We start from the raw sequence: 110,784 nt of genomic DNA, 5'->3' as shown, positions 1-110,784 counted from the left end.
ACCTGGCCCGCGCGCTCGAAGCCGGCGGATCGAGCCTGAAGGACGTCGTCAAGGTCACGATTTTTGTGACCGACATGGGCAATTTCAAGGAGGTCGTGGAACTGCGCCGCCGCTTCTTTTCCGCGCCCTACCCGGCCGACACCATCGCCGAGATCAAGGCCTTGTACGACCCGAAAGCCATGATCGAAATCGAGGCCATCGCCGCCGCCGGCGCGGGCGGGGAGCGCTGAGATGGGCGCCAGCGAGCTGCGCGGCTGCGCGCCCCACCAGCAACTGTTCGACCCCTTCAGCATGGGCCGCCTGGCGCTGCAAAACCGCCTCGCGGTGGCGCCGATGACCCGCGTCAGCGCCACCACCTACGGCTGCGCGACGGCCGACATGCAGGCCTATTACAAGGCCTTCGCGGAAGGCGGCTTCGGCCTGGTGATCACCGAAGGGATCTATACCGACAAGGCCTATTCGCAGGGCTATTTGTACCAGCCCGGCCTGTCCGACGGCGTGCAGCGCGATGCCTGGGCGCCGCTGGTACACGCCGTGCACGCGGGCGGGGCGCTCATCGTCGCGCAACTGATGCATGCGGGCGCGCTGTCGCAGGGGAACCCCTACCGCAGCGAGACGCGCGGCCCCTCCGTCGTGCGCCCGAAAGGACAGCAGATGCATTTCTACCGCGGCAACGGCCCCTACCGCCTGCCGCAGGCCATGACCGAGGAGGACATCCTGGATGCGATTCGCGGCTTCGCCGATGCGGCGGCGCGGGCGCGCGAAGCCGGTTTCGACGGCGTCGAGATCCACGGCGCCAACGGCTACCTGCTCGACCAGTTCCTGAGCGAAGGGAGCAACCTGCGCGAAGACCGCTACGGCGGCGACCTCGAACGCCGCCTGCACCTGGTGTGCGAAGTCGCGGGCGCGGTGCGCAACGCGGTGGGCGACGATTTCACGGTGGGCGTGCGCATCTCGCAGGCCAAGGTCAATGATTTCGAGCACCGCTGGCGCGGCGGCGAAGCCGATGCGGCGGCCATCTTCGGCACGCTCGGCAGGCTGCCGGTCGACTACCTGCACACCACCGAGTTCGAAGCCTGGAAGAGCGCCTTCGGCAGCGGCCCGAGCCTGGCCGCGCTGGCGAAACGGCATGCCGGGCTGCCCGTGATCGCCAACGGTTCGCTGCACGATGCGGGGCGCGCGGCCGCCTTGCTCGACGGCGGCGAGGCCGACCTGGTGTCGCTGGGCCGCGGCGCGCTGACGCATGCCGACTGGCCGCGCCGCCTGCGCGCGGGCGAGCCGACCGGGGAATTCGACCCCGCCATCTTGTCGCCTATCGCCGACCTGGCCAACGCGGCCTGCCGGCGGGCCGCGCGGGGCCCGCGTCCCGGCTGATGTTCAGCTAGCCGCGCGGGCCTTGTCGACAATGCCGCCGAGGCGCGCGCGCAGGCCGGGAAGACCCGCGGTGGCGATGCCGAATTCCGTCTCCAGCAGCCCGACGATCTCGTCCACGCTCCCGAGCTGGCGGGTGCTGGGCGCCCCATCCAGGCCGTAGAAGCTGTAGCGGGTGTTGTTGATGACATGCCGCCCGCTCACCGTGGTGCGCACGGCCACCAGGTCGCGCGTGAAATGCGAGGCCGGATTGGTCGAGACGTACCAGTTGCTCATCTCGAAGTCCGGCTGGTAGGCGGGCGCCATCTCGAAGATGTAGAGCGGCTCCCAGTCGCCCGTGAGCCGGGCTTCCAGGCGGTAGCCGGCCGGGTCGTCCATCACGCGGTAGGCGCCATGCGGCGTGGACTGCGCGAGCCCGGACGCCAGGCGCAGCGGCGCGGTGAGCGTGGCGCGGCCGAATCCCGTGTCCGCGATCCAGGTTTCGCCTTCGGCCTCGACCAGCACCAGCATGTGGGTGCGCGGCGTGATCACCCCTTGCGGCACGTTCAGGCGCACGCGGGCTACCAGCGGCCGGGTCGTGAAGCCCAGGCTGGCGAGGGCATGCCCGAACATCAGGTTGTGCTCGTAGCAGTAGCCGCCGCGCCCCTGCGTGAACTTGTCCAGCAGCGCAGGGATGTCCAGCCTGACCGGCACGCCGGTGAGCGGGTTCAGGTTCTCGAAGGGCAGCGTGTGGGTATGGCGCAGCTGCAGCGTCTTCAGGGCTGCGATGCTGGGCTTGCCCTCGTGGCGGTAGCCGATGAGGTCGAAATAGCGGGACAGGTCGGTCATTGCGCGAACTCCTTCAGGAGAGTGGACATGGCAGGCAGTGTAAAACCTCAAGTTAAGTCGAGGTCAAGCCCCATGTCCGCCATCGGTTCAGGGTTTGCCCGCCAGGCGGCGCAGCATGAACACCCAGTGGTCCACGTCGTCGTCCCGCGCCTTGACCGGCAGCCGCTCGTCGCGCCCGTGGGCGCGCATGTCACGCAGCGGGTGCGGGTCAGGCCGGTCTCGCCTTCGTCGGCCTCGATCAGGTCGGCGGCGCGGCCGTTCCTGGGGTTCTTGAGCCAGGCGCGCATGGCATTGCCGAGGGCGCCGCGCTCGGTCTTTTCGCGGCCGGCGAAGTAGGCGCGGGTGGTCTCGTTCATCACCGGCGTGAAGCGGTATTTTCCAGGCGCGCGAGGGCGTTCGCCAGGGCATAGATGGCGTTGTCGGCGCGCGGCTTGGACGAGTGCCCGCCGCGGTTGCGCACGGTGAACGTCTAGGTGGCGTAGGTCTTCTCGGCCGACTGCAGCGAGAAGCCGAGCGGACGGCCGTCGGAAGCGAAGGCGCCGCCGCCCTCGGCCTTGAGCTTCATCAGCGCCGCCAAGGTGGCGGCGATGCCCTGCTTGATGTCGCTGGTGCCGCGGCCATAGTAGTAGCCGTCCTTCTCGGTGAAGACGAACGGGTCCGTGTCGCCCCAGTCCTCGCGGCGGGCCTCGACCACGTCCATGTGGGCCATCAGCATGATCGGGCGTGCGCTCGGATTCGGCGCGCGCCAGCGCACGATCAGGGCCGCGACCTTCTCGTAGGGCATGACCTTGATGTCCGCCTCCGGGAATCCCGCCCTGCAGTATTCGCCCGCCAGGTAGTTCGCCATCTCCAGCAGCTTGGGGCTGCCGGGCGTGGTCGGGATATTCACCGTGCGCTCCAGCAGCTCGCGCGCCTTGGCGTGCGCCGGGTCATTGGCAGGAGTCGCGGAAACGGCGCCGGCCAGGAAGAGAGCGGCGATCGGAAGCAGTTTGCGCAGGGACATCTGGGGCACTCCGGAAGAATGGTCGTGCCTCAGTGCAACTGTTCATTTTAGCAACAACAAGCTCAGCGCAGTTGCTGGATTCGGAGCATGTTCCCGGCCGGATCGCGCACCGCGCAGTCGCGCACGCCATAGGGCTGCTCGGTCGGCTCCTGCACGATGTCGGCATCAAGGGCCTGCAGGCGATCGAACACGGCGTCCAGGTCGCGGGTGGAGAACAGCAGCATCGCATAAGTCCCCTTGGCCATCATTTCGGCGATGGTGCGGCGCTCCTCGTCGGTCACGCCCGGCGCCACGCCGGCCGGCGACAGCACGATCGAGGTGCCGGGCTGGTTGACGGGGCCGACCGTGATCCAGCGCATGGCGCCGTAGGCGACGTCCTTGCGCACCTCGAAGCCGAGGACGTCGCGGTAGAAGGCGAGCGAGGTTTCCGCGTCCTGGTGCGGGAGGAAGGTCGAGTGGATGGCGATGTCCATGGTGTGGGCCTCTTTCAGGTGGATGGAGACGCCAGCTTAGCCGGGGTCGTCGGCCCGCGCTTCTTGATTCCTGATCGGTCGCGTGACTTGCCTGGCGACGCAGGGCGGGATGCCCTCGAGGCCCTGGTTTGACTGGCTGCGGTAGACGCTGGGCGGCACGCCGGCCAGCTCGGTGAAACGGGTGCTGAAGGTGCCGAGCGAGGAGCAGCCGACCTCGAAGCAGACCTCGGTGACGCTCATGCCGCCGCGCCGCAGCAGGGCCATGGCGCGCTCGATACGCCGCGTCATCAGGTAGGAATAGGGCGACTCGCCGTAGGCGAGCTTGAACTGGCGGCTCAGGTGCCCGGCCGACATGTGGACGCCGCGCGCCAGTTCCTCCACGTTCAGCGGCTGCATGTAGTCGCGGTCGATGCGGTCGCGCACCCGGCGCAGCCGCGCCAGGTCGCGCAGGCGCAGCGCAAAGGCGGGATCATGCGCCATGGGGATGCCTCATGCGCGGGTCATGGCCGGCAGCCGGTCGAACCAGGGCTGGGCATGTTCCAGCTGGGCGGCCAGCTGCAGCAGGCTGTCCTCGCGTCCGGAAGGCGCGACGAACTGCACGCCCAGCGGCAGGCCGTCGGCCGTCCAGTGCAGGGGTACCGACATCGAGGGCGTGCCGGTGAGGTTGGAGAGCTGGGTGAAGGGCACGTAGCGCAGGTTGTCGCGCGCAATCTGGGCCACCGTGGCATCCAGCAGGCCGAGCCGCGCCAGCAGTCCCAGCACGCCGCTGCGCTGCAGGAAGCCCAGCATCGCCTGCTGCGAGGCGGGCAGGTCGCCCGCGCCATGCTTGACGGGCGGATGGGCCAGGGTGGGAGTGAGCAGCATGTCGTAGCGCTGGTGGAAACGCCCCAGCGCCCGCGCATAGGTATTCCACTGCGCCAGCTGCTCCGTCAGCGAGGGCGCGCTCGTCGCCCTGCCGAGCGTCAGCAGCAGGCGGGTCATCGGCTCGACCTCGCCGCCCTCGATGCCCAGGGCCTTGTTGCGCGCCACGATGGCCGGCACCTGGCCGAAGTAGATGTGCAGGTAGCTCTTGGCCAGGGCCGCGCCGTCGATGTCGGGCGCCGCTTCCTCCACCTCGTGACCCAGGCTGGCCAGCAGCTTGGCCGCGTGGCGCACCGCGGCCACCGCTTCCGGATGCACCTCGGCCCCGATCGGCGAGGCGGCGCTGAAGCCGATGCGCAGGCGGCCGGGCGCGCGCCGCATCAATTCCTCGTAGGGCGCGGCGGGCGGCGCGATCACGAAAGGGTCGCCCGGCTCGGCGCCCTGCAGGATGTCGAGGGCGCGCGCGCTGTCGCGCACGCTGCGCGAGAGCACGCCTTCGCTCGATGCGCCGAACCAGATCTCGCCCGCATGCGGCCCGGCCGACACCCGTCCGCGCGAGGGCCGCAGCCCGAACAGGCCGCAGCAGGCCGCGGGGATGCGGATCGAGCCGCCGCCGTCGTTCCCGGCCGCCATCGGCACGATGCCCGCCGCCACCGCCGCCGCCGCGCCGCCGCTCGAGCCGCCCGGCGTGTGCTCCAGGTTCCAGGGATTGCTGGTGCGGCCGGACAGCAGCGGATCGGTGACGCCTTTCAAGGCGAACTCGGGCAGGTTGGTCTTGCCGAACACGACCAGGCCAGCATCCAGGTAGCGCCGCACCACGGCCGCATGCTCGCGTGGGACGTAGCCGCGCATCGAGCGGCTGCCGTTGGTGGTGGGCAGGCCGGCGTAATCCTGCAGGCAGTCCTTGAGCAAGAAGGGTACGCCGGCGAAACGGCCGGCCAGCGGGCGCTCGAGCCGGGCCCGGGCTTCGTCCTCCATCAGGCGGCAGACGGCGTTGACCTGGCCGTGGACGGCGGCCTGGCGCGCGAGCGCCGTGTCCAGCAGCGCCTGCGGCGTGACGGCGCCCTCGGCAACGAGGGCGGCAAGGGAGGTGGCGTCGTGGCGCAGGTAGTCGGCGAAATGCATGGGCGGATCGCGAGCCGGGGGGCTGGCCCGAAGTTGAACTTGCCCAAGATGAAATATTCTGCCGCCGTCCTTGTCAAGGGAAAACTGCGGGCGAGGGGATCAATGCCGCCGGCGATCGGCCGGCTCGTAGAGCGCCATGCCCGCCGCCACCATGGCCGCGACGAAGAGCAGGGACTTCCAGCCGCCGGTAGCGAGCGAGGCGAGGGCGGGACCCGGGCAATAGCCGGCGATGCCCCAGCCGATGCCCCAGCCGATGCCGAACACCAGGCTGCCCAGCACCAGGCGGCGGCTGATGGCGGTCGCGTCAGCGGCGCTGCTTCTTGTCCTTGGCCGTATAGGTACGCGTGTAGAAGCCCGGCGGCTTCTTCGCCACCCAGGCGATGAAGGTCTGGATATCCTCGTGCGCGCGCAAGGCTTCCCAGGTATGGTATGTGTTGAATAATTCCCGTTCGGTGAATGCCGAGTGGATCTTGCGGTGGCAAATTTTGTGGATCGGAAATTGCTCCTTGCCCTTGTAGGTTTTCGGGACCAGGTGGTGGCGGTCGATGTTCTCCGTTCCCAGCGGCCTTCCGCACAAGGGGCACAGCTTGTCGCTCATGCGTGCTCCGGCTCGTTGGCTCTTCCTCTAGATGGAGGCGCGGGCAATCCTTGCAAGGTATCGCCCGTCAATACCGCGCACGCTAGGAGCGAGCCCGGCGCTTGTGACAAGTTAATGATGTAGAATTAACGCTTACCATTTTGCAATAGATTTGGTAAGACCTTGCGTATCCCGTGCTCTGAAAGCGATGCCGTTGCAATGATCGAAGACGATTCCTCTGCCTGCTCCGTGCTGCTGATCGACGATGAGCCGTTTGCGCAGGACATCATCGCCCACAACCTCCAAGGCTGCCTTCAGCATACGCTGTGCTACGAATCGAGTGCGGCGCGCGCCGTCGAGGTGGCGCGCGAGGTGAAGGCGACCGTGGTGCTGGTCGACCTGCGCATGCCTGGTGTGGGCGGCTTCGAGGTCACCGCCAAGCTGCGCGCCCACCCCGAGACCGAAGACATCCCCGTCATCCTGCTCTCGTCCGAGGACGATCCCGACATCAAGGCCAAGGCCTTCGCCGTGGGCGCCAACGACTACCTGGTCAAGTGGCCCGACCCGCGCGAGCTGGTGGCGCGCGTGCGCTACCACAGCGGCGCCTGCATCGCGCGGCGCCAGCGCGACCAGGCCTTCGCCTCGCTTCGCCTGAGCCAGGAACAGCTGGCGGCCAGCCAGTCGGCCCTGCACCAGGCCCAGAAGATGGAAGCGATCGGCCAGCTGACCGGCGGCGTGGCCCACGACTTCAACAACGTCCTGCAGATCATCGGCGGCAACCTGCAGCTGCTCAAGCTGATCGGCGGCATGAGCGACGCCGGGCGCACCCGCGTCGAGATGGCCCTCAACGGCGTGGAACGCGGCGCCAAGCTGGCGTCGCACCTGCTCGCCTTCGCGCGGCGCCAGCCGCTGCAGTCGGTGGTGATCGATCCCGGCAGCCTGCTGCGCGAGATGGACGACATGATGCGCCGCGTGCTCGGTCCTGGCGCGCGCGTCGTCACCGAGATCGCCCCGGACCTGGGCAGCACCATGGTCGACCCCAACCAGCTCGGCAACGTGCTGCTGAACCTGGCGATCAATGCGCGCGACGCCATGTCCGACAGCGTCGCCGGCAGCGGCACGCTGACCATCACGGCGCGCAATGCCTATGGCGCCGACGGCCGCAGCGCGCTGCCGCCCGAGGTGCAGCGCGGCGACTACGTGGTGCTGGAGGTGAGCGATACCGGCAAGGGCATGCCGCCCGAAGTGATGCAGCGCGCCTTCGAGCCCTTCTTCACCACCAAGCCGACCGGGCAGGGCACCGGCCTGGGCCTCGCGATGGCCTACGGCTTCGTCAAGCAGTCCGGCGGCGAGATCGTCCTGCGCAGCGAGCCGGGACGCGGCACCACGGTATCGATCTACTTGCCGCGCAGCGATGCCGCGCCGGCGGCGAGCGAGCCGGAACATGCGCCCTGCCTGGCCGGGGGACTCGAAACCATCCTGGTGGTGGAAGACGAGGATGACGTGCGTTCCGCCACCTGCGGCATCCTGTCCGCGCTCGGCTACCAGGTGCTCGAAGCCGGCGACGCCGCCAGCGCGGTGGGCATCATCGACAGCGGCCGCCATATCGACCTGGTATTCACCGATGTGATCATGCCGGGACCGGTGAGCAGCCTGCAATTGGGAGAAGTCGTGCGCGAGCGCCTGCCGGGCGCCCAGATCCTGTACACCTCGGGCTATGCCGAAGGCGTGCTGGCGCACGAGGGCAAGCTGGACGCCTCGGTGCACCTGCTGCAGAAACCCTACCACCCGGATGCACTCAGCGCGCGCATCCGCCACCTGCTGCGCCGGCGTGCGCGCAGCGTGGCCGGCCATGCGTCAACCAGATCGGCGGGCGAGGCTCACTTCGGCTTGACGTAGCGGCGCGAGCCCGGCGGCGGTTCGTTCAGCACGGCCCAGAAGATGCCGAGATCGGCGATCGCGCGCACGAACTCATTGAAGTCCACCGGCTTGACCACATAGGCGTTCACGCCCAGCGCATAGCTGCGGATCACGTCCTGCTCTTCCTTGGACGAGGTCAGCATCACCACCGGGACCGGCTTGAGGAGTTCGGTCTCGCGGATCGCCTTCAGCACTTCCAGTCCATCCACTTTCGGCAGCTTGAGGTCGAGCAGGATCACGGCCGGATTGCCGACCGGGCGCGCCGCGAACTCGCCGCGCCGGTTCAGGTAGTCGAGCGCCTCGGCGCCGTCGCGCACGACCACGACTTCGTTCGCGAGCTGGCTTTTCGACAGCGCGATGAGCGTGAGCTCGAGGTCGTGGGGATTGTCTTCCACCAGCAGGATGGGCTTGAGCATGATGCGGCCTTACGGGGTTGGGGGTTGTTGCGGGATGCTGAACGAGAAGGTGGCGCCTTCGCCCTGCACGGATTCTGCCCACACGCGGCCGTTATGGCGCTCGACGATGCGGCGCACGTTGGCCAGGCCGATGCCGGTGCCCTGGAAGTCTTCCATGCGGTGCAGGCGCTGGAACACGCCGAACAGCTTGTGCACGTAGTCCATGTTGAAGCCGGCGCCGTTGTCGGCGACGTGGAACACGGTCTCGTGCTCGCCCTCGTCGGCCCAGATCCGGATCACGGCCGGGTCGCGCCCGCCGGTGAACTTGACCGCGTTGGCCAGCAGGTTGTAGACCGCCAGGTGCAGGAAGCTGGGGTCGGCGTAGACCTCGGGCAGGTGCTCGAGGTGCCAGTCGACGTTGCGGCTGCCGATGTCGAGGCCCAGCTTGTCGATGCAGGCCGAGACCAGGTCGTTCATGTCGACCGTGGTCGGGCGCAAGGCCGCGCGGCCCATCTGCGAGAACGACAGCAGGTCGTCGACCAGCTTGCCGGCCAGGCGCGCCGAATCCTTGATGTTCTTGAGGAAGCGCTGGCGCCGGCTGGGATCCTCGGCGCCGGCGGATTCCAGCAGCAGGTCGGAGAAGCCGACGATGTGGCGCAGGGGCGCGCGCAGGTCGTGCGAGACCGAGTAGGAGAAGGCTTCGAGTTCCTTGTTGGCGCGGCCCAGTTCCTCGGCCAGTTCGGCCATCTGCTCGGCGCGCTCGAGCGCGATGCCCAGCAGGGCGGAGCGGAATTCGACGGTCAGCTCGATCTCGGCCTGGTGCCAGGGTAGGCTGTGGCCGTGGATGGTCTCGCGCCAGGCGGCGAAGCTCTGGCGCGGCGAGAGCTGGGTCGGTGATCCCGGCGGAGCCATCTTCTCGTACGGATTGCCGGCCCATTCGATGACCTGCACCAGCTCGGGGCGGAACCACAGCAGGTAGTGCTTGTGGATGCGCGAGATCGGCAGCGCCAGCAGGCCGCTGGCGTTGCGGATCATGTCCTGGGCCGGCGGGTAGCTCGCCGCCAGGTGGCTGGTGTGGAACACCTCGGTATGTCCCTGCACGGCGAGCCAGGTCGAGAGGGCGCGGATCGCCTCCTCGTCCGGCGTGTCGCCATAGGTCATGACGCGCTCGTCGGCGACGATCGCCACCCCGCCGGCGCGCGCGAAGCGCAGCAGCTCCGGAAAGACCCGGCTCATGTTCTCGAGGAAGTCGCTGCCCTTGGTCAGCTGGCCCATCAGCTCCACCATCACGCGCCGCACGTCGAGGCGGAACTGCAGCTCGGCCGCGTCCTCGCGCGACTCGATGCACAGCGCCAGGATCTGGCCCAGCTGCTCGCAGGCGGTGCGCTGCTCGACCGGCACCGGACAGGGCGTGGCGTTATGGCAGGAGATCAGGCCCCACAGCTGGCCCTTGACGATCAGCGACACCGACATCGAGGCCAGGGTCCCCATGTTGCGCATGTACTGCAGATGGATCGGCGAGACGCTGCGCAGGGCCGCGAAGGACAGGTCGTTGGCCGCGCCGGTGACCGGATTGCGCGCCGGGACCAGCGGGGCCGGCTGGTAGTTGGCGTCCTGGATCAGGCGGATCGGCGACAGCGTGTACAGTTCGCGCGCCTGGGCCGGGATGTCGCTCGCGGGGAAGGACTGGCCGAGATAGGAATCGTAGTCGTCGGCCTTGGCTTCGGCCACGACGCGGCCGTGACCGTCCGGGTCGAACTGGTACACCATCACGCGGCCGAAACCGGTGACCGAGCGCACATGGCGCGCGGCCAGCTCGGTCATGGCCGGGATCGAGGCATGCTGGCTGACCTTCGCGAGGAAATCGCTGATCAGGGGGTAGAGGTGGCGGAAGTCCGCGGGCCGCGGACGGTCGACCCCCTCGAATTCGGCGATGACCAGGCCGTCCCACAGGTGGGCCAGCACGTCGAAGTGGGCGCCGTTCTCCAGGCTGACCGTGCCCAGGTAGAGCGGGCGGGCGCCCAGGGCGCCGCGCGACAGCTCAGGCGCCAGGCGCGCCTGCGCGGCCTCGCCGACGACGCGCGCCAGCGGCTGGCCGGCGGCCTGTTCGGCGCTCACGCCGGTCCATTGCGCCAGGTTGGCGCTGGCCTGCAGCACCTCGAACGCGGGGGCGGGCGACAGGGTCAGCATGAAGCCATGCGGCTGGATGCTGCCGGGTGTGCGGATCGGCTCCTGATCGCAGGCGCTCAGGTCGAGTTGTTCGGGGGCTGGCGGGATCATTGTGCCTTGAAGAAACGAGCTTGGAGAAACAGGACAGTATTGTAACGTGAAACCGACGGACGCTTTACAAGTGCGGCGGCACCGTATCGACGCATGGCGGCCGGCCGGGCGCGTGGGCGGTTATGGATGAGCGGTAGTATGATAGGATCATTTTAGGTCCATCTTTTCAGGAAGCATTCTCCATATGGACAGTATGTCGTCCCCCGTCCAGAAAACGATCACCGACGAGCAGCGTCTCCAGTACCTGGTTGCCGGCATCAGCGACTACGCGATCTACATGCTCGATCCGCAGGGCTACGTCACCAGCTGGAACGCGGGCGCGCAGCGCTTCAAGGGCTATGCCGAGCAGGAAATCCTGGGCGAGCATTTTTCGCGCTTCTACACGCCCGAGGACCGCGCCACCGGCCTGCCTGCGCGCGCGCTCAAGCACGCGCTGGAAGACGGCAAGTTCGAAGCGGAGGGCTGGCGCGTGCGCAAGGACGGCACCCGCTTCTGGGCCCACGTGGTGATCGACCCGATCTACGACGAGCACGGCACGCTGCTCGGCTACGCAAAGATTACCCGTGACGTCACCGAACGCAAGCACACCGAGGATGCCCTGCGCGAAAGCGAGCAGCGCTTCCGCATCCTGGTGCAGGGCGTGACCGACTACGCGATCTACATGCTCTCGCCCGAGGGCGTGGTCACGAACTGGAACGTGGGGGCCGAGCGTATCAAGGGCTATTCCTATGACGAGATCGTGGGCAGCCATTTCTCGCGTTTCTATACCGACCAGGACCGCCTGTCCGGGGTGCCGGCGCGCGCGCTGGGCACGGCGGGCCAGGTCGGCCGCTACGAGGCCGAAGGCTGGCGCGTGCGCAAGGACGGCACCCGCTTCTGGGCGCACGTGGTGATCGACGCCATCCGCGGTGAGACCGGCGAGCTGATCGGCTTTGCCAAGATCACGCGCGACCTGACCGAAAAGAAGCAGGCGGCCGAAGCGCTGGAGAAGACCCAGGCGGCGCTGTTCCAGTCGCAGAAGATGGAATCGATCGGCCAGCTCACCGGCGGCATCGCGCACGACTTCAACAACCTGCTGTCGGTACTGGCCAGCGGCCTGGAAGTACTGACCATGCAGCGCCAGCACGGCAGCGACCTCAAGACCCTGGACAGCATGCGGCGCGCGATCGACCGCGGCGCCACGCTCACCCAGCAGCTGCTGGCCTTCGCGCGCCAGCAGCCGCTGCAGCCCGAGACGCGCAACGTCAACCGCCTGATCACCGGCTTCGAATCGGTGCTGCGGCGTGCCGGCAACACGTCGATCGCCTTCGAGGTCAAGCTCGACCCGCAGGTGCGTAACACCGTGGTCGACGCGGCGCGCTTCGAGTCCGCGCTGCTCAACCTGGTGGTCAATGCGCGCGACGCCATGCCCGAGGGCGGCCGGATCGAGATCGCCACCGCCAACGCCAGCCTGGCCGACGGCGAGGTCGACAGCCTTCCTGCCGGCGACTACGTGCGCCTGACCGTGACCGACACCGGCACCGGCATGGACCCCGACACCGTGAGCCGCGCCTTCGAGCCCTTCTACACCACCAAGGAAGTGGGTAAGGGCACCGGGCTGGGCCTGTCGCAGGTGTACGGCTTCATCAAGCAGTCGGGCGGCGAGATCGCGATCCGCAGCAAGCTGGGCGAGGGCACGACGATCGCCATCTACCTGCCTGCCGCCTCGTCGCAGGACCATGAGTACCGCAAGGCCGACACCGAGACGGTGCTGATCGTCGAGGACGAGCCGGACCTGCTCGACGTGGCGTCCTCGCTGTTCATGAGCATGGGCTACGACGTGATGACCGCCGCCAGCGGCCAGGAAGCGATGAACGTGCTGGCCAGCCGCGACGTCGACATCCTGTTCACCGACGTCGTCATGCCCGACGGGATCAACGGCATCGACCTGGCGGCCTTCACCCGCGAGAACTACCCGCACATCAAGGTGATGCTGGCCTCGGGGTATCCGCAGCCGGCGCTCAAGCTGGACCGCGCGAAGCTGGGGGAGTTTGCGTTTGTGAGCAAGCCGTACAGGTTGTCGGATCTGGCGCGCAGCTTGCGCAGCGTGCATTGACAACCGGCGGCTGTTGAAGGCGTCGGCGTAGGTAATTCAGGCCACTGGCCTGATTTCCCGCCGACGCGGTGATCACTATCCGACGGTCCGCCGCGCTACAACCCAAAAATAATATCGCTGATCTTCTCGTACAGCGCATCCGCCGATGGCCCCTTGTTCGGCCAGTTCACAATATCGAAGTGGTCATACCCGCGCCATGTCCCCAGGTAATTCCAGCTTCCCTTGACCGAGGTCCCGTCGAAGTCCCGCACCGGATGCCCGTTCGGCGCGCGCATGCTCACCGTGTTGACCACGCCGTCGTTGGCGAACCAGTCGCTGTCGATGCGCTGCCGTCCCGGCGCATCCTGGGTATAGCCGCCGATCCCGCGCTGCAGCGGCGAGGGCGCGATCCATTCGCCCGCGAACAGCTTGAAGTAGGGGATCATGTCGGCGCGCGGGTACTGAAAGGCCGTGGTCTGGATGGGCGCGATCACGCGGTCGGTGTCGTTGCAGCACCAGCTGCCGGCCTCGGTGGCGAGGGTGCCCACCGAGTAGTAATAGACCAGGGGCGAGGTGCGCGCCCAGCGGTTGAAGTCACGTGCGCCGTCCGGCGCCAGTTCCCATTGCGCGGCGCGGTGGCTGAGCAGCTCGCGCAGCGGCGTGCGCAGGCTGGGGGCGATGTCGAACACGGCGTCGCTGAGCGTGGTGCCGTTGTGCGGGGACGAGATGGTGGTCACGCTGCGGATCCACCCCAGCTTGCCGCCCCGGTACAGCTCGCCGTCGCCTTCATCCTCGGGCGAGCCGTGCTCGAGCAGTTCGACCAGGGCACGGATCGTGGTGCCGCCCTGGCTGTGGCCGATCATGTGGATCGGGTGCGCGGCGTCCCATGCCGGATAGAACGCCAGCGGATAAGCCTGCGGATTGTCGGCGGGGTCGGCGGCCCAGCATTTACCTGGGGGCTTCTGCGCCTGGCCCGGCGTCCCGTACTTGCGCACGTGGGCCGCGCCGTAGTCGACGCAGCCGCCCTTGATCTGGGCATACAGCTCGGCCGCCCGGTCCCAGTTGGAGCTGATCGGCCCCACCGCCGCCGCGAACACATTGCGCGGGCCGTGGTAGACCTGCATGTGGCGCGCGATGTCGCCGTAGCCGCCCCAGTAGTTGAAGCCGCTGTGCTGGAATTCGTCCGGGCCGAAGCCGAGCACGCCGTGCACCAGGATGACGGGATAGTTATTGGCGGCGCAGGCCGGCGCACAGCAGGCGCTCGCCGCCAGCAAGGCGGCCGCGCAGGCTTGAAAAAGGCGCAACATGGGATTCTCCAGTCGATGAGGCGTCAGCCACATTGTCGGAGGAGGCGGGAAGGGGCGGTTTGCGCTGCGTCGGGTGGCAGCGCATCAAGCCGCTTTAGCGCACGGAAACAGTGCGCGGCAGGCTTGACAGCCTGCCGGCCTGATCAGCGCGTGGTGCTGCCCACCGAAGTGGTCGGCGCCGATGTCGCAGCAGGAGCGGGCGCCGGGGACAGCGAGGCGGTCGCGGCGGCCTTCTCGGCGGCGTCGATGCGCTCGCCGGTCCAGACCACGTAGTCGTCGACCGAGTACAGGCGGCAAGGCTCGGTGCTCTTGGCGCTGCAGGTGGCCAGTGCACGGCCGTCCGGGTCTTCGCCTTCCTCGGCCCAGGTCCAGGCGCCGCTCGGCGACACCGCGAAGGCGCGCGGCGTCATCTTGGTCAGGTACTCCTGGTAGGCGCGCTTGCCGTGCTCGGACAGGAAGGGCACGGCCCCGATGTCGTCGACGCGCGCGTAATCGGTCTTGGCCGGGCTGGGCGGCGGCGGCACCTCGTGCAGCACCTCGGTCGGCATGCCGACCTGCTTCAGGAACTTCTCGGTGTCTTCCAGCCACACCTTCTCGCCGTCGCGGCTGGCCAGCATGCCGTGGGCGTCGCGCTTGAAGGGCTCGAACTCGACCAGGCGGCCACGTCCACCCGCGCCTTCGAAGGCGGCGTGCATGCGCTTGGCCAGTTCCGGACCGAACAGCGAATCGTTCTTGCCGTACATCCAGAGCGTCGGCACGGTGTTCTTGGCGCCGTATTCGGCGAAGGCCGACACCAGTTGCGAGCGCCAGGCGCAGCGGTCGCTGTCGTCGCGCAGGCCGCCGGCGAAGTTGATCAGGCCGCGCACACCCGGCAGCGGCTGGGCGCCGAGGGCGATCGTGGCCAGGCCGCCATACGACTGGCCGGCGACCACGATGTGCTCCTTGTCGATCCAGGGCTGCTGGCGCGCATAGTCGAGGGTGTCGCGGATGTCCTCGGCCTGGCTATAGCCGTTGGCGGTCATGTCGCAGCCGTGGTCGGCGTAGCGGCCGGTGGAGTTGGCGAAGCCCTGGCGCATCGGCACCATCACGGCATAGCCGCGCTTCACGAAGGCGCTGGCCATGTGATAGAAGCGGTCGCGCGGCTGCAGGCTGGGGCGGCCCGGGTCCTTGCCGTGGTTGATGATGATGAGCGGGAAGGGGCCGGGACCATTCGGCTGGAACACGGTAGTCTCGAGCATCGCCCGGTCTTGCGGACCCGCAGGCACCTGAACGATGTGTTCGTTCATCCGGTAGTCGAGCTGCAACTCCTGGTTGATCGCGTAGCCCGGCGCCATGGCCAGGGCCGCCACGAAGAGCGTAGAGAGGGTAGGGACAGATGGACGTGCTCTTAACATATCTACTCTGGACAGCTGCCGATGCGGAACAATTTCCTCATGGAATAAATTGATTCTAGGCAGGCTGAATAGGCAGAGCAATATCCGTTTCGGCAACTCGGGCGTTAAATTTTTGCGTGTGGCAAAAAGAGCTATTCCTTTGGTTATCGGATGGGCGTCTGGCGTGCTTTTTCCTGCTTGGGCGACTGCGCTACAATCGCCAACCGTCTGTTCAATCGCCGCATGAGCCAATCCATTTCCAAACGTCCGACCTGCGCCAGCTGCCTGCGCGCCGCGTCCGCCTGCATCTGCCGCTGGATCGCACAGGTGGAGACCCAGGCCGCGCTTCTCGTGCTGCAGCATCCGCTGGAGGTGCACAACGCGAAGAACAGCGCGCGCCTGCTGCACCTGAGCGTGGCCGGCAGCGAACTGGTGGTGGGGGAGACCTTCGACGCGGCGCAGCTGGAGGCATTGCTGCATGCGGATGGGCGCGAGCCGGTGTTGCTCTACCCCGACACCGCAGGCGACCCGCTGCTGCCGGCGCCGCCCGCGCCAATCGCGCCACCGGCCGGACAGGTGCGGCTGGTAGTGCTGGACGCCACCTGGCGCAAAAGCCGCAAGATGCTCTATCTGAACCCGGCGCTGCAGCGCCTGCCGCGCCTGGCGCTGATGAACGTGGCGCCCTCGAACTACCGCATCCGCAAGGCGCACGCGCCGCACCAGCTGTCGAGCCTGGAGGCGGCGGCGCTGGCGCTGGGGCAGCTGGAGGGCGATCCGGAGGCGTGCCGGCCGCTGCTGGATGCTTTCGGCGGCTTTGTGCAGCAGCAAGCCGCCTACGACCCGCACTTGAATCGATCCTGATGTCGGCGTACCATACTGTATAAACGTACAGTATGGAGCAGCCGTGTCAGACCCCAGACCCCCAATTCGCCGCGAGCCCGTGGAAGAGCAGCCGATGCTCGGCCCGCTGCCTGCCGCAGCACGCAAAGGGCGGGGCGCGGTGTCGAATTTGCAAGGCCGCTACGAGGTCAACGGCCGCGAACGTTTCGACGACGGCTGGGGGGAGGACGAAGGCGGTGCGCCGGCACTCAAGACGGTGGTTACCGACGAAGTCGCCAAGAGCATCCTCACACGCAACGCTTCTCCCGACATTCCCTTCAATGTCTCGCTGAATCCCTACCGCGGCTGCGAGCACGGCTGCATCTACTGCTTTGCCCGGCCCACGCATGCCTATCTCGGGCTGTCGCCGGGGCTGGATTTCGAAAGCCGTTTGTTCGCCAAGGTCAATGCGCCCGAGTTGCTGCGGCGCGAGCTGGCCAAGCCGGGCTATGTGCCCGAGAACATCGCCCTCGGCGTCAACACCGACGCCTACCAGCCCTGCGAGCGCGAGCTGAAGATCACGCGCCGGGTGCTGGAGGTGCTTCACGAATGCAGGCATCCGGTGGGGCTGATCAGCAAGTCTTCGCTGATGGAGCGCGACATCGACATCCTCGCGCCCATGGCCGAGCAACGCCTGGCTTGCGCGGCCGTGACGCTGACGACGCTCGACCCGCGCATCTCGCGCACCCTGGAACCGCGCGCGGCGGCGCCGGAACGGCGTCTGCGCACTATCCGTACGCTGAGCGAGGCGGGCATTCCGGTGAGCGTGAGCGTGGCGCCCATCATTCCTTTTGTCACCGAGCCGGAGATCGAGCGCATCCTCGAAGCGGCCTTCGATGCCGGCGCGAGCGGGGCGCACTATGTGGTGCTGCGTTTGCCGCACGAGGTCAATCCGCTGTTCCAGGAATGGTTGCAGGCCCATTTCCCCGACCGCGCGCAGCGGGTGATGAATCGCATTCGCGACATGCGGGGCGGGAAGGATTACGACAGTGACTTTTCCACGCGCATGGCGGGGGAGGGCGTGTGGGCGGATCTGATACGCCAGCGTTTTTACAAGACTGTCGAGAGGCTGGGCATGACCGAATTGCGTGGACGGTTCGGAAGGCTTGATACCTCGCAGTTCAGGAGGCCGCTGATGGTGCCGGCGGCGACGAGCAAACAAGGCAGGAAGGCGGCGGGACAGTTGGATCTGTTTTGATCTGATTCTGTGGTGCTGCAGGAGCCGCGCCACAGTATTACTCAAGGTTACGTCCGCTTTCGACCCAAAGCGGACATCGCCCTCAGCTAGTTTCGATACGTGTCAATGTCAATTTTTGCGCCAACCGTGTGTATGAACTGGATCACCGCCGGGTCGAATCCAATGGCAGGCATCGAAGCATCTTCATTTTGGTCAATCCAAAGTACAACTTGAAACACACACCTTAGATTGAAAACCGTCTTTGCCTCGGCCAGTTTGTGCACAAAAGGAACGAGTCGTTCGACAAGCTGTTCAGACATCTCATAAACGTCAATGACGTCAGCTTCGACTCTGCCTGCTGAAACCGCCCAGGACGAGTACCGAGGAAGGGGAACATCAGGCCTGCGCTGTCCTTTGCGGCGCACGTCAGTCGCAGCGCAGCCAACGTAGATGCTTACGTCGGCAGGGTCAAAGTCATCGCCATACATAGCGAAATACACTTCACCGATACTTGCCATGCTTCTCCTAGTTCAGTCGCTGTCCGCTTTTGGCCGAATTCGGCCGTTGAGCTTAGCATATCAGATTGCCATGACCGAAAATCGCAGACTGTCACGAAGAGCCGACCCGCCTTGAAACGGACATGAGCAGCCAAATATCATTCGGCTTCAACTTTCAATTCAAAGATCAGAACCTGTAGGTCGCGAACCAAGACGCGTATCGGGCGCCAGAATGCGTCGACAATCGTTAAAGAATCATCTTCGTCTTCACTGTCGAAATATTCAAGGTTGGTTCCGATTTGACCAACGTCGTCCAAGATCCAAACGTCGCCATCATCAAATGTAATAGTGACGGGGAAGCGCGGTGAGTCTTTCATCATTACAGGATAACATCTGGTTAGAATGGAAAAATCGAAGTCTGTCACTAAGGGCAGGTACCGACCCAAAGCAGACATAGCCTTACAGGGTTGCTCTTGTCTTCAAGAATGCTAAATACTTAGGATCGTCTCTTTCAAAAATCTCGGCCCCGGCCCCCATGTAAGCTCGCATAAGCTCATCTGCAGCGCGGTCACGCTCCCCTAAGTCCAGCAATATTTGCCCGAAACGTAAATGCATGAAAGGGTTCCCAATTGAACCCGGACAGGTCATCGCGTACTCAATTGCTTCCCTGGCACTTTTCAAGAAGCCGCCCAAAAATGCTGCGTCTGCAATCGCTGCCAGTACCCAAGTTGCAGCTTCCCAGTGGTTTTTAGGTTCTGGGATCAGCTTCCAAGCACCGTTGTAAGCTCCGATCGCCTCCTTGAACTGGCGAGCTTCCGCTAAGACATCGCCGCGTGAACAATATTCTTTAATCTCTTCGTGCAAATTTTCACTAAGCTCAAGTTTATTATTCATCGGTCATCTGGGTCGACGTGCGAATTGTGTAGGTCCGCTTCTGGCCGAAACCGGACATTCGATAAGGCTTAGTTATCTACTCTAACGTCGTCGTCATTGGGTTTAATTAGGCACGTTGACGATACACTTACCGTGAAAGATTGCGCGCAGAGGCAATAGTGACTCTACCCCAAGCGACCCCATGGGGACCGGTGCGTACAGTTAAGCATCAGCGGCACGCAATTCGCTGTTGAGCGACCAAAATGCCTATGGTCCCGAACGGGACCTGGCCAATTTACCGTGCGTGCTCTAAGGCGACAATTCGGGGTGCGGAGTTGGTCGCTGGTGTCACATTAGCGTGTGGAGTCTGAGCTACCAAAGTTTTGTCTCGACATCGAACAGGTGCGTGCCGCAGTAGGATTATCTTTAATTTTCGTGGGTGGGGTACCAACCACATGACCATTAGCGTGCATCAACGGCCTACTTCTTCCGGATCTTGTTATGCACATCATTCACCATCATCAGCGCCGCCGAGCCATACAGCTTGTGATACTCCGCCACCATCTCGCCGTTGACGATTACCGGATCGGTGGCCACCATCTTCTTCGCCTCATCGATATCCGGCGTAGCAAAGATGAAGATGCCGCGGCGCCCGTCGACACCGTCGAGCGGCCCGGCCATCACCAGTTTTTTCTCGGCCGCTAGTCGCGCCATGTTGGAGAAGTGTCCCTGGAACATTTTGGTCCGCTCCGCCCCTTCCGGCATCTTGCTGGGACCCGTCTTGAGGATCACGAACACGTAAGGCCGCATGCCGCGCTCGTCGGCGCCGAGCGAGCTGGCCAGCACGCTGTCGTATTGGGGCGGTGGGGCGGCGGCTTGCTGCGCAGCGGCCTGGCCCAGCGCGCACAGCATGAGCGCGCCAAGCAGTGTCTGTTTCCACATAGGGAATCTCCTCGGATATCGTATCGGCCGTTCTGTAGCGGCATGAGAAGGCAGCCTAGCACGTTAATAGTTGAGCAACAACTGTTCCCCGCCCCGAATTTGACCCGGTCTCATGTCACTTTCTACACAAATGTGACGATCCGAGGATTTTCGCCAAAGAATACCTGTCAGAATACGCCCCTTCTTGGAACTGGCGAATAAGCAAAATAACATCGTCCAGACGTGGCGATTCGTAGCAGGGGAACACATGCGGTGGATTCAAAGGATAGGGCTGTCGGCGGGCGTCGCGGCGGCAGCCGTCTGGTTTTTGGTGCTCAACGGCATTTTTGCCGATGAAGACGCGCTACTGGTATTCGGCATCATCGGCGGCCTGATGGTGCTGCTGCGCCCGGACCGGATCTTCCATCACAAGCCGCGGCCCGAAGCCGGCAGCTGAAGCGCGTTCCCCCAGGCGTCCTCACACCCACAGCCTGTAGATCCAGAACGACTCATCCTCGATGAAGCGCTGGGTGAACTCGGTCGGCGCAAAACCCGTGATCTGCTTGACGGCACGGCTCATATGGGCCTGGTCGGCAAAACCTTCGTCCTGCGCCAGCGTGGCCCAGTCGAAGGCGCGTCCGCTTTCGAAGCGTTCGCGGGCGGCGAAGAACAGGCCCTCGGTGCGCGTCAGCGCCTGCCACTGCCGCAGCGAACGCCCGCTGAAGGATTTCACCCGCCGTTCCACCTGCCGCGCGCCCGTGGTGCGCCGCCACTCGTGCGCCTGCCATGCCAGCTTGTCCACCCAATGCCGCCCAAACTGGCGCAGCGACGGCCGATCGGAATCGCGGCCCTGCGCCAGGCGCCAGCGCGGCCCGAGGAATTCGATCAGCACCGCCATGATCGCGTCGTCGTCGGCAGCGCCCAGCAGGGCATCGAAGAATGGCGTCCACCCGGCGCCGAGCACCGCGTGCGCCGGCAGGAAGCGGTCCTGGATCGCGGCCAGGTCCAGCCCGAACAGTTGCTGCGCCACGTCCGGCGCGAAGCAGGCCATGTAACCGCGTCCGTTGGTCGGCGCCCAGCTGACGGTAGGATGCGATTGGCTGCCCGAGATGACGACCCGCGCGCCAAAGGCATGCCAGCCGTGCGCGTCGACCAGGCCGGCGTCGACGCCGTGGTACCACGACAGCGTGACCATGGGAGAGGCAGGGAAGTGCGACAGCCGCTGCGCATCGTCCAGCCTCAGGTGCGCGATGTCGCGGCTGATTAGGGCCACCAGCGCGCCCTGCAGCGCGGGTGGCGCCAGCATCAGCCGGTCGCGCGCGCCGCCGCTGTCGAACGCACGGGGGGCGCGTTGCAGCGGGTCGGGGCAGGGCGGCGCGATGTGCAGGTCGGCAAGGTCCATGAGGCCCGAGTATAAGGAGCTTGCCGCGGGCTGTCGATGTCGTTTGGATTCAAGACGCGATGCCCGCAAACGGCAAGAATGCCGGACATGACGACGCCTACTTCCTCCCGCTGCCCTTTCCATGCGGACGGCATGCCGCCCGCTCCGGTCCCTCACCCGCCCGGCGTGTGGCCGCCCGGTCCCCCAGCCGGCATCACCGGCTGGGGCCTGCTGGCCCGCATGGCGCGCGACCTGCCCGGCGTGCTTGCCGAGTGGCGCAGCACGCATGGCGATGTCGTGCACCTGCGCATCTGGCCCGAGCACCAGGTGATCGTCAGCGATCCGCAACTGGTGCGCGAGCTGCTGGTGAACCAGCACGACGCCCACATACGCTGGGAGCGCGGTATCCAGATCTTCTCCCAGGTGCACGGACGCAGCGTGCTGATCGAGGAGGGCGAACGCTGGCATGCCAAGCGCCAGGCCTTGCAGCCGGCCTTCGCGCCGAAACCGGTCAAGGCCTTCGCGCCCGTCATTGCCGCCGCATGCACCCAGGCGCTGGCGCGCTGGCCCGTTGGTCCGGCCGCGATGCCGGTCGAGAGTGCGCTGACGACGCTGGCCATGGACGTGATCATGCGCATGATGTTCTCGAGCGAGATCGGCGACGATGCCCGCCTGGCCGAGCGCGCCCTCCATCTGCTGAGTGCCGATGCGAACGACGAGATGTTCTGGCCGGCCAGCTGGCCCGACTGGATGCCGTGGAAGCGCGAGCAGCGCCGCATGAAGCGCGCGCTGAAGGCGCTGGTCGAGCGCCATGTCGCCGCGCGCCTGGCCATGCCCTACGGCGCGTGGCCGGATGACCTCCTGACCCGCCTGCTCGACCTGCACCGCGCGGACAGCGCGGCCTGGCCGCTCGACGCCGTGCGCGACGAGTGCATGACGGCTTTCCTGGCCGGGCACGAAACGACGGCCGCCACGCTCACCTGGTGGGCCTGGTGCATGGCCTCGCATCCCGAGGCGCAGGAGACGGCGCGGCGCGAAGTGGCGGCGGTGCTGGACGGCCGTGCGCCTTCGGCCGAGAACCTGCCCGAGCTCGCTTATCTTGGCCGCAGCCTGCAGGAAACCCTGCGCCTGTATCCGGCCGCGCCAATCCTGATGAGCCGCCGCGCGGTCAAGCCGATCCGCCTGGGCAGCTGGACGCTGCCGGCGCGCACCATTCTTACCGTGCCGCTGGGCCTGATGCAGCGCGACGCGCGCTGGTTCCCGGAACCGGAATGCTTCCGCCCCGATCGCTTTCTCGAGCATGGTGCGGGCGCGCCGCGCGGCGCCTTCATGCCCTTCGGGGCGGGGCCGCGCGTCTGCCTCGGCCAGCACCTGGCCCTGGCCGAGATGACGGTGATCGCGGCGATGATCCTGCAGCGCTTCAAGCTGTCGGTTCCGCAGGGTCTGCCGCCGCCGCAGCCAAGGCTCAACGTGACCCTGCGGCCGGCCACATCGCTGCAGCTGGTGCTGGAGGACCTTGCGCCGGTGGGTTGAGCTTGCGCGCGCTTCCGGCTAGGATGGCGGTCCCCGTTGGAAGGAAGCGCGATGGAAGCAGGCATGGAAGGGCAGTACGGCAGCAAACTGGTGGTATTCGTCGGCGCCGAGTCGACCGGCAAGTCGACCCTGGCGCTGTACCTGGCGCGGCAAAGCGGCGCCGAATCCGTGCCGGAAATCGGCCGCTTCATCTGGGAAGACAAGCGCGGGCAGCTCGACGCCGCCGACTATGTCGAGATCGCCGAGCGTCACCGCGATGCCGAGGATACGGCTCTCGCACAGGCGCAGGGGCCGTATGTATTCGTCGACACCAACGCGCTCACGACCCTGCTGCTCGGCCGCTGTTTCGGCCAGGTACCCGATCCGGCGCCGCCCGCGCTGCTGCGCTACGCCATCGATTGCCGCACGCGCTACCTCCACCATTTTGTCTGCGCCGACGACATCCCCTATGAAGAAGAACCGGGTGTGCGCGAGCATGCGGGCTGGCGCACGCGCATCCAGAAACTGGTGCTGGAAGACCTCGATGCGCGCCGCATCCCCTTCACCGTCCTGACAGGAACGGTCGAGCAGCGCGCGGCGCGCGTCATGCAGGTGCTGGGGGCTTTGCCGGCTTGATGCCGGACTTGATGCCGAAGGCCGCCAGGTGGCGTTCGATCTCGAACACATGCGCATCGACCTTGCCCATGTCGCGCAAGGCTTGCGCCAGGTGCAGCAGGTATTCCGCGTTCGGTCCGCTCGGGCCGCGCGCCAGCGCGATCTGGCGCGCGATGTCGCGTTCGGGGGCCGGGCCCAGGTAGGCCGCGTTCTCGTGGGTGGCGATGTAGACGATGCCCTCGGCGCTCGCACCGTCGTCGAAATGCATGTCGGTCGCCAGGCGCAGGTAGCCGTTCTTTTCGCGGTAGTCCAGGTGGGCGAATTCTTCCGGTGTCACCAGGTAGGCCATGCCGTCGCAATGCGCGCCCGCTTCGGGCACCAGGGTCACCACGCGCCCCGGCGCGGTCTCGGTGCCGCGATGGTCGTGCGAACCCTGCCAGAAGCGGCGCGCCCAGCCGCGGATGGCGGCGGGACGGCGGTCGAGGAAGGGAAAGTCGGCCTTGAAGATCAGCGAACCGTAGCCGAACAGCCAGACGCTGTCGTGGCTGTCGAACTTGTCCATGCGCCGGTTGATTGCGATGGTGTTGTGGGACATCGTGGCGGGCGGATAGTAGCGATGCCGGCCATTCTAACGCGGCGGCGTGTCGTGCACCGCCGCCTCGGCGTAGGTATGTTCCACATGCCCGAACAGGAAGTCGATGAAGCTCTCCGCGGCCGGCGACAGCGACCGCCCGGGGCGGGTGTAGACGAAGAAGCGGCGCGTCAGCTGCGGCTCCTCGATCGGGCGCATCGCCAGGCCGTAGGACGTCGCCAGGCGTTCGGCATAGGGCAGGCACACCGTCACGCCCAGGCCCGCGCCGACCATCGCCAGCGCGGTGGTCATGAAGGTCACCTCGCCGGCCGGCTTGAGCGGCACCTCGCGCAGTGACGCATGCATATCGTCCAGCAGGCGCTCGGTGAACTGGCCCTGCAGCGAAATGAAGGGATAGCGCGACACGTCGTGCCAGGTCACGCGCGCTTGTGCTTCCAGCTCGTGGCCCTTGGGGAAGACCAGGGCGAAGGGCATCTCGAACAGCGTGCGCACGTGCAGGGTGGGCGCGGGGTCGCGTTCCGGGCCGATGCCGAAATCCGCCTCGCCCGAGAGCACGCGCGCGATCACGCTTTCCACCGCCGTGTCGGCCAGGCGCACCTCGATGTCGGGATGCAGCGCGCGGTAGGCGGCCATCGCTTCCGGCAGCAGGGTGCAGGACATCAATTGGGGCGCGGCGATGCGCACGATGCCTTTTTTGAGGCGCGTATGGTCCGCCACGTTAGCCAGCGCACCGTCGAGATCATCGATCATCTGGCTAAATAGCGGGTAGAGTTCGCGGCCGATATCGGTGAGCCCAATTTTGCGTGTGCTGCGGTCGACCACGCGGGCGCCAAGGGTCTGCTCCAGTTCTTTGATCAAACCGGACAAAGCTGATTGAGTAATGTGTAAGTACTCAGCAGCAAGCGTAAAGTGGCCCGTCTTGGCGACGGCCACGAACGCGCGCATCTGACGCAAAGTGGGATTCATAAGATAGTCCGATAAATCGGGCGGAAAATACTGTTTGTATGATAGTACGTTTTGATTTGTAATGGCGAAGAACAAAGTTTTAGCAAAGGAAACACCATGAAACTCGCCACCCTCAAAACGGGCGGCCGCGACGGCACCCTGGTCGTCGTCAGCCGCGATCTCGTCACTTGCCAGGCCGTCCCCAAGATCGCCCGCACCCTGCAATGCGCGCTCGACGACTGGAACAAGGTCGCGCCGCAGCTGCAGAAGGTCTACGACAAGCTCAATGCCGGCACCGCCGACAAGGCCGAGTCCTTCATCGAGGAAGAATGCCATTCGCCGCTGCCGCGCGCCTACCAATGGGCGGACGGTTCGGCCTACATCAACCACGTCGAGCTGGTGCGCAAGGCGCGCAACGCCGAAGTCCCGGCCTCCTTCTATACCGATCCGCTGATGTACCAGGGCGGCTCGGATTCCTTCGTCGGCCCCAACGACACGATCATGGTCCAGTCCGAGGAATGGGGTGTCGACCTCGAAGCCGAGGTGGCCGTGGTCACCGGCGACGTGCCGATGGGCGCCACGCCTGAACAGGCCGCGGGCGCGATCCGCCTGGTCATGCTGGTCAACGACGTCTCGCTGCGCAACCTGATCCCGAACGAGCTGGCCAAGGGTTTCGGCTTCTTCCAGTCCAAGCCGGCCAGCGCCTTCTCGCCGGTGGCGGTCACGCCGGACGAGCTGGGCGACGCCTGGCGCGACAGCAAGCTGTGCCTGCCGCTGCAGGTCACGCTCAACGACAAGCCTTTCGGCCGCCCGAATGCGGGCGAGGACATGACCTTCAGCTTCGCCCAGCTGGTGGCGCACGCGGCCAAGACCCGCGAGCTGGGCGCCGGCACCATCATCGGTTCGGGCACGGTCTCGAACAAGCAGGGCAGCCTGCACGGCTCCAGCGTCGAGAACGGCGGCGTCGGCTATTGCTGCCTGGCTGAAGTACGGATGTATGAAACGATCGAGCAGGGCGCCCCGCAGACGCCTTTCCTGCGCTACGGCGATACCGTGCGCATCGAAATGCTCGACGCCAGCGGCGCCAGCATCTTCGGCGCCATCGATCAAGAAGTCGCGCATTACCACTGGAGGCACCGATGAAGCTCTATACCTACTTCCGCAGCTCGGCCGCATACCGCGTGCGCATCGCGCTGAACCTGAAGGGTTTGACCTACCAGGCGGTCCCGGTGCATCTTCTGAAGAACGGCGGCGAGCAGCACCAGGAGGAGTACCGCCGCATCAACCCGAGCGGCCTGCTGCCGGCTTTCCAGGACGACTGGATCACCCTGACCCAGTCGATGGCGATCATCGAGTACCTGGAAGAGTCGCACCCTGAGGTGCCGCTGCTGCCGGGCGATGCGCCCGGCCGCGCCCGCGTGCGCGAACTGGCCCAGATCATCGGCTGCGACATCCATCCGATCAACAACCTGCGCGTGCTGGGCTACCTGGTCAAGCAGCTGGGCTTGTCGGAACAGGCCAAGGGCGAGTGGTACCGCCACTGGGTGATCGAGGGCTTCAAGTCGCTCGAGGCGCACCTGGCGCGCGACCCGGGCGCGGGCCCGTTCTGCCACGGCGACCGGCCGACCATCGCCGACTGCTACCTGGTGCCGCAGGTGTTCAATGCGCAGCGCTTCGACGTCGATGTCTCGGCCTTCCCGAACATCGCGCGCATCAATGCGCTGTGCACCGACCTGCCTGCCTTCAAGGACGCGCATCCGTCGCGCCAGCCGGACGCGGAATAAGTGGTGATTCCGCACCTGCGGCATGCAGGTGCGGTTGATCGCGCTCAGTGACGCGTGACCGAACGGTCCGGTTCCGACGGCGTCGAGATCTCGTCCAGGGTGCTGTCGACCTGGGCCGAGTGCTTGGTGGCGATGTCACCGAGCGAGACGATGCCCACCAGCTGGTGCGACTGCTCGTCGATGACGGGCACGCGGCGGATCTGCACGTCGCCCATCTGGCCCAGCACCTCATCCACCTGCTGGGTGCTGTAGCAGGTGCGCACGTCGGTGCTCATCACGTCCGCCACGCAGGTCTGGTCCGGCGCCTGGCCGGCCGCGGTGGACCGCACGGTGATGTCGCGGTCGGTGATCATCCCGACCAGGCGGTCGCCGTCGCACACGGGGATCGCCCCCACGTTCAGCTCATCCATCAACTGCGCCGCGCGGCGCACGCTTTCCTGCGGCGAGATCGTTTGTACGTCTGGGGTCATGATGTCCTGGATTGTCTGCATGATTGCCTCCCTGCGTTGGTCGATGGTGAAAATCATGCACCCAAACGGGAAAGGCGGACGCTAGATTGAAGCGTGGAATGCTTGGGGTTCCTGGTGCAAGGGGAGGGTTGTGGTGCGCCACGAACCTGGGTTCCCGCCTTCGCGGGAATGACGTGCAGATGTTCGTGGTCAAGGTACGCGTTTCGTCAGCTCATCCTTAAGTCGACAGCTTAAAAACCGTCATTCCTGCCACTGCCAGCAATGACTTCCCGCGAAGGCGGGAAGCCAAGTTTGCAAGCAGACCGGGAACGCCGGCCACCGGATGCATACGGTACAATCCGCCGCTCCCGATCGAGCCACATCTGCCATGACCATCCCCGCCCAGCTCCTGCCAGCCCTCTCCCTCGCCGACCCCTCCTGGCGCCCGATCCTGGAGCAGGGCCTGCACGCCATGGCCGCCGCCAACCCCGCTTACCTCCCGGCCCTGGCCGGCGACGACTACCTTCCGACCGACAACCGCCTGTTCGCCGCCTTCGCCCAGCCATTGGGCAAGGTCCGCTACGTCCTGGTCGGCGAAGGCCCCTATCCGCGCGCCGAGAGCGCTACCGGCGTTTGCTTCATGGACGGCGCGGTCAGGGAATTGTGGAGCGAAACCGGCCTGTCCAAGCCCGTCAACCGCGCCACCTCGCTGCGCAACTTCATGAAGATGCTGCTGGTCGCCTCAGGCCAGCTGCAGGCGGACGACACCGGCGGCTCGGCCATGGTCCCGGTGGCCCAGGCGGCCCGCGCCGGCGGGGCAATCCAGACCCTGGCCCAGCTCCAGGACCGGCTGCACCAGAACGGCTTCTTACTGCTGAACGCTTCGCTCGTGTTCCGCAGCCACGTTCCACCCGCGGTCGACGCGCGCGCCTGGCTGCCTTTTCTGCAAACCGTGCTGGCCGCGCTGGCGGCCCAGGCCGAGCGGCCGACCATGATTCTGTGGGGCAAGATCGCCGAGCAGCTGCGCAAGCTGCCGGAAACGGCCGGGCTGCCGCAGATCGCCGCCGAGCATCCGTATAACTTGTCGTTCATCCAGCACCAGGGCATGCAGGAGCTCTTCGGCCCCATGCGGCTGCTAGAAGCGCAATAAACCATCAGGGGAAAGTGGGGAAGGGGAGGGGGCTGCCGTTTTTGGGGCTGCCAAGACAAGACGCTTGCGTTTTGCTATACTTGACTAAATCGTTCAACTAATCCGGTTTTTAACAAGCTGCAATCGAGAGATGACGCAGTCGGATTTAAGTTGGGCAAGAGGAATATTTTAACACTAACCGGGGTTGTGATGCGTCTGACCACCAAAGGCCGTTTTGCTGTTACCGCGATGATCGATCTTGCCCTGCGCCAGGGCAATGGTCCGGTCACGCTGTCGGGCATCAGCCAGCGCCAGGCCATTTCGCTGTCCTACCTGGAGCAACTGTTCGGCAAGCTGCGCCGCCACGAGATCGTCGAATCGATCCGCGGGCCGGGCGGCGGCTACAGCCTGGCGCGTCCGGCCGAGAAAGTGACGGTGGCCGACATCATCATCGCCGTCGACGAGCCGCTCGATGCGACCCAGTGCGGCGGCAAGGAAAACTGCCACGGCGCCGATGCCGCCAGCGGCACCCGGTGCATGACCCACGAGTTGTGGACCACGCTGAACGAAAAGATGGTCGACTACCTCGATTCGGTCTCCCTGCAAGACCTGGTCGACCAGCAAAAGCAGAAGGAACAGAACGTCGTGGTGGTGCACCGCACCCACGCCGCCGTCGGACAAAATTGAAGCATATTGGAGTGAACTGATGAACGCGCCTTTAGACAAGAAAACCGAGCAGAGCTTCGCGACTGCGCCCCACTTCCCGATCTACATGGATTACTCGGCGACGACGCCGATCGATCCGCGCGTGGCGGACAAGATGATTCCCTTCCTGCGCGAGCAGTTCGGCAACCCGGCATCGCGCAGCCACATGTACGGCTGGACCGCCGAGGCCGCGGTGGAAGAAGCGCGTGGCCACGTGGCGGCCATCGTCGGCGCCGATCCGCGCGAGATCATCTGGACCTCGGGCGCGACCGAAAGCAACAACCTCGCGATCAAGGGCGCGGCCCAGTTCTACAAGACCAAGGGCAAGCACCTCATCACCGTCAAGACCGAGCACAAGGCCGTGCTGGACACCGTGCGCGAGCTCGAACGCCAGGGCTTCGAGGCGACCTACCTCGAGCCGCAGGAAAACGGCCTGATCACCCTGGAACAGCTCGAGGCGGCGATCCGCCCGGACACCATCCTGGTCTCGGTCATGATGGTCAATAACGAGATCGGCGTGATCCAGCCGATCGCCGAAATCGGCGAACTGTGCCGCTCGAAGGGCATCATCTTCCACTGCGACGCCGCGCAAGCCGTCGGCAAGGTCGAGATCAACCTGGAAAAGCTGAAGGTCGACCTGATGACCTTTACCGCCCACAAGGTCTATGGCCCGAAGGGCATCGGCGCCCTGTACGTGCGCCGCAAGCCGCGCGTGCGCCTGGAAGCGCAAATGCACGGCGGCGGCCACGAGCGCGGCCTGCGCTCGGGCACCCTGCCGACCCACCAGATCGTGGGCATGGGCGAAGCCTTCCGCATCGCCAAGGAAGAAATGGACAGCGAACTGGCGCGCATCAAGACGCTGCGCGACCGCCTGGCCAAGGGCCTGCTCGAGATCGAGGAAGTCTACGTCAACGGCGACATGGAGCACCGCGTGCCGCACAACCTGAACGTCTCGTTCAACTATGTCGAAGGCGAGTCGCTGATCATGGCGATCAAGGACATCGCCGTGTCGTCCGGTTCGGCCTGCACCTCGGCCTCGCTGGAACCATCCTACGTCCTGCGCGCCCTGGGCCGCAGCGACGAACTGGCGCACAGCTCGATCCGCTTCACCATCGGCCGCTTCACGACCGAGGAAGAAGTCGACTTCGCCATCAACCTGCTGAAATCGAAGGTTGGCAAACTGCGCGAACTGTCGCCGCTGTGGGACATGTTCAAGGAAGGGATCGATCTGAATTCGATCCAATGGGCAGCCCACTAAATTACTGTATTCAAGGAGTATCACCATGGCTTACTCGGACAAAGTTCTCGACCACTATGAAAACCCGCGCAACGTCGGCGCCTTCGACAAGGGCGACGATGCGATCGGCACCGGCATGGTCGGCGCACCGGCCTGCGGCGACGTGATGAAACTGCAGATCAAGGTCAACGACCAGGGCCTGATCGAAGACGCGAAGTTCAAGACCTACGGCTGCGGATCGGCGATCGCCTCGAGCTCGCTCGTGACCGAATGGGTCAAGGGCAAGTCGCTGGACGAAGCGCTGGCCATCAAGAACACCCAGATCGCCGAAGAACTGGCCCTGCCGCCGGTCAAGATCCACTGCTCGATCCTGGCCGAAGACGCGATCAAGGCCGCCGTCGCGGACTACAAAGCGAAGCACGCCGACAAGGCAGCGTAACAACCACTGTAGAACGGAGCTGGAGAACCACATGGCAATCACCCTGACCGAAAAAGCGGCCAAGCACGTCAACCGTTACCTCGAACGCCGGGGCAAGGGCATCGGCTTGCGCTTCGGTGTACGCACCACGGGGTGCTCCGGCCTGGCCTACAAGCTCGAGTACGTCGACGACATGTCGCCGGAGGACACCGTGTTCGAGTCCTTCGGCGTGAAGGTCTTCGTCGACCCCAAGAGCCTGCCCTACATCGACGGCACCGAGCTGGATTTCGCCCGCGAAGGACTGAACGAAGGCTTCCGCTTCAACAACCCCAACGTCAAGGACAATTGCGGTTGCGGCGAGAGCTTCCGTATCTGAGCGTGATGCAGAACCACTTCGAGCTGTTCCAGCTGCCGGTCCGCTTCGCCGTCGACATGGACGCGCTGGACGCGGCCTATCGCGAAGTGCAGGGCCGGGTGCACCCGGACCGCTTCGTCAACGCTTCCGACACCGAGAAGCGCGTGGCGATGCAGTGGGCGACGCGCGCCAACGAGGCCTACCAGACCCTGCGCAATCCGCAGAAGCGCGCGCAATACCTGTGCGAGCTCAACGGCGTCGACCTGCAGACCGAGTCCAACACGGCCATGCCGATGGCCTTCCTGATGCAGCAAATGGAATGGCGCGAGGCGCTCGACGACGCGCGCGCCGGCAAGGATGCCGGGGCGCTGGACGGACTGGATGCGCAGCTCAAGCGCGAGCGCAAGCAGATGCTCGAGCAGGTCGGCAGCCAGCTCGATGCCGGCGACTATCAAGGCGCGGCGCAGGGCGTGCGGGCGCTGATGTTCCTCGACAAATTCGGGGATGAAGTCCAGTACGCATTCGAAGCCCTCGACGCTTGATCCGCGGCGCACGCTGTAGGGTGGACGGGTCTCCCGTCCACCCTACGATCGATAAGAACAACTAGGTAACACCACCATGGCACTCCTCCAAATCGCCGAACCCGGCATGTCCACCGCCCCCCACCAGCACCGCCTGGCCGTGGGCATCGACCTGGGCACCACCAACTCCCTCGTGGCCACCGTGCGCAGCGGCAGCCCCGAAGTGCTCAGCGACGAGGACGGCCGCCCGCTGCTGCCATCGGTCGTGCGCTACCTGGCCAACGGCAACGCCAACATCGGCTTCAAGGCCCAGGCCCACCAGACCACCGACCCGAAGAACACGATCGTCTCGGTCAAGCGCTTCATGGGCCGCGGCCTGAAGGACATCGCCCACGCCGAGAACCTGCCCTACGACTTCATCGACGCCCCCGGCATGGTGCAGATCAACACGATCGCCGGCATCAAGAGCCCGGTCGAGACCTCGGCCCAGATCCTGGCCACCCTGCGCCAGCGCGCCGAGGATTCGCTGGGCGACGAACTGGTCGGCGCCGTGATCACCGTGCCCGCCTATTTCGACGACGCCCAGCGCCAGGCCACCAAGGACGCGGCCCAGCTGGCCGGCCTGAACGTCCTGCGCCTGCTGTCGGAACCGACCGCCGCCGCCATCGCCTATGGCCTGGACCACGGCAAGGAAGGCGTCTACGCGGTGTACGACCTGGGCGGCGGCACCTTCGACATCTCGATCCTCAAGCTGTCCAAGGGCGTGTTCGAAGTACTGTCCACCGGCGGCGATTCCGCCCTGGGCGGCGACGACTTCGACCACCGCCTGTTCTGCTGGATCGTCGAGCAGGCCAAGCTGGCGCCGCTGTCCGAGCAGGACACGGCGACCCTGATGGTCAAGGCGCGCCAGGCCAAGGAACTGCTGTCGACCAATGACGAAACGACCGTCGAGGCGATCCTGAAATCGGGCGAGATCGTGCAGGTGACGATCGACGCCCACAGCTTCGCCGAGATCACCAAGCACCTGGTCGCCAAGACCATGAACGCGATCCGCAAGGCCATGCGCGACGCCAATGTGAGCGTCGAGGACGTGGACGGCGTGGTGATGGTGGGTGGCGCGACGCGCATGCCGCACGTGCGGCGCGCGGTGTCGGACTTCTTCCACACCATCCCGCACGCGAACATCGACCCGGACAAGGTGGTGGCCCTGGGCGCCGCCATCCAGGCCAACCTGTTGGCCGGCAACCGCGCCGAGGGCGACGACTGGCTGCTGCTGGACGTGACCCCGCTGTCGCTGGGCATCGAGACCATGGGCGGCCTGGTCGAGAAGATCATCCCGCGCAATTCGACGATTCCTTGCGCCCGCGCCCAGGAGTTCACGACCTTCAAGGACGGCCAGACCGCGCTGGCGGTGCACGTGGTGCAGGGCGAGCGCGAACTGGTTTCGGACTGCCGTTCGCTGGCGCGCTTCGAGCTGCGCGGCATTCCGCCGATGGCGGCCGGCGCGGCGCGCATCCGCGTGACCTACCAGGTCGACGCGGACGGCCTGCTGTCGGTATCGGCGCGCGAGATGCGTTCCGGCGTGGAAGCCTCGATCACGGTCAAGCCGTCCTACGGCCTGGGCGACGACGAGGTGGCGCGCATGCTGCAGGATTCGTACAGGTCGGCCCAGGGCGACATGCAGGCGCGCGCGCTGCGCGAAGAGCAGGTCGAGGCCGAGCGTATCCTGCTGGCTACCCAGTCGGCGCTGGACGCGGACGGCGAGCTGCTGAGCGAGGAAGAACGCGCTGCGATCGCCGCACTGGAGCAGGGCGTGCGCGATGCGGTGGCCATGTCCCAGGACACGGCCGCCGAATCCGGCGCGCGCCAGAACGCGCTGCACGACGCGGTGCAGGCGCTGGCCAAGGGCACCGAGGACTTCGCGGCCAGGCGCATGGACAAGAGCGTGCGCAAGGTCCTGGCGGGTAAGTCGCTGGACGAGGTTTAAGTAAAGTAAGCATCAGCCAATACCACCACCTCGTCATCCCCGCGAAGGCGGGGACCCAAGTTTGCGTGCGTTGCCACTTTCATTGAACGTAGTGGTTTGCCGATAAACTTGGATCCCCGCCTTCGCGGGGACGACGGTTGAGGGTGCGGGCAATTCGATAATCAACGAGGTAACCCAAGTGCCACAAATCGTCATCCTCCCCCACCCGGTGTTCTGCCCCGAAGGCGCCGTGCTCGAAGCCCCGCAGGGCAAGTCCATCTGCGACGTCCTGCTCGACAACGACATCGAGATCGAACACGCCTGCGACCGCGTCTGCGCCTGCACGACCTGCCACGTGATCGTGCGCGAAGGTTTCGATTCGCTGAACGAGCAGGAAGAAAAGGAAGAGGACATGCTCGACAAGGCCTGGGGCCTGGAGCCGAACTCGCGCCTGTCCTGCCAGGCCATCGTGGCCGGGGAAGACCTGGTCGTCGAGATCCCGAAGTACACCATCAATCACGCCGCAGAGAAGAACCACTGAGCTGACAGCCATGAAATGGACTGACGTGCAGGCCATCGCCGAGGCCCTCTACGAGAAATATCCGGACGTCGACCCGGCCGCGATCCGCTTCACCGACCTGCACAACTGGGTCGTGGAGCTCGAGGAATTCGACGACGACCGCACCCGCGGCGGCGAACGCGTATTGGAAGCCATCCAGGCTGCATGGATCGATGAAGCACGCTAATCAAGCAAAGAAAACCCCGGCCGCGGCGCCTGAGCTGCCGCCGGAAGTCCGCCCGGGCCAGTCGGTCGAGCTGCTCAAGGAGCTGCACATCCTGACCCGCGACGGCAAGCTGAACCAGGACAGCCGGCGCAAGCTGAAGCAGGTCTACCACCTGTACAACTTCATCGAGCCGCTGCTCAAGGACGTCCAGAACGAACAGCAGGGCGTGTCCCTGGTCGACCACGGCGCCGGCAAGTCCTACCTCGGCTTCATCCTGTACGACCTGTTCTTCAAGGCGCTGCAGGACGGCTCGCACATCTACGGCATCGAGACGCGCGAAGAGCTGGTGCAAAGGTCGACCGAGCTGGCCGCGCGCCTGGGCTTCACGGGCATGTCCTTCCTGCCGCTGTCGGTGGCGGAATCGACGACATCGAGCAAGCTGCCCGAGACCATCGACATCGTCACCGCGCTGCACGCCTGTAATACGGCCACCGACGACGCCATCGACTTCGCGCTGAAAAAGAAGGCCAAGCACATGGTGCTGGTGCCCTGCTGCCAGGCCGAGGTGGCGACCGTGCTGCGCAAGAACAAGGGCAAGGACCTGGGCCGCAGCGCGCTGACCGAGATCTGGCGCCACCCGATCCACACCCGCGAATTCGGCAGCCAGCTGACCAACGTGCTGCGCTGCCTGCAGCTCGAAGCCCATGGCTACCAGGTGACGGTGACGGAACTGGTGGGCTGGGAGCACTCGATGAAGAACGAGCTGATCGTCGCCACCTACAAGAACCTGCCGCGCCGCCGCCCGGCCGAGCGCCTGGGTGAAGTATTGTCCGAACTGGGCCTGCAGGAAATGCAAGAACGCTTCTATACTCGGCAAACGACAAGCGCCAACCAGGAATAAGACGATGAGCAAGATGGACAAGTGGATCGACCTGCGCAGCGACACCGTGACCCAGCCGTCCGAAGCGATGCGCGCCGCGATGGCGGGCGCCGACGTCGGCGACGACGTGTACGGCGACGACCCCTCGGTCAACCGCCTGCAGGACTATGCAGCCGACCTGTTCGGCTATGAGGCGGGCCTGTTCGCGCCGAGCGGCACCCAGACCAACCTGATCGCCCTGATGACCCACTGCGGCCGCGGCGACGAGTACCTGGTGGGCCAGGAAGCGCACACCTACAAGTACGAGGGCGGCGGTGCCGCGGTGCTGGGCAGCATCCAGCCGCAGCCGATCGCCAACCAGCCGGACGGCTCGATTGCCTTGGAGGACATCGAAGCCTACATCAAGCCGGACGACATGCACTTCGCCCGCACCCGCCTGTTGGCGCTGGAAAACACCATCGGCGGGCGCGTGCTGGGCCAGGACTACATCGCCGCCGCCACCGCGCTGGCGCACGGCAAGGGCCTGGCGACTCACCTCGACGGCGCGCGCATCTGCAACGCCGCCGTCAAGCAGGGTACCAGCCTGCGCGCGGCGGTGGCCGGTTTCGACACCGTCTCGGTCTGCCTGTCGAAAGGCCTGGGCGCCCCGGTCGGTTCGGTGCTGCTGGGACCGAAGGCATTCATCGAGCAGGGCAAGCGCTGGCGCAAGATGCTGGGCGGCGGCATGCGCCAGGCCGGCGTACTGGCCGCGGCGGGCCAGTATGCGCTGGAGCACAACGTCCAGCGCCTGGCGCAAGACCATGACAACGCGGCCCAACTCGCGCGCGGCCTGGCGCAGATCGAGCAGCTGAAGGTCGGCACGCCCCAGACCAACATCTTCTGGATGGACATCCCCGCCGCGGCCTGCGAGCCGCTGCGCCAGGCCCTGGCGCGCGAACGCATCCGCGCTTCCATTGGCCCCAAAACCCGCCTCGTGACCCACCTGGACGTAAGTGACGCCGACGTGGCGCGCACCGTCGAGGTGTTCAAGGCCTTCTTCGCGAAGTGGCAGGCGTGATGAGTGACGACGCTATCCGCCTGGCCAAGCGCGTGGCCGAACTCAAGGGCTGCTCGCGCGCCGAAGCCGAGCGCTACATCGCGGGCGGCTGGGTGACCGTCGATGGCGACGTGACCGAAGACCCGGCCACCCGTGTGAGCCCGGACCAGGCCGTGGCCCTGCTGCCCGGCGCCACGGCCATCGAGCCGCTGCCGGTCACCATCCTGCTGCACAAGCCGGCCGGGGTCGATGCGGCCGAGGGCGCGCTGGCGCTCATCACGCCCGAGACCCTGGTCCAGGAAGGGCGGGGCGGCCAGCGTTTCCTGCGCCGCCATCTGCACAAGATCACGCTTGCCACGCCGCTGGCGCGCGAAGCGAGCGGCCTGGTGGTCTACAGCCAGGACTGGCGCGTGCTGCGCAAGCTGGTCGACGATTCGTCGCGCATCGAGCAGGAATACGTGGTCGAGGTCGAGGGTGATGTCGCGGGCGAGGGACTGGCGGGACTGAACCGCCACTTCAAGGCCAGCTGGCAGAACGAGACGCGCCTGCGCGTCGCCGGCAAGAACGTCGGGGCCGGCAAGATCGAGGCCGCCTGCGCCGGGGTCGATCTGCAGGTGCGCAGCATTCGCCGCCTGCGTGTCGGCAGCATTCCCCTTGCCGGCCTGCCGGTCGGGCACTGGCGCTACCTGCCCGATACCGAGCGTTTCTGATTCGCTAGCTGCGGGCCTTCTTGTTTTCGCCCGCGAACAGCTCAATTTTCTTGGTTGGCCCGGAAACGATCAGCAGGTCGCCCGGCAGGATACGGGTCTCGCCGAGCGCGTGCTCGAAATCCTCGTTCAGGCGCTTGACGCCGACCACGGTCACGCCGAAGCGCGAGCGCACATGCGCTTCCGCCAGCGTCTTGTGGTGACTGAGGTCGGGCGCATGGATCTTGGCGATCGCGAAGCCATCCTCGAATTCGATGAAGTCCATCAGGCGCCCCGTGATCTGGTGCGCCACGCGGGCTCCCATGTCCGCTTCCGGATAAATTACGTGATGGGCGCCGATGCGCTGGGCGATCTGGCCGTGCTCGGGCGACATGGCCTTGACCCAGATGTCCTTGATGCCCAGTTCGGTCAGCACCATCAGGGTCATCAGGCTGGCCGCGAGGTCCGAGCCGATGCCGATGATGGCATGCGAAAAGTCCGCCACGCCCAGCTGCAGCATGGTGTTTTCGTTGGTGGCGTCGGCCTGCACCGCGTGTGTCAGGCGGTCCGCCCACACTTGCACCAGGTCTTCGCGGTGATCGATCCCCATGACGTCGTGCCCAAGCCGCATGAGCGACTGGGCGACCGCGCCCCCGAAGCGGCCCAGGCCGATGACGACCACGCTGTCGCTCGCGGAAAACGCGAACTGCTCAGTAAAAATCCTACCCAACAATTGGATGCTCCTCCGGATAGCGGTACGGCATGCGCCTTTCCCCCAGGATGAGGGAGGTCGCGATGGTGATGGTGCCCACCCTGCCTACGAACATTAACACCGTCAATACCAGCTGGCCGGATACGGGCAACTGCGCCGTGATCCCGGTCGACAGACCGGTAGAGCCGAACGCAGACACGACCTCGAAGATGACCTTGGCCGGCGGCAGGTCGGTCAAGCGCAACATGACCATGGTGCCGAGCACCACCGTCAGGCTGCCCAGCACCAGCACCGTGATCGCCTGGCGCTGGGCCGAGGCGCCGACGCGGCGGCCGAATGCCTCGGTGTCGCGGCGCCCCTTCACCTCCGCGATCACCAGCAGGGCCAGGACGACGATGGTGCCGACCTTGACGCCGCCCGCCGTGCCGGCGCTGCCGCCGCCGACAAACATCAGAAAGTAGTGCAGGGCCCAGGTCTCGTGGCTCAACGCCCCGATGTCGATCGCGTTGAAACCGACGGCGCGCGACGCCGCCGACATGAAGGCGCTCGACAGCAGTTTGTCCCCGAATGCCATGGGGCCCAGGGTACGCGCGTTGTCCCATTCGAACAGCAGTACCCCGAGGGTACCCAGCACCAGCAGCGCCAGCGTTCCCACCAGTGTCAGCTTGGTATGCAGCGACCAGTGACGCGGGTCGCGCCACTGCAGGCGCAGGTCGTTCAGGACCGGGAATCCGATGCCGCCGACGATCGCGGCGAGCATGACCGGCAGCAGGATCAGGACGTCGGCCGAATAGCGCACCAGGCTGTCGGCATGGATGGAGAATCCCGCATTGTTGAACGCGGACACTGCGTGGAACAAGCCGCTCCAGGCCGCTTCGCCCCATCCCTCGCCATATGCAAAGCGCAGGCGCAGGCACAAGACAACCGCCAGCAGGAGCTGCGAGGCGATGGTCACGCCGAGTACCAGCCGCGCCACGTTGGCGATATCGGTCATGCCGAGCGAATGGGATTCGGTCTGGGTCATCAGGCGCGTGCGCAGACGGGGCGAGCGGTTGACCATCAGCCCGAGCAGGGTGGCGGCCGTCATCATGCCGAAGCCGCCCAGCTGGAACAAGACCATGATCACCGACTGGCCGAAGGTGGACCAGTAGCTGCCGGTGTCGACCACGGTCAGTCCGGTCACGCAGACCGCGGACACCGAGGTGAAGAAAGCGGCTATCACGGGCGCCGCGCCGTCGCCGGCGCGCGCCGCCGGCAGCATCAGCAGGGCCGTCCCGGCGAGGATGGCGGCCAGGAAGCCCAGGGCGACCGCGCGTGCCGGATGGAGGACGGCTTTCATCCGGCGCGTACCCTCACCGTGAATGCTCGACGTGGAAGTCCATGGTCTCGGTGTCGGCATCCGTCGGCAGCGGCCGGCCGAACAGTTTCAGCCAGAAGAAACCAAGGATGCCGGCCACCAGCGACGCGAGCAGGATCGCCATCTTCGAGCTGTCGATCAGTGGCGCATTGCCGGGGAAGGCCAGGTTGGTGATGAAGATCGACATCGTGAAGCCGATGCCGCCCAGCAGGCCCGCGCCCAGGATGTGGCGCCACGACAGGTCGGCCGGCAGCCGGCACAGGCCGAGCGCAACGGCACCCAGGGCGAAGGCGGTGATGCCGATCGGCTTGCCGAGCGCCAGACCCGCCATGATGCCCAGGCTATTGCTGGTGGCGAGGGCGGCGGCCGCGCCGGCGCCGATCACGATGCCGGTATTCGCCAGGGCGAACACCGGCAGGATGAAGAAGGATACCGGCACGTGCAGGATGTTCTCCAGCCGGTGCGAGGGCGAATCGGCGTCGTCCTGGCGCGCCGAATAGGGAATGGTGAAGGCCAGCAGCACGCCGGCGATGGTCGCGTGGACGCCGGACTTGAGCATCAGGAACCACATCAGTGCGCCGCCTGCGAGATAGGGCAGCAGGGACCGTACCTTCAGGATGCGGTTGGTGCACAGCAGGAGGCTGAACACGGCGAGGGCGCCGGCCAGGTAGGCGAAGGCCAGCTCGCTGGTGTAGAAAATGGCGATGACGACGATGGCGGCCAGGTCGTCCATGACGGCCAGCGCGGTCAGGAAAATTTTCAGCGAGGCCGGCACGGCGCTGCGGCCCAGCAGCGCCAGCACGCCCAGCGCGAAGGCGATGTCGGTCGCCATCGGGATGCCGATCCCGGCCTGCATGGGGGTGCCGCCGTTGAGCAGGTAGTGGATCAGCGCCGGCAACGCGACTCCCCCCAAGGCCGCGACCAGGGGAAGCATGGCATTGCGGATGTCCGACAGCTCGCCGTTGTAGAGCTCGCGCTCCAGCTCCAGGCCGATGAGCAGGAAGAAGATCGCCATCAGGCCGTCGTTGACCCAGTGCTCGACACTCAGGCCCGCGAAGCTGGCGTGCCAGAAACCGAGATAGGCATCGCCATATGCCGAGTTCGCCACCGCCAGGGACGCGAAGGTGCACAGGATGAGGACGATGCCGCCTGCTTTCTTGGAATGAAAGAAGCGCTGGAAGGTAAGGGAGAGGGCTTGTTGTACGGTGGGCATGTTGTCCTGTTGACGGTCGCGAAAAAGCCGCGTGGCGGCCCGACCATCGCACGTCCTGCCATGCGATCGCCGCATGAACACCCTGACCGTAGTATACCGGACTCGCTGTGAAAGGTACAACGCGGCTCAGGAAGCCTCAGGCAAAGGAGCATGCTTCGGGTTCAGCAATTCGACGAAGCGCGCCGCGGCCACGCCCAGCGGCCTGTCCGTGGTCCAGATCACGTCCACGAAGAAGCGCAGCACATTGGTGAAGTTCGCGGCCGGAATCTCGACCAGTTCGCCCAGCTCCAGCGGATCGCGCACGAAACCCGAGGGCAGCCAGGCCCAGCCCAGCCCGGCCTTCACCAAGGAAAGGGCGGCGACCGGATCGTCGGTGCGCCACTGCAGACGCGAGATGGCGATGCGCTTGTCGACCTGGACGCTGTCGCGCCCGGCCACGACGATCTGGCGCTCGCCCAGCAGGTCGGCGTCACGGATGGCTTGCGCATCGGCACGTCCGAGCATGGGATGGGTGGGCGCGACCACGGCCACCAGACGCTCCTCGGCCACTTCCTGGAACACCTCGCGCGCATCCATGCCGTAGCGTTCGAACACCAGCGCCAGCTGGGCGCGCCCGCTCTGCACCATCGCCAGCGCATCGGACTGGGGCGCGCTCAACACCTCGATTTCCAGCAGCGGATATTCCACGCCCAGGGTGGCCAGGGCTTCGCTCCAGGCGGCGGCCGCCAGCAGTTCGGGCAGGATGGCGATGGTCAGCGAAGTTTCCAGTCCGCGGGTCAGCGACAGCGCGTGGTTGTTCAGGCGCTGCAACTGTTCCACCAGCAGGCGCGCCTGGGGCAGCAGGGCCTGGGCGGCGGCGGTCGGCCTGGGTTCGCGCCCGCCGCGGTCGAACAGGACCATGCCCAGCTCCGCTTCGAGGTTGGCGATGGCCATGCTGACGGCCGACGGCACCCGTCCCAGCACGCGCCCGGCGGCGGAGAAGGAACCGTGGTCGATGGCGGCCAGGAAAACACGCAGGTTGTCGAGATCGAAAGCCATCTATCAATTCTACTGATATTTCCTGACTTTTTCTTTCAGTGTGTGCCCGATAAGCTGACGCCTTCGCATACGAGCAAAGGAAGCATCATGGTGTGGTTATCACTGTTCGCGGCAGGGCTGCTCGAGATCGGCTGGGCCATCGGCCTGAAATACACAGAGGGCTTCACGCGGCTCTGGCCGACGGTCGGCACGGTACTCGCGATGGTGCTGAGCATCGTCCTGCTGGGCCATGCGCTCAAGACCCTGCCGGTGGGGACGGCCTACGCCATCTGGACCGGCATCGGGGCCGTGGGCACGGCCATCGCGGGCATGGTGTTCCTGGGCGAATCGGCCTCGCTGGCGCGCATCGCGTGCATCGCGCTGATCGGCGTGGGGATCGTGGGACTGAAATTCGTCACGCCGGCCTGAGCCGGGTGTGGATCAGCTGCGGACGCGCTTGGGCAGGGACACCAGCCGGGTGCCGGCCAGCCTGTCGTGCAGGAACTGGCGGTCCTTGTCGAGGAAAGCGGTCATTGCCCAGGCGGCGACACCGATCACCAGGGCGATGGCGATCTGGCCCTTGGCATGCAGGCCCAGGGCGCCACAGACGAGCAGGGCCGGCACTACCCAGCCCCAGGCCAGCAGGAAGCGGACCACGGCGGTGCGCCATGGCAGGCGCGCATGGCCGGGCTGCACGAGCTTGATGCGCCAGGTCTTCATGGCCAGCGTGTGGCCGCTGTCGACCCAGCACCAGATGAAGTAGGCCGCCGTCACCAGGAACAGGAAGGCCTTGAGGCCATGCTGGTAGACGGCTTCCTGGCGGTTGCCGGTCAGGAGCAGGTAGAGCAGCACCGCCAGCATCTCGACCGCGAGCAGCAGGAAGGCCTCATAGACCATCGCCAGGACGCGGCGCCTGATCGTCGGGGCGGGGGTCTGCGAGGATGCGGACGCGGCGGCTTCGATGGTGCTAGTTGCTTGCATTCGGGGGCGGGGAAACGGTGGGCTGGCCTGCCGGCGTGGCCGGCGTCGATGGGGCGGCGCCTGCTGGCGGCGTCGCGCCGGTAGCAGGCATGGCCGCTGTGCTCGATGGTGCCACGGGCGGCGTGGCGGCGCCGGAGGCATCGAGCGTCGGAATCGTGATGCAGGAAGCCCCGCGGCGGGTGGTGTTCGGCGGGCAGCTGGTTGGGACGACCAGGGTCGGCGACTCCGGCAGGGCCACCGGGCTCGGCTTGCGGGCGGCCGACTTGGCCAGCTTGCGCTTTTGCTCCGGCGACAGTTGTTTATAGCTCTCCCAGGTGGCGGTCTTCTCGCCCGGCGCCAGGTTGCGCGCCTTGTTGAAATTCTCGCGCGCCAAATTGCGCTGCTGGGGAGTGAGTTTCATCCACTGGCGCATGCGCTCGTGCACGCGCTGCTGTTCCGGCGGGCTCATGGAGCTGAACCGTTCGGACAGTTCGAGCCAGCGGCGCTTGCGCATGCCTTCCAGCTGGTCCCATTCGGCCTGCAGCGGGGCCAGCGCGGTGCGCTGGGCCGGCGACAGGTCGCGCCACAGGGGTTTGTCGAGCGATTTCGGGGCCGGCTTGCCGCCCGGAGTGCCCAGCGCTGCCGAAGCCGGCGTCGCCGGGGAAGAGCCGGCCCGGTCCACGATGACCCAGGCGATGGCGCCGGCCACCAGGACCGCCGCGGCCGTTCCCAACAGGGCAAGGCGAGGCTTCGAAGCGTTTTTCGTCATTGCTGGCGCTGCTGCGACTCCAGGTAGGCGTTGAACCCGGTGTCGAGGTAGGCGGTCAGCGGCAGTTCGTCGGCCAGTACGGCCGCGTCGATGTCGGCCAGTTCAGCCAGTTTTTGTTGCTGTTCGTGCTGGTAGACCCCGCCCATGCCGATGACCAGGGCCAGCAGCGGCACGGCCACGGCGACGCGCGACAGGGCCTGGCCGCTCAGCAGGGCGCCGAAGTCGAACCAGCCGGTACGCACCGCTTGCCGGGACGCGTGCGGCTTCTTGCGCGCCATGGCGCGCGCGCGCGCTTGCGCCAGCCGGTCGGTGGTCGAGGCCGGCATTGCGTCGAGCTGTTCGTTCAGCGCGTGGCGTATCTTGTACGCCAGGTTGATGTCGTCGGTGTTCATAATTTGATTCCCTTGGCCTTGAGCGCGTCGGCGAGGGCGTGGGTGGCGCGGGAACAATGTGTCTTGACGCTACCCTCGGAGCAACCCATCGCTACGGCCGTTTCGGCCACGTCCATATCCTGCCAGTAACGCATGAGGAAGGCTTCCCGTTGACGTCCCGGGAGTTTTTGTACTTCTTCTTCGATCAGGCGCAAGGTTTGGGCGCGCTCGAGCTGGTCCGCGCTCGACTCCGCAGCGGCCGATCCTTCCTCGGCTTCATACGAGGCAAGTATATCAAAATCATCATCGTCCCCATCCTTGCCGCTGAAGCCCGAGAAGAGGCTGACCCAGGTGTTGCGCACCTTTTCGCGGCGGAAGTAATCGAGGATGGTGGTCTGCAGGATGCGCTGGAACAGCATCGGCAGTTCGTTGACCGGCTTGTCGCCGTATTTTTCGGCCAGCTTGATCATGGCGTCCTGGACGATGTCCAGGGCCGCTTCGTCCTTGCGGACCGCATACACCGCCTGCTTGAACGCACGCCGTTCGACATTCTCGAGGAAGTCGTTAAGTTCTTTGTCTGTGGCCATGCGGGATCAGGGGAGTGCTTTCTTGCTCTGCCTTAAGGAAAACTGACGAATCCTAGCAAAAAACCACCGGGTATGCACCGGAATTGCGCAGCCGCGAACAAAGCGGCCACTTGCCGTTGCGGAAAGCGGGGCGGCTCGGCAGTGCAAAAACTGCATGTTCATAGACGAAATGATTCCTTGTCGGCCAATAGTGCGTGGCTATTCTGAAAAAACCATCCATCAAGACTGACGATCATGCCCCTCGATTCCCACCGCCAGGTTTTCGCCATCCATCCCTTCGCCGGCAGCCCGCTCGGGGCCGAAGCCGTCGGCCTCGACCTGTCGCGCCCGGTCAGCGACGAGGACTTCCGCCGCCTGCACCGCGCCCACCTCGACCACCGCGTACTGGTGTTCCGCGACCAGCACATCACGCCGGCGGAGCAGGTGGCCTTCAGCCGCCGTTTCGGCGAACTGCGGATCCACGTACTGCGCCAGTTCCAGCTGCCGCGACAGCCGGAGGTGCTGGTGATCTCGAACGTGATCGAGGACGGCCAGCCGATCGGCCTGGGCGACGCCGGGCATTTCTGGCATTCCGACCTGTCGTACAAGGAGACGCCGAGCCTGGGATCGACGCTGCATGCCCAGGAGCTGCCGGGCGAGGGCGGCGACACCCTGTTCGCCAACCAGCATCTGGCTCAAGCGCGAGGTCGAGGGCCTGCAGGCCGAGCACTGGTGCCTGGCGCGCTACGAGGAACTCCCGCAGCGCAACCCCTGGCGCCCCGAGCTGACCCAGGCCCAGAGCGACGAGGTCCAGCCGGTGCGCCACCCGATCGTGCGCACCCACCCCGAGACCGGCCTGCGCGCGCTGTTCGTGAGCGAACACTTTACGACCCGCATCCTGGGCGTCTCCGAAGAGACCAGCCGCGAGCTGCTGGATGTCCTGCTGCCGCTCAGCGTGCGCCCGGAATGCATCTATCGCCATCAGTGGCAGCCGCGCGACATGGTGTTCCGGGATCACCGCTCGCTGCAGCACCTGGCCACCGGCTGCCCGAACCACCTGCGCCGCACCCTGTACCGCACGACGATCGCCGGCGACGTCCCCTTCTGAACGAGGAAAGCATGGCGAACTTGAACAAGATCGCCGCCCTGGCCGCGGCGTTGCCCCTGGCCTTGCCATCGAGCGCGCAAGCCGAAGGCAAGATTCGCATCGCCGAGCAGTTCGGCCATGTGCCGAGGTCCTTGGCCGTCCTGCCCTGCGGCTTCTTGCCGGGTGTGTTGTGATCTTTCCTGCTGACCTGGCTGGCCGTTTCCTATCGGTGGGGATGCGAGATGATCGACATCCTGATGGCGATGTTCAATCCGCTGCCGGCCATCGCGCTGCTGCCGCTGGCCCTGCTGTGGTTCGGCCTGGGCAAGGGCAGCCTCTTGGTGGTGCCGGTGCATTCGGACGCTCGAGCGTCTCACGGTTCGCCGCTGGGGCATGCAACGATAGGGCGGCGGCGAAGCCGCCAACCCTTCCGTGTTTCGGCAACAGACATTTTCGAATTATCTCCTTGACCAAAATGGTGCAGCGCGGTAAGGTGGTGGACGCTTTGCACCCTCGAAGCCCCAAGTCAACCGGCATCGGCACACAAGGTCTTGTCCGGATCATTGACGAGCTTTCATTTGTAGGCAGTTTGCTCCAACCCGCGCCACAAGCGCGAGAGATGCGATCGACCGCTACAGACACTCAAGCTGAACGAGTTGCGCCCAGCGCGTTTGCGTAAGGACCCTACGGTGGCCTGAAACATCCGCGTGCACGCAGAAAGAAGGGAAGCATGAGCACTGTCGCGCGAGACGCGTTTCGTTAGGAACGGGCATCCGATCAATCTCCCTCTGGGTCTTGAAAGGAATGAACATGAGTAACGATTCAGCCGTCCCCATCACGGGCGCTGAGATAGTGGTGCGTTGTCTCGCGGAGGAGGGCGTCAAGCACGTCTTCGGTTATCCGGGCGGGGCAGTCCTCTACATCTACGACGCCATCTTCAAGCAGGACAAATTCCAGCACGTACTGGTTCGCCACGAACAGGCCGCGGTCCATGCCGCCGACGCCTATTCGCGCAGCTCGAACACCGTGGGCGTCGCCCTCGTGACCTCGGGTCCGGGCGTCACCAATGCCGTCACCGGCCTCTCCACCGCGTACATGGATTCGATCCCGATGGTCGTGATCTCCGGCCAGGTGCCGAGCCACGCGATCGGCCAGGATGCCTTCCAGGAATGCGACACCGTCGGCATCACCCGTCCGGTGGTCAAGCACAACTTCCTGGTCAAGGATGTGCGCGAGCTGGCCTCGACCATCAAGAAAGCCTTCTATATCGCCCGCACCGGCCGTCCCGGTCCCGTGCTGGTCGACATCCCGAAGGACATCAGCATGCACAAGTGCGTGTACGACTACCCTCGCGAAATCGAGATGCGTTCGTACCGCCCGGTCGACAAGGGCCACGCGGGCCAGATCCGCAAGGCCGTGCAGCTGCTCCAGGGAGCCGAACGCCCGATGATCTATGCGGGCGGCGGCGTGATCCTGGCCAATGCGTCGAACGAACTGAACCGCCTGGTCGACAAGCTCGGCTTCCCGGTCACCAACACGCTGATGGGCCTGGGCGCCTCGCGCGCCACCAGTCCGCACTTCGTCGGCATGCCCGGCATGCACGGCACCTACGAAGCGAACATGGCGATGCAGAACTGCGACGTCCTGATCGCCATCGGCGCCCGCTTCGACGACCGCGTGATCGGCAACCCCAAGCACTTCGCGACCAACCCGCGCAAGATCATCCACATCGACATCGATCCCTCGTCGATCTCGAAGCGGGTCAAGGTCGACATCCCGATCGTCGGCAACGTCAAGGACGTGCTGGTCGAGCTGCTCTCGCAGCTGGACGCCAGCACCGCTTCCAACAACACCAATGCCCTGCAGGCCTGGTGGAAGCAGATCGCCGAATGGCGCGGCCGCGATTGCCTGGCCTATGCCAAGTCGGATGAGCTGATCAAGCCGCAGTCCGTCATCGAGCAGCTGTACAAGGTGACCGACGGCGACGCCTTCATCACCTCGGACGTGGGCCAGCACCAGATGTGGGCCGCGCAATACTACGGTTTCGACAAGCCGCGCCGCTGGATCAATTCGGGCGGCCTGGGCACCATGGGCGTGGGCCTGCCTTACGCCATGGGCGTGCAGATGGCCAACCCGGGCGCCACCGTGGCCTGTGTAACGGGCGAAGGCTCGATCCAGATGTGCATCCAGGAACTCGCGACCTGCAAACAGTATCACCTGTCGCCGAAGATCATCCTCCTGAACAACCGCTTCCTGGGCATGGTGCGCCAGTGGCAGCAGATCGACTACGGCTCGCGCTATTCCGAGTCCTACATGGATTCGCTGCCGGACTTCGAAAAGCTGGCCGAGGCCTATGGCCACGTCGGCATGCGCATCGAGAAGCCGGGCGACGTCGAGGGCTCGCTGCGCGAAGCCTTCGGCATGAAGGACCGCCTGGTGTTCATGAACTTCATCACCGACCAGAGCGAGAACGTCTGGCCGATGGTCAAGGCGGGCAAAGGCCTCAGTGAAATGCTGCTCGGCTCGGAGGACCTGTAATGCGACATATTATTTCCGTCCTCCTCGAAAACGAAGCCGGCGCCCTGTCGCGCGTGGTCGGGCTGTTCTCGGCACGCGGCTACAACATCGAGACCCTGACCGTGGCGCCGACCGAAGACGCGACCCTGTCGCGCATGACGATCGTCACTTCCGGCTCGGACGACATCATCGAGCAGATCACCAAGCACCTGAACCGCCTGATCGAGGTGGTGAAGGTGGTCGACCTGACCGAAGGCCAGCACATCGAGCGCGAGCTCATGCTGATCAAGGTGCGCGCCGTCGGCAAGGAGCGCGAAGAGATGAAGCGCACCGCCGACATCTTCCGCGGCCGCATCATCGACGTGACCGAGAAGACCTACACGATCGAACTGACGGGCGCCAAGACCAAGCTCGACGCCTTCATCGACGCCATCGACCGCGCATCCATTCTCGAGACCGTCCGTACCGGCGGCTCCGGCATCGGCCGCGGCGAGCGCATCCTCAAGGTGTAAGGTCAACGCGACCCAGGGTTGGCGGCGCCGCCGCCGACGCGTACCAATAACTGAACTGCCCAAAACATACAGGATTAAAAATGAAAGTTTTCTACGACAAAGACTGCGACCTCTCCCTCATCAAAGGCAAGAATGTCGCCATCATCGGCTACGGCTCGCAAGGCCACGCGCACGCCCAGAACCTGAGCGAATCCGGTGTCAATGTCACCGTCGGCCTGCGCCGCGGCGGCGCTTCGTGGAACAAGGTCGAACAGGCCGGCCTGAAGGTCGCCGAGGTCGATGAAGCGGTCAAGAACGCCGACCTCATCATGATCCTGCTGCCGGACGAGAACATCGCCCAGGTCTACAAGGAAAACGTCGAGCCCAACGCCAAGCAGGGCGCCGTGCTGGCCTTCGCCCACGGCTTCAACGTCCACTACGGCCAGGTCGTGCCGCGCGCCGACCTCGACGTGATCATGGTCGCACCAAAAGCGCCTGGCCACACCGTGCGCAACACTTACAAGCAGGGCGGCGGCGTGCCGCACCTGGTCGCCGTCTACCAGGACAAGTCGGGCGCCGCGCGCGACATCGCGCTGTCCTACGCCATGGCCAACGGCGGCGGCCGCGCCGGCATCATCGAAACCAACTTCCGTGAAGAGACCGAGACCGACCTGTTCGGCGAGCAGGCCGTCCTGTGCGGCGGCGCCGTCGAGCTGATCAAGGCCGGTTTCGAGACCCTGACCGAAGCGGGCTATGCGCCGGAAATGGCTTACTTCGAGTGCCTGCACGAGCTCAAGCTGATCGTCGACCTGATCTACGAAGGCGGCATCGCCAACATGAACTACTCGATCTCGAACAACGCGGAATACGGCGAGTACGTCACCGGCCCGAAAGTCGTCACCTCGGCGACCAAGGAAGCGATGCGCCAGTGCCTGAAGGACATCCAGACCGGCGAATACGCGAAGAGCTTCATCCTCGAGAACAAGGCCGGCGCACCGACCCTGATCTCGCGCCGCCGCCTGACCGCCGAGCACCCGATCGAGGAAGTCGGCGCCAAGCTGCGCGCGATGATGCCGTGGATCGCCAAGAACAAGCTGGTGGACCAGTCGAAGAACTAAGTTCAGCGCGCTAGATGGGCGGCAGTCCGGCGGTGGCCGGACTGCCGCCCATGTCGTTTCCGGGGGCGTTGTCAGACGCGGTCATCGCGCCCAGGATGCGCTTCAGCTTCCGGTTGCGCAGCATCACATGCGCGATCCAGGCCAGCATGAGGCCGGCGACGCAGGCCGCCGCCACCAGGCCCGCCAGGGGGCCGCCAAGCAGCAGCGCGGGGGCGATCAGCGCGGGCGCGAGGTAGTAGACATCGAACATGGCGACCAGGGTCGTCCACCAGCCCGGGGTTTTCAGGCCGACCGCGGGCGTGGCCAGGTCGCGCCAGCCCAGCACGCTCGTCCAGTCGCCCGGCCGTCCGAACGCGACGGCGTAGGTCGACCCGGCGCGCGGGATCACCTTGTTGTGGAGATTGACGCCGTAGTGCGTCTTGCCCCCGCTGCGAAAACTGAAATCGCCCCGGCAGGCCGCGACATCGAACACCTCGTCGAAGCGGATACGCTCGATTTTCATACGCCTCCTCGGCAGTGGATCGGATGGCACGCGGTGCCGCGCATGCAGCGTCCCGATTGTAGGGCGGCGCCGGCGCGCCTTGCTTAAGCCTGCCTGAGACGCGCACGATTACCCATGCCGCATAAGCGCCGCATGGTGGACAAGATCCGATCATGTCGACCGCTTTTACATTGGCGAGGCTCAATGAAGGCTCTCGCAATGTAAGTGTTTGATATGGATCAATCTCCCTCGTTGGTATGAGTCTTGCACCGATTGTCCAATACTCTGTACCCGGAGGAGACATGCGCAAACTGGTTTTATTTTCAGACGGTACCGGCAACAGCTCGGCCAAGGCCGAGAAGACCAATGTCTGGCGCATGTTCCAGGCCCTGGACCAGGGCGCCGGCGACCAGGTCGCGAAATACGACGACGGCGTGGGCACTTCGCCGGTCCGCCTGCTGGCCATGATCGGCGGCGCCTTCGGCTGGGGGCTGAAACGCAATGTTCTCGACCTCTACAAGTTCCTGTGCCGCGAATACCATGAAGGCGACCGGATCTATGGATTCGGCTTCAGCCGCGGCGCCTTCACGATCCGCGTGCTGGCCAGCCTGGTTGCCAGCCTGGGGCTGGTGGACTATCGCTCCGAAGAAGAGCTGGACCGGCGCGCGAGGATCATCTACCGGCTGTACCGCAACCAGTGCTTCCCGGCGGTGAAGGGCAGCCCCGTATGGGTGTTCCGCCTGGTGCGCAACGCGCTGATCCGCCTGTTCCAGCGGGTGACAGGCAGCATGCTGGACAAGGACATCCCCAGGCGCACCGGGATACCGATCGAATTCCTCGGCCTGTGGGACACGGTCAGCGCCTATGGCATGCCCGTCGAAGAGTTCAAGCCCGCCGTGCACTGGCTGGTGTGGCCGATGTACTTCGATGACCTGGTGCTGGCGCCAAGCGTCCAGCACGCCTATCACGCCTTGTCGCTGGACGACGAGCGCACTACCTTCCATCCGCTCGTCTGGGACGAGAGCGCCGAGCGCCGCATGGAGGCCGACGGCGACATCATGCCGGGACGGATGCAGCAAGTCTGGTTCTCCGGCGTGCATGCGAACGTGGGCGGCGGCTATCCGGAAGACCAGCTCAGCCTGATCAGCCTGGAATGGATGATGCAGAACGCCATGCGCCATGAACTCAGGCTCATCCAGCACTTCGTCGACCTGACACGCGCATCGATGTCGCCCTATGCCCGACTGTACGATTCGCGGGCGGGCCTGCACACCCTGTACAGGTACACCCCGCGCCAGATCAGGATGTTCGAGGACCTCGCCAAGAACAAGATCCTGCCGGTGATCCATTGGAGCGTGATCCTGCGGCTGGCGGACGCCACGGACAGATACGCGCCCGTCACCCTGCCCACCAGCTTCGAGGTGCTCGCGCCTGACGGCAAGGTCTATCCCTTGGCCGCTGCGAGCGGCAAGGGCGCGCTGGCTGGCACCGCGCATCCGCCGCTGGCCACCCTGCGCGAGGCGATGCTGCGCATCGTCCCGCCGAATGCGGCCGCGATCGAACTCGCCCTCGATACGGTCTGGTGGCGCCGCCTATGTTATTTCATCACAGTCATGGTCGGCCTGGTCATCCTGGCGTTTCCGCTGTTTGGCGAAGCCGCCTACGACGCGGATAACCAGCGTGTACGCGGCATCATCGACCCGGTGGTCACGATGCTGGGGGCCTTCGTCCCTTCGCAAGCCGAGCGCTGGATCGCCGCCTTGCGCGGATCGCCTCTGGTCATCGGGTCCCTGCTCATCGCCCTGGGGATACTCGTGAAGCTCAGCAGCGTGCTGCAGACCCGCATACGCGACCGCGCGATGCTGGGCTGGCATGCCGCCAACAAGTACGCCTATCTGCAGTGGCTGAGCGACCACGAGCGGCGCTCGCGCAACGTGGCCCTCGCTGCCTTCATCGTCGGCGCCGGCATGCTGGCCTGGGCGAAGCTGCGCGAGGCAAGCCTGCAAGTTCCGGTGATCGGTACGCTGCTGCTCCTCTGGAGCCTGTGGCGTATCGGACATTCGCTGGCGTGCCTGCGTCGCCTGAAGACCGCGGCGGACAAGGGAGCGGATCCCAGTGCGGCAACACAGCCGGGAACCTGGTCGCTGAAACTTGCACGGGCGTTGCGCAAGCATGCCGGGCTGGTGAAGCTTTACCGCTTCGCTGCGCAAAAACTGGTTCCGGCCTTCTTCGTGCTCCTCATGATCCTCGCGGCGGCCATCATCGGCAACCGCGTCGCCTTCGATGCCTTGAATTCGGTCGGGCTGGTGTGCGAGCCCACGCCGGGCCTGGAGCAGGACAGGGAAGACCTGTCCAGGAGCGGCCGGGTTGCGTTCATGACGAATGCTCCCTGCCTTGCCACCGGCATCGTCCTGCAGCGGGGCGGACGCTATCGGGTCACGCTCAAGGACCCTGAGGGCACGTGGTTCGATCGGGCGCTCCACACCGACCTGGGCGGCTTTCCGACGTCCAGTCTGGTGCACCGATTCGGCATGCCCTTGAAACGCTGGTGGAGCGCAAACTGGTTCGCGCCGATCGGCCGGGTGGGGCAATACGGCAACGAGGAATACGTGCTGGAGCCGATTGCTCCCTATCTCGAGCGCCGCTATCCCGCCGTGCCGGAGTTCGGCGGATCGTTGCGCTGCCCGATTCCGCCCGAGGACGCGAAGCGCCTGCGCGCCAGCGACGCCACGCCGGCGGAGCGCAAGGTCCTGGTTGCGGAAGTTACCGCGAAGAGTACAGGGGAGCTCTTTTTGTTCGTCAATGATGCGGTGGTCTGGCCACCCAATCTTCATGGCTATTTTTACAGCAATAACCTGGGCAGCGCCCTGGTCAACGTCGAGCGCCTGCACATGGCGGCGGACGAGCCGGCGGCCGGTGCAAGGAGCGCGGCGCTTGGCCCCGCCGCGCCACTGGCGCTGCCCCAGGCGGCGCCGCTGCCTCCCTTCGATCTCGCTCAGTGCCCTGGCTATGGCGCCTCCGTCCCGATGGACAGGCCATGAATGCAAAGACCATGCCGGGATCGCACCCTACCATGCCAGTCCGTGCGCACCATTGGTTCCAGGCTGAGCTGTTCGAACAGGCGCTGGCTCATCGTGCCGCCTCCTTGCCGGTGACAGAATGCGCGCGGCCCAGCATCGGTGCGATGTCGACGGCCGCCGCCATGGCGCGGTAACCCGCGTCGCCCGGATGCAGGTGGTCGCCCGCATCGAAGGCGGCGCGCATCCGCCGCGGGTTGCCCGGGTCACGCAGCACGGCATCGAAGTCGACGATGGCATCGAACACGCCGGCCGTGCGGATCCAGGCGTTCAGTTGCTGGCGCATCCTTTCCTTGGCGGGGCTGTAGTGGCCGGCGAAGGGCGTGCCTTCGAGCGCGCCTTCGAAAGGCGGCAGGGTGCCCACGGTAATGCGCAGACCTCGTGCATGCGCCGCCGCGGCCAGCTGGCGGTAGCCGGCACTGAGCTCGTCCAGGGTCACGGGGCTTTCCTGCGGGGCGAAGGGGCTGCCCGGCCAGCCGATATCGTTAATGCCGAGCAGGACGATCAGGTCCGAGACGCCGGGCTGGCTGAGCACATCCTGGTCGAAGCGCGCCAGGGCATTGCGGCCCATGCCGTCACGCAGGAGGCGCGCCCCGGAGATGCCGGCGTTGGCGACGGCGACGCCATGCGGCGCCAGGCGCTGCGCCAGGAAGTCGGGCCAGCGCCGGTCCGCATCCGGTGTCGAGCCATTCCCATCCGTGATCGAATCGCCCAGGGTTACCACGGTGCGGCCGCCCGGCGTGGCCTCGACCAGCACGGCGTTCAGGAACAAGCGTCCTTCGACGCGGGCGCCGGCCCGGCCGCTTCCGCCCGCATTGCCGGGCAAGAGCCGGAAGCTCTGCTGGCCGCCCCAATGGAAAGTCGACACGGCGGTGCGCTCAGGCAGGTAGCTGGTGACGCTCAGGCGCGCCAGCGGCGCTACCGGAAAGGCGAGGGGATCGCTCGTCAGCGCCGCGCCAGGCGGGATGACGGCATCGGTCTTGCCCCCGAAGCGCAACGGATGCGCCTGGCCCGCTTCGGTCGCCACCCTGACCTCGCCCAGCTTGAGCGGCGCGCTGCCGTAGCGGTTCGAGAACACCAGCCGGATGCGCCGCCCACCGGCGCTCAGGCGGATGGTGTCGCGCACGGTCTGCTTGTCGAGATAGGCGGGCACCTTCATCGGCAGGACGAAGCTGCTGTCCCAGCCAGGCTGGGGCGCCGCATACCATGAGGTGATCCATTGTTCCTTCCTGGGCGCCTTGGCGTCCGCCAGTGCCTCTCCGCCAAAGGCAAGGGCCAGGCCGAGAAAGGCAGTCGCCGTGGGATGGGCTGTCATCGTGTTCTCCTTCAGATCGCGTTGGGTCCACGATAGGTCATTCGACAGTGACAATGAAGATGGTAGGATCGAAGATCGCTTATTCCAATTAAGAATGACTACATCATGGATACATTGCGGGCAATGCGGACGTTCGTCCGAACAGTGGAATTGGGCAGCCTGTCGTCGGCGGCGCGCGAATGCGGTACGACCCAGCCGACCGTGTCCAAGCTGCTGGCCCAGCTGGAGCGCCGGCTGGCCGTGCGCCTGTTCGAGCGCAGCACACGCGGTCTGTCGCCGACCGAGCAGGGACAGCGCTTCTACCGCGACGCCAAGCTGGTGCTGGAGCAGTTCGACGCCGCGGTAAGCGGCGTCCAGGGCATGACGGGGCAGGCTTCCGGGCTGTTGCGCATCAATGCGCCGGTCGCGCTCGGCCAGTACCGCCTGAATGCCATGGTCCAGCAGTTCCTGGCGGCGCACCCGGGCATCGACATCGAACTGATCCTCAATGACCGTTTCGTCGACCTGGTGGAGGAGGGCGTCGACCTCGCCTTCCGCCTGGGCGGCACCTTGCCGCCGGACGCCATCGGCCGCCATCTGGCCACGATTTCGCGCATGCTGGTGGCCGCGCCGGCCTACCTGGCGCGGCGCGGAACGCCGGCGCTGCCCGAGGACCTGCCGGCGCACGACTTCGTGCGCTTCGCCTGGACGCCGGGCGCCATGGTCGACCTGTTCAGCGGTGGAGAACCCCGGCAAGTCGAGACCGCCAGCCGCTACCGCGTGAACAATGCGCTGGCCATCCGCGAGGCCCTGGCGCTCGGCAGCGGCATTGGGCTCTGCCCGGAGTGGCTGGTGCGCGACCTGCTCGACAGCGGCGCTCTGGTGCGTGTGCTGCCGGCCTGGTCGGCCCGCCCCCAGGATCTGTTCCTGTTGTACCCGTCGCGCCAGTACCAGCCTTTGCGGACCAGGCTGTTCATCGACTTCGCCATCGGGCAACTGGCGTCCTTGCCGGGTTTCGAGCGCCCCATTGGATGAATCGTCACCATTTGCAATTGTTTGCAACTTTCCATTACAGAAAGCTCGCGCCGCAACGAAAAACGGTATCGTGGCGGCCATGACAGCATGTCGCTGTCCCCAGTTTCAGGAGAACAACATGTCCCTCGCCAAACCCACCCTGCTGATTGCCTTGCTGTTCGCCTCCCAGGCCTATGCCCAGGTCCAGGCCCAGGCGGCCCCGTCGGCGGTGTCGACCGCAGGCAGCATGGTGATCGTCCCGGCCTTCGGCGAAGTGCGCCACGCGAACGACCAGGCGATCGTCACCTTCAGCGTCGAAGAGCACGACAAGGACAAGGCCAAGGCCGCCGAGCGCGTGAACCGCAAGATGAAAGAAGGCACCGAGATCCTGCGCAAGGCCGACCCGCGCGCCGAGTTCAAGACCATGGGCTATTTCACCTACCCGGTCTATCCGGAAAACGTGCAGCCGCCGCGCCCGGTCGATGGCGTGGCCAAGCCGCCGGTGCCGGTGGCCTGGCGCGTGGGCCAGTACCTGGAGATGAAAACCACCAGCCTGGACAGCCTGCCGAAGACCGCCGCCAGCGCGCAGAAAGTGCTGGCGATCAACGGCATCCAGTTCGGCCTGGCCCCCGCCACCGAGAAGCGCCTGGATGACCAGCGCATCGCGGCCACCTACAAGAACCTGAACGAGCGCATTGCCTCGATCGCCAACGCCATGGGCCGCAAGCTGGCCGACGCGTCGATCGAGACGGTCGATTTCGAAGGCTCGGGCAACTATGCCGGCGGCCAGGGCGACATGGCGGCGGCGCCGATGATGGCCCGCATGAGCGCCAAGCGCGAGATGGCCGATGCAATGCCGGAACCGAGCTTTGAACCGGGCGAAACCACCCTGCAAATGCGCCTGGTGGGCAAGGTCAGGTTCAAGTAAAACGTGAAGGTAAGGTTTTGCCAAGCGTAACGGTTCGCTAACAACGGTTCTCCGCCTCTATAATGCGGAGAACAGCCGTTTGGCGCTTACTTGAAAATTCCTTATGCCAACCTTTCCAAGAAGAAGAACACCAGGGGCCGTGCCGAAAGCACCGCGCTTCGCCCGCCTGAAGCGTTTCGGACGCCGCGCCAACGACCGCCTGCCGGGCGAGCGCGGCCGCGGCATCTACCTGCTGCCCAACGCCTTCACCACCGCCGCGCTGTTCTGCGGCTTCTACGCCATCGTGATGGCGATGAACCAGCGCTTCGAGCACGCCTGCTGGGCCGTGTTCATCGCCATGATCCTGGACGCGCTGGACGGCCGCATCGCGCGCCTGACCAATACCCAGTCCGAGTTCGGCGCCCAGTACGACTCCCTGTCCGACATGGTGTCCTTCGGCGCCGCGCCCGCGCTCGTGATCTACGAGTGGTCGCTGCGCGGCCTGGGCAAGCTGGGCTGGATCGCCGCCTTCATCTACTGCGCCGGCGCCGCGCTGCGCCTGGCCCGCTTCAACACCAACATCGAGGTGGTCGACAAGCGCTTCTTCCAGGGCTTGCCCAGCCCGGCCGCGGCGGCCCTGGTGGTGGGTTTCATCATGATGATGACCGACCCCGACATCAATGTCAGCTCGCGCCAGGTGGACTGGGTGAGCTGGGGCATCGCCGTGTTCGCGGGCCTGACCATGGTGTCGAACGTGCCTTTCTACAGCTTCAAGGACGTCAATTTCCGCAAGTCGGTGCCCTTCATCGTGGTCTTCCTGATCGCGCTGGCACTGGCGCTGCTGGCGATCGACCCGCCCAAGGTGCTGTGGCCGATCTTCGTGATCTACGGCCTGTCCGGCTACGTGGTGTTCGTCATGCGCCGCGCCAAGGGCCGGCCGGTGAGCATCATCCCGCTTGATGACGACCACGACGAGCACGAGGAAGAGCAGCGGCGGCGCTAGCAGGCAAGGGGGCGCCGCGACATTCATCCAACCTTGACCGGAGCTCCCCATGCCCGACCCGAACCGCCTGATCATTTTCGACACCACCCTGCGCGACGGCGAGCAGTCGCCCGGGGCGTCGATGACGAAGGACGAGAAGGTGCGCATCGCGCGCCAGCTCGAACGGCTGCGGGTCGACGTCATCGAGGCCGGCTTCGCGGCCGCCTCGCCCGGCGACTTCGAGGCGATCCGCGCGATATCGAGCGCGGTGCGCGAATCCACCATCTGCTCGCTGTCGCGCGCCAACGACCGCGACATCGCCCGCGCCGCCGAGGCCCTGGAGCCCGCCGCGCGCAAGCGCATCCACACCTTCATCGCCACGTCGCCCCTCCACATGCAGATGAAGCTGCGCATGGAGCCCGAGCAGGTGCTGGAACAGGCCAGGCTGGCCATCCGCTGCGCACGCCAATACACCGACGACATCGAGTTCTCGCCCGAGGACGGCAGCCGCTCGGACGAGGACTTCCTGTGCCGCGTGCTCGAAGCCGTGATCGCTGAGGGCGCGACCACCATCAACTTCCCCGATACCGTCGGCTATGCGGTGCCCGAGCAGTTCGGCGAGCGCATCCGCCGGTTGCGCGAGCGGGTGCCGAATTCGGACCAGGCGGTATGGTCGGTCCACTGCCACAACGATCTTGGCCTGGCGGTGGCGAATTCGCTGGCCGGCGTCGTCATCGGCGGCGCGCGCCAGATCGAATGCACGATCAACGGCCTGGGCGAGCGGGCTGGGAACACCTCGCTCGAGGAAGTCGTGATGGCGCTGCGCACGCGCCACGATTTCTATCACCTGGCCGTTGGGGTAGACACCACCCAGATCGTGCCCGCTTCAAAGATGGTCTCGCAGATCACCGGCTTCGCGGTGCAGCCGAACAAGGCGGTGGTGGGCGCCAACGCCTTCGCGCACGCCTCGGGCATCCACCAGGACGGCATCCTGAAGGCGCGCGAGACCTACGAGATCATGCGCGCCGAGGACGTGGGCTGGACCGCCAACAAGATCGTGCTCGGCAAGCTCTCGGGCCGCAACGCCTTCAAGGCGCGCCTGCAGGAACTGGGCATCGCGCTGGAGTCCGAGGCCGAGGTCAACGCCGCCTTCGCCCGCTTCAAGGAGCTGGCGGACCGCAAGGCCGACATCTTCGACGAGGACATCATGGCCCTGGTCTCGGACGAGGACCGGTCGCAGGGGGCGGAGATCTACCGCTTCGTGTCCCTGTCGCAGCGCTCGGAGACGGGCGAACTGCCGCATGCGCGCATCGTGTTCTCGATGGACGGCAAGGAAGTGGCGGCCGAGGGCAGCGGCGACGGGCCGGTGGACGCGACCATCAGGGCGATCGAGAGCGTCGTGGGGAGCGGGGCGGAGCAGGTGCTGTTTTCGATCAATGCGATCAGCAACGGGCCGGCCTCGCAGGGGGAGGTGACCATTCGCTTGTCGCATGCGGGAAGGATCGTCAATGGCGTGGGGGCGGATCCGGACATTATCGTGGCGTCGGCCAAGGCTTACCTGTCGGGATTGAACAAGCTGCAGTCGAAAGTGGAGAGGGTGAATCCGCAGGGGGTGTGAGGGGCGTTATCGCTGCTCGGCCAAACTTGGGTCCCCGCCTTCGCGGGGAGTCATTGCCGCCAGTGGCGGGACTGACGTGCTAAAGGACGTGGTCCAAGTTACGGTATCTGGAATCCGCCACCCGTAAACGTCGTCCCCGCGAAGGCGGGGACCCAAGTCCGCACCGCAGCCACTAACACCAAGCCTTCACCAAAACCGATCCTTCGGGTCATACCTCGGATCCGGCCCGTTCATCATCATCCGCACCACCCCCTGCCGGTCGAAGTGCACGTGCATCAGCGAATTCCACACCCCAGCCTCCTTGTACCGGTACGACCACACCTCGTAATCGTGCATGGCCACCCGCGACACCTCCGCCGGCCGGCCCAGGGTGCGCAGCACGTCTTCCTTGGTCGCCCGGTCCACCTTGATGGTCGCGAACTTCTCTCCGGTCAGCACCTGCTCGTAGGAGACCAGCCGCCCATCGGCCCCGATGTGCGCCATCCAGGTGAATTGCCCCATGGGCCCGGTCGCATACTCCAGCACCTGCTCATCGCCGCCGCGGTAGACCGAGGTCGGCGTTCCCAGCTTGGCGTACACGGCGTCGAGCGGGTCGCCCGGCTGCGGGGCCTCGCGCATCAGCCCCGCACAGCCCGTCAGCGCCAGCAGGGCGCCAAATATTGCAATCTTGATCACATTTGTCATCGCGGCACCTGCAAATCGCTTCCAAAACCTCATCATGCCCCATCCAGCGGATGCAAACACTGGCTCCACGAAGCGTTTTCACCTATACTGGCGGGTCTGTCCATTCAGGGCAGGTTTTTTGATAATCACGGTGCGCTGGGTTCCGACTCTTGCACCGCATGTGAAAGGTAACATCATGACCGTAGAAAACATCAACAAAGCCGCGATCATCGCGGACAACGCACGTGGCCAAAACGACACCGGTTCGCCGGAAGTCCAGGTCGCACTGCTGACCGCACGTATCAACGAGCTGAACGGCCACTTCAAGGCACACCAGAAGGATCACCACTCGCGTCGTGGCCTGATCATGATGGTCAACCGTCGTAAGAGCCTGCTGGCTTACCTGAAGCGTACCGACGCGAACCGTTACCGCGACCTGATCGCCAAACTCGGCCTGCGTAAGTAATCGTTGCGCCAGACGGTTTAGTCACGAAATGCCTGCGCCAGTAACCCTGTCGCGGGCATTTTTTGTTTGTACCGGTTTTTTGTTGTTTTGCAGTAAAGGCCGCCCGGTGCGGCCCGTGGTGAGGTGAACGACAGCCCCTGAAAATCTGTCGGCAAATAGAAAGGGATTACCCATGTTTAACAAAGTTACGAAAACCTTCCAGTACGGTCAGCACACGGTCACCCTGGAGACGGGTGAAATCGCGCGCCAGGCATCCGGCGCCGTCGTTGTGTCGGTCGAAGACACGGTCGTGCTGGCCACTGTGGTCGCCAAGAAGGACGCCAAGCCGGGCCAGGATTTCTTCCCGCTGACCGTCGACTACATGGAAAAAACGTACGCAGCCGGTAAGATCCCGGGCGGCTTCTTCAAGCGTGAAGGCCGTCCTTCCGAAAAAGAGACCCTGACCTCGCGCCTGATCGACCGTCCGATCCGCCCGCTGTTCCCGGAAGGCTACCTGAACGAAGTCCAGGTCATCATCCACGTCCTGTCGGTCAATCCTGAGATCGATCCGGACATCCCTGCGATGATCGGCGCCTCGGCCGCCCTGTGCATCGCCGGCATCCCGTTCAACGGCCCGATCGGCGCGGCGCGCGTCGGCTACGCGAACGGCCAGTACATCCTGAATCCGACCACCACCGAGCTGAAGACCTCGCAGATGGACCTGGTCGTGGCAGGCACCGAAACCGCCGTGCTGATGGTGGAATCGGAAGCGCAGCAGCTGTCCGAAGAAGTGATGCTGGGCGCGGTCGTCTTCGGCCACGACCAGATGAAGGTCGTGATCGATGCGATCCACGACCTGGTCGCCGACGGCGGCAAGCCGGAAGTCGAGTGGGCGCCGGCGCCGAAGAACGAAGCACTGATCGCCCGCGTGGGCGAACTGGCCGGCGCCAAGGTCCGCGACGCGTACCAGACCCGCGAAAAATCGGCGCGCCAGCAAAAGCTGAAGTCGCTGTCGAGCGAAGTGATGGCCGAGCTGGCGGCGCAAGGCGTCGACGCCGATGCGGCCGAAGTCGGCAACATCCTGTTCGACATGGAAGCCAAGGTCGTGCGTTCGCAGATCCTGGAAGGCGAGCCGCGTATCGACGGCCGCGACACCCGCACCGTGCGTCCGATCGCGATCCGCACCAGCGTCCTGCCGCGTACCCACGGCTCGGCCCTGTTCACCCGCGGCGAGACCCAGGCGCTCGTGGTCGCCACCCTCGGCACCGCGCGCGACAGCCAGAAGATCGACGCGCTGATGGGCGAGTACACCGACGACTTCATGCTGCACTACAACATGCCTCCGTTCGCCACCGGCGAAACCGGCCGCGTGGGCACCCCGAAGCGCCGCGAAGTCGGCCATGGCCGCCTGGCCAAGCGCGCGCTGGTCGCTGCGCTGCCCAACCCGGAAGACTTCAGCTACTCGGTGCGCCTGGTCTCGGAAATCACCGAGTCGAACGGCTCGTCGTCGATGGCTTCGGTCTGCGGCGGCTGCCTGGCGCTGATGGACGCCGGCGTGCCGATGAAGGCGCACGTCGCCGGCATCGCCATGGGCCTGATCAAGGAAGGCGGCAAGTTCGCCGTCCTGACCGACATCCTGGGTGACGAAGACCACCTGGGCGACATGGACTTCAAGGTCGCCGGTACCCCTGCAGGCATCACCGCGCTGCAGATGGACATCAAGATCCAGGGCATCACCAAGGAAATCATGCAGGTGGCGCTGGCACAGGCCAAGGAAGCCCGCCAGCACATCCTGGCCGAGATGCAGAAGGCCATGCCGACCGTGAAGACCGAGCTGTCGGACTTCGCACCGCGCCTGATCACCATCCGCATCAATCCGGAAAAGATCCGTGACGTGATCGGCAAGGGCGGCGCCGTCATCCGCGCGCTGACCGAGGAAACCGGCACCCAGATCGATATCACCGACGAAGGCGTCGTGACCATCGCGTCGGTCGATGCCGCCGCCGGCCAGGAAGCCAAGCGCCGCATCGAAGAGCTGACCGCATCGGTCGAAGTGGGCAAGACCTACGACGGCACCGTGCTCAAGCTGCTGGACTTCGGCGCGATCGTCCAGGTCATGCCGGGCAAGGACGGCCTGCTGCACATCTCGCAGATCGCCAACGAGCGCGTCAACGCCGTTGCCGACTACCTGAAGGAAGGCCAGCAAGTGCGCGTGAAGGTCCTCGAGACCGACGAGCGCGGCCGCCTGAAGCTGTCGATGAAGGCTGCCGATCCGGTGGAAGGCGCGGCGCAGTAATCCTGCTCCGGCCTCCAGCCGCAAAAACCGCCAGTGCGTGAGCCTGGCGGTTTTTTTTGTCCGCGGAATGGAGGCGGGCCAGGCGCGAAGACCGGATCAGTGAGAATCCACACAGTGTTCCTGACCAGGAACTGGCATCATTCCCGAACTTGACGACTGCAGTCTTTGCCGTCGGCTTTCGTCCTTTCGCATGGCGAAGGGCGGTCAACTCACACTTCGAAAGGACGTGCATGAAGCTTGTCATCCCGGCCGTACTGGGCCTATCGCTGTTCTCGGCGGGTCCCGCATACTCCGCTGCCACGGTGCACCCAACCAGCACCGCAGCACCAAGTCCCGCCCACGTCAACGCCGTGCAGGGGCTACTCAGCGCAATGCAGGCCGAGAAAATGTTGAACGGTGTCGCGGCTCGCAGCCGTTACCAGAGCGACGCGCAGCGGCAGGCCGTGTTCGCCAAGCTCAAAAAGACACCGCCTGCGGAGATTTACCAGCGTCTCGCGGCGCCGATGGCGCAGCTCATTTCCGCCGACACCGCGATCGAGATGACCCGCTTCTATAACACGCCTTATGGCAAGCAGGTCATCCACAACAAGTACAACAGCGGCTCGCAGATCATCATGCCAGGAACGAAGCCGGTCGTTCCGCAGGAGGAAAAGAAGGAGCGCAAGCGCGCAGCCTATGTCCAGGCGAGCAAGGAACTCGCGGATGCGGAACCAGCCATCGAACGCGAAGCGTTCAAGCTTCTGCAGCTGATCAACAAGGAAAAGCGCTGAAGCCAAGCGCAGGGCTTAGATCGGCAGCTTCAGCTTGGGATGGCATCGAGGCGCCGTAACAGGACCTGGACACGGGCCTCGGTTCTCGACCCCAGCTTGCGGGCCGCTTCCGCCAGCTCGCGGATCGCCGGCTTGTGCGGCGCCAGGGCTTCTGCGCTGAAGTCGGACAGCACCACGATGGCGTTGAAGATGCCGTTCTCGTTGCCGGGATGCCGCGCATACTGGACAATGGCGCCCGCCGCGGCGGCATCGCCCCGCCAGCCACTGACCAGCTCCTGGGCCGCCCTGACGCGCGCCGATGCCTGGGGCGCGAACAGATCCCGGATCAGGGTGTCGACCCGCTGGGCGATCGATTGGCGCGCCGAGGCCTGGACTTCATTGCTCTCGTCCGATTGCGCGATGGTGCGCGCCAGCACGGGGCCCTGGTCGGGAAGCGCGATCAGGACAGCCTGGACGGCCAGGCGGCGTACGTGCGGTTTGTCACTGGTGAGCGACTTCATCAGGGTGTTGATCAGGTTGCCTTGCGCAATCTTCGTGTTCGCGTCCATCAGTGCCCGCGACTGCTCGGCGCGACGCTCTTCGCTGGCCAGCTCGGCTTCCTTCAGACCCTGTGCGATCAGGTGACCCGCGAGTGCGATCGCGGCGGGGATCAATATCGTCGCGATAGCGGTGACCCGATCCCACAGGGATTTTTGCGGTGCGTCGTTTGCCATGATCGCCTCCAGGGAGCACGATGGAATGTTCCTCCAAGTGGCGCGTCGGCGCAAAGGATTCAGCTGTCTTTGACAAATAAGCAACAGGGCGCCCGTGCGTGAGCCTGACGGTTTTTTTATTGCCGATCCACTGGTTCGCATGTGTCAACCTGAAGTCTGCTATAGGCTTGACCCGCCCCAAGCACACATGAGGTGCCGAACGCCAGAATTACTCGATCGGCTTCGGTGTGAAAGTGTTGGTGCCGTGGCCGCGAACTCGAATCAGCGGAAAGGACACCATGGCAGCCACACTGTATAAGCAGTTTCAGCGACTGACTCCACAAGAACAATCGTATTTGCGCAGCAGGCCCTATCATGCGTTTGCCATCCAGGCGGCTCGAGATACTGCGTATAAAGAGACGCAAAGGCGTTTCGGACGCAACGGCCACAATGACAGGTCAGATGCGTTTCGCCACTGTTACTGGTCAGCGCTTCTCGCACGCGAACTCGGTTTTCAGGATGCACTGAAGTTCACGACGGCACATGAAGCCTTTCCAGCCAATCCTCCGGCTGAAAAGACCATGGACATCCACAACAATCGCATTGGACTCGATATCGGACGCGTCAAAGGAACGGATCAGGCGCTCAGCATGCGATGCATGGCGGCCCTGCAAGCGGGTAAGCTAAAAATTATGGTGAAATGACGCGATGCGTTCTTCAATCGTCCTTGTTCTCCTGCTCTTGCTTGCCGCTGCTTGCACACGTGAACCGGTCGAGAATCAGGCGCGTGCGCTCGGCGACCGTGAATTCGCTCCTGAACGATGGGCGGTGGCGTCAACGGCCGAGCGGGAACACATGGTGGCGTCGTTCCTTGCCAAGCACCCGCCGGACCGATTAACGACCCAGCAGGTGAAGCAGTTGCTGGGCGAGCCGACCGGCTACTACGACTACGATGAAAATCTTGCCTACCTTATCGGGCCGGCCACGGTGGAGAGCCAGTACGGAAAGGAACGCATGCTGGTTTTCATCACGGACAAGCGTACCGGGAATGTGGAAGAAGTCGAGTTGGTGCCGCCGCTGAAATAGTCCGATCGTCAGGCCATGCCGCGCCAGTCGGATTGCCGCATCACGCCTGGGGCGCCATCCAGACCAGATTCCACAGATGGCCGTCGAGATCCTCGAAACCCTGGTCGACCATGAAACCATGATCCTCCGGCGGATGCGGTGTGCGTCCGCCGGCGGCGACGGCCTTGGCGATCAGGCTGTCCAATTCTTCCCGGCTTTCGCAGCTCAGGCAGATGATGGCCTCGTTGGCTTCCTTCGCCTGCACCACCGGCTTGTCGATCAGGGACCTGAAGAAGGCTTCGGTCATCAGCATGACATGGATGCCGTCCACGATGTCCATGGAGACCGCATGCTCGCCGCTGAACCGCGGATTGACGCTGAAACCGAGGTTGGCAAAGAAGGCCCTGGACTTGTCCAGGTCCTTGACCGGAAGGTTGACGATGATCTGCTTGTTCATGATGTCCTCATGTGCGTTGGGATGACAGGTCCTGCCCCCTGACGACGAACGAGGACGCGCGAGATCGACAGGCCGGCGCAAGAAAATCCAGTCTTTTTGTCGTTATTGATCTGAAGCAAACCGCTGGCCCGGTCCCTGGTCAAAAATGGCCGGGGTCGCCACGCCTTCGGAGCGCACACGGGAATGCTGATGAGATGGATACTTGCCTGGCTGCTGGCGCTCGGCCTCCTGCACGGCTGTTCGGATTACTCCGTGGAGGGCCAGATCCACGCGCTCGGCGACGAGCATTTCACGCCGCAAGCATGGGCGAAGGCCGACCAGGTCACGCGCGGACGCATGCTGGCTTCCTTCATGAGCCAGTATCCGCCCAACCGCCTCACCCAGAAAGCGCTCCAGGACTTGCTCGGCGAGCCCACCGGCCACGCCAAGCAAGATGATGAGATCGCCTATATCGTCGGCCCCACGAGCGTCGAGAGCCAGTACGGCAAAGGCTATCTCCTGATCTTCACGATCGACCGGCAGACAGGGAAGGTGGCCCAGGTCCGGATGGTCCCGCCTGTCACACGCATCTAGCCCTTGCAGGCAGATACCGGCTATAGCCACGTCGGGTTTTTTCGTGCACACTGTGGGCGCGGCCTGTCCGCGTCCGTGCCGAACCGGGAATCCGATGAAACGTCTGTTGATCATACTGCTGCTCGCGCTCCTGCCTCTCCAGGCGGCGTGGGCAGCCGCATGCGCATGCTGCATCGGCGAGGAGGGCAAGGCCGCCCAGCAAAGCAGCCAGACGGTGGACCAGCAACAGCAAACCCCCGGCGATGACGGCGATGCGGACCAGCCCTGCTGCGACGGCGGCTGCGACGCCTGCCACCACCTCTCCGCCAGCGCGATCCCGTCCGCCAATCCCGACCTGCCGCTGCCGAAAGGCGCGCCGCATTTGCGCGGCACGGTGCGGCGCTATGTCTCGCACATTCCCGACCTGATTCCGCCGCCCGACCGGCTGCTCCGCGCCTGACCCGGCGGGAGACCTGCATCCTTCACGCCGCCTCGCGCGGCGCACAGTGCCCGCCGAACCTTGACCTGTTCGGAGCCACACCATGACATCCCTGTTCAAGCCGCTCTTGCTGGCGGCAACCCTGTTCGCGGCCGCCCCGGCGCCGGCCGCGGCGCAGCCTGCATCGCCGCTGACCCTGGCCGGCGCCATCGAACGCGCCTTGCAGGCGAACCCCGGCCTGCGCGCCGCCGCCAGCGAGCTCGCGGCCCACGAGGGCGCGCTGGCGCAGGCCGGCAGCCTGCCGAATCCCGAACTCGAGCTGCTGCGTGAAGGCGAGCGGCGCGAGAGCCGCACCACGACCGCCCAGTTGAGCATTCCCTTCGAACTGGGCGGCAAGCGCGCCGCCCGGGTCGATGCCGCGCGCCAGGAGCGCACACTGGCGGCGCTCGCGCTGGCCGATCTGCGCGTGCAGCTGCGCGCCGATACCACCGCCGCCTTCTACGCGCTGGCCGCCGCCCTCGAACGTCACCGCATGGCGCAGGAACTGGCGGCGCTCGCCGCGCGCGCTGTGGACATCGGCGCCAGGGGCGTCGAGGTGGGCAAGGTGTCGCCGGTCGATGCGACCCGCGCCCGCGTGGCCCACGCCGGGGCGCGGATCGAGGTGATCCAGGCCGCGCGCGATCTCGAGCAGGCGCGCGTCCAGCTGGCCGCGCTGTGGGGCGGCGATGCGGCCGGCTTGCGGATTGCACCGCCCGCCGGCGAGCTTCCCGTGGCCGCGCCGCTGCCCCAGCTCGGCGCACGGCTCGACGCGGCGCCGTCCATGCAGCGTGCGCGCGCCCAGGTCGGGCATCGCGAGGCATTGGCCCGGGTGGAACAGTCACGCCGCATTCCGGACCTGACCCTGATCGTAGGCACACGCCGCGAAGGACTGGAGGACCGCAACCAGGCCGTGGTCGGCATCTCGGTGCCGATCCCGCTGTTCAACCGTAACGGCGGCGCGGTGCTGGACGCGCTGCGCCGCGTCGACAAGGCGCGCGACGAGCAGGACGCCGAGCGGGTGCGCCTGCACGCCGAGCTGGCCCGGGCGCAGGCCCGCCTGAACGCCTCGCTGGACGAAGCGGCCCTGATCGCGGCCGAGATCCTGCCCGGCGCGGAAAGCGCCTACCGCGCCGCGAGCCGCGGCTTCGAGCTCGGGAAGTTCGGCTTCCTCGAGGTGCTCGACGCCCAGCGCACGCTGTTCCAATCGAAAAACCAATACCTGAACGCCGCCGCCGAGAGCCATCGCGCGGCGGCCGATATTGCGCGGCTGGCGGGAACGTCCGCAGCCCAGGAGAACCCATGAACAAGCAGCAAACCAGGGTCGTCGCCCTCATGCTGGCGGTGGCCCTCGCCATCGCCGCGCTGGTCCTGGCGCGCGACCGTGCGCCGGCGCCAAGCGACGAACACGCGGCCGAGACGAGCCAGGAACAGCATGAAGAAGGGCAGGGTGACGGGCACGAGGACCATGGCATGATCCGCTTCAGCGACGCCCAGGTGCAAGCCGCCGGCATCGCGCTGATTGATGCCGGTCCCATGCAGATGGAAACCTTCCTGCGCATGCCCGGCCAGATCGCCCTCAACGAAGACCGCACGGCCCACGTCACCCCGCGTGCGGCGGGCGCGGTGGAATCGGTGCCCGCCAACCTGGGCGACCGGGTGCGCAAGGGCGACGTGCTGGCCGTGATCGCGAGCGCCGACGTGGCGGCCCAGCGCGGCGCGCTGGCGGCGGCGGAACGCCGCCTGGCCTATGCGCGCAAGCTGCACGCGCTTGAAAAGACCCTATGGGAAGAACAGATCTCGGCGCGCCAGGACTTGCTCAAGGCGGAGCAGGAACTGCACGAGGCCGAGATCGCGCGGCAAGCCGCGCGCCAGCAGCTGCACGCGCTCGGCACGCTTGGCGGCGGGACGTCGAACCGCCTGCAGATCCGCGCGCCCTTCGACGGGATCATCGTCGAGAAGCACATCGCGCTGGGCGAGGTGGTGGGCGCCGACACTCGCGTGTTCACCCTGACCGACCTGTCCACCGTGTGGGCCGACGTGGTGGTGCCGGCCAAGGATCTCGACATCGTACGGGTCGGCACGGACGCCGTGATCCGTTCCATCGCGTCCGAGACCTCGGCGCCGGGCAAGGTGAGTTTCGTCAGTTCGCTGGTCGGCGCGGCGTCGCGCTCGGCCACGGCGCGCGTGGTGCTGGCCAATCCCGGCGCCGCCTGGCGTCCCGGCCTGGCGGTGAACGTCGACGTGGTCACCGGTTCCAGCCAGGCGGCAGTGGCGGTGCCGCGCGAAGCGATCCAGACCCTGGACGGACGCCAGGTCGTCTACCGGCGCATGAAGGAGGGCTTCGCCGCCCAGGCCGTCGCCACCGGCCGCTCGGACGGCCGCTTTGTCGAGATCACGTCCGGCCTGCGCGCCGGCGAACGCGTTGCCGCTGCCGGCAGCTTCGCCATCAAGGCGGAGCAGGGCAAGGGCGAGGCCGACCACCACTGACGAGAAGGCGACCCATGTTCGAACGCATCATCCGGGCCTCCATCGCCCACCGCTGGCTGGTCATGCTGGCGGTGCTCGCCATGGCCATCCTCGGCATCTACAACTACCAGCGCCTGCCGATCGACGCCGTCCCCGACGTCACCAACGTGCAGGTGCAGATCAACACCCATGCCCCTGGCTATTCGCCGCTCGAGACCGAGCAGCGCATCACCTATCCGGTCGAGGCCGTGCTCTCCGGCCTGCCCGGACTCGAGCAGTTCCGCTCCCTGTCGCGCTACGGCCTGTCGCAGGTGACAGTCGTATTCGAGGAGGGCACCGACATCCACTTCGCGCGCCAGCTGGTCAGCCAGCGCCTGCAGGATGCGCGCGGCCAGCTGCCGCCGGGCGCGGTCCCGGCCATGGGCCCGATCGCCACCGGCCTGTCCGAGATCTATCTATGGACCGTCGAGACCGTGCCCGGCGCGAAGAAGCCCGACGGCACGTCCTATACGCCGACCGACCTGCGCGAGATCCAGGACTGGATCATCAAGCCGCAATTGCGCACCGTGCCCGGGGTCACCGAGATCAATTCCATCGGCGGCTACGACAAGGAATACCTGGTGGCGCCGGATACGGCGAGCTTGTCGTCCTATGGCCTGGAGCTGGCCGACATCGTGCGCGCGCTGGAAAAGAACAACAGCAACGTCGGCGCCGGCTATATCGAGCGCGAAGGCGAGCAGTACCTGGTGCGCGCGCCGGGCCAGGCCGCATCCACGGGCGACATCGGCAACATCGTGGTGACGACCGTGAACGGCATCCCGGTGCGCATCCGCGACGTGGCCGAGGTCTCGGTCGGGCGCGAGCTGCGCACCGGCGCCGCCACCGAGAACGGCCAGGAAGTGGTGCTCGGCACCGTGTTCATGCTGCTGGGCGAGAACAGCCGCGCCGTGTCCACGGCCGTCGACCGCCGCATGGCCGAGATCAACCGCAGCCTGCCCGCGGGCGTGAAGGCGGTGACGGTCTACGACCGCACCGACCTGGTCGAGCGGGCCATCGCCACCGTGCGCACCAATCTTCTGGAAGGGGCGGTGCTGGTGGTGGCGGTGCTCTTCCTCTTCCTGGGGAACATCCGCGCCGCCTTGCTCACGGCGATGGTGATTCCGCTGGCGATGCTGTTCACCTTCTCGGGCATGGTGGGCAACCGGGTCAGCGCCAACCTGCTCAGCCTGGGCGCGCTGGACTTCGGCATCATCGTCGATGGCGCCGTGGTCATCGTCGAGAACTGCGTGCGCCGCATCGCCCAGGCACAGTCGCGCGTGGGGCGGGCGCTCACCCTCGAGGAGCGCTTCCACGAGGTGTTCGAGGCGGCGCGGGAGGCGCGCCGTCCGCTCATCTACGGCCAGCTGATCATCATGATCGTCTACCTGCCGATCTTCGCCCTCACCGGCATCGAGGGCAAGATGTTCCACCCGATGGCCTTCACCGTGGTCATCGCCCTGCTGGGCGCGATGATCCTGTCGGTGACTTTCGTGCCGGCCGCGGTGGCCTTGTTCATCGGCGACAAGGTGACGGAAAAGGAAAGCGGCGCGATGCACGCCGCGCGCCGCTGGTATGCGCCTTGCCTGCGCTACGCGATGGCCAACCGCCCGGTGGCGCTGGCCTTCGCCGCCCTTGTGCTGGCGCTATCGGGCCTGATGGCCACGCGCCTGGGCCTGGAATTCGCGCCCACCATGAACGAAGGCGACCTGGCCGTGCTCACCGTGCGCGTGCCCGGCACCAGCCTGTCGCAGTCGGTCAAGATGCAGCAGCAGATCGAGACCACCCTGGTGCGCAGCTATCCCGAGATCGAGCGCGTGTTCGCGCGCATCGGCACCGCCGAAATCGCTTCCGACCCGATGCCGCCGAGCGTGGCCGACGGCATCATCATGCTCAAGCCGGAAGCCGACTGGCCGCGCCCGAAAAAGACGCGCGAGGAGCTGCTGGCGGCGATCCGCCACACGCTCGACGGGCTGCCCGGCAACAGCTACGAATTCAGCCAGCCGATCCAGCTGCGCGTCAACGAACTGATTTCCGGCGTGCGCAGCGACGTGGCGGTGAAGGTGTTCGGCGACGAGCTGGAAGTGCTGAACGCCACCGCGGCACGCGTCGCCGCCGAATTGCGCAAGGTGGCGGGAGCGAGCGAAGTGCAGGTCGAGCAGACCACCGGCCTGCCGATGTTGCAGATCAAGGTAGACCGCGAGCGTGCCGCGCGCATGGGCCTGAACATCGGCGATGTGCAGGAAATGATCGCCACCGCCACCGCCGGCCGCGCGGCCGGCATCGTGTTCGAGGGCGACCGCCGTTTCGAGATTGTGGTGCGATTGCCTGAGACGGTGCGCGGCGACATCGAGGCGCTGCGGCGCCTGCCGGTGGCGCTGCCGGTGAAGGAGGAGGGCGCGCCGCACAGCTTCATCGCGCTGGGCGAGATCGCCAGCTTCGACCTGGCGCCCAGCCCCAACCAGTTCAGCCGCGAACAGGGCAAGCGCCGCGTGGTGGTCACCGCCAACGTGCGCGGACGCGATATCGGCTCCTTCGTGGCAGAGGCGCAGGAGCGGGTCGCGCAGCGGGTGTCCGTCCCGGCGGGCTACTGGACCAGCTGGGGCGGACAGTTCGAACACCTGCAGGCCGCCGCCGGGCGCCTGCGGCTGGTGGTGCCGGCGGCGCTGGCGCTGGCGTTCGCGCTGCTCTACCTGGTCTTCAACAATGCCAGGGACGGCCTGCTGGTCTTCACCGGCATTCCCTTCGCGCTCACGGGCGGGCTGTGCGCCCTGTGGCTGCGCGGCATACCGATGTCGATCTCGGCGGCGGTCGGCTTCATCGCCCTGAGCGGGGTCGCGGTGCTGAATGGCCTGGTGATGGTGACGTTCATCCGCAAACTGCGCGAAGAGGGCATGCTGCTGCGGCCGGCGGTGGAAGAGGGCGCGATGGGGCGACTGCGCCCGGTGTTGATGACGGCGCTGGTGGCCTCGCTGGGTTTTGTCCCGATGGCGCTGGCCACCGGCACGGGGGCCGAGGTGCAGCGGCCGCTGGCGACGGTCGTGATCGGCGGAATCGTCTCGTCGACCGTGCTCACCCTGCTGCTGTTGCCGGCGCTGTACGAGTATGCTCACCGCAGGGAAAAATGAGCGCTTCCGGCGCGCTGCAGAGCGGAGAAAGCCACGCATCCGGCCAGTCTAAAGGTAACATGCGTGTCGCCCTTGCGACACAATGTGCCGGCGTCGGAAGAATTTCCATCTTTGCAGCAAAAATATCTGCCAGACAACTCAACCGTGCCAAGGGTTTCGTGGCTGAAATGGTATAGTTGGCTGTTTATCTCATTCGTGTACCTACACGGGCAGTGATTTGCCACGTAGCGTAATCAACCGACAACGTATAAAAGGGATTGATCGATGACCACCAAGGATGACGCAGGCCGTATCAGCCAGATGTTGCAGGAAAACGAAGCGGCGATCGGCGCCGAATGGCTGGCCCAGCTGGAAGCGATTTCCGTGCGCGGCACGAGCGCGGCCCGTGAGCAACTGCGTAATCACTGCCAGCAATTCCTGGCCGCCGTCACCACCGCCACCCGCGCCGGCGAGCTCGACAACATCGAGCACCGCTCCTGGGACGAGGTCCGCGACCTGCTGGCCGAAATTTCCTCGAGCCGCGCCAAGTCCGGCTCGACCCCGAGCGACACCGCGACCTTCGTGTTTTCGCTCAAGCAGCCGGTGTTCAAGTACTTGCGCCAGTTCTTCGCGGACGACGCGCCGGCGCTGGCCTCCGCGTCCTGGATGATCAGCACCCTGCTCGACAAGCTCGGCCTGTACACCATCGAAGTGTTCCAGAAAACCAAGGACATGATCATCGTGCGCCAGCAGCAGGAACTGCTCGAGCTGTCGACCCCGGTCGTGAAGCTGTGGAACGGAATTCTGGCGCTGCCCCTGATCGGCACCCTGGATTCGGCCCGCACCCAGGTGGTGATGGAAAACATCCTGCAGAAGATCGTCGACACCGGCGCATCGATCGCGATCATCGACATCACCGGCGTGCCGACCGTGGACACCCTGGTGGCCCAGCACCTGATGAAGACCATCGCCGCGGCGCGCCTGATGGGCGCCGACTGCATCATCAGCGGCATCCGCCCGCAGATCGCGCAGACCATCGTGCACCTGGGCGTGAATCTGGAAGACGTGATGACCAAGGCCACCCTGGCCGACGCCTTCCTGGTCGCGCTGGAGCGTACCGGGACCGCGCTCGTGTCGAAACACGGCGCGTGAGGCTGGACCCATGGAACGGATTCCTATCCTGCGCATGGGCGACCTGCTCCTCGTGACGATCCAGGTCGACATGCATGACCGCCTTGCCATGACCTTGCAGGACGACCTGACCGAGAGGATCGTGCGCGACGGCGCCAAGGGCGTGCTGATCGATATTTCCGCGCTCGACCTGGTCGATTCCTTCATCGGGCGTATGATCAGCAACACCGCCGCCATGGCGCGCGTGCTGGACGCCCAGACCGTCGTCGTCGGCATGCAGCCCGCGGTCGCGATCACGCTCGTCGAGCTCGGCCTGACCCTGCACGGCGTGAAGACCGCGCTCAACGTCGAAAAGGGCATGTCCCTGCTAGGAAAGAGTTACCAGTGATGGGCGACGCGCATACCAATGCAGTCCCGTACGAGTCCGAGTTGCTGGAGCGCCACCGCCAGCAGCGCACGGGGCGGGTGATCCTGCCGCTGCGGTCGGACGAGGACGTGGTCGGGCTGCGCAAGCAGGTGCGCGAACGTGCGGTGGCGATCGCCTTGTCCCTGGTCGACCAGACCAAGCTGGTCACGGCGGCCAGCGAGCTGGCACGCAACACCCTGAAGTATGGGGGGGGCGGTGCGGTGTACCTTGACGCCTTGTTCGACGGCGTGCGCAAGGGCATCGGGCTGGTCTTCGTCGATGCCGGCCCCGGCATCGCCGACCTCGACAGCGCGCTGCGCGACGGCTTCACCACCGGCGGTGGCCTGGGTCTCGGCCTGGGCGGCTCCAAGCGTCTGGTCGACGATTTCGACATCGACAGCCGTCCCGGTGAAGGGACGGCCGTCATGGTGGTCAAATGGAAACGCTGATCAGCTCGCGCACGCCCCAGGCCGTCTTTGCGATCCAGCATCCGAGCGATGTGGCCGCGGTGCGCCGCGCCGGCCAGAAGCTGGCCGACACGCTCGGCTATGGCGAGACGCGCGCCGGCCAGCTGGCCCTGATCATCACCGAAGCGGCCACCAATATCCTCAAGCATGCGGGCGCCGGCGATATCCATGTCGGCCCGGCCCAGTCGGCGTCCGGCGTCGGCATCGACGTGCTGGCCATGGACAAGGGCCCCGGCATCGTCGACCTGGCCTACAGCCTGGTCGACGGTGTCTCCACCGCCGGCACCGCCGGCACCGGGCTGGGCGCGCTGCGCCGCCTCTCGGACGAATTCGACGTGTTTTCGGAGCATGGCAAGGGATCGGTGTTCTTCATGCGCCTGTGGCGCGACGAGCCGCCGCCCGATCCTTGCGGGCTGGAGGTCGGCGCCCTGTGGACGCCGATGGCCGGCGAGGAAGAGTGCGGCGACGGCTGGGCGGTCGCCTGCACCGCGGGCGGCGCCAGCCTGCTGGCAGCCGACGGCCTGGGGCACGGGCCGGAAGCGGCGCGCGCCGCCAATGCCGCCATCGGTGCCATCGAGCAGCGTCCGGCCGCGGAAGCGGGCGCCTTGATGCAGGCGGCGCACGAGGCCCTGCGCATCACGCGCGGCGCCGCGATGGCCACCGCCCGCCTGGACTACGCCAGCGACGAGCTGCGCTTTGCCGGCGTCGGCAACATCGCGGGCTGCGTGATCGGCGCCGACGGCGCGCGCCGCTCCTTGGTGTCGCACAACGGCATCGTGGGCCACAACATGCGCAAGGTGCAGGAGTTCGCCCTGCCGTTTCCGCCCGAGTCCTTGTGCATCCTGCACTCGGACGGCATCCAGACCCAGTGGGACCTGGACCGCTATCCGGGGCTGGAAGGACGCAGCCCGGCCCTGATCGCCGCGGTCCTGATGCGCGACTACATCCGGCGGCGCGACGATGCGCTGGTGCTTGTGGTCAGGCGCCATGGGGTGCGCAGGTGAATGTCCAGCGCATCCTGAGTGTCGGCCTGGACCGCGACCAGGACGTGGTGCTGGTGCGCCAGCGCGCGCGCCAGATTTCCGCCTTGCTGGGCTTTTCGCAGCAGGACCAGGTGCGGGTCGCCACCGCGGTGTCGGAAGTGGCGCGCGGCGCCTGCCAGCACGGCTCGGGCGGACGCGCCCAGTTCCAGCTGCGCGACATGGGCGGACGCCAGCATCTCGAAGTGCTGGTCAGCGCCGGCACGGGGCCGCGCGCGGCCACCGCGGCGCCCGAGGCCGAAGCCGGCGCGCAGTCGCTGCACGAACTGGCGATCATCACCGCGCACCGCCTGATGGACTCCTGCGAGGTCGATCCGGGCGTGCAGGGCGCGACCACGGTCACGGTGCGCAAGGCGCTGCCGCCGCAGGAACGCATCGTGCCGGTGCGCCTGGCCGAGATCGGCGCGCGCCTGGCCGACAGCCCGGTGTCGAACACGATGCATGAGCTGCAGCTGCAAAACCAGGAATTGCTGGCCACCCTGGCCGAGCTGCGCGAACGCCAGGAAGACTTGCTGTCGCTGACGCGCGAGCTGGAAGACACCAACCGCGGCATCGTGGCCCTGTACGCCGAGATCGAGGACAAGGCCGAGCGCCTGCGCCGCGCCGACGAAATGAAGTCGCGCTTCCTGTCCAACACCAGCCACGAACTGCGCACCCCGCTGTCTTCGATCCGCGCCCTGGCCCAGCTGCTGCTGGACCGCATGGACGGCGACCTGACGGTGGAGCAGGAGCGCCAGGTGGGGTTCATCGCCAAGGCGGCGGGCGACTTGTCCGAGCTGGTCAACGACCTGCTCGACCTGGCCAAGATCGAGGCTGGCCGGGTGCAGCTCGCGGTCGAGCCGGTCGTGGTCGAGAACCTGTTCCGCACCCTCAAGGGCATGATGCGCCCGCTGGTGGACGAAGGCCGGGTGGAGCTGATCTTCGAGCCTTCGGGCTTCGACGAGCCTTTTCATTCGGATGAAGGCAAGATCCAGCAGATCCTGCGCAACTTCATCTCGAACGCGCTCAAGTTCACCGAACACGGTTCGGTGCTGGTGTTCGCGAATCTCGACCTGGAAGCGGATACCATCTCCTTCGGGGTGGCGGATACCGGCATCGGCATCAGCCCGGAGAACCTGCAACTGATTTTCGAGGAGTTCAGCCAGATCGAACACCCGCTGCAGCGGCGCAGCAAGGGAACCGGGCTTGGACTACCGCTGTGCCGCAAACTCGCCGAGCTGCTCGGCGGCAGGGTCGACGTCACCAGCGCGGTAGGCGTCGGCTCGACATTCACGCTCACCTTGCCGCGCCGGCCGCCGCAGCCGCCGGCAGAGCATGACGGAAACGAACCATGAACGCCCACTCGACCCTGATCCTCAACGTTGACGACAACGATGGCGCACGCTACGCCAAGACCCGCATCCTGCAGAGCGCGGGCTTCGAGGTGGTGGAGGCCGCCAACGGCACCGACGCGCTCGACATCGTCAGGCGTACCGCGCCGGCCCTGGTGCTGCTCGACGTGAAGCTTCCCGACATCAACGGCATCGAGGTGTGCCGCCGCATCAAGGCCGATTCCGATACCAGCAAGGTGCTGGTGCTGCAGACCTCGGCCGCGCTGACCGGGCGCGCCGACAAGATCCGCGGCCTGGAGGGCGGCGCCGACAACTACCTGGCGGCGCCGATCGAGGCCGACGAGCTGATCGCCAATGTCAACGCGCTGCTGCGCATGCGCCAGGCCCAGGTCGACCTGCGCGACAGCGAGGAACGATTTCGCCAGCTGACCGACAACATCGACGACGTGTTCTGGATGTTTACCGTGCCCGGCCGCGAGCTGGTCTACGTCAGCCCGGCCTATGCCGAGATCTGGGGCCGCAGCGCCGAGGCGCTGAGCGAACAGCCGGGCGCCTGGCTCGACGCCGTGCATCCGGATGACCGCGCCGACATGGGGCGCCGCTGGGAGGCCATGGCCAGCGAGCACCACTACGACGAGGAATTCCGCATCAGTGCTCCGGACGGCCAGACGCGCTGGGTGCGCGACCGCCTGTTCCCGGTGCGCGATACGCGCGGCAGGGTCTACCGCGTGGCGCGCGTGACCAGCGACATCACGGCGCGCATGGAAATGGAAGCGCTGCTGCGCGCGGCCGACAGCAACAAGAACCAGTTCCTGGCCACCCTGGCGCACGAACTGCGCAATCCGCTCAGCCCGATCCGCAACGCGGCCGCGCTGCTGAGTGCGACGGACGACAGCGGAACCGAGCGCCAGGCGCGCGCGCGCGAAGTCATCACGCGCCAGGTCGACCACCTGGCGCACCTGGTGGACGACCTGCTCGACGTGGCCCGTATCTCGGAAGGCAAGATCGTGCTGCGCAGCGAAGAGGTGGACCTGGGCGCCGTGATCGCCCAGGCGATCGAGACCGCCGCTCCCCTGATCACCGCGCGCGGCCACCGGCTCGAGGTGCGCCAGCCGGAGCAGCAGATCTGGGTCTCGGGCGATTCGGTGCGGCTGGCGCAATCGATCGGCAACCTGCTGCACAACGCGGCCAAGTTCACCCCGAAAAATGGCGAGATCACCCTGGACGTCAGCCTCGCCCACGGCAACCGTGAGGTCGATCGCGTGCGCATTTCCGTGCGCGACAACGGCATCGGCATCGCCGAGGACAACCTGCCGCGCATCTTCGGCATGTTCGCCCAGGTGGCGGTGCCGCCGGACCGCGCGCCGGAAGGCCTGGGCATCGGTCTGTCGCTGGTTTCGCACCTGATCGGCCTGCACGGCGGGCGCCTGTCGGCCGACAGCCCCGGCATCGGCATGGGCAGCACCTTCACGGTCGAGCTGCCGGTGCTGCGCGTCGCGCACGCCGCGCAGCCGCACGGGGAAGTTGAATGCACAACAAAGGAGGGCGCCGGTATGCGCGTACTGCTGGTCGACGATAACGTCGACGCCATGGAAATGATGGGCTTCCTGCTTGGCGAGATGGGCTACGAGACCTGCACCACGGCCGACGCCAGCCAGATCGAAACGCTGGCGCTGCAGAACAAGCCGGACGTGATCGTGCTCGACATCGGCCTGCCGGGCGTGGATGGCTACGAGGTCGCGCGCCGCATCAAGCGCAACCCCCAGCTGGCCGACATCCGCCTGGTGGCGCACACCGGCTACGGATCGCCGGAAGACCGCCGCCGCGCGCAGGAGGCGGGCTTCGACGCCCACCTGGTCAAGCCGGCCGAGCTGGACGACCTGGAAAAAGCGCTGCGCGGGAACTAAGCCAGCGCCGCCAGCCCCATCGTGCCGAGCATGGTGATGGCGATGGTCCAGAAGACGATGCCGACGGCAAGCAGCATCATGCTGAGCGCCCTCGGCAGCCCGATCGCGCCCGCAAGGCCCGCGGCGAGCACGGGACCGATGAGCACCGGCCCCAGCAGGCCGATCGCCCATGGCCCCTTGGCCGCCAGCCAGGTGGACAGGCGGCCGCGCTCCGTGGTCTCGCGCTTGCGCCAGAACATCAGGCGGCGGAGACCATCCCCCAGGAACATGGCCGCCAATGCTCCCAGCAGCGCGCCCGCCGTGGCCGCAGCCACCAGCACGGCTGGGTGCAGCTTCAGGTGCAGGCCCAGGGGTACCGCCGCCCACAGTTCGACGATCGCCAACGCAAATACGCCCAGTACACTCTCGCTCATCGCTCGTTCCTCCCTCTATGCTTGTTGTCGGAAAAACCCTTCATGTGCAGCATGGTAGGGAGACGCTGCGGGCAGCGGTTCCGGATTGTGACCGCGCACGCGATACGGGGATCGAAACGCCGGCAAGCGGGCATGAAAACCCGCCGCCGGGTGCGCCGCTTGCGCCCCGGGAGGTCAGGCGGCGCTACCTGGCCCGTTTTGCATGCCCTTGGCGCGTCCGGAGGGTATGATCGCGGCCAGGCAATCAACCCACATCCACCGCATGAACATGTCGATCCTTCCTTCCGCCCAGCCTTCCGGGCGGGCCACGACCACTGCCCGCCTCGCGCTGGCAAGCGCATTGCTGTTCGCCGCAGCCGCACCCGCCGCCACCGCATCCATCGTCCCCGAGCTCCCGGACGTCCCGGACATCAAGGCCATCCTTGATTACCAGCCCAAGATTCCGCTGCGGGTCTACTCGGCCGACAATGTGCTGATCGGCGAGTTCGGCGTCGAGCGCCGCGAGTTCGTGCCGATCGCGAAGATTCCGCCGCTGATGAAGGCGGCCGTGCTGGCGATCGAGGACGCGCGCTTCTACGACCATGGCGGCATCGACTGGATCCGCGTGCTGGGCGCGGCCAAGGCCAACCTCGGCGGAGGCTCGCTCCAGGGCGGCTCGACCATCACGATGCAGGTGGCGCGCAACTTCTTCCTGACCCGCGACAAGACCCTGCCGCGCAAGCTGACCGAGGCGGCGCTGGCCTACAAGATCGAACGCGCCCTGAGCAAGGACCAGATCCTCGAGGTCTACATGAACCAGATCTACCTGGGCCAGCGTTCCTACGGCTTCTCCAGCGCCGCGCGCACCTATTTCGGCAAGCCGCTCGACCAGCTCGGCCTGGCCGAATTCGCGATGCTGGCCGGCCTGCCGCAAAACCCGTCGCGCCACAATCCGGTGGCGAACCCGGCGCGCGCCCAGAAGCGCCAGCAGCTGGTGCTCAAGCGTATGTTCGAGCTGGGGAACATCACCGAGGCGCAATACCGGCGCGCACTGGCCCAGCCGCTGCGCGTGCAAGGCGACGCGTCGAACCTGGGCGCCAAGGCCGAATACGTGGCCGAGCTGGCGCGCCAGGCCGCGTTTGCGCGTTTCGGCCAGGCCAGCTACGAGCGCGGCATCACCGTCACCACGACCATCGTCGCGGCCGAGCAGGCGGCGGCCCACGACGCGGTGCGCCGTAATGTGCTGGCCTACGACCGGCGCCACGGCTACCGCGGCCCGGAAGCGCGCATCGCGCTGCCCAAGGATGCGGACAGCCGCGAGGAGGCGGTTGCCGAGGCGCTGCAGAAGCGGCCGTCGATCGACGGCCTGGCGCCCGCCGTGGTGCTCGCGGCCTCGCCCAAGCGGGTGCGCGCCATGACCCAGGGCGGCGACACCATCGAGATCGGCGCCTCCGGCCTGGGCTTCGCCGCCGCGGCGCTGGCGCCGGCGGCCAAGGCGGGCTTGAAGCTGACGCCGGGCGCCGTGATCCGGGTCAGCAAGTCGGGCAAGGGCGAGTGGTCGATCTCCCAGGTGCCCCAGGTGGCGGCGGCCTTCGTGGCGCTCGACGCCAGCACCGGCGCCTACCGCGCCCTGGTCGGCGGCTTCGATTTCCAGCTGCAGCAGTTCAATCACGTGACCCAGGCATGGCGCCAGCCGGGGTCCGCGATCAAGCCCTTCGTCTACTCGGCGGCATTGGAGCGGGGCTTCTTCCCGGGCACGCCGATCCTGGACGAGCCGCTCGACTTCTCGAACGAGCCGTCCATCGCCAACTGGTCGCCGCGCAACGACGACGGCGTGTTCGAGGGCCAGATCACGGTGCGGCGCGCACTGACCCACTCGCGCAACGTCCCCACCGTGCGCATGCTGCGCACCCTGGAGGTCGATTACACGCGCGACTTCATGCAGCGTTTCGGCTTCGACCCGGCGCGCCATCCGCGCAACCTGACCATGGCCCTGGGCACGGGCGCGGTGACGCCCCTGCAAATGGCCGGCGCCTACGCCGTGATCGCAAACGGCGGCTACCGGGTCGAGCCATGGCTGATCGCGCGCATCCACGACAAGGATGGCACGGCCGTGGTCGACAACACCCGCAGCCAGGCACGCCAGGAGCGCCCCCGCGTGCTGGACGCGCGCAACGCCTTCATCACCGACAGCATGCTGCGCGACGTGGCGCGCCAGGGCACGGGTGCGGAGGCCTCGCGCCAGCTCAAGCGCGGCGACCTCGCGGGCAAGACCGGCACCACCACCAATGCGGTCGACGGCTGGTTCGCCGGCTACGGCGGCAGCATCGCCGCGGTGGCCTGGATGGGCTATGACGATCCACGCTCGCTCGGCGGGCGCGAATTCGGCTCTACCCTGGCGCTGCCGATGTGGATCGACTACATGCGCGTCGCCCTGGCGAAGACGCCCGAGCGGGCGCCGCTGGTGCCTGAAGGCGTGGTGAAGGCGGGTGAGGACTGGGTCTACAGCGAATTCGCCGGAGAGCCGCCGGAGGCGGAAGCGCCGGCCGCCGCCGCCGCGCTGACGGACTGAACGGACTAATCCTCAGGACCTGGCGGGGCTGTCCTGGCCGGCGCGGGAGGCCGCCGCGGCCAGGATGCGGTCCAGGGCTTCGATGTCGATCGGCTTGACGAAGTGGTGGTCGAAGCCGGCCGCGTAAGCGCGCTCGATGTCCGCGGCCTGGCCGTAACCGGTCAGGGCGACCAGTACAGGACAGGCGCCGCCGGCTTCGGCGCCGGCGCGCAGGCGGCGCGCCAGTTCGTAGCCGTCCATGCCGGGCAAGCCGATGTCCAGGATGTACACGGCGAAGGACTCCGCCGCACTGCGTTCGAGGGCGGCGTGCGCGTCGGCCACCATCGCGACGCTGTGCCCCTTGGCGTCGAGCAGGGTGGCCAGCGCCCGCGCGGCATCGAGGTTGTCGTCGACGATCATCAGTCGCACGGGCGCGGCCGGCCTGGACGCCTCGGGCGCGGCGTCGCCGTTCGGACCGGTGTCCGCCGCGTGCAAGGGGAGGAACAGCCTGAAGCGCGCGCCCTTGCCCAGCCCCTCGCTGTGCGCTTCCACGCGGCCGCCGTGCAAGGCCATGATGCTGCGCACCAGCGCGAGGCCGAGGCCCAGCCCGCCCTGGGCGCGCTCCGAGCTGCGCTTGGCCTGGCGGAACAGGTCGAACACATGCGGCAGCAGCTCGCGGTCGATGCCCATGCCATTGTCCGCCACCTCGATCACGGCTTCGCTCCCGCGCACCTCCGCGGCCAGGGTGATGGCGCCGCCCGCGGGCGTGTACTTGGCGGCGTTGGTCAGCAGGTTGCTGATCACCTGGATCAGGCGCACCCGGTCGCCGCGGATGCGGGCGTGCGGGCAATGCACCCGCAGCTCCAGCGCGTGGCTGCGGGCCTGGATCAGGGGCTGGGCCTGCTCGACGGCGCTGGCCATGATCGGTCCGATCTCGACCTCGTCCTGCTCGATCGCCACCAGGCCGCGGGTCACGCGCGAGACGTCGAGCAGGTCGTTGATCAGCGACTTCAGGTGGTCGACCTGGCGCACGATGACTTCGCCGGCGCGGCGCACGGCGCGCTCGTTGTGGAGTTGCAGCCCCAGCGTCTGGGCCGCGGCGGAGATCGGCGCCAGCGGATTGCGCAGCTCGTGCGCCAGCATCGCCAGGAACTCGTCCTTGGCATTGTTCTGGTTTTCCGCCTCGCGCCGTGCGTCGCGCTCGCTGGCCAGCAGGGTTTCGCGCTCGCGTTCCAGGGCCTGGCGCGCCTCGTTCTGGTGCGCCAGCTCGACTCCGGCATCGCGCAGGGCGCGCTGCAGCAGGTCGGCTTCGAGCACGCCCGAATCGACCGGCGCGGGAATGCCTCCGGTCTCGAGCGTCTTCGCCGCCGCCAGTGTCAGCTGGTAGGAGCCGGTGATGCGCCGCGCGAACAGCACGATGCCGGCGCCGGCGCAGCCCAGGGCGACCAGGAGCACCAGGGCTGCGAACCAGGTCGCGTTGCGCGCCGGGCTGTTGATCTCGTCGCTCGGCGCCGCGATCGCCACCGTCCAGGCGGCGCGCGAGGTATGGGTGAAGCTGTTGTAGGCTAAGAAGCCGTCGCGCGTGCGGTTGATGATGCGGCCGCTGAACTGGCGCTGCGCGGCTTCGAATAGTTCGGGACGCACGCGCGTGCCGACGAATTCGTGTTCACGTATGTTGCGCGCGATGCTGATGCCGTCGGCGCCGATCAGGCCGACCACCCAGGTGCCGGGCAAGTCCTTGCGCTGCAGGAGGCTGGTGAAGTGGGTGTTGTGGAAGGTCTGCGAGATCAGGAAGGCGCGGCCGCTCCCGGTGACCACGGGGATGTGGACCGACACCACCCGCGACTTGCCCGCCCGTCCTTCGCGCAGGTTGGACACGCTCGGCTGGCGGCGCGCGATCGCGTCCAGCACCCAGGGGTTGGGGCCGTCGTCGGCCGGCTGGCCGAACGGGTGGTGGGTGTGCAGCAGCATGCGGCCGCCGGCGTCGTAAAGCACGCCCCAGGAGTCCGACGAGGTGATCGTCTTGCGCATCAGCGTATACAGGGTGCGGAAATCCTCGCTGCGCATCGCTTCCGTCTGGGAGATGACGCGCAGGGCGCCTTCGGCGCTGGCCAGCTCCTGGTCGATGGACAGCGCGACCGAGCGCGTCTTCTCGGCCACCGCCTGCAGGCGCGCCTCCCTTTCGTCCTCGAGCAGCATGGAAAGGCCCCACGCGGACAGGGCGAGGAAAGGAACGAGGACGATCAGGATGATCGCAGTGAGGTAGCTACGCGTTTTCATCAGGGGAAAGGGCTGCCCGCACTTCGCCGCATCCGGATGAATGCGTGCGCGAAGCCGCGCAATTCTAGCAGGTCGGGGGCCGCAAGGCGTGCTCCGCAGGCGGTGCGGCAAGGGAGCTTCAGACCAGCGCTTCAGGCCAGCAGCGCCACGGCCTTGACCTGGGCCCAGACCCGGGCGCCGGGCGCGATCGCGAGCTCGCGGCGCGAGCGTTCGCTGATGCGTGCCAGCAGGGCAGCCTCTCCGCTCTGCAGGCGCACCAGCACCTGGCCTGCGGGGCCGGCGCAGGCCACTTCGCACACCTCGGCAGGCAGGATGTTGGCGATGCTGGTGGCGCGCGGCCGTTCCAGCGCCAGGCTCACGTCGCGCGCCTGGATGCGGCAGCGCACCCGGCTGCCGGGAGCGCCTGCGCCCCCGCGCCCGGCCGCATACAGCGTCCCGCCCGGGAAGGACAGGCGCGCCATGCCGTCCTCGTCCTGGCCTTCGAGCACGGCGTCGACCACCACGCCGGCATCTTCGTCGAAGGCGCCCGCCAGGTCGATGCGGGCCAGCAGTTCGCCCAGCGGGCCGCTGGCGGTCACGCGGCCGGCGTCCAGCAGCACCAGGTGATCGGCCAGGCGCGCCACCTCGTCCGCCGCATGGCTCACGTAGATGATGGGCAGGGCCAGCTCGTCGTGCAGGCGTTCGAGATAGGGCAGGATTTCGAGCTTGCGCTTGAGGTCGAGCGCGGCCAGGGGCTCGTCCATCAGGAGCAGGCGCGGCGCGGCGAGCAGGGTGCGCGCGATCGCCACGCGCTGGCGCTCGCCGCCGGACAGGCGCGCGGGATCCTGGCCGAGCAGGGGCGCGATGCCGAGCAGTTCGGCGATGGCGTCCAGCGAAGGCTGGCGGCCCGCGCCGCGCCGCTCCATGCGGCCAGAACGTTTCTGTCCGAATTCCAGGTTGCCGCGCACGCTCAGGTGCGGGAACAGGCTGGCTTCCTGGAACACATAGCCGACCGCGCGCTGCCAGGTGGGTACGAAGACGCCCCTGGATTCGTCCTGCCAGACCTCGTCCCCGATCGCCATGGCGCCGCCCGGGGCGCGCTCCAGGCCCGCGATGGCGCGCAGCAGGGTGGTCTTGCCGGAGCCGGAATGGCCGAACAGGCCGCTCACGCCCCGCGCGGGCAAAGTCAGGTCGACGTCGAGCGCGAAGCCGCCGCGGTCGATGTGGAAGCGGGCGTGGATGCTCACCGGCGCACCCCGCGCATCGATTGCGGATATAGCGTGTACAGCGCGAGCAGCACCAGGAAGCTGAAGACAAGCATCCCGCCGGCCAGCCAGTGGGCCTGGGCGTATTCCATCGCCTCGACGTGGTCGTAGATCTGCACCGAGACCACCCGCGTGCGGTCCGGGATGTTCCCGCCGATCATGAGCACCACGCCGAACTCGCCGATGGTGTGGGCAAAGCCGAGGATGGCGCCGGTCACGAAACCGGGGCGGGCCAGCGGCATCACCACAGACCAGAAGCTGTCCCAGGGGCCGGCGCGCAGGGTGGCCGCCACCTCGAGCGGGCGCTCGCCGATGGCCTCGAAGGCGTTCTGCAGCGGCTGCACCACGAAGGGCATCGAGTACAGCACCGAGGCGATCACCAGGCCGGGGAAGGTGAAGGCCAGGGTGCCCAGGCCGAACAGGCCGCCGAGCCGGCCCAGCGGGCCGTCGGGACCCATCGCCAGCAGCAGGTAGAAGCCCAGCACGGTGGGCGGCAGCACCAGCGGAAGGGCGACGACGGCCACCACGGCGTTCTTCAGGCGCGAGCGGGTGCGCGCCAGCCACCAGGCCAGCGGCGTGCCCAGCAGCAGCAGCAGCAGGGTGACCAGGCTGGCCAGTTTCAAGGTCAGCCAGACCGCGGCGAGATCGGCAGGCTGCATCAGGTCTCGTAGCCGAAGGAGCGGATCAGGGCTTGCGCCTTGGCCGAGCGCAGGTAGGCGAGCAGCGCGCTGGCGGCGGGATTGGCGCGGCCCTTGGCGAGCAGCACCGCGTCCTGGCGGATCGGTTGGTGCAGGTGGGCAGGCACGATCCACCCGGAGCCGGCCGTGAATTTGCCGTCGCGCCAGACCTGAGCCAGGGCGACGAAGCCGAGTTCCGCGTTGCCGGTGCTGGCGAACTGGTAGGCCTGGGCAATGCTTTCGCCCTGGACGATGCGCGGCTGGACGGCTGCGCGCAGGCCGAGCCGGTCGAGCACCGTGATCGCCGCGGCGCCGTAGGGCGCGGTCTTGGGATTGGCGATGGCCAGGTGGCGGAAGTCCGGCGACTTGAGCACCTCGCCGCGCCCGTCCACCAGCTTGGCCCGCGCCGACCACAGCACCAGGCGGCCGACGGCGTAGGTGAAGCGGGTGCCTGCCACCGCCTGGCCTTCGTTTTCCAGCCTGGCCGGGGTGTCGTCGTCGGCCGCCAGCAGCACCTCGAAGGGCGCGCCGTTGCGCACCTGGGCATAGAACTTGCCGGTGGCGCCGAAGGCCAGCAGGGCCTTGTGGCCGGTGTCCTGTTCGAACCGGGCCACGATGGCCTGCATGGGCGCGGTGAAGTTCGCGGCAACCGCGACCTGGACCTCGCCGGCGCGGGCGGACAGGGTGCAGGCGAAACCGGCAAGCAGGCAGGCAAGGTGTTTCATCGATGTAAAGCTTGGCTGGACGCGATCGTGAATGAATAGACGGCAGTGTATAACGGATGGGCCGGAAACACGTCGTCCCCGCGAAGGCGGGGACCCAGGCTAGCCGGCGTTTCGACGATGCCGGCAGAACTTGGGTCCCCGCCCGCGCGGGGACGACGGGGATGCTGGTAGGCTTATTTGCCGGCTTACTTGCCGGCCTATTTGTCCGTCACGGTGAACTCGCCGAAGCTCTTGAGCTGCTCGCCCACGGCCTTGGCGTCGCCCACGACGACGATCGACTGGTTCTCCGGCGCGAAGTACTTCTTCGACACGGTGCGCACCTGTTCCGGCGTGACCTTCTGGATCAGCGGCACGTACTGGCCGAGGAACTCGGCCGGCAGGCCCACCAGCCAGTTCGAGGCCAGGGTGGTGGCCACGCCGCGCTGGAGCTGGTTGGTCAGCAGGTAGCCGCCCGCCATGTAGCGCTTGTTCATCTCCATTTCCTTGGCCGGGACCAGGTCGGCGCCGATGCGCTTGTACTCGCTGAAGTATTCGTTCAGCGAGGCCGCCGTCACCTCGTTGCGCACTTCGGCGCCGCCCACGATCGCGCCGCCGGCGCGGTTCATGCGCGCGCCCGCCGAGGCGCCATAGGTGTAGCCCTTTTCTTCGCGCAGGTTGGTGTTGATCCGGCTCGAGAAGCCGCCGCCCAGGATGGTGCTGGCCAGGCGCAGCGGGATCTGGTCCTCGGCGCTGGCGGCGATGCCGGGGCTGCCCAGGCGCAGCGCGGACTGCACGCTGCCGTCGCGCTGCACCAGCACGCGGGCCGGCTTGGCCGTGACCGGCGCGGCGGCCGTCTCGGGCAGGGCCGCGCCGCTGGCCTTCCAGTCCCCGAAGGCCTGCTGCGCCAGCTTCATGGCTTCGGTATCGGTGATGCGGCCGGCCACGACCAGCAGGGCGCGGTCCGGGCGGAAGCGCTTGGCGTGCTCGGCACGCAGCATCTCCTGGGTGACCGCATTGATCGACTCCACGGTCGGCGTGGTGCGGGCGTAGGGATGGTCGCCGTACACGGCCTTGCTGATCGCGCGTTCGGCGCGGAAGGCCGGCTGGGTCTCGGACACGCGCAGCGACTGCAGCGCATTGGCCTTGGCCAGCTGGATCTCGCCTTCGGGGAAGGACGGGCTGCGCACCACTTCGGCCAGCAGCTTCATCATGGCGCCGGCGTGCGAGGTGAGGGCGTTGGCCTGGATCACGATGCCGTCCGAGGCCGGGCTGGCGCCGACTTCGCCGCCCATGCCCTGGGCCGCTTCGGCGATGGCGCGCGAATCGCGCTTGGCGGTGCCTTCGTTGAGCATCCCCGCCAGCATGCTGGCGAAGGCCTGGTTGGCCGGCGCGTCGGCGGCATAGCCGGCGCCGCGGATCGCCAGCACGTAGTCGACGCGCGGCAGGCCCTTGCGCGGCACGACCCAGACGGTCAGGCCGTTGGCCAGGGTTTTCTTGGTGATCTTCGGTACCGGGATCGGCTTGTCGGCGCCGTAGGCCGGCATGTCCGACTTGGCGGCGGCCGGTGCGGCGGTATCGGCGAATGCGGCCGCCGGCGCGAAAGCGAGCGAGACGGCAAGCGACATGGAAAGTACAGGCATCAGTGTCTTCATGATGCGCTCCTTATTTCGAGGCGCCGGCAGGCGCAGGGGTGGTAGGGGCGGCGGCCGGCTTGGCTGCCTGCTCGGCTGCGGCCATCATGGCGGCCGGCTTGCGGTCGATGACGGTGCGGTTGGTCGGCACCATGTAGGTGCGTACCGCGCGCTGGATGTCGCTTGATGTGACGCCCTCGATCCAGCCCGGGATCTTGTTGACCACGTTGGCGTCGCCCCACAGGGTCTGCAGCTTGGCCAGGGTGTCGGCGCGGTTGATGAAGCTTTCCAGCTTGTTGTTCCAGTCGGCGATCATGCGGGTCTTGACACGCTTGAGGGTGGCGTCGTCCACGCCCTTTTCGGCGACCTTGGCGATTTCCTCGTCCATGGCCTTGAGCAGGGCGTCGGCGCTGCTGTTCGGCTTGTACAGCGCGAACACGGTCAGCAGGGTGGGGCCGTCGTATTCCCATGGGCCGGTCAGGCCGAACAGGGTGTCGACGTTGAGGGCGATCTCGCGGCCTTTCACCAGGCCCTGGTAGAACAGCGAAGCGTCGCCGCCGGCCAGCAGTTCGGCCAGCACGGCGATCGCGGCCTGGTCCTTGCTGCCGCGTTCAGGCACTTTCCATGCGGCGGCAATGGCCGGCACCTGGGCCAGGGCATCGCTCTGCACCACGCGCTTCTCGGCGGTGTTCAGCGGCTCGCTGAAGTCGCCCGGTTTCGGGGTGGGGCGGGCCGCGATCTTGCCGAAGTATTTCTCGGCCAGGGCGAAGCCCTGTTGCGGCGTGATGTCGCCGGCGATCGCCAGCACCGCGTTGTTCGGACCGTAGTAGTCGCGGTGGAAGGCGCGCACGTCTTCCAGGTTGGCGTTTTCCAGGTCCTCGAAGCTGCCGTAGCCGTCGTGGTTGTTCTCCCATTTCTGGAAAGCCTGCTGGCTGATGTCGATCCACATGAAGCCGCCGTAGGGCTGGTTCTTCACGTTCACGCGGATCTCTTCCTTGACCACGTCCTGCTGGTTCTTCAGGGTCGTCGCATTGAAGTCGAGGGTCTTCATCCGGTCCGCTTCCAGCCACAGGATCGGCTCCAGCGCCGATGCGGGCGCGGTCTCGATGTAGTTGGTGAAGTCCGGGCGGGTCGAGCCGTTGTTGCGGCCGCCGCCAGCGGTGATGGTGGTGTCGAACACGCCCTTGGGCGCGTTCGGCGTGCCCTGGAACATCAGGTGTTCGAACAGGTGGGCGAAGCCGGTGCGGTTCTTCGGCTCGAGGCGCATGCCCACGTGGTAGACCACCGAGACGCCGACGGTCGGCGAGCTGCGGTCTTCCGAGACGATGACGGTCAGGCCGTTATCGAGTTTCTTGACATTGACCGGAAGGGTCCACTGGTCCGACTTGGCGGCGAACGCCGACAGCGAAACGGTGAGCCCGGCCAGCAGAACAGGTAATTGGCGCATGCGCATGGTGACCTCGAAAGTGAACTCTGAAAAGTGAGCTTTTGATGACGGCATTGAGGGCCGTCAAGGTCCGCATCTTAGCGCAATGTCATGTCAATAAGTAATCTTTTTATTGCGCCAGCTCATGCGTTGTCGAAGTTTATGCGAGGGACATCTGTCCGCCGGATCTGCGCTTTGTCCCGCGTTTTGCGCAGTTCGTCGCATCTGCCCGCAGCGGCGTGGGGGAGCGCGATATAGTTGCAACATGCTAAGGTATGCTGCCTGGAATGCCACGAGCGTCCCGGCGCCGGACAAGACGAGAAAGGATGTTGGATGAATCACCTGATCAAGCAGGGCGTGGCGCTGGCCACCCTGTGCGCCACCTTCGGTTTCGCGGGCGTGGCGAGCGCCGCGCCGGAAGTGGCCACGGAGACCCGCCCGATCGATGCGCGCGTCGTGCGCGTCAAGCTCGACGGGGTGGTCGACATGAAGATCCGCCAGGGCAGCAACGCCACCCTGGTGCTGACCGGCGATCCGCGCCTGCTGGGCAAGACCACGACCCTGCAGAGCGGCGACACCTTGAATATCGATACCGAAACGCGCGGCGTGAGCCTGAATATCGGCCGCGGCTCGGGGCTGCGCGCCGAGCTGGTACTGCCGAGCCTGCGCGAGGTGTCGTCCGAAAGCGTCGGCTCCACTGAAGTCAGCGGCTTCTCCGGTGACGAACTCGAACTCACGCTCGATGGGGCCGGCTCGATGAATGTATCATCGAACTACCGCGTCATCTCGGCCAACCTGGGCGGGGTGGGCAGCATGCGCCTGCACGGAATTAACAGCGACAGCATCGACCTGAACCTGCGTGGCGCCGGCTTCGTGACCTTGTCGGGACGCAGCAAGCTTCTCAAGGCGGAGCTCGGCGGGCTGGGCGGCCTGGATGCCCAGCAGTGTGCGGCCGAGACCGTGAACCTGGAGCTGTCCGGACTGGGCAATGCCACCGTGAATGCGCATGGCAACGCCAACCTGACCTTGTCGGGCATGGGCTCGGTGACGGTCTACGGCAAGCCGCAGAACCGCAAGGTCGAGGTCGAGGGGCTGGGCAAGGTGAGCTGGAAGTAAACAAGAACAACATAACGGGAGTCCTGAGACCAGGACCAAGGGTACGTAGAGATCCTGACTCCATGCACGAGACATGAAAAAAATAATCGTAGCGTTCGCAGTCGCGTTCGGCCTGCACTTGAGTGCCCAGGCCGGTTTCGCGGAAGGGGCGAGCGCGTATAACGCCCGCAACTACGCGCTGGCGCTGAAGGAGATCAGTCCGCTTGCCAGAGCCGGCAACGCGGACGCTCAGCATTTGCTGGGCCTGATGTATTACATGGGCCGCGGCGTCGCGCGCGACTACAAGCAGGCCTTCTCCTGGCACCACAAGGCCGCGCTGCAGGGCAAGGCCGACGCGCAATACGTGGTGGGCGCCATGTACTACACCGGCAACTCCGTGCCGCAGGATCAGAAGCATGCGGTGACCTGGTTCCGGCGGGCGGCGGAGCAGGGGCATGCCGAGGCCCAGCACGCGCTGGGGCTGATGTACCGCTACCATCAGGCCGGCATGCCGCAGGACATAGTGCTGGCCTATATGCTGTGGAACCTGGCGGCAGCCAGCGGCAACCGCAACGCGGTCGACCAGCGCGCCGCGATCTCGCGCCAGATGACGCAGGAGCAGATCGAAGAGGCGCAGTCGCTGTCGCGCACCTGGCGCCCGGGCACGCCGCTGCCGACGGCCTCGCGGACGGGGAACGGGTCCTGAAGCGCCCGCTGCCGCCGGTGGCGGCGGCAGATGGCCGGCGGCTGGGCTAGCGTCCTATGCCGATGCCGATGCCGACGCCCGAGCCACCCCAGCGGCCCCAGCTGCCGAAGATGGACGTCGAGACGCCCTCGTACTTGCCGTCCTTCGCGGCCAGCTGAAGCACGCAGTTTCTCCAGGGATCGGAATTTGCGGCGTAGCCGAGCTGGACGCAGGCTGGTCCGAACTCGGCCATCATGCGGTCCATCTCAGCTTGTTGCTTTAATGCTTTTTCCTGTGGTGTCATACACCCGAGCAAGCAAAATGCGCTTGCTGCCGTCAAGATCATGGCGCGCATAGCGTTCTCCTCAAGCAAGTGATCGAGCCAGGCTCGCGCCTGGCCTTGTTGAAGCGATCATACCTCTCAATGGATTTCGCCCTTGTCTTCTGCCGTGCCGCCATGGCCGGCGCCGGCCTCAGGTCTTGTACTTCACCCCGCAGCCATACGGACGCGTGACGGCCTGCTTGACCTCCTCGCCCTTCAAGACGGACTCCATCGCGGTCTTGAACAGGGGCTCGGCCCTGGCGATGTCGTCGACCTTGGCCGAAGGGATGCTGTCGATGCCGCCCGCGTAGCGCAACACCCCCTTGGAATCGATGACGTACATGTGCGGCGTGGTGCGCGCATCATAGGCCTTGCCGATGCCGCCCTGCGGGTCGAGAAGGACGGCTGCCGGCGCCGCCTTGCGGCTGGCGGTCAGTTCGTCGGCCCTGGCGCCGTCGACATGTCCCTGCTCGCCGGGCGCGGACGAAATCACGCTCAGCCACACCACGCCCGCCTGCCTGGCCTGCTGCTGCAGGTTCTGCATGTTCGACGAGCCGTAGTGCTTTTTCACGTAGGGGCACTCATGGTTGGTCCATTCCAGCACCACGACCTTGCCCTTGAGATCGGCCAGCTTGTGCTGCTTCCCCTTGCTGTCGACCGCCGTGAAATCCGGCGCCGGCTGTCCGACCGCAGGCGCCGCCATGGCCGGCAAGGCCGCCAGGCCGGCGCCGAGCAGCGCGGTGGCCAGGATGGTGGTGCGCAGCGCGGCGCGGCGTGAAAGACTGTTCATGTGATCCCCTTTATCGAAGTGAATGGTGAATAAACCCGACTACTGCGTGAGCGTCCGCGTCACGATCGACTCGGTCAGGACCGGCGGCAGCACCACTCCTTCCTTTCCGGCCGGATAAAACACATAAAAAGGCAGGCCGTCGCGCTGGAAGGAGCGCAGGAAGGCCGTGATGGCGGGATCGCGATTGGTCCAGTCGCCCTTCATGTAGACCACCTGGCGCGCCTGCATCGCGTCCTTCACGGCGGCCGTCGACAGGGTCGTGCGCTCGTTGACCAGGCAGGTGATGCACCAGGCCGCGGTCATGTTGACGAAGACCGGCTTGCCTTCGGCGCGCAGGCTGGCGAGCCGCTCGGCGCTGTAGGCCTCGACCTGCGCGGCCTGCCGGGGCGATGCGGCTTGCGGCGCCGCATCCTGCAAGCCCAGCGCCAGGCCGGCCAGCGCGGCCACGCCGGCCAGGGCCGCGCCGCGTGGCCACCAGGGCTTGCCGGCGCCTTGCTGGCCCAGCCCCGCCAGCCAGCCCACCAGGCCGACCAGCACGCTGCCGGCGAGCGCCAGGCGCAGGCCGGATTCTCCCGCCTGCTGGGCCAGCACCCACAGCAGCCAGGCCGCCGTCGCATACATCGGAAAGGCCATTGCCTGGCGCAGCCTCAGCATCCACATGCCGGGCCGGGGCAGGCGCCGGGCCGCCGCCGGGAACAGGCCCAGCAGCAGGAAGGGCAGGGCCAGGCCCAGGCCCATCATCGCGAACACCAGCAGGCTGACGCCGGCCGGCGCCGCCAGCGCCGAACCGATCGCCGCGCCCATGAAAGGGGCGGTGCAGGGCGTCGCCACCACCACCGCCAGCAGGCCGGTGAAGAAACTGCCGGCGTGCCCCTTGCGGTCCGCCAGCTGCTGGCCGGCGCCGGCCAGCGATCCGCCGACCTCGAACACGCCGGACAGGTTCAGTCCGATCGCCAGCATCAGCCAGCACATCGCGGCCACGAACAGGGGCGACTGGAACTGGAAACCCCAGCCGACCGCCTGGCCGCCGGCGCGCACCGCCAGCAGAACCAGGGCCAGGGCCATGAAGGCGGTCAGGACGCCCAGGGTGTAGAACACACCGGACAGGCGCACGGCGCGGCGGTCGCCGCCGGACATGCCGGCGACGGCCGTGGCCTTGATCGCCAGCACGGGGAAGACGCAAGGCATCAGGTTCAGGATCACGCCGCCGAGAAAGGCAAAGGCCGCCATCTGCCAGAGCGGCAAGGCTGGAGCGGGGGCCGCTTCTGCGCCCGTTTCTGCGCCCGTTTCTGCGCGCGCTTCCGCGCCCGCTTCCGCAGCCGTTTCCGTGTCCGAACCTGCGCCCGACCCTGCGGCAGGCGCCAGCGCGAACCAGCGCTTCTGGCCACCGCCATCGGTCACGGCCAGCAAGCCCGCCGCCGCTCCGGGTGCAGGATGTTGTCCCTTGGGCAGGGTCAAGCTCAGGGCGTCCTGTCTCACCTCCAGGGATTGGGCGGCGGCATGGTCGACCACGCCCCAGGTGTCGGGGAAGTACAGGGCGGCACGCACGGTGTGCGCGGAAATGCCGGGGCCGCTGACACGCAGTTGCAGCGCCGATGCCCCGGCGCTCAGCGAGGCCTTCCATGGCGCCGCCTGCGGCTTGCGCGCATCGGCGATGCCGAAGGCGGCAAGGATGTCGGCCTGCGCCGGGCGTGCGGCCGCCTCGACCGGCAGCACCAGGCGGAAGCTGCCGTCTTCCGGAATGCATTCCTTCTCGCAGACCACCCAGTCGGCATTCGCCGCGATGACGAGCCGGCTGCCGGGCCGCGCATCGCGCGGAATGGACAGGCGCATGGGGAGGACGATCTCGTTCTCGTAGCCGTAGCTGGCGACCGGACCGATGAGGAAACGGTCGGGGCCCGGCCAGTCGATGGGGCCGACGGCGACGCCCGGCGGGGTCTCGAAGGCGATGTTCGGCGGCGAACCCGCATCGCCCGGATTCTTCCAGTAGGTATGCCAGTGCGGCGCCAGGCGCTGGCGCAGGCCGAGACGCAAGGTCTGTCCCGGGCTGACGGCGGCATGGTCGCTGACCAGGGACACCGTGGCGCGCGGGCTTTGCCGCAGATTGCTCTCCTCGGCCGAAGCTGGCGCCGGCTTCAGAGCCGCAAGCACGAGCGCCAGGGCCAAGACCTGACAGAACTTTCGGGCATGGGGCAGGTAAGGGTGGCGCATGCGGAGACGAATCCTCGAGTTTGGCCGGCGATCGCATCAAGTGTACGCGCAGTATTGTTGACAGATCAAACATTATGTTGCTGTATTTACATCCAAGCGGTGCGCCGATGGTCTCGGCGACACTGCGGTTCCGCGTGCCGTACAATTGCGCTTTTTTCAATATGGAGCCAGCCATGCGCGCCATCGAAATCACCCAGCCGGGTAAACCGGAAGTCCTGCAGCTGTGCGAGCGCCCGCTGCCCCAGCTCAAGCAAGGCGAAGTCCTGATCAAGGTGCATGCCGCCGGCATCAACCGTCCGGACGTGCTGCAGCGCCTCGGCCACTATCCCGTGCCGCCGGACGCCTCCGATTTGCCGGGCCTGGAAGTGGCCGGCGAGATCGTCGACGGCGAGCTGGGCGACAGCGGTTTCAAGAAGGGCGATCTGGTCTGCGCGCTGGTGCAGGGCGGTGGCTATGCGGAATACTGCGCGGCGCCGCTCGAGCAATGCCTGCCATTGCCGCCGGGTGTGAGCCCGCTGGAAGCGGCAACGCTCCCGGAAACCTTCTTCACCGTCTGGAGCAATGTCTTCGACCGCGCCGGCCTGGGCCAGGGCGAGACCCTGCTGGTGCAGGGCGGCGGCTCGGGCATCGGCGTGACGGCGATCCAGCTGGCCACCGCCCTGGGCCACCGGGTGTTCGCCACCGCCGGATCAAGCGACAAGTGCCGCGCCTGCGAGGAGCTCGGCGCCGAGCGCGGCATCAACTACCGGTCCGAGGACTTTGCCGCCGTGGTCAAGGAACTCACGGCTGGGCGCGGTGTCGACGTGATACTCGACATGGTGGCCGGCGACTACGTGGCGCGCGAGATCGATTGCCTGGCCGACGATGGCCGCCTGGTCGTGATTGCGCTGCTGGGCGGCGCCAAGGCCAATGTGGACATGGGCCAGGTGCTGCGGCGCCGCCTGACGGTCACCGGCTCGACCCTGCGCCCGCGCCCGGTGGCCTTCAAGGCCGCGATCGCTCGCGCGCTGCGCGAACGGGTCTGGCCGCTGTTCGGCAAAGGCAAGCTCAAGCCGGTGATCTACCGCAGCTTCCCGCTCGAACAGGCCGCCGAGGCCCATGCGCTGATGGAGTCGAGCGCCCACGTCGGCAAGATTGTCTTGCAAGTGTTGTAAGCCAGCACTTGCATCCGGGTGGCGGTGCAGGGCAGGGCAGGATTGGAAACGTCGAGCTCAGCCATTGTTTGACCGCCATATGTTCGACCGCTAAAATAGCGGGTTATTTGACTGTGGGGTAGTATGCGTCCCAAACTCGTCGTAGGTAACTGGAAGATGAACGGCAGCCGCGAAGCGAACGCCGCGCTGCTCACCGGTATTCTCGCTGGCCTCGATGGCAGCGCCGCCGCATGCGCCGTCTGCGTGCCGTCTCCCTATCTGTTCCAGTGCGAACAACTGCTCCAAGGCAGCAAGCTCGCCTGGGGCGCCCAGGATGTCTCGACCCAGCCGGGCGGCGCGTTCACTGGAGAGGTGGCGGCGTCGATGCTGCTCGATTTCCGTTGCCGCTATGTGATCGTCGGCCACTCCGAGCGCCGCGCCTATCACGGCGAGTCGAACGCGCTGGTGGCGCGCAAGGCCCAAGCCGCGCTGAATGCCGGCCTGACCCCGATCGTTTGCGTCGGCGAGACCCTCGGCGAACGCGAGGCAGGGGAGACCAATGCCGTGGTCGGCGCTCAGCTGGACGCCGTGCTGGAACTGCTGGGCAAGGATGCGATCGCGAACATCGTCGTCGCCTACGAACCGGTCTGGGCGATCGGCACCGGCAAGACCGCCACCCCGGCCATGGCGCAGGAAGTCCATGCCCAGTTGCGCACCCAGCTGCGCGCCTGCAACGCCGCGGCGGCGGAATCGATCGCCATCCTTTACGGCGGCAGCATGAAGCCGGACAATGCCGCAGACCTGATGGCCCAGGCCGACATCGACGGCGGCCTGATCGGCGGCGCCGCCCTGAAGGCGGAGGATTTCCTGGCGATCATCCGCGCGGCCAGCTGAAACGCCTGTCTCACCGAATTTGAAACGCCGTAGTAGAAGTTAAACCTGTCCTTGGAAATGGAATTGCAATGAACACCTTGTTCAATCTGATTATTGTCGTGCAGGTCATCTCGGCCCTGGCCATCATCGGCCTGGTGCTGGTCCAGCACGGCAAAGGCGCCGACATGGGCGCGGCCTTCGGTTCGGGCGCCTCGGGCAGCCTGTTCGGCGCATCGGGCTCGTCGAACTTCCTGTCGAAGTCGACCGCCGTCGCCGCCGCCGTGTTCTTCGCCTCGACCCTGGCCCTGGCCTACAACAGCAACGCCCGCAGCACCGGTCCGGACGAAGGCGTGATGGGCCGCGTGACCGTGCCGTCGAGCCAGGCCCCTGCGACCGGCGTGCCGGCGAACGCGGGCGCGAATGTGCCGGCGACCGCACCGGCCCCGGCTGCACCGGCCGCTCCGGCTGCCGATGTGCCGACGCTGCCGGCGAACCAGGCTGCTCCGGCGGCTCCGGCTCCGGCCACGAAGTAAACCGGCAGGCTTGGCGGCTACGCCGCCAAGCCTGCGCGGCGTAGCAAACCAGCTTGTCAGCTCGACATTGGGTTTGTGAATAAAAGGCTGGCGTGCGCGCCGGTTTGTAAATAGCGGTAGAATGCGGCCTCGCGGGAGATCCTCCCCGCAAGGCACGCGGCGATGAATGGCCGGTACCGGCCCTCGACTGTGGCGAGCGTTCCGGCATGCGCATGACGGGACTCTTCCAAAAGTTGAGAAATTGCGAAATATCCTTGTAGTAGCGCAATTTGTGCATTGAAAAAATGTAGTAAAGCAGGGTAAAATACTGGTCTCCAGCCGACGTGGTGAAATTGGTAGACACGCTATCTTGAGGGGGTAGTGGCGCAAGCTGTGCGAGTTCGAGTCTCGCCGTCGGCACCAAGATATGAAGAGCCAGCAAGGGCGATGAGCAACCGCTCTCCTGCCTGAGCTGGCTTTTTTGCGAGGATCAGTCGTACGATCCTGGTGGCAACCATCGAGGACTCCGAAGCACCTCTTCTCTCGGGTGATTCGGGTCATCCAGCCAGGTTCGCGCGACTCGGCGCTGCATCCCCCGCAGTGTGTCATTAACCGATCGTTCAAATAGGCTTCATCGTGAACCTCGAAAATTATTTCCCCGTTCTTCTCTTTATCCTGATTGGCGTTGGCGTTGGTGTCGCCCCGCAGGTGCTCGGCCGCCTGCTCGGCCCGCACCGCCCGGATGCCGCCAAGCTGTCCCCGTATGAATGCGGCTTCGAAGCCTTCGAAGACGCGCGCATGAAGTTCGACGTCCGGTACTACCTGGTCGCGATCCTGTTTATTTTGTTTGATCTGGAAACGGCATTCTTCTTCCCATGGGGCGTCTCGATGCGCGAACTGGGCTGGACCGGCTTCGTCACGATGATGGTGTTCATCGCCGAATTCGTCGTCGGTTTCTGGTACATCTGGAAGAAAGGTGCCCTTGATTGGGAATAAGCCATGGCAATTGAAGGCGTATTAAACGAAGGTTTCATTACCACCACAGCCGATAAGCTGATCAACTGGGCGCGCACGGGATCGATGTTCCCGATGACGTTCGGTCTGGCATGCTGCGCGGTCGAGATGATGCATGTGGGCGCCGCCCGCTACGATCTCGACCGTTTTGGCATTGTGTTCCGCCCATCGCCGCGCCAGTCGGACGTCATGATCGTCGCCGGCACGCTGTGCAACAAGATGGCTCCCGCACTGCGCAAGGTCTACGACCAGATGGCCGAGCCGCGCTGGGTCATCTCGATGGGTTCCTGCGCCAACGGTGGCGGCTATTACCACTACTCGTACTCGGTGGTGCGCGGCTGCGACCGCATCGTCCCCGTCGACGTCTACGTGCCGGGCTGCCCGCCGACCGCGGAAGCGCTCCTGTACGGCATCATGCAGCTGCAAAACAAGATCAAGCGCACCAATACCATCGCGCGCTAAAACAGCGATTTACCATGACGACAAAACTCGAAACCCTCGAACTCGCCCTGAAAAATGCACTGGGCGAGGGCGCCGCGATTAGTTCGGCGCTGGGTGAAGTGACTGTGGTGGTCAAGGCCGCCGACTACATCAAGTCGATGCAGGCCCTGCGCGACGACCCGAGCCTGCGCTTCGAAGAACTGATCGACCTGTGCGGCGTCGACTACTCGCAGTACGGCGAGGGAACCTGGGACGGCCTGCGCTTCGCGGTCGTGACCCACCTGCTCTCGATCGAACACAACTGGCGCGTGCGCGTGCGCGTGTTCTGCCCGGACGACGACATGCCGCTGGTGGAATCGGTCACCGGCATCTGGCGCGCCGCCAACTGGTACGAGCGCGAAGCCTTCGACCTGTACGGCATCCTGTTCGACGGCCACGGCGACCTGCGCCGCATCCTGACCGACTACGGCTTCATCGGCCACCCGTTCCGCAAGGACTTCCCGATCTCGGGCTATGTCGAGATGCGCTACGACCCTGAGCAGAAACGCGTGATCTACCAACCCGTGACGATCGAGCCGCGCGAGAACATCCCGCGCGTGATCCGCGAAGAAACCTACGGGACGAAATAATGGCTGAGCTTAAGAATTACACCCTGAACTTTGGTCCGCAGCACCCGGCAGCGCACGGCGTGCTGCGCCTGGTGCTGGAACTCGACGGCGAAGTGATCCAGCGCGCCGACCCGCACATCGGCCTGCTGCACCGCGCGACCGAGAAGCTGGCGGAAACCCGCACCTACCTGCAGTCGGTCCCGTACATGGACCGCCTGGACTACGTCTCGATGATGTGCAACGAGCACGGCTACGTGCTGGCGGTCGAAAAGCTGCTGGGCATCGAAGCGCCGCTGCGCGCGCAGTACATCCGCGTGATGTTCGACGAAATCACCCGTATCCTGAATCACCTGATGTGGCTGGGCGCGCACGCGCTCGACATCGGCGCCATGGGCCCCTTCCTGTACGCCTTCCGCGACCGTGAAGACCTGTTCGACGTCTACGAGGCGGTGTCGGGGGCGCGCATGCACGCGGCCTACTACCGCCCGGGCGGCGTTTACCGCGACCTGCCGGACCGCATGCCGCAGCACCGCGAATCGCCGATCCGCTCGAAGAAGGCGATCGACGAGCTGAACCGCGACCGCCAGGGTTCGGTGCTGGACTTCATCGATGCGTTTACCAAGCGTTTCGACGGCTATGTCGACGAATACGAGACCCTGCTGACCGATAACCGTATCTGGAAGCAGCGCACGGTCGGCATCGGCGTGGTCTCGCCGGAAGACGCGAAGGCCATGGGCTTCACCGGCGCCATGCTGCGCGGCTCGGGCATCGCCTGGGACCTGCGCAAGCAGCAGCCCTACGCGGTCTACGACAAGATGGACTTCGACATCCCGGTCGGCACCAACGGCGACTCCTACGACCGCTACCTGGTGCGTATCGAAGAGATGCGCCAGTCGAACCGCATCATCAAGCAGTGCGTGCAGTGGCTGGCCGTGAACCAGGGTCCGGTCATGATCGACAACAACAAGATCGCACCGCCGAACCGCATGGACATGAAGTCCAACATGGAATCGCTGATCCACCACTTCAAGCTGTTCACCGAAGGCTTCCACGTGCCGGAAGGCGAGGCTTATGCGGCGGTCGAGCACCCGAAGGGCGAGTTCGGCATCTACATCGTTTCCGACGGCGCCAACAAGCCTTACCGCCTGAAGATCCGTACCCCGGACTATGCCCACCTGCAGAGCCTGGACGAAATGGCGCGCGGCCACATGATTGCCGACGCCGTGACCATCATCGGCACGCAGGACATCGTGTTCGGCAGTATCGACAGGTAAGAAGGACACCAAGATTATGTTATCGCAGGACACCTACAAGAAGATCGATCGCGAGCTGGCCAAGTACCCAGCCGATCAGCGCCAGTCGGCCGTGATGGCTTCGCTGGCCCACGCCCAGGTCGAACTGGGCTGGCTGTCGCCCGACACCATGCAGGAAATCGCCGACTACATCGGCATGCCGGCCATCGCCGTGCAGGAAGTGGCGACCTTCTACAACATGTACAACATCAAGCCGGTCGGCAAGCACAAAATCACCGTGTGCACCAATCTGCCGTGCGCACTGTCGGGCGGCGAACGCGCCGGCCAGCGCCTGAAGGACAAGCTGGGCATCGATTACCGCGACACCACCGCCGACGGCGCCTTCACCCTGCTGGAAGGCGAGTGCATGGGCGCGTGCGGCGACGCACCGGTCATGCTGGTGAATAACCACCGCATGTGCTCGTTCATGAGCGACGAAAAGATCGACGCCCTGGTAGAGGAACTCAAGAAATGACCAGCCTGCACGACCGTCACATCAATCCCCTGATCCTGAAGGATCTAAACGGCGACAACTGGCGCCTGGCCGACTACGTCAAGCGTGGCGGCTATGCCGCGCTGCGCCGCATCATCGAAGAGAAGATTTCGCCGGAAGCCATCATTGCCGACCTCAAGGCCTCGGGCCTGCGCGGCCGCGGCGGTGCGGGCTTCCCGACCGGCCTGAAGTGGAGCTTCATGCCGCGCCAGTTCCCGGGCCAGAAATACCTCGTGTGCAATACCGACGAAGGCGAACCGGGCACGTTCAAGGACCGCGACATCATCCGCTACAACCCGCACGCGCTGATCGAAGGCATGGCCATCGGCGCCTACGCGATGGGCATCACCGTGGGCTACAACTACATCCACGGCGAGATCTTCCAGGAATACCTGCGCTTCGAGGAAGCGCTGGAAGAGGCGCGCGCCGCCGGCTTCCTGGGCGACAAGATCATGGGGTCGGAATTCTCGTTCCAGCTGCACGCCCACCACGGCTACGGCGCCTACATCTGCGGCGAAGAAACCGCGCTGCTCGAGTCGCTCGAAGGCAAGAAGGGCCAGCCGCGCTTCAAGCCGCCGTTCCCGGCCTCGTTCGGCCTGTACGGCAAGCCGACCACGATCAACAACACCGAGACCTTCGCGGCCGTTCCCTTCATCCTGAACATGGGTGCCGAGAACTACATGGGCCTCGGCAAGCCGAACAACGGCGGCACCAAGATCTTCTCGATCTCGGGCGACGTCGAGCGTCCGGGTAACTACGAAGTCCCGCTGGGCACCCCGTTCGCCAAGCTGATGGAGCTGGCCGGTGGCATGCGCGGCGGCAAGAAGATCAAGGCGGTCATTCCAGGCGGCTCCTCGGCCCCGGTGATCCGCGGCGAAGTCATGATGGACACCGACCTCGACTACGATTCGATCGCCAAGGCCGGCTCGATGCTGGGCTCGGGCGCCGTGATCGTCATGGACGAGACCCGCTGCATGGTCAAGTCGCTGCTGCGCCTCTCGTACTTCTACTACGAGGAATCCTGCGGCCAGTGCACCCCGTGCCGCGAAGGCACCGGCTGGATGTACCGCATGGTCCACCGCATCGAACACGGCAAGGGCCGTCCGGAAGACATGGACCTGCTGAACAACATCGCCTTCAACATCAAGGGCCGCACCATCTGCGCCCTGGGCGACGCCGCGGCGATGCCGGTCGAAGCGATGATCAAGAACTTCCGCGAGGAATTCGAATATCACATCGAGCACAAGCACTGTCTCGTGCCCGCATACCTTTAAACCAGGTCAGGTAACGATCAAATGGTTGAAATTGAATTAGACGGCAAGAAAGTCGAAGTCGCACCAGGTTCCATGGTGATGGACGCCGCAAACAAACTCGGGACCTATATCCCGCACTTCTGCTATCACAAGAAATTGTCGATCGCAGCGAACTGCCGTATGTGCCTGGTCGAAGTGGAGAAGGCGCCGAAGCCGATGCCTGCCTGCGCGACCCCGGTCTCGCCCGGCATGATCGTGCGCACCCACAGCGACAAGGCGGTGCAGGCGCAGAAGTCGGTGATGGAGTTCCTCCTCATTAACCACCCGCTGGATTGCCCGATCTGCGACCAGGGCGGCGAATGCCAGCTGCAGGACCTGGCCGTCGGCTACGGCAAGAGCGGCTCGCGCTACGAAGAAGAAAAGCGCGTGGTGGCCCCGAAAGAGGCCGGCCCGCTGATCTCGATGGAAGAGATGTCGCGCTGCATCCAGTGCACCCGTTGCGTGCGTTTCGGCCAGGAAGTGGCCGGCGTGATGGAATTCGGCATGGTCGGCCGCGGCGAGCACTCGGAGATCACCACCTTCGTGGGCAAGACCGTCGACTCGGAAGTGTCGGGCAACATGATCGACCTGTGCCCGGTCGGCGCGCTCACCAGCAAGCCTTTCCGCTACACCGCGCGTCCGTGGGAACTGCAGCGCCGCAAGTCGGTCTCGCCCCACGATTCGCTGGGCTCGAACCTGATCGTCCAGGTCAAGGGCGGCAAGGTCATGCGCGTGCTGCCGCTGGAAAACGAAGCCATCAACGAGTGCTGGATCTCGGACAAGGACCGTTTCTCGTACGAGGCGCTGGACAATGCCGACCGCCTGGTCAACCCGATGATCAAGCAGGGCGGCGTGTGGCAGGAAACCGACTGGCAGACCGCGCTCGAATACGTGGCCCACGGCCTGCGTAACATCCGCCACGAGCACGGCGCCGACAGCATCGCCGCCGTCGCCACCGCCAGCTCGACCCTGGAAGAACTCTACCTGCTGAACAAGGCCGTGCGCGGCATCGGTTCGGAGAACATCGACTTCCGCCTGCGCCAGAGCGACTTCGCCCTCACCGGCCAGGTCACCCCGTGGCTGGGCATGCCGATCGCCGCACTGAGCAAGCTCAAGCGCGCCCTGGTCATCGGCTCGAACCTGCGCCAGGACCACCCGCTGGTCGCCACCCGCCTGCGCGCCGCCACCAAGGCCGGCGCCAAGCTGTCGCTGGTGGGCGCATCGGACACCGACCTCCTGATGCCGGTCGCGAACAAGCTGATCGCCGGTCCGAGCGACTGGCTGGCGGCCCTGTCCGAAGTGGTCGTGGCGGTCGCCGCCGCCAAGGGCGTGGCCGCGCCGGCGGGCTTTGACGGCATCGAAGCCGGCAACGCCGCCAAGGGCATCGCCGCGTCGCTGGCCGGATCGAGCGACATCGAGCTGCCGGGCGCCGTCCTGCTGGGCAATGCCGCCGGCAACCACCCGCAAGCATCCAAGATCCACGCCGCGGCGCAATGGATCGCCGAAGCGACCGGCTGCAGCTTCGGCTACCTGGTCGAAGGCGCCAACACCGTGGGCGGCTACCTGGTGGGCGCGACCTCCGGCAAGAACGAAGCCGTGTTCGCAGCGCCGAAGAAAGCCTACGTGCTGCTGCACGCCGAGCCGGAACTGGATGCGGCCAACCCGCAGCAGGCCCTTGGCGCGCTTGCCGGCGCCGAGATGGTCGTGGCCATGTCGCCGTTCAAGCACGGCATGGACTACGCCGACGTGCTGCTGCCGGTCTCGCCGTTCACCGAAACCGCCGGTACCTTCGTGAACTGCGAAGGCCGCGCACAGAGCTTCAACGGCACCGTGCGTCCGCTGGGCGAGACCCGCCCGGCCTGGAAAGTGCTGCGCGTGCTGGGCAACCTGCTGGGTCTGTCGGGCTTCGACTACGAGACCTCGGAAGCGATCCGCGACGAAGCGCTGGGCAAGGGCAACACCGACCTGTCCGCCAAGCTGGGCAACGCCGCCAAGCTGGCGCCTAGCGCGGGCACCTACGCCGGCGCCGGCCAGCTCGAGCGCGTCACCGACGTGCCGGTCTACTTCACCGACGCGCTGGCGCGCCGTTCCGAGCCGCTGCAGCGCACCGCAGCCTCGAACGCGGCGCTGGTCACGCTGTCGAAAGCCGTCGCCGAACAGATCGGCGTGAAGGCGGGCGACACCGTCAAGGTGACCCAGGGTTCCGGCAGCGCCGTCCTGGTGGCCGATGTGGATGCACGCCTGCCGTCGAACGCCGTGCGCGTCGCCGCCGGCCACCGCGCGGTCGCGACCCTCGGCGCCATGTTTGGCGAGATCAAAGTTGAAAAAGCAGGGGAGGGCAAGTAATGGCAACGCCCGGTTATATCGATAGTTTCTATGAATTTGGCGCTGCCAGCCCGATCGCGCCCGTCTGGCCGCTGATCTGGACCGTCCTGAAAATCGTGGTGGTGCTGCTGCCGCTGATGGGCCTGGTCGCCTACCTGACCCTGTGGGAGCGCAAGCTGATCGGCTGGATCCAGATCCGCGTGGGCCCGAACCGCGTGGGCCCTGGCGGCCTGCTGCAGCCGATCGCCGACGCGCTCAAGCTGCTGCTCAAGGAGATCGTCATCCCGACGAAAGCCACCCGCAGCCTGTTCGTGATCGGTCCGATCATGACCATCATGCCGGCCCTGGCCGCCTGGTCGGTCGTGCCTTTCGGTCCGCAAGCGGCGCTGGCCAACGTCAACGCCGGCCTGCTGCTGCTGCTGGCGATCACCTCGATGGAAGTCTACGGCATCATCATCGCCGGCTGGGCTTCGAACTCGAAGTACTCCTTCATGGGCGCGATGCGCGCCTCGGCCCAGATGATTTCGTATGAAATCCCGATGGGCTTCGTGATGGTCGTGGTGCTGATGGTGTCGGGCAGCCTGAACTTCTCGGACATCGTGGCCGGGCAGGGCGTGGGCATGTTCGCCGACATGGGCGTGACCTTCCTGTCGTGGAACTGGCTGCCGCTGCTGCCGCTGTTCGTCATCTACTTCGTGTCCGGCCTGGCCGAATGCAACCGCCACCCCTTCGACGTGGTGGAAGGCGAGTCGGAGATCGTCGCCGGCCACATGGTCGAGTACTCGGGCATGTCCTACGCGATGTTCATGCTGGCCGAATACGCCAACATGATCCTGATCGCGACCCTGGCCTCGATCATGTTCCTGGGCGGCTGGCAAGCGCCGTTCGGTTTCCTGGAATTCGGCCCGGTCGGCGGCTTCTTCTGGCTGTTCGCGAAGATGTTCCTGCTGGTCTCGATGATGATCTGGGTCCGCGGCACCTTCCCGCGCTACCGCTATGACCAGATCATGCGCCTGGGCTGGAAAGTCTTCATCCCACTGACCCTGATCTGGCTCGTCCTGGTGGCTGCCGTGATGCAGACGCCCTGGAACATTTGGAAGTAAGGAAGCAGAAATCAAATGAATCGAGTTAAAGAAATCCTCGGCAGCCTGATGCTGTCCGAACTCTTCAAGGGCCTGGCCCTGACCGGCAAGTATGCGCTGTCGCGCAAGATCACGGTCCAGTACCCGGAAGAGAAGACCCCGATGTCGAACCGCTTCCGGGGCCTGCACGCCCTGCGCCGCTACCCCAACGGGGAAGAGCGCTGCATCGCCTGCAAACTGTGCGAAGCGGTCTGCCCGGCAATGGCGATCACGATCGAATCGGCGCAGCGCGACGACGGCACCCGCCGCACCACGCGCTACGACATCGACCTGACCAAGTGCATCTTCTGCGGCTTCTGCGAAGAGTCCTGCCCGGTCGACTCGATCGTGGAAACCCACGTGCTGGAATACCACGGCGAAAAGCGCGGCGATCTCTACTACACCAAAGAGATGCTGCTGGCCGTGGGCGACCGCTACGAAGCCGATATCGCCGCCGCCCGCGAGGCGGACGCGCGCTATCGCTAATGCACGCTAACAATAAGAGGCTCCTGGGTTAGTCATGGAATTTACAACTGCTTTGTTCTACGTGTTCGCGGCCGTGATGGTGCTGGCCAGCCTGCGCGTCATCACCGCCAAGAACCCGGTCCACGCCGCGCTGTTCCTGGTGCTCGCGTTCTTCAACGCCGCCGGCATCTGGCTGCTGCTGAAGGCCGAGTTCCTCGCCATCGTGCTGGTGCTGGTCTATGTCGGCGCCGTCATGGTGCTGTTCCTCTTCGTCGTCATGATGCTCGACATTAATATCGACCGCATGCGCGAAGGCTTCTGGGGTCACCTGCCGCTCGCTTCCGGCATCGGCGCCCTGATCGTGCTCGAGATGGCCGCCGTCCTGTGGCGCGGTTTCCTCGATTTCGAGCAGTCGCCCGCCGCGGCTGCCGCCAACATCGGCGGCACCAAGGAACTGGGCCTCCTGATCTACACCAAGTACATCTACGGCTTCGAGATCGCCGCCGTGATCCTGCTGGTGGCGATCATCGCCGCAGTCGCCCTGACCCTGCGCAAGCGCAAGGACACCAAAGCAATCGACCCGGCCCTCGCGGTTCGCGTCAAGCGTAACGACCGCCTGCGCATCGTCAAGGTGGAAGCGGTCAACCAGCGCGCCATCGATGCAGCCAACGCCGAAAAAGCGGCAGCGGCAGCCGCAGCAGCAGCCGGATCGCCGGCCGCACCAAAGGAGGCACAATGACTTTGTCGCTCGCACACTACCTGGTCCTGGGCGCGATCCTGTTCGCGATCTCGGTGATCGGTATTTTCCTGAACCGGAAGAACATCATCATCCTGCTGATGGCCATCGAACTGATGCTGCTGGCGGTGAACCTCAACTTCGTCGCGTTCTCCCATTACCTGGGCGACGCGGCGGGGCAGATCTTCGTGTTCTTCATCCTGACCGTCGCGGCCGCCGAATCGGCGATCGGCCTGGCGATCCTGGTGGTCCTGTTCCGTAACCTGGACACGATCAACGTGGAAGACCTCGACAGCCTGAAGGGCTGACGGTCTCGCTTGATAAACAATAACGAATAAGGTTCAACATGGCGGGGCAAATTCTCAACCCTAATCTCTTACTGGCGGTGCCCCTGGCGCCGCTCGCGGGCTCGGCGATCGCCGGCCTGCTGGGCACCAAGTTCTTCGGCAACGTGGTCGGCCGCAAGGTGTCGCATACCGCGACCATCCTGGGCGTCCTGATTGCGCTGATCATCTCGGTCCAGACCCTGATGGCGGTGCTGGACGGCGCCAGCTTCAACGGCGACATCTACACCTGGATGACGGTCGGCACGCTCAAGATGGCGGTCGGCTTCCAGATCGATACGCTGTCGGCGATGATGATGTGCGTGGTGACCTCGGTGTCGCTGATGGTCCACATCTACACGATCGGCTACATGGCCGAGGACGAAGGCTACAACCGCTTCTTCTCGTACATCTCGCTGTTCACCTTCTCGATGCTGATGCTGGTCATGTCCAACAACTTCCTGCAGCTGTTCTTCGGCTGGGAAGCGGTGGGCCTGGTCTCGTATCTCCTGATCGGCTTCTGGTACACCCGTCCGACCGCGATCTTCGCGAACATGAAGGCCTTCCTGGTCAACCGCGTGGGCGACTTCGGCTTCATCCTGGGCATCGGCCTGCTGCTGGCCGCCTCGGGCACCATGCAGTACGACGAAGTGTTCGCACAGTCCGACAAGCTGGCCGCCATGACGGTGCCGGGCCTGGGCTGGCCGCTCCTGACCGCCGCCTGCATCTGCCTGTTCATTGGCGCGATGGGTAAATCGGCGCAGTTCCCGCTGCACGTCTGGCTGCCGGACTCGATGGAAGGCCCGACCCCGATCTCGGCACTGATCCACGCCGCGACCATGGTTACCGCCGGCATCTTCATGGTGTCGCGCATGTCGCCGCTGTTCGAGCTGTCGGACACCGCGCTGTCCTTCGTGATCGTGATCGGCGCCATCACCGCGCTGTTCATGGGCTTCCTGGGCATCATCCAGAACGACATCAAGCGCGTCGTCGCTTACTCGACCCTGTCGCAGCTGGGCTACATGACAGTCGCGCTGGGCGCCTCGGCCTACTCGGTGGCCGTGTTCCACCTGATGACCCACGCCTTCTTCAAGGCGCTGCTGTTCCTCGGCGCGGGTTCGGTCATCATCGGCATGCACCACGACCAGGACATGCGCAACATGGGCGGCCTGCGCAAGTACATGCCGATCACCTGGATCACCTCGCTGCTCGGCTCGCTGGCCCTGATCGGCACGCCGTTCTTCGCCGGTTTCTACTCGAAGGACTCGATCATCGAAGCGGTGCACGCCTCGAACATCCCGGGCGCCGGTTTCGCCTACTTCGCGGTGCTGGCCGGCGTCTTCGTGACCGCCTTCTACTCGTTCCGCATGTACTTCCTGGTCTTCCATGGCGAATCGCGCTGGAACAACCCGCAGCCGCACAGCGAAGGCCACGATTCGGACGCACACCATGAAGAAGACGAGCATGGCGCCGACGACCACCATCACCACGGCCTGCAGCCGGGCGACAAGCCGCACGAGTCGCCATGGGTCGTGACCCTGCCGCTCGTCCTGCTGGCGATCCCGTCGGTCATCATCGGCTACCTAGCGATCGGCCCGATGCTGCATGGCGACTTCTTCAAGGACGTGATCTTCGTCGGCGAGAACCACACCGCGATGCGCACCCTGAGCGAAGAGTTCCATGGCGCCGCCGCGATGGCGATCCATGGCCTGCAAACCGCGCCGTTCTGGCTCGCGCTGGCAGGTGTCGCTTTCGCCTACTACTGCTACATGATCAACCCGCGCGTGCCGGCCTGGTTCTATGCCAAGTTCAAGCCGCTGCACACCCTGCTGGACAACAAGTACTACATGGACAGGTTCAACCAGTTCGTGTTCGCCGGCGGCGCGCGCGCCGTGGGTGGCGGCCTGTGGAAGGTGGGCGACCGCGGCCTGATCGACGGCCTGATGGTCAACGGCTCGGCCAAGCTGATCGGCTGGTTCTCGGGGATCACCCGTACCGCCCAGACCGGCTACATCTACCACTACGCGTTCGTCATGATCGCGGGCGTGGTGGGGGCCCTGCTGTACTTCTTCCCGTTCTGGCGCGGTTAATCAGAGGCAGAGAAAACAAACATGATGCAGTCAACGATTTCTACATTTCCACCGTACCTGAGCCTGGCGATCTGGCTTCCGATCGTCTTCGGCCTGATCGTACTGGCCGTCGGCCGCGACAAAAATGCGGGCCTGGTCCGCATGCTGTCGCTGGCCGGCGCCGTGGTCAGCTTCCTGCCGACCCTGCCGCTGATCGCCAATTTCGACAACGCCGCCCACGGCATGCAGTTCTATGAAGTGGCCAGCTGGATCGAACGCTTCAATGTGTTCTACAAGCTGGGCGTGGACGGCCTGTCGCTGTGGTTCGTCCCGCTGACCGCCTTCATCACCATCATCGTGGTGCTGGCGGCGTGGCAGGTGATCGAGGAGCGCGTGGCCCAGTACATGGGTTCCTTCCTGATCCTGTCGGGCCTGATGATCGGCGTGTTCTGCGCCATGGACGGCCTGCTGTTCTACTTCTTCTTCGAAGCCACCCTGATCCCGATGTACATCATCATCGGCGTGTTCGGCGGCCCGAACCGTGTGTACGCGGCATTCAAGTTCTTCCTGTACACCTTCTTCGGCTCGCTGCTGACCCTGGTCGCGATCATCTACCTGTACAACCTGTCGGGTTCCTTCGACATCCTCGAGTGGCACCGCCTGCCGCTGACGATGAACGAGCAGATCCTGATCTTCATCGCCTTCTTCATGGCCTTCGCCGTGAAGGTGCCGATGTGGCCGGTGCACACCTGGCTGCCGGACGCCCACGTGGAAGCGCCGACCGGCGGTTCGGTGGTGCTGGCCGCGATCATGCTGAAGCTGGGCGCCTATGGTTTCCTGCGTTTTTCGCTGCCGATCACCCCGGACGCCTCGCACTACCTGGCCCCGGTCGTCATCGTGCTGTCCCTGATCGCCGTGATCTACATCGGCCTGGTGGCCCTGGTCCAGAAGGACATGAAAAAACTGGTCGCTTACTCGTCGATCGCCCACATGGGCTTCGTGACCCTGGGCTTCTTCATGTTCAACGACCTGGGCGTGCAGGGCGGCCTGATGCAGTCGATCTCGCACGGCTTCGTGTCGGGCGCGATGTTCCTCTGCATCGGCGTGCTCTACGACCGCGTCCACTCGCGTGAAATCGCGGACTACGGCGGCGTGGTCAACACGATGCCGAAGTTCGCGGCCTTCGCCGTGCTGTTCTCGATGGCCAACGCCGGCCTGCCGGCCACCTCGGGCTTCATCGGCGAATTCATGGTCATCCTGGGCGCCGTCGAGTTCAACTTCTGGACCGGCCTGCTGGCAGGCACCGCCCTGATCCTGGGCGCGGCCTACTCGCTGTGGATGGTCAAGCGCGTCGTCTTCGGCCCCGTCGTCCACAAGCACGTGGCCGAGCTGACCGACCTGAACGGCCGCGAGTTCGCCATCCTGGGCGTCCTGGCCATCGCCACCCTGTGGATGGGCCTGTATCCGGCCCCGATCGCCGAAACCCTGCAGACCTCGGTCACCGACCTGCTGCAGCACGTTGCTGTCAGCAAGCTGCCTCAATAACGCCATGAACGAAATGACCACCACCTTGCAAGCGGCGACCGACGTCAACCTGGCGCCGGTCTATGCTGAAATCTTCCTGCTCATCGCGGCTTCCGCGATCCTGCTGATCGACATGTTCCTGAAAGAGGGCAAGCGCACCCTGACCTACGCGCTGACCCTCCTGAGCATTGCCGGCTGCGCCGTGCTGACCATGGCCGACTTCAACGCCGGCGCGACCGTGTACACCTTCAATGGCATGTACGTGGCCGACCCGATGTCGAACCTGCTCAAGCTGTTCACCTATCTGGCCACCGCCATGACCCTGGTGTATTCGCGCCAGTACGCGGGCGACCGCAGCATGATGTCGGGTAACCTGGGCGGCGAGTTCTACGTGCTCGCGCTGTTCTCGATGCTGGGCCAGATGATCATGATCTCGGGTAACAGCATGCTGTCGCTCTATCTTGGTTTGGAGCTGATGTCGCTGTCGCTGTATGCTCTCGTTGCGCTGCGCCGCGACCACGCCGTGTCGACCGAAGCCGCGATGAAGTACTTCATCCTGGGCGCGCTGGCATCGGGCTTCCTGCTGTACGGCATCTCGATGATCTACGGCGCCACCGGCTCGCTGGACATCACCGCCATCGGCCAGCTCACCGCGAACGCGGAAGCAGGCAACCGCACCATCCTGGTGTTCGGCCTGGTGTTCCTGGTGGCCGGCCTGGCCTTCAAGCTGGGCGTGGTTCCCTTCCACATGTGGGTGCCGGACGTCTACCAGGGTTCGCCGACCGCCGTGACCCTGCTGCTGGGCGGCGCACCGAAGCTGGCGAC

Annotated in this window: 113 protein-coding genes, 1 tRNA gene and 2 pseudogenes (2 of these 116 only partly in view); 72 read left to right on the top strand and 44 right to left on the bottom strand. The window is 66.0% G+C overall.

Going from position 1 to position 110,784, the window contains the following annotated elements; translation table 11 throughout:
• Positions 1-230: the 3' portion of a RidA family protein gene (locus V7778_RS03490; protein WP_335551952.1), read on the top strand. Its footprint begins 166 nt before the window's first position; only the last 230 of its 396 coding nucleotides appear in the window; the start codon falls outside the window, past its left edge; it ends in the stop codon at positions 228-230.
• A 1-nt stretch (position 231) separates the two neighbouring features.
• On the top strand, positions 232-1,374 hold the full coding sequence (locus tag V7778_RS03485; RefSeq protein ID WP_335551951.1) for an NADH:flavin oxidoreductase: 1,143 nt from the start codon (positions 232-234) through the stop codon (positions 1,372-1,374).
• Between the two features lie 3 nt (positions 1,375-1,377).
• Here V7778_RS03485 and V7778_RS03480 read toward each other — a convergent pair whose 3' ends face one another.
• From V7778_RS03480 to V7778_RS03445, 9 genes and pseudogenes are all read right to left on the bottom strand, one after another.
• Positions 1,378-2,199 carry an arylamine N-acetyltransferase family protein gene (locus V7778_RS03480; protein WP_335551950.1) on the bottom strand — a complete coding sequence of 274 codons (822 nt, stop codon included), beginning with the start codon at positions 2,197-2,199 and terminating at the stop codon, positions 1,378-1,380.
• Between the two features lie 47 nt (positions 2,200-2,246).
• Complete coding sequence (locus V7778_RS03475) at positions 2,247-2,555, bottom strand: hypothetical protein (protein WP_335551949.1); 309 nt, start codon at positions 2,553-2,555, stop codon at positions 2,247-2,249.
• Positions 2,555-2,659, bottom strand: a complete 105-nt coding sequence (locus V7778_RS25125) for a peptidase dimerization domain-containing protein (RefSeq protein ID WP_442920690.1) — start codon at positions 2,657-2,659, stop codon at positions 2,555-2,557. The genes V7778_RS03475 and V7778_RS25125 overlap by 1 nt, the downstream gene beginning before the upstream one ends.
• A gap of 9 nt (positions 2,660-2,668) precedes the next feature.
• On the bottom strand, positions 2,669-3,202 hold the full coding sequence (locus V7778_RS03470) for a M20/M25/M40 family metallo-hydrolase (protein WP_335551948.1): 534 nt from the start codon (positions 3,200-3,202) through the stop codon (positions 2,669-2,671).
• A gap of 62 nt (positions 3,203-3,264) precedes the next feature.
• On the bottom strand, positions 3,265-3,675 hold the full coding sequence (locus V7778_RS03465; protein ID WP_335551947.1) for a VOC family protein: 411 nt from the start codon (positions 3,673-3,675) through the stop codon (positions 3,265-3,267).
• 36 nt (positions 3,676-3,711) lie between these two features.
• Positions 3,712-4,155 carry a helix-turn-helix transcriptional regulator gene (locus V7778_RS03460; RefSeq protein ID WP_335551946.1) on the bottom strand — a complete coding sequence of 148 codons (444 nt, stop codon included), beginning with the start codon at positions 4,153-4,155 and terminating at the stop codon, positions 3,712-3,714.
• Between the two features lie 9 nt (positions 4,156-4,164).
• Positions 4,165-5,661, bottom strand: a complete 1,497-nt coding sequence (locus V7778_RS03455; RefSeq protein ID WP_335551945.1) for an amidase — start codon at positions 5,659-5,661, stop codon at positions 4,165-4,167.
• Positions 5,662-5,760: 99 nt separating this feature from the next.
• Positions 5,761-5,964, bottom strand: a pseudogene (locus V7778_RS03450) (DUF6691 family protein); the annotation flags it as partial.
• 1 nt (position 5,965) lies between these two features.
• Positions 5,966-6,259, bottom strand: coding sequence for an HNH endonuclease signature motif containing protein (locus tag V7778_RS03445; protein WP_335551944.1), 294 nt, complete (start codon positions 6,257-6,259; stop codon positions 5,966-5,968).
• 198 nt (positions 6,260-6,457) lie between these two features.
• On the opposite strand from V7778_RS03445, the gene V7778_RS03440 reads away from it, so the two are divergent.
• Positions 6,458-8,137 carry a response regulator gene (locus V7778_RS03440; protein WP_335551943.1) on the top strand — a complete coding sequence of 560 codons (1,680 nt, stop codon included), beginning with the start codon at positions 6,458-6,460 and terminating at the stop codon, positions 8,135-8,137.
• On the opposite strand, the gene V7778_RS03435 is transcribed toward V7778_RS03440, so the two are convergent.
• Positions 8,119-8,574 carry a response regulator gene (locus V7778_RS03435; RefSeq protein WP_335551942.1) on the bottom strand — a complete coding sequence of 152 codons (456 nt, stop codon included), beginning with the start codon at positions 8,572-8,574 and terminating at the stop codon, positions 8,119-8,121. The two genes, V7778_RS03440 and V7778_RS03435, sit on opposite strands and share 19 nt — an antisense overlap.
• Before the next feature lie 9 nt (positions 8,575-8,583).
• A complete protein-coding gene (locus V7778_RS03430) occupies positions 8,584-10,833 on the bottom strand; it encodes an ATP-binding protein (protein WP_335551941.1) in 2,250 nt (749 codons plus the stop codon).
• Between the two features lie 193 nt (positions 10,834-11,026).
• Between V7778_RS03430 and V7778_RS03425 the strand changes: the two genes are divergently transcribed.
• Positions 11,027-12,928: a hybrid sensor histidine kinase/response regulator gene (locus V7778_RS03425; RefSeq protein ID WP_335551940.1), complete on the top strand. Its 1,902-nt coding sequence runs from the start codon at positions 11,027-11,029 to the stop codon at positions 12,926-12,928.
• Between the two features lie 95 nt (positions 12,929-13,023).
• On the opposite strand, the gene V7778_RS03420 is transcribed toward V7778_RS03425, so the two are convergent.
• A complete protein-coding gene (locus tag V7778_RS03420; RefSeq protein WP_335551939.1) occupies positions 13,024-14,214 on the bottom strand; it encodes an esterase/lipase family protein in 1,191 nt (396 codons plus the stop codon).
• Positions 14,215-14,357: 143 nt separating this feature from the next.
• Positions 14,358-15,563, bottom strand: coding sequence for a dienelactone hydrolase family protein (locus tag V7778_RS03415; protein WP_335551938.1), 1,206 nt, complete (start codon positions 15,561-15,563; stop codon positions 14,358-14,360).
• 267 nt (positions 15,564-15,830) lie between these two features.
• Here V7778_RS03415 and V7778_RS03410 point away from each other — a divergent pair, with 267 nt between their 5' ends.
• Positions 15,831-16,448, top strand: coding sequence for a tRNA-uridine aminocarboxypropyltransferase (locus tag V7778_RS03410; protein ID WP_335551937.1), 618 nt, complete (start codon positions 15,831-15,833; stop codon positions 16,446-16,448).
• Between the two features lie 94 nt (positions 16,449-16,542).
• Positions 16,543-17,664 carry a PA0069 family radical SAM protein gene (locus V7778_RS03405; RefSeq protein ID WP_335551936.1) on the top strand — a complete coding sequence of 374 codons (1,122 nt, stop codon included), beginning with the start codon at positions 16,543-16,545 and terminating at the stop codon, positions 17,662-17,664.
• An 86-nt stretch (positions 17,665-17,750) separates the two neighbouring features.
• On the opposite strand, the gene V7778_RS03400 is transcribed toward V7778_RS03405, so the two are convergent.
• The 4 genes from V7778_RS03400 to V7778_RS03385 form a co-directional block, all read right to left on the bottom strand.
• Entirely contained in the window at positions 17,751-18,161 is a 411-nt protein-coding gene (locus V7778_RS03400; RefSeq protein ID WP_335551935.1) for a DUF4279 domain-containing protein, read from the bottom strand.
• A 137-nt stretch (positions 18,162-18,298) separates the two neighbouring features.
• Complete coding sequence (locus tag V7778_RS03395) at positions 18,299-18,520, bottom strand: hypothetical protein (RefSeq protein WP_335551934.1); 222 nt, start codon at positions 18,518-18,520, stop codon at positions 18,299-18,301.
• 79 nt (positions 18,521-18,599) lie between these two features.
• The gene (locus V7778_RS03390; RefSeq protein ID WP_335551933.1) at positions 18,600-19,034 is read right to left on the bottom strand and encodes a tetratricopeptide repeat protein; all 435 of its coding nucleotides are present in this window, start codon (positions 19,032-19,034) and stop codon (positions 18,600-18,602) included.
• Between the two features lie 459 nt (positions 19,035-19,493).
• Positions 19,494-19,955 carry a YciI family protein gene (locus V7778_RS03385; RefSeq protein ID WP_335551932.1) on the bottom strand — a complete coding sequence of 154 codons (462 nt, stop codon included), beginning with the start codon at positions 19,953-19,955 and terminating at the stop codon, positions 19,494-19,496.
• A 184-nt stretch (positions 19,956-20,139) separates the two neighbouring features.
• On the opposite strand from V7778_RS03385, the gene V7778_RS03380 reads away from it, so the two are divergent.
• Positions 20,140-20,391, top strand: coding sequence for a hypothetical protein (locus V7778_RS03380; RefSeq protein ID WP_335551931.1), 252 nt, complete (start codon positions 20,140-20,142; stop codon positions 20,389-20,391).
• A gap of 21 nt (positions 20,392-20,412) precedes the next feature.
• On the opposite strand, the gene V7778_RS03375 is transcribed toward V7778_RS03380, so the two are convergent.
• A complete protein-coding gene (locus tag V7778_RS03375) occupies positions 20,413-21,336 on the bottom strand; it encodes a helix-turn-helix domain-containing protein (RefSeq protein WP_335551930.1) in 924 nt (307 codons plus the stop codon).
• 87 nt (positions 21,337-21,423) lie between these two features.
• On the opposite strand from V7778_RS03375, the gene V7778_RS03370 reads away from it, so the two are divergent.
• Together V7778_RS03370 and V7778_RS03365 are read left to right on the top strand one after the other, a co-directional pair.
• The gene (locus V7778_RS03370; RefSeq protein ID WP_335551929.1) at positions 21,424-22,848 is read left to right on the top strand and encodes a cytochrome P450; all 1,425 of its coding nucleotides are present in this window, start codon (positions 21,424-21,426) and stop codon (positions 22,846-22,848) included.
• Between the two features lie 51 nt (positions 22,849-22,899).
• Entirely contained in the window at positions 22,900-23,463 is a 564-nt protein-coding gene (locus tag V7778_RS03365; protein ID WP_335551928.1) for an ATP-binding protein, read from the top strand.
• Here V7778_RS03365 and V7778_RS03360 read toward each other — a convergent pair.
• Together V7778_RS03360 and V7778_RS03355 are read right to left on the bottom strand one after the other, a co-directional pair.
• Positions 23,432-24,037: a gamma-glutamylcyclotransferase gene (locus V7778_RS03360; RefSeq protein WP_335551927.1), complete on the bottom strand. Its 606-nt coding sequence runs from the start codon at positions 24,035-24,037 to the stop codon at positions 23,432-23,434. The genes V7778_RS03365 and V7778_RS03360 overlap by 32 nt on opposite strands.
• Positions 24,038-24,070: 33 nt before the next feature.
• Positions 24,071-25,000: a LysR family transcriptional regulator gene (locus V7778_RS03355; protein WP_335551926.1), complete on the bottom strand. Its 930-nt coding sequence runs from the start codon at positions 24,998-25,000 to the stop codon at positions 24,071-24,073.
• Between the two features lie 96 nt (positions 25,001-25,096).
• Between V7778_RS03355 and V7778_RS03350 the strand changes: the two genes are divergently transcribed.
• Positions 25,097-26,122: a fumarylacetoacetate hydrolase family protein gene (locus V7778_RS03350; RefSeq protein ID WP_335551925.1), complete on the top strand. Its 1,026-nt coding sequence runs from the start codon at positions 25,097-25,099 to the stop codon at positions 26,120-26,122.
• A complete protein-coding gene (gene maiA, locus V7778_RS03345) occupies positions 26,119-26,763 on the top strand; it encodes a maleylacetoacetate isomerase (RefSeq protein WP_335551924.1) in 645 nt (214 codons plus the stop codon). The genes V7778_RS03350 and maiA overlap by 4 nt, the downstream gene beginning before the upstream one ends.
• 44 nt (positions 26,764-26,807) lie before the next feature.
• Here the strand turns inward: maiA and V7778_RS03340 are convergent, their stop codons facing one another.
• Positions 26,808-27,254, bottom strand: a complete 447-nt coding sequence (locus V7778_RS03340) for a CBS domain-containing protein (protein ID WP_211519706.1) — start codon at positions 27,252-27,254, stop codon at positions 26,808-26,810.
• A 346-nt stretch (positions 27,255-27,600) separates the two neighbouring features.
• On the opposite strand from V7778_RS03340, the gene V7778_RS03335 reads away from it, so the two are divergent.
• From V7778_RS03335 to V7778_RS03280, 12 genes are all read left to right on the top strand, one after another.
• A complete protein-coding gene (locus V7778_RS03335) occupies positions 27,601-28,362 on the top strand; it encodes a uracil-DNA glycosylase (protein WP_335551923.1) in 762 nt (253 codons plus the stop codon).
• Positions 28,363-28,551: 189 nt separating this feature from the next.
• On the top strand, positions 28,552-29,028 hold the full coding sequence (gene iscR, locus V7778_RS03330) for a Fe-S cluster assembly transcriptional regulator IscR (protein WP_211519708.1): 477 nt from the start codon (positions 28,552-28,554) through the stop codon (positions 29,026-29,028).
• A 19-nt stretch (positions 29,029-29,047) separates the two neighbouring features.
• Entirely contained in the window at positions 29,048-30,304 is a 1,257-nt protein-coding gene (locus V7778_RS03325; RefSeq protein ID WP_335551922.1) for an IscS subfamily cysteine desulfurase, read from the top strand.
• 25 nt (positions 30,305-30,329) lie between these two features.
• Positions 30,330-30,722 (top strand): Fe-S cluster assembly scaffold IscU, encoded by a 393-nt coding sequence (gene iscU, locus V7778_RS03320; RefSeq protein ID WP_211519710.1) that lies wholly within the window; start codon positions 30,330-30,332, stop codon positions 30,720-30,722.
• Between the two features lie 31 nt (positions 30,723-30,753).
• Positions 30,754-31,077 (top strand): iron-sulfur cluster assembly protein IscA, encoded by a 324-nt coding sequence (gene iscA, locus V7778_RS03315; RefSeq protein ID WP_211519711.1) that lies wholly within the window; start codon positions 30,754-30,756, stop codon positions 31,075-31,077.
• A gap of 5 nt (positions 31,078-31,082) precedes the next feature.
• Positions 31,083-31,598, top strand: coding sequence for a Fe-S protein assembly co-chaperone HscB (gene hscB / locus V7778_RS03310; RefSeq protein ID WP_335551961.1), 516 nt, complete (start codon positions 31,083-31,085; stop codon positions 31,596-31,598).
• Between the two features lie 76 nt (positions 31,599-31,674).
• Positions 31,675-33,564, top strand: coding sequence for a Fe-S protein assembly chaperone HscA (hscA, locus tag V7778_RS03305; RefSeq protein WP_335551921.1), 1,890 nt, complete (start codon positions 31,675-31,677; stop codon positions 33,562-33,564).
• Positions 33,565-33,742: 178 nt separating this feature from the next.
• Positions 33,743-34,084, top strand: a complete 342-nt coding sequence (gene fdx / locus V7778_RS03300; protein WP_335551920.1) for an ISC system 2Fe-2S type ferredoxin — start codon at positions 33,743-33,745, stop codon at positions 34,082-34,084.
• 10 nt (positions 34,085-34,094) lie between these two features.
• On the top strand, positions 34,095-34,289 hold the full coding sequence (gene iscX, locus V7778_RS03295; protein ID WP_335551919.1) for a Fe-S cluster assembly protein IscX: 195 nt from the start codon (positions 34,095-34,097) through the stop codon (positions 34,287-34,289).
• The gene (locus V7778_RS03290) at positions 34,276-35,169 is read left to right on the top strand and encodes a class I SAM-dependent methyltransferase (protein WP_335551918.1); all 894 of its coding nucleotides are present in this window, start codon (positions 34,276-34,278) and stop codon (positions 35,167-35,169) included. Before iscX ends, V7778_RS03290 begins: the two co-directional genes overlap by 14 nt.
• 4 nt (positions 35,170-35,173) lie before the next feature.
• The gene (gene ltaE, locus V7778_RS03285; RefSeq protein WP_335551917.1) at positions 35,174-36,205 is read left to right on the top strand and encodes a low-specificity L-threonine aldolase; all 1,032 of its coding nucleotides are present in this window, start codon (positions 35,174-35,176) and stop codon (positions 36,203-36,205) included.
• Entirely contained in the window at positions 36,205-36,894 is a 690-nt protein-coding gene (locus tag V7778_RS03280) for an RNA pseudouridine synthase (protein ID WP_335551916.1), read from the top strand. Before ltaE ends, V7778_RS03280 begins: the two co-directional genes overlap by 1 nt.
• Before the next feature lie 4 nt (positions 36,895-36,898).
• On the opposite strand, the gene V7778_RS03275 is transcribed toward V7778_RS03280, so the two are convergent.
• From V7778_RS03275 to V7778_RS03260, 4 genes are all read right to left on the bottom strand, one after another.
• Positions 36,899-37,603, bottom strand: a complete 705-nt coding sequence (locus V7778_RS03275; protein WP_335551915.1) for a potassium channel family protein — start codon at positions 37,601-37,603, stop codon at positions 36,899-36,901.
• A complete protein-coding gene (locus V7778_RS03270) occupies positions 37,593-38,921 on the bottom strand; it encodes a TrkH family potassium uptake protein (protein ID WP_335551914.1) in 1,329 nt (442 codons plus the stop codon). The genes V7778_RS03275 and V7778_RS03270 overlap by 11 nt, the downstream gene beginning before the upstream one ends.
• 13 nt (positions 38,922-38,934) lie before the next feature.
• Positions 38,935-40,152 carry a Na+/H+ antiporter NhaA gene (nhaA, locus tag V7778_RS03265; protein ID WP_335551913.1) on the bottom strand — a complete coding sequence of 406 codons (1,218 nt, stop codon included), beginning with the start codon at positions 40,150-40,152 and terminating at the stop codon, positions 38,935-38,937.
• Positions 40,153-40,278: 126 nt separating this feature from the next.
• Entirely contained in the window at positions 40,279-41,190 is a 912-nt protein-coding gene (locus tag V7778_RS03260) for a LysR family transcriptional regulator (RefSeq protein ID WP_335551912.1), read from the bottom strand.
• An 87-nt stretch (positions 41,191-41,277) separates the two neighbouring features.
• On the opposite strand from V7778_RS03260, the gene sugE reads away from it, so the two are divergent.
• Positions 41,278-41,598, top strand: a complete 321-nt coding sequence (gene sugE / locus V7778_RS03255; protein ID WP_335551911.1) for a quaternary ammonium compound efflux SMR transporter SugE — start codon at positions 41,278-41,280, stop codon at positions 41,596-41,598.
• A gap of 12 nt (positions 41,599-41,610) precedes the next feature.
• Here the strand turns inward: sugE and V7778_RS03250 are convergent, their stop codons facing one another.
• Genes V7778_RS03250 through V7778_RS03235 form a run of 4 tightly spaced genes read right to left on the bottom strand, consistent with a single transcriptional unit; the run spans position 41,611 to position 43,856 of the window.
• Complete coding sequence (locus V7778_RS03250; protein ID WP_335551910.1) at positions 41,611-42,150, bottom strand: RDD family protein; 540 nt, start codon at positions 42,148-42,150, stop codon at positions 41,611-41,613.
• Complete coding sequence (locus tag V7778_RS03245) at positions 42,137-42,898, bottom strand: DUF3106 domain-containing protein (protein WP_335551909.1); 762 nt, start codon at positions 42,896-42,898, stop codon at positions 42,137-42,139. The genes V7778_RS03250 and V7778_RS03245 overlap by 14 nt, the downstream gene beginning before the upstream one ends.
• On the bottom strand, positions 42,895-43,290 hold the full coding sequence (locus V7778_RS03240; protein ID WP_335551908.1) for a DUF3619 family protein: 396 nt from the start codon (positions 43,288-43,290) through the stop codon (positions 42,895-42,897). The genes V7778_RS03245 and V7778_RS03240 overlap by 4 nt, the downstream gene beginning before the upstream one ends.
• Entirely contained in the window at positions 43,287-43,856 is a 570-nt protein-coding gene (locus V7778_RS03235) for an RNA polymerase sigma factor (protein WP_211521250.1), read from the bottom strand. Before V7778_RS03235 ends, V7778_RS03240 begins: the two co-directional genes overlap by 4 nt.
• Before the next feature lie 234 nt (positions 43,857-44,090).
• Here V7778_RS03235 and V7778_RS03230 point away from each other — a divergent pair.
• From V7778_RS03230 to ilvC, 6 genes and pseudogenes are all read left to right on the top strand, one after another.
• A pseudogene (locus V7778_RS03230) lies at positions 44,091-44,943 on the top strand (TauD/TfdA dioxygenase family protein).
• Positions 44,944-44,954: 11 nt separating this feature from the next.
• On the top strand, positions 44,955-45,116 hold the full coding sequence (locus V7778_RS25120) for a hypothetical protein (RefSeq protein WP_442920689.1): 162 nt from the start codon (positions 44,955-44,957) through the stop codon (positions 45,114-45,116).
• A gap of 48 nt (positions 45,117-45,164) precedes the next feature.
• Entirely contained in the window at positions 45,165-45,392 is a 228-nt protein-coding gene (locus V7778_RS25115; RefSeq protein ID WP_442920688.1) for a hypothetical protein, read from the top strand.
• Between the two features lie 340 nt (positions 45,393-45,732).
• Positions 45,733-47,460 carry an acetolactate synthase 3 catalytic subunit gene (locus V7778_RS03220; RefSeq protein WP_335551907.1) on the top strand — a complete coding sequence of 576 codons (1,728 nt, stop codon included), beginning with the start codon at positions 45,733-45,735 and terminating at the stop codon, positions 47,458-47,460.
• Positions 47,460-47,951, top strand: a complete 492-nt coding sequence (gene ilvN / locus V7778_RS03215; protein ID WP_211521245.1) for an acetolactate synthase small subunit — start codon at positions 47,460-47,462, stop codon at positions 47,949-47,951. The genes V7778_RS03220 and ilvN overlap by 1 nt, the downstream gene beginning before the upstream one ends.
• Before the next feature lie 80 nt (positions 47,952-48,031).
• The gene (gene ilvC / locus V7778_RS03210; protein ID WP_335551906.1) at positions 48,032-49,048 is read left to right on the top strand and encodes a ketol-acid reductoisomerase; all 1,017 of its coding nucleotides are present in this window, start codon (positions 48,032-48,034) and stop codon (positions 49,046-49,048) included.
• A gap of 10 nt (positions 49,049-49,058) precedes the next feature.
• Here the strand turns inward: ilvC and V7778_RS03205 are convergent, their stop codons facing one another.
• Complete coding sequence (locus tag V7778_RS03205) at positions 49,059-49,550, bottom strand: hypothetical protein (protein ID WP_335551905.1); 492 nt, start codon at positions 49,548-49,550, stop codon at positions 49,059-49,061.
• A gap of 281 nt (positions 49,551-49,831) precedes the next feature.
• On the opposite strand from V7778_RS03205, the gene V7778_RS03200 reads away from it, so the two are divergent.
• On the top strand, positions 49,832-52,570 hold the full coding sequence (locus tag V7778_RS03200; protein WP_335551904.1) for a DUF2235 domain-containing protein: 2,739 nt from the start codon (positions 49,832-49,834) through the stop codon (positions 52,568-52,570).
• Positions 52,571-52,658: 88 nt separating this feature from the next.
• On the opposite strand, the gene V7778_RS03195 is transcribed toward V7778_RS03200, so the two are convergent.
• Positions 52,659-53,921, bottom strand: a complete 1,263-nt coding sequence (locus V7778_RS03195) for an SGNH/GDSL hydrolase family protein (protein ID WP_335551903.1) — start codon at positions 53,919-53,921, stop codon at positions 52,659-52,661.
• Between the two features lie 123 nt (positions 53,922-54,044).
• Here V7778_RS03195 and V7778_RS03190 point away from each other — a divergent pair, with 123 nt between their 5' ends.
• From V7778_RS03190 to V7778_RS03175, 4 genes are all read left to right on the top strand, one after another.
• Positions 54,045-54,935 (top strand): LysR family transcriptional regulator, encoded by an 891-nt coding sequence (locus tag V7778_RS03190; RefSeq protein WP_335551902.1) that lies wholly within the window; start codon positions 54,045-54,047, stop codon positions 54,933-54,935.
• A 118-nt stretch (positions 54,936-55,053) separates the two neighbouring features.
• Entirely contained in the window at positions 55,054-55,842 is a 789-nt protein-coding gene (locus V7778_RS03185; protein ID WP_335551901.1) for an SIMPL domain-containing protein, read from the top strand.
• A gap of 103 nt (positions 55,843-55,945) precedes the next feature.
• Positions 55,946-56,824: a CDP-diacylglycerol--serine O-phosphatidyltransferase gene (gene pssA / locus V7778_RS03180; protein ID WP_335551900.1), complete on the top strand. Its 879-nt coding sequence runs from the start codon at positions 55,946-55,948 to the stop codon at positions 56,822-56,824.
• A gap of 49 nt (positions 56,825-56,873) precedes the next feature.
• On the top strand, positions 56,874-58,421 hold the full coding sequence (locus tag V7778_RS03175; RefSeq protein ID WP_335551899.1) for a 2-isopropylmalate synthase: 1,548 nt from the start codon (positions 56,874-56,876) through the stop codon (positions 58,419-58,421).
• 186 nt (positions 58,422-58,607) lie between these two features.
• Here the strand turns inward: V7778_RS03175 and V7778_RS03170 are convergent, their stop codons facing one another.
• Positions 58,608-59,105, bottom strand: a complete 498-nt coding sequence (locus tag V7778_RS03170; RefSeq protein WP_335551898.1) for a hypothetical protein — start codon at positions 59,103-59,105, stop codon at positions 58,608-58,610.
• Between the two features lie 175 nt (positions 59,106-59,280).
• Between V7778_RS03170 and rpsO the strand changes: the two genes are divergently transcribed.
• The 3 genes from rpsO to V7778_RS03155 all read left to right on the top strand — a co-directional run bounded on the left by rpsO (position 59,281) and on the right by V7778_RS03155 (position 62,595).
• A complete protein-coding gene (gene rpsO, locus V7778_RS03165; protein WP_211521235.1) occupies positions 59,281-59,550 on the top strand; it encodes a 30S ribosomal protein S15 in 270 nt (89 codons plus the stop codon).
• A gap of 172 nt (positions 59,551-59,722) precedes the next feature.
• Positions 59,723-61,825 carry a polyribonucleotide nucleotidyltransferase gene (pnp, locus tag V7778_RS03160; RefSeq protein WP_335551897.1) on the top strand — a complete coding sequence of 701 codons (2,103 nt, stop codon included), beginning with the start codon at positions 59,723-59,725 and terminating at the stop codon, positions 61,823-61,825.
• A 230-nt stretch (positions 61,826-62,055) separates the two neighbouring features.
• Complete coding sequence (locus V7778_RS03155; protein ID WP_335551896.1) at positions 62,056-62,595, top strand: hypothetical protein; 540 nt, start codon at positions 62,056-62,058, stop codon at positions 62,593-62,595.
• Positions 62,596-62,624: 29 nt separating this feature from the next.
• Here V7778_RS03155 and V7778_RS03150 read toward each other — a convergent pair whose 3' ends face one another.
• The gene (locus V7778_RS03150; protein WP_335551895.1) at positions 62,625-63,308 is read right to left on the bottom strand and encodes a hypothetical protein; all 684 of its coding nucleotides are present in this window, start codon (positions 63,306-63,308) and stop codon (positions 62,625-62,627) included.
• Positions 63,309-63,586: 278 nt separating this feature from the next.
• On the opposite strand from V7778_RS03150, the gene V7778_RS03145 reads away from it, so the two are divergent.
• Together V7778_RS03145 and V7778_RS03140 are read left to right on the top strand one after the other, a co-directional pair.
• Complete coding sequence (locus V7778_RS03145; protein ID WP_335551894.1) at positions 63,587-63,991, top strand: DUF6973 domain-containing protein; 405 nt, start codon at positions 63,587-63,589, stop codon at positions 63,989-63,991.
• 4 nt (positions 63,992-63,995) lie between these two features.
• A complete protein-coding gene (locus V7778_RS03140; protein ID WP_335551893.1) occupies positions 63,996-64,373 on the top strand; it encodes a hypothetical protein in 378 nt (125 codons plus the stop codon).
• A gap of 40 nt (positions 64,374-64,413) precedes the next feature.
• On the opposite strand, the gene V7778_RS03135 is transcribed toward V7778_RS03140, so the two are convergent.
• Positions 64,414-64,809, bottom strand: coding sequence for a VOC family protein (locus tag V7778_RS03135; RefSeq protein WP_335551892.1), 396 nt, complete (start codon positions 64,807-64,809; stop codon positions 64,414-64,416).
• A gap of 189 nt (positions 64,810-64,998) precedes the next feature.
• Between V7778_RS03135 and V7778_RS03130 the strand changes: the two genes are divergently transcribed.
• From V7778_RS03130 to V7778_RS03080, 11 genes are all read left to right on the top strand, one after another.
• Positions 64,999-65,382 carry a hypothetical protein gene (locus V7778_RS03130; RefSeq protein WP_335551891.1) on the top strand — a complete coding sequence of 128 codons (384 nt, stop codon included), beginning with the start codon at positions 64,999-65,001 and terminating at the stop codon, positions 65,380-65,382.
• 94 nt (positions 65,383-65,476) lie between these two features.
• Positions 65,477-65,821 carry a hypothetical protein gene (locus V7778_RS03125; RefSeq protein WP_335551890.1) on the top strand — a complete coding sequence of 115 codons (345 nt, stop codon included), beginning with the start codon at positions 65,477-65,479 and terminating at the stop codon, positions 65,819-65,821.
• Between the two features lie 82 nt (positions 65,822-65,903).
• Positions 65,904-67,142: a TolC family protein gene (locus V7778_RS03120; RefSeq protein WP_335551889.1), complete on the top strand. Its 1,239-nt coding sequence runs from the start codon at positions 65,904-65,906 to the stop codon at positions 67,140-67,142.
• On the top strand, positions 67,139-68,326 hold the full coding sequence (locus V7778_RS03115; protein ID WP_335551888.1) for an efflux RND transporter periplasmic adaptor subunit: 1,188 nt from the start codon (positions 67,139-67,141) through the stop codon (positions 68,324-68,326). The genes V7778_RS03120 and V7778_RS03115 overlap by 4 nt, the downstream gene beginning before the upstream one ends.
• A gap of 14 nt (positions 68,327-68,340) precedes the next feature.
• On the top strand, positions 68,341-71,469 hold the full coding sequence (locus V7778_RS03110; protein ID WP_335551887.1) for a CusA/CzcA family heavy metal efflux RND transporter: 3,129 nt from the start codon (positions 68,341-68,343) through the stop codon (positions 71,467-71,469).
• 264 nt (positions 71,470-71,733) lie between these two features.
• Positions 71,734-72,600 carry an STAS domain-containing protein gene (locus V7778_RS03105; RefSeq protein ID WP_335551886.1) on the top strand — a complete coding sequence of 289 codons (867 nt, stop codon included), beginning with the start codon at positions 71,734-71,736 and terminating at the stop codon, positions 72,598-72,600.
• A gap of 10 nt (positions 72,601-72,610) precedes the next feature.
• The gene (locus tag V7778_RS03100; RefSeq protein WP_335551885.1) at positions 72,611-72,967 is read left to right on the top strand and encodes an STAS domain-containing protein; all 357 of its coding nucleotides are present in this window, start codon (positions 72,611-72,613) and stop codon (positions 72,965-72,967) included.
• A complete protein-coding gene (locus tag V7778_RS03095; protein WP_335551884.1) occupies positions 72,967-73,434 on the top strand; it encodes an anti-sigma regulatory factor in 468 nt (155 codons plus the stop codon). Before V7778_RS03100 ends, V7778_RS03095 begins: the two co-directional genes overlap by 1 nt.
• Positions 73,422-74,456 carry an ATP-binding protein gene (locus V7778_RS03090; RefSeq protein WP_335551883.1) on the top strand — a complete coding sequence of 345 codons (1,035 nt, stop codon included), beginning with the start codon at positions 73,422-73,424 and terminating at the stop codon, positions 74,454-74,456. The genes V7778_RS03095 and V7778_RS03090 overlap by 13 nt, the downstream gene beginning before the upstream one ends.
• Positions 74,453-75,826, top strand: a complete 1,374-nt coding sequence (locus V7778_RS03085; RefSeq protein ID WP_335551882.1) for an ATP-binding protein — start codon at positions 74,453-74,455, stop codon at positions 75,824-75,826. The genes V7778_RS03090 and V7778_RS03085 overlap by 4 nt, the downstream gene beginning before the upstream one ends.
• Positions 75,823-77,730 carry a hybrid sensor histidine kinase/response regulator gene (locus V7778_RS03080; protein WP_335551881.1) on the top strand — a complete coding sequence of 636 codons (1,908 nt, stop codon included), beginning with the start codon at positions 75,823-75,825 and terminating at the stop codon, positions 77,728-77,730. Before V7778_RS03085 ends, V7778_RS03080 begins: the two co-directional genes overlap by 4 nt.
• Here the strand turns inward: V7778_RS03080 and V7778_RS03075 are convergent.
• Entirely contained in the window at positions 77,727-78,143 is a 417-nt protein-coding gene (locus V7778_RS03075) for a hypothetical protein (RefSeq protein ID WP_335551880.1), read from the bottom strand. The two genes, V7778_RS03080 and V7778_RS03075, sit on opposite strands and share 4 nt — an antisense overlap.
• Before the next feature lie 268 nt (positions 78,144-78,411).
• Here V7778_RS03075 and V7778_RS03070 point away from each other — a divergent pair, with 268 nt between their 5' ends.
• Complete coding sequence (locus V7778_RS03070) at positions 78,412-80,694, top strand: penicillin-binding protein 1A (RefSeq protein ID WP_335551879.1); 2,283 nt, start codon at positions 78,412-78,414, stop codon at positions 80,692-80,694.
• A gap of 12 nt (positions 80,695-80,706) precedes the next feature.
• Here V7778_RS03070 and V7778_RS03065 read toward each other — a convergent pair whose 3' ends face one another.
• From V7778_RS03065 to V7778_RS03040, 6 genes are all read right to left on the bottom strand, one after another.
• A complete protein-coding gene (locus V7778_RS03065; protein ID WP_335551878.1) occupies positions 80,707-82,953 on the bottom strand; it encodes a hybrid sensor histidine kinase/response regulator in 2,247 nt (748 codons plus the stop codon).
• Positions 82,954-83,084: 131 nt separating this feature from the next.
• Positions 83,085-84,179, bottom strand: coding sequence for a molybdenum ABC transporter ATP-binding protein (gene modC / locus V7778_RS03060; RefSeq protein WP_335551877.1), 1,095 nt, complete (start codon positions 84,177-84,179; stop codon positions 83,085-83,087).
• On the bottom strand, positions 84,176-84,856 hold the full coding sequence (gene modB, locus V7778_RS03055) for a molybdate ABC transporter permease subunit (protein ID WP_335551876.1): 681 nt from the start codon (positions 84,854-84,856) through the stop codon (positions 84,176-84,178). Before modB ends, modC begins: the two co-directional genes overlap by 4 nt.
• Positions 84,856-85,599 (bottom strand): molybdate ABC transporter substrate-binding protein, encoded by a 744-nt coding sequence (gene modA, locus V7778_RS03050; RefSeq protein ID WP_335551875.1) that lies wholly within the window; start codon positions 85,597-85,599, stop codon positions 84,856-84,858. The genes modB and modA overlap by 1 nt, the downstream gene beginning before the upstream one ends.
• A gap of 197 nt (positions 85,600-85,796) precedes the next feature.
• Complete coding sequence (locus V7778_RS03045; RefSeq protein ID WP_335551874.1) at positions 85,797-87,230, bottom strand: M16 family metallopeptidase; 1,434 nt, start codon at positions 87,228-87,230, stop codon at positions 85,797-85,799.
• Between the two features lie 10 nt (positions 87,231-87,240).
• Complete coding sequence (locus V7778_RS03040) at positions 87,241-88,662, bottom strand: M16 family metallopeptidase (protein WP_335551873.1); 1,422 nt, start codon at positions 88,660-88,662, stop codon at positions 87,241-87,243.
• Between the two features lie 306 nt (positions 88,663-88,968).
• Between V7778_RS03040 and V7778_RS03035 the strand changes: the two genes are divergently transcribed.
• Together V7778_RS03035 and V7778_RS03030 are read left to right on the top strand one after the other, a co-directional pair.
• A complete protein-coding gene (locus V7778_RS03035; RefSeq protein WP_335551872.1) occupies positions 88,969-89,751 on the top strand; it encodes a GIN domain-containing protein in 783 nt (260 codons plus the stop codon).
• A gap of 73 nt (positions 89,752-89,824) precedes the next feature.
• Positions 89,825-90,436 carry a tetratricopeptide repeat protein gene (locus tag V7778_RS03030; protein ID WP_335551871.1) on the top strand — a complete coding sequence of 204 codons (612 nt, stop codon included), beginning with the start codon at positions 89,825-89,827 and terminating at the stop codon, positions 90,434-90,436.
• 46 nt (positions 90,437-90,482) lie between these two features.
• Here the strand turns inward: V7778_RS03030 and V7778_RS03025 are convergent, their stop codons facing one another.
• The 3 genes from V7778_RS03025 to V7778_RS03015 all read right to left on the bottom strand — a co-directional run bounded on the left by V7778_RS03025 (position 90,483) and on the right by V7778_RS03015 (position 93,678).
• Complete coding sequence (locus V7778_RS03025; RefSeq protein WP_335551870.1) at positions 90,483-90,770, bottom strand: hypothetical protein; 288 nt, start codon at positions 90,768-90,770, stop codon at positions 90,483-90,485.
• 118 nt (positions 90,771-90,888) lie between these two features.
• Positions 90,889-91,527 carry a redoxin domain-containing protein gene (locus tag V7778_RS03020; protein ID WP_335551869.1) on the bottom strand — a complete coding sequence of 213 codons (639 nt, stop codon included), beginning with the start codon at positions 91,525-91,527 and terminating at the stop codon, positions 90,889-90,891.
• A 39-nt stretch (positions 91,528-91,566) separates the two neighbouring features.
• Positions 91,567-93,678, bottom strand: a complete 2,112-nt coding sequence (locus V7778_RS03015) for a protein-disulfide reductase DsbD family protein (RefSeq protein WP_335551868.1) — start codon at positions 93,676-93,678, stop codon at positions 91,567-91,569.
• A 233-nt stretch (positions 93,679-93,911) separates the two neighbouring features.
• On the opposite strand from V7778_RS03015, the gene V7778_RS03010 reads away from it, so the two are divergent.
• From V7778_RS03010 to nuoN, 18 genes are all read left to right on the top strand, one after another.
• Entirely contained in the window at positions 93,912-94,892 is a 981-nt protein-coding gene (locus V7778_RS03010; RefSeq protein ID WP_335551867.1) for an NAD(P)H-quinone oxidoreductase, read from the top strand.
• A 123-nt stretch (positions 94,893-95,015) separates the two neighbouring features.
• Entirely contained in the window at positions 95,016-95,765 is a 750-nt protein-coding gene (tpiA, locus tag V7778_RS03005) for a triose-phosphate isomerase (protein ID WP_335551866.1), read from the top strand.
• Positions 95,766-95,833: 68 nt separating this feature from the next.
• Positions 95,834-96,277, top strand: a complete 444-nt coding sequence (gene secG, locus V7778_RS03000) for a preprotein translocase subunit SecG (protein ID WP_335551865.1) — start codon at positions 95,834-95,836, stop codon at positions 96,275-96,277.
• Between the two features lie 317 nt (positions 96,278-96,594).
• Positions 96,595-96,679, top strand: a tRNA-Leu gene (locus V7778_RS02995).
• A gap of 213 nt (positions 96,680-96,892) precedes the next feature.
• On the top strand, positions 96,893-97,252 hold the full coding sequence (locus V7778_RS02990; protein ID WP_026354735.1) for an NADH-quinone oxidoreductase subunit A: 360 nt from the start codon (positions 96,893-96,895) through the stop codon (positions 97,250-97,252).
• Positions 97,253-97,255: 3 nt separating this feature from the next.
• Positions 97,256-97,732 (top strand): NuoB/complex I 20 kDa subunit family protein, encoded by a 477-nt coding sequence (locus tag V7778_RS02985; protein ID WP_020654624.1) that lies wholly within the window; start codon positions 97,256-97,258, stop codon positions 97,730-97,732.
• Between the two features lie 14 nt (positions 97,733-97,746).
• Positions 97,747-98,340: an NADH-quinone oxidoreductase subunit C gene (locus V7778_RS02980; RefSeq protein WP_211520223.1), complete on the top strand. Its 594-nt coding sequence runs from the start codon at positions 97,747-97,749 to the stop codon at positions 98,338-98,340.
• Positions 98,340-99,593 (top strand): NADH-quinone oxidoreductase subunit D, encoded by a 1,254-nt coding sequence (locus tag V7778_RS02975; RefSeq protein WP_335551864.1) that lies wholly within the window; start codon positions 98,340-98,342, stop codon positions 99,591-99,593. The genes V7778_RS02980 and V7778_RS02975 overlap by 1 nt, the downstream gene beginning before the upstream one ends.
• Before the next feature lie 16 nt (positions 99,594-99,609).
• Positions 99,610-100,086, top strand: a complete 477-nt coding sequence (nuoE, locus tag V7778_RS02970; protein ID WP_335551863.1) for an NADH-quinone oxidoreductase subunit NuoE — start codon at positions 99,610-99,612, stop codon at positions 100,084-100,086.
• Positions 100,083-101,378 carry an NADH-quinone oxidoreductase subunit NuoF gene (gene nuoF, locus V7778_RS02965; RefSeq protein WP_335551862.1) on the top strand — a complete coding sequence of 432 codons (1,296 nt, stop codon included), beginning with the start codon at positions 100,083-100,085 and terminating at the stop codon, positions 101,376-101,378. Before nuoE ends, nuoF begins: the two co-directional genes overlap by 4 nt.
• Positions 101,379-101,399: 21 nt before the next feature.
• Entirely contained in the window at positions 101,400-103,742 is a 2,343-nt protein-coding gene (gene nuoG / locus V7778_RS02960) for an NADH-quinone oxidoreductase subunit NuoG (RefSeq protein ID WP_335551861.1), read from the top strand.
• On the top strand, positions 103,742-104,824 hold the full coding sequence (gene nuoH / locus V7778_RS02955) for an NADH-quinone oxidoreductase subunit NuoH (protein WP_335551860.1): 1,083 nt from the start codon (positions 103,742-103,744) through the stop codon (positions 104,822-104,824). The genes nuoG and nuoH overlap by 1 nt, the downstream gene beginning before the upstream one ends.
• Before the next feature lie 15 nt (positions 104,825-104,839).
• On the top strand, positions 104,840-105,328 hold the full coding sequence (gene nuoI / locus V7778_RS02950) for an NADH-quinone oxidoreductase subunit NuoI (RefSeq protein WP_211520217.1): 489 nt from the start codon (positions 104,840-104,842) through the stop codon (positions 105,326-105,328).
• 34 nt (positions 105,329-105,362) lie between these two features.
• Complete coding sequence (locus V7778_RS02945; protein ID WP_335551859.1) at positions 105,363-106,046, top strand: NADH-quinone oxidoreductase subunit J; 684 nt, start codon at positions 105,363-105,365, stop codon at positions 106,044-106,046.
• Complete coding sequence (gene nuoK, locus V7778_RS02940; protein WP_211520215.1) at positions 106,043-106,351, top strand: NADH-quinone oxidoreductase subunit NuoK; 309 nt, start codon at positions 106,043-106,045, stop codon at positions 106,349-106,351. The genes V7778_RS02945 and nuoK overlap by 4 nt, the downstream gene beginning before the upstream one ends.
• 38 nt (positions 106,352-106,389) lie before the next feature.
• Positions 106,390-108,456, top strand: a complete 2,067-nt coding sequence (nuoL, locus tag V7778_RS02935) for an NADH-quinone oxidoreductase subunit L (protein WP_335551858.1) — start codon at positions 106,390-106,392, stop codon at positions 108,454-108,456.
• Positions 108,457-108,477: 21 nt separating this feature from the next.
• Positions 108,478-109,980 (top strand): NADH-quinone oxidoreductase subunit M, encoded by a 1,503-nt coding sequence (locus V7778_RS02930; protein ID WP_335551857.1) that lies wholly within the window; start codon positions 108,478-108,480, stop codon positions 109,978-109,980.
• Positions 109,981-109,993: 13 nt separating this feature from the next.
• Positions 109,994-110,784, top strand: the 5' portion of a protein-coding gene (nuoN, locus tag V7778_RS02925; RefSeq protein WP_335551960.1) for an NADH-quinone oxidoreductase subunit NuoN. 718 nt of this gene lie beyond the right edge of the window; only the first 791 of its 1,509 coding nucleotides appear in the window; the start codon lies at positions 109,994-109,996; its stop codon lies beyond the right edge, outside the window.

The sequence above is a fragment of the Massilia sp. DD77 genome, assembly GCF_036961685.1.
GTDB lineage: Bacteria > Pseudomonadota > Gammaproteobacteria > Burkholderiales > Burkholderiaceae_D > Telluria.
This window is presented reverse-complemented; position numbering and strand designations above follow the sequence as displayed.

Excerpts from the sequence above, each read along its gene's own strand:
- V7778_RS03335 (WP_335551923.1), top strand. The coding sequence starts at position 27,601 with ATGACCATCCCCGCCCAGCTCCTGCCAGCCCTCTCCCTCGCCGACCCC.
- modA (WP_335551875.1), bottom strand. The coding sequence starts at position 85,599 with ATGAAACACCTTGCCTGCCTGCTTGCCGGTTTCGCCTGCACCCTGTCC.
- V7778_RS03470 (WP_335551948.1), bottom strand. The coding sequence starts at position 3,202 with ATGTCCCTGCGCAAACTGCTTCCGATCGCCGCTCTCTTCCTGGCCGGC.
- V7778_RS03390 (WP_335551933.1), bottom strand. The coding sequence starts at position 19,034 with ATGAATAATAAACTTGAGCTTAGTGAAAATTTGCACGAAGAGATTAAA.
- V7778_RS03010 (WP_335551867.1), top strand. The coding sequence starts at position 93,912 with ATGCGCGCCATCGAAATCACCCAGCCGGGTAAACCGGAAGTCCTGCAG.
- V7778_RS03350 (WP_335551925.1), top strand. The coding sequence starts at position 25,097 with ATGAAACTCGCCACCCTCAAAACGGGCGGCCGCGACGGCACCCTGGTC.
- V7778_RS03025 (WP_335551870.1), bottom strand. The coding sequence starts at position 90,770 with ATGCGCGCCATGATCTTGACGGCAGCAAGCGCATTTTGCTTGCTCGGG.
- nhaA (WP_335551913.1), bottom strand. The coding sequence starts at position 40,152 with ATGCCCACCGTACAACAAGCCCTCTCCCTTACCTTCCAGCGCTTCTTT.
- V7778_RS03205 (WP_335551905.1), bottom strand. The coding sequence starts at position 49,550 with ATGAAAATCGAGCGTATCCGCTTCGACGAGGTGTTCGATGTCGCGGCC.
- V7778_RS02975 (WP_335551864.1), top strand. The coding sequence starts at position 98,340 with ATGGCTGAGCTTAAGAATTACACCCTGAACTTTGGTCCGCAGCACCCG.
- V7778_RS03105 (WP_335551886.1), top strand. The coding sequence starts at position 71,734 with ATGACCACCAAGGATGACGCAGGCCGTATCAGCCAGATGTTGCAGGAA.
- V7778_RS03095 (WP_335551884.1), top strand. The coding sequence starts at position 72,967 with ATGGGCGACGCGCATACCAATGCAGTCCCGTACGAGTCCGAGTTGCTG.
- V7778_RS03135 (WP_335551892.1), bottom strand. The coding sequence starts at position 64,809 with ATGAACAAGCAGATCATCGTCAACCTTCCGGTCAAGGACCTGGACAAG.
- ilvC (WP_335551906.1), top strand. The coding sequence starts at position 48,032 with ATGAAAGTTTTCTACGACAAAGACTGCGACCTCTCCCTCATCAAAGGC.
- V7778_RS03065 (WP_335551878.1), bottom strand. The coding sequence starts at position 82,953 with ATGAAAACGCGTAGCTACCTCACTGCGATCATCCTGATCGTCCTCGTT.
- V7778_RS03245 (WP_335551909.1), bottom strand. The coding sequence starts at position 42,898 with ATGACGAAAAACGCTTCGAAGCCTCGCCTTGCCCTGTTGGGAACGGCC.
- V7778_RS03130 (WP_335551891.1), top strand. The coding sequence starts at position 64,999 with ATGAGATGGATACTTGCCTGGCTGCTGGCGCTCGGCCTCCTGCACGGC.
- V7778_RS03070 (WP_335551879.1), top strand. The coding sequence starts at position 78,412 with ATGTCGATCCTTCCTTCCGCCCAGCCTTCCGGGCGGGCCACGACCACT.
- nuoG (WP_335551861.1), top strand. The coding sequence starts at position 101,400 with ATGGTTGAAATTGAATTAGACGGCAAGAAAGTCGAAGTCGCACCAGGT.
- V7778_RS25115 (WP_442920688.1), top strand. The coding sequence starts at position 45,165 with ATGATCGACATCCTGATGGCGATGTTCAATCCGCTGCCGGCCATCGCG.
- pnp (WP_335551897.1), top strand. The coding sequence starts at position 59,723 with ATGTTTAACAAAGTTACGAAAACCTTCCAGTACGGTCAGCACACGGTC.
- V7778_RS02930 (WP_335551857.1), top strand. The coding sequence starts at position 108,478 with ATGATGCAGTCAACGATTTCTACATTTCCACCGTACCTGAGCCTGGCG.
- ilvN (WP_211521245.1), top strand. The coding sequence starts at position 47,460 with ATGCGACATATTATTTCCGTCCTCCTCGAAAACGAAGCCGGCGCCCTG.
- V7778_RS03280 (WP_335551916.1), top strand. The coding sequence starts at position 36,205 with ATGAGTGACGACGCTATCCGCCTGGCCAAGCGCGTGGCCGAACTCAAG.
- nuoF (WP_335551862.1), top strand. The coding sequence starts at position 100,083 with ATGACCAGCCTGCACGACCGTCACATCAATCCCCTGATCCTGAAGGAT.
- V7778_RS03420 (WP_335551939.1), bottom strand. The coding sequence starts at position 14,214 with ATGTTGCGCCTTTTTCAAGCCTGCGCGGCCGCCTTGCTGGCGGCGAGC.
- V7778_RS03140 (WP_335551893.1), top strand. The coding sequence starts at position 63,996 with ATGCGTTCTTCAATCGTCCTTGTTCTCCTGCTCTTGCTTGCCGCTGCT.
- maiA (WP_335551924.1), top strand. The coding sequence starts at position 26,119 with ATGAAGCTCTATACCTACTTCCGCAGCTCGGCCGCATACCGCGTGCGC.
- iscX (WP_335551919.1), top strand. The coding sequence starts at position 34,095 with ATGAAATGGACTGACGTGCAGGCCATCGCCGAGGCCCTCTACGAGAAA.
- nuoH (WP_335551860.1), top strand. The coding sequence starts at position 103,742 with ATGGCAACGCCCGGTTATATCGATAGTTTCTATGAATTTGGCGCTGCC.
- V7778_RS03115 (WP_335551888.1), top strand. The coding sequence starts at position 67,139 with ATGAACAAGCAGCAAACCAGGGTCGTCGCCCTCATGCTGGCGGTGGCC.
- secG (WP_335551865.1), top strand. The coding sequence starts at position 95,834 with ATGAACACCTTGTTCAATCTGATTATTGTCGTGCAGGTCATCTCGGCC.
- V7778_RS03190 (WP_335551902.1), top strand. The coding sequence starts at position 54,045 with ATGCGGACGTTCGTCCGAACAGTGGAATTGGGCAGCCTGTCGTCGGCG.
- V7778_RS03125 (WP_335551890.1), top strand. The coding sequence starts at position 65,477 with ATGAAACGTCTGTTGATCATACTGCTGCTCGCGCTCCTGCCTCTCCAG.
- V7778_RS03235 (WP_211521250.1), bottom strand. The coding sequence starts at position 43,856 with ATGGCCACAGACAAAGAACTTAACGACTTCCTCGAGAATGTCGAACGG.
- V7778_RS03465 (WP_335551947.1), bottom strand. The coding sequence starts at position 3,675 with ATGGACATCGCCATCCACTCGACCTTCCTCCCGCACCAGGACGCGGAA.
- iscR (WP_211519708.1), top strand. The coding sequence starts at position 28,552 with ATGCGTCTGACCACCAAAGGCCGTTTTGCTGTTACCGCGATGATCGAT.
- V7778_RS03170 (WP_335551898.1), bottom strand. The coding sequence starts at position 59,105 with ATGACAAATGTGATCAAGATTGCAATATTTGGCGCCCTGCTGGCGCTG.
- rpsO (WP_211521235.1), top strand. The coding sequence starts at position 59,281 with ATGACCGTAGAAAACATCAACAAAGCCGCGATCATCGCGGACAACGCA.
- V7778_RS03150 (WP_335551895.1), bottom strand. The coding sequence starts at position 63,308 with ATGGCAAACGACGCACCGCAAAAATCCCTGTGGGATCGGGTCACCGCT.
- V7778_RS03400 (WP_335551935.1), bottom strand. The coding sequence starts at position 18,161 with ATGGCAAGTATCGGTGAAGTGTATTTCGCTATGTATGGCGATGACTTT.
- V7778_RS03145 (WP_335551894.1), top strand. The coding sequence starts at position 63,587 with ATGGCAGCCACACTGTATAAGCAGTTTCAGCGACTGACTCCACAAGAA.
- V7778_RS25120 (WP_442920689.1), top strand. The coding sequence starts at position 44,955 with ATGGCGAACTTGAACAAGATCGCCGCCCTGGCCGCGGCGTTGCCCCTG.
- V7778_RS03430 (WP_335551941.1), bottom strand. The coding sequence starts at position 10,833 with ATGATCCCGCCAGCCCCCGAACAACTCGACCTGAGCGCCTGCGATCAG.
- V7778_RS03250 (WP_335551910.1), bottom strand. The coding sequence starts at position 42,150 with ATGCAAGCAACTAGCACCATCGAAGCCGCCGCGTCCGCATCCTCGCAG.
- V7778_RS03460 (WP_335551946.1), bottom strand. The coding sequence starts at position 4,155 with ATGGCGCATGATCCCGCCTTTGCGCTGCGCCTGCGCGACCTGGCGCGG.
- nuoE (WP_335551863.1), top strand. The coding sequence starts at position 99,610 with ATGTTATCGCAGGACACCTACAAGAAGATCGATCGCGAGCTGGCCAAG.
- tpiA (WP_335551866.1), top strand. The coding sequence starts at position 95,016 with ATGCGTCCCAAACTCGTCGTAGGTAACTGGAAGATGAACGGCAGCCGC.
- V7778_RS03375 (WP_335551930.1), bottom strand. The coding sequence starts at position 21,336 with ATGGACCTTGCCGACCTGCACATCGCGCCGCCCTGCCCCGACCCGCTG.
- hscA (WP_335551921.1), top strand. The coding sequence starts at position 31,675 with ATGGCACTCCTCCAAATCGCCGAACCCGGCATGTCCACCGCCCCCCAC.
- V7778_RS03110 (WP_335551887.1), top strand. The coding sequence starts at position 68,341 with ATGTTCGAACGCATCATCCGGGCCTCCATCGCCCACCGCTGGCTGGTC.
- V7778_RS03020 (WP_335551869.1), bottom strand. The coding sequence starts at position 91,527 with ATGAACAGTCTTTCACGCCGCGCCGCGCTGCGCACCACCATCCTGGCC.
- V7778_RS03100 (WP_335551885.1), top strand. The coding sequence starts at position 72,611 with ATGGAACGGATTCCTATCCTGCGCATGGGCGACCTGCTCCTCGTGACG.
- V7778_RS03260 (WP_335551912.1), bottom strand. The coding sequence starts at position 41,190 with ATGGCTTTCGATCTCGACAACCTGCGTGTTTTCCTGGCCGCCATCGAC.
- V7778_RS02945 (WP_335551859.1), top strand. The coding sequence starts at position 105,363 with ATGGAATTTACAACTGCTTTGTTCTACGTGTTCGCGGCCGTGATGGTG.
- V7778_RS03360 (WP_335551927.1), bottom strand. The coding sequence starts at position 24,037 with ATGTCCCACAACACCATCGCAATCAACCGGCGCATGGACAAGTTCGAC.
- V7778_RS03365 (WP_335551928.1), top strand. The coding sequence starts at position 22,900 with ATGGAAGCAGGCATGGAAGGGCAGTACGGCAGCAAACTGGTGGTATTC.
- V7778_RS03090 (WP_335551883.1), top strand. The coding sequence starts at position 73,422 with ATGGAAACGCTGATCAGCTCGCGCACGCCCCAGGCCGTCTTTGCGATC.
- V7778_RS03395 (WP_335551934.1), bottom strand. The coding sequence starts at position 18,520 with ATGATGAAAGACTCACCGCGCTTCCCCGTCACTATTACATTTGATGAT.
- V7778_RS03405 (WP_335551936.1), top strand. The coding sequence starts at position 16,543 with ATGCTCGGCCCGCTGCCTGCCGCAGCACGCAAAGGGCGGGGCGCGGTG.
- V7778_RS03480 (WP_335551950.1), bottom strand. The coding sequence starts at position 2,199 with ATGACCGACCTGTCCCGCTATTTCGACCTCATCGGCTACCGCCACGAG.
- V7778_RS03240 (WP_335551908.1), bottom strand. The coding sequence starts at position 43,290 with ATGAACACCGACGACATCAACCTGGCGTACAAGATACGCCACGCGCTG.
- sugE (WP_335551911.1), top strand. The coding sequence starts at position 41,278 with ATGGTGTGGTTATCACTGTTCGCGGCAGGGCTGCTCGAGATCGGCTGG.
- V7778_RS03435 (WP_335551942.1), bottom strand. The coding sequence starts at position 8,574 with ATGCTCAAGCCCATCCTGCTGGTGGAAGACAATCCCCACGACCTCGAG.
- iscA (WP_211519711.1), top strand. The coding sequence starts at position 30,754 with ATGGCAATCACCCTGACCGAAAAAGCGGCCAAGCACGTCAACCGTTAC.
- modB (WP_335551876.1), bottom strand. The coding sequence starts at position 84,856 with ATGCAGCCTGCCGATCTCGCCGCGGTCTGGCTGACCTTGAAACTGGCC.
- V7778_RS03185 (WP_335551901.1), top strand. The coding sequence starts at position 55,054 with ATGTCCCTCGCCAAACCCACCCTGCTGATTGCCTTGCTGTTCGCCTCC.
- V7778_RS03175 (WP_335551899.1), top strand. The coding sequence starts at position 56,874 with ATGCCCGACCCGAACCGCCTGATCATTTTCGACACCACCCTGCGCGAC.
- V7778_RS03120 (WP_335551889.1), top strand. The coding sequence starts at position 65,904 with ATGACATCCCTGTTCAAGCCGCTCTTGCTGGCGGCAACCCTGTTCGCG.
- V7778_RS03455 (WP_335551945.1), bottom strand. The coding sequence starts at position 5,661 with ATGCATTTCGCCGACTACCTGCGCCACGACGCCACCTCCCTTGCCGCC.
- V7778_RS03425 (WP_335551940.1), top strand. The coding sequence starts at position 11,027 with ATGTCGTCCCCCGTCCAGAAAACGATCACCGACGAGCAGCGTCTCCAG.
- V7778_RS03410 (WP_335551937.1), top strand. The coding sequence starts at position 15,831 with ATGAGCCAATCCATTTCCAAACGTCCGACCTGCGCCAGCTGCCTGCGC.
- V7778_RS03445 (WP_335551944.1), bottom strand. The coding sequence starts at position 6,259 with ATGAGCGACAAGCTGTGCCCCTTGTGCGGAAGGCCGCTGGGAACGGAG.
- V7778_RS02980 (WP_211520223.1), top strand. The coding sequence starts at position 97,747 with ATGACGACAAAACTCGAAACCCTCGAACTCGCCCTGAAAAATGCACTG.
- V7778_RS03080 (WP_335551881.1), top strand. The coding sequence starts at position 75,823 with ATGAACGCCCACTCGACCCTGATCCTCAACGTTGACGACAACGATGGC.
- V7778_RS03355 (WP_335551926.1), bottom strand. The coding sequence starts at position 25,000 with ATGAATCCCACTTTGCGTCAGATGCGCGCGTTCGTGGCCGTCGCCAAG.
- iscU (WP_211519710.1), top strand. The coding sequence starts at position 30,330 with ATGGCTTACTCGGACAAAGTTCTCGACCACTATGAAAACCCGCGCAAC.
- V7778_RS03195 (WP_335551903.1), bottom strand. The coding sequence starts at position 53,921 with ATGACAGCCCATCCCACGGCGACTGCCTTTCTCGGCCTGGCCCTTGCC.
- V7778_RS03200 (WP_335551904.1), top strand. The coding sequence starts at position 49,832 with ATGCGCAAACTGGTTTTATTTTCAGACGGTACCGGCAACAGCTCGGCC.
- V7778_RS03290 (WP_335551918.1), top strand. The coding sequence starts at position 34,276 with ATGAAGCACGCTAATCAAGCAAAGAAAACCCCGGCCGCGGCGCCTGAG.
- V7778_RS03440 (WP_335551943.1), top strand. The coding sequence starts at position 6,458 with ATGATCGAAGACGATTCCTCTGCCTGCTCCGTGCTGCTGATCGACGAT.
- V7778_RS03220 (WP_335551907.1), top strand. The coding sequence starts at position 45,733 with ATGAGTAACGATTCAGCCGTCCCCATCACGGGCGCTGAGATAGTGGTG.
- V7778_RS03485 (WP_335551951.1), top strand. The coding sequence starts at position 232 with ATGGGCGCCAGCGAGCTGCGCGGCTGCGCGCCCCACCAGCAACTGTTC.
- nuoL (WP_335551858.1), top strand. The coding sequence starts at position 106,390 with ATGGCGGGGCAAATTCTCAACCCTAATCTCTTACTGGCGGTGCCCCTG.
- V7778_RS03385 (WP_335551932.1), bottom strand. The coding sequence starts at position 19,955 with ATGTGGAAACAGACACTGCTTGGCGCGCTCATGCTGTGCGCGCTGGGC.
- V7778_RS03340 (WP_211519706.1), bottom strand. The coding sequence starts at position 27,254 with ATGCAGACAATCCAGGACATCATGACCCCAGACGTACAAACGATCTCG.
- nuoI (WP_211520217.1), top strand. The coding sequence starts at position 104,840 with ATGAATCGAGTTAAAGAAATCCTCGGCAGCCTGATGCTGTCCGAACTC.
- nuoK (WP_211520215.1), top strand. The coding sequence starts at position 106,043 with ATGACTTTGTCGCTCGCACACTACCTGGTCCTGGGCGCGATCCTGTTC.
- V7778_RS03040 (WP_335551873.1), bottom strand. The coding sequence starts at position 88,662 with ATGCGCATGCGCCAATTACCTGTTCTGCTGGCCGGGCTCACCGTTTCG.
- V7778_RS03370 (WP_335551929.1), top strand. The coding sequence starts at position 21,424 with ATGACGACGCCTACTTCCTCCCGCTGCCCTTTCCATGCGGACGGCATG.
- V7778_RS03030 (WP_335551871.1), top strand. The coding sequence starts at position 89,825 with ATGAAAAAAATAATCGTAGCGTTCGCAGTCGCGTTCGGCCTGCACTTG.
- V7778_RS03325 (WP_335551922.1), top strand. The coding sequence starts at position 29,048 with ATGAACGCGCCTTTAGACAAGAAAACCGAGCAGAGCTTCGCGACTGCG.
- V7778_RS03155 (WP_335551896.1), top strand. The coding sequence starts at position 62,056 with ATGAAGCTTGTCATCCCGGCCGTACTGGGCCTATCGCTGTTCTCGGCG.
- ltaE (WP_335551917.1), top strand. The coding sequence starts at position 35,174 with ATGAGCAAGATGGACAAGTGGATCGACCTGCGCAGCGACACCGTGACC.
- hscB (WP_335551961.1), top strand. The coding sequence starts at position 31,083 with ATGCAGAACCACTTCGAGCTGTTCCAGCTGCCGGTCCGCTTCGCCGTC.
- V7778_RS03475 (WP_335551949.1), bottom strand. The coding sequence starts at position 2,555 with ATGAACGAGACCACCCGCGCCTACTTCGCCGGCCGCGAAAAGACCGAG.
- pssA (WP_335551900.1), top strand. The coding sequence starts at position 55,946 with ATGCCAACCTTTCCAAGAAGAAGAACACCAGGGGCCGTGCCGAAAGCA.
- V7778_RS03045 (WP_335551874.1), bottom strand. The coding sequence starts at position 87,230 with ATGAAGACACTGATGCCTGTACTTTCCATGTCGCTTGCCGTCTCGCTC.
- V7778_RS03270 (WP_335551914.1), bottom strand. The coding sequence starts at position 38,921 with ATGAAAGCCGTCCTCCATCCGGCACGCGCGGTCGCCCTGGGCTTCCTG.
- V7778_RS03035 (WP_335551872.1), top strand. The coding sequence starts at position 88,969 with ATGAATCACCTGATCAAGCAGGGCGTGGCGCTGGCCACCCTGTGCGCC.
- V7778_RS03075 (WP_335551880.1), bottom strand. The coding sequence starts at position 78,143 with ATGAGCGAGAGTGTACTGGGCGTATTTGCGTTGGCGATCGTCGAACTG.
- V7778_RS02985 (WP_020654624.1), top strand. The coding sequence starts at position 97,256 with ATGGCAATTGAAGGCGTATTAAACGAAGGTTTCATTACCACCACAGCC.